Origin of the sequence: Rhizobium hidalgonense (assembly GCF_005862185.2) — a bacterium.
Lineage (GTDB): Bacteria > Pseudomonadota > Alphaproteobacteria > Rhizobiales > Rhizobiaceae > Rhizobium > Rhizobium hidalgonense.
In genome coordinates this window covers 2,024,658-2,136,946 of the sequence record NZ_CP054027.1, presented here as the reverse complement: position 1 = coordinate 2,136,946, position 112,289 = coordinate 2,024,658, and the positions used below count along the sequence as shown (strand labels likewise).

The window sequence follows — 112,289 nt, the reverse complement described above, 5'->3', positions numbered from 1 at the left end:
GACGGCCACCGGAGGGATGCGGGATGTCGATGTGGCGCGCGTGCAGATGCAGCTTCTTCTGGACGCCGCCCGGAAAATCCCAATTCGGATCGTCGTCGAAATATTTCGGATCGCCGATGATCGGGTGGCCGATATGCAGGGCATGGACGCGCAACTGGTGGGTACGGCCGGTATAAGGTTCCATCTCCAGCCATGCGAGGTTCTGAGCCGCCGTCTCAACCACGCGGTAGAAGGAAATCGCATGGTCGGCGCCGTCCTCCCCGTGTTTGGCGATGCGCATGCGATCGCCATCGGCTGTCGGTTCCTTGACGAGCCAGGTCGAGATCTTATCCTCGTGCTTGCGCGGCACACCCTTGACCAGCGCCCAATAGGTCTTCTTGGTGTCGCGCTCGCGGAAGGCGGCGGTCAGCTTCTGTGCGGCGCCGCGGGTGCGGGCGATGACGAGGACACCTGATGTATCGCGGTCGAGGCGGTGAACGAGCCGCGGCTTTTCGCCCTTCGGGCTGGTCCAGGCTTCGAGCATCTGATCGATATGACGGGAGACCCCGGAACCGCCCTGCACCGCAATACCCGGCGGCTTGTTGAGCACGATGACCTTGTCGTCCTCATGCAGCACCATCCGCGACAGCAGTTCGAAATCGGACGAATGCTTGAGATCCTTGCCGGCGATCGGCCCGGATTTCAGCTTGGCGTCGACATCCAGCGGCGGCACCCGCACCGTCTGGCCGGGCTGCACGCGCGCATCCGATTTGACCCGTCCGCCGTCGACGCGCACCTGGCCGGAGCGCAACAGCTTCTGCAGCGGGCCGAAGCCGAGCCCGGGAAAATGCACTTTGAACCAGCGATCGAGCCGCATGCCCGCTTCGTCGGCTTCAACCTTGATATGTTCTATGCCAGCCATAAAAAATCTTTCGGAAATTGCAGCGCGGGCCAAGCCGGCGTTCTTGCCGCAGCCTTTAGAGCATTTTCACGCAAAACGGAAACCGGAAAAGAAATCAGACCAAAGCGCGCATGACGGCAAGGCCCGCTATGACGGCCGCCATTGAAAGTCCGACGCTGGCAGCGATGTAAATACCGCCCGCGACGGCCTCGCCGCGCTCGAACAGCGAGATCGCATCCAGCGAGAAGGCCGAGAAGGTGGTGAAACCGCCGAGGAAGCCGGTGATCAGCAACAGGCGCAGTTCCACCGAGGCGTTGAACTTGCGCGCGATCAGTTCGGCGAAAACGCCGATGACGAAACAGCCGACGACGTTGACGGTAAGCGTACCCCAGGGGAAAGCCGGGCCCATCAGCCTCAACGACCACTGGCCGACATAATATCTGAGAAGGGAACCGATAGCGCCGCCGAGAGCGACAAGGAGAGCCTGGATCATGAGCCGGATTTACCGCGTTTTGAGAGCGTTTCCCATCGAGTTCGCATGATTCTTACCAATCGGTAAAATGCTGATGATTTTGTTATGATGGCACCAAGGTCATGCCGGTACGCTGACGCCATGACCCAGCTCCTGTCCGTATCGGCCAACACCGCTGCCATCGCCTTCGAATCGCTGAGAATCCCCCAGCGTGTGGCGACGAGCACCGCGGCGCGCGACGCACGGCGCCTTGCCGACCGGCAATTGAAAGCTGAGAGCCCAGATCAGGCCGAAGAGCCCTCCAGCATCATCCAGTCGACTGAGGTGGCGCTCGATTTGATGGCCAAAGGCAACCGCCAGCCGCAAGCCGGCCTCAAGCAGGCACTGCAATCCTACGAAGAGGTCTAAGGCAACCGCCTCCGAATGAAGCCCGCGGCTGCGATCACAGTCGCGGGCTTTGCTGTTTCGATCGGTTCGCGCTTATTTGCCCTGCGCCGACAGCACTTGCAGCACGAGATCGACCTTGCCGGCCTTTTCGAAGGTCAGCGTCACCGGCACGGTATCGCCCTGCTTGAACGGCGTCTTCACCTTCTGGAACATCAGATGCAGATTGCCGGGCTCGAGCTTGACCGTCTGGCCGGCGGCAACGGTGATGCCGTCCTTCAGCTGGCGCATCCGCATGACATTGTCCTTGGTCACCATCTCATGGAGCTGAACCTCGCCCGCTACCGGCGAGGTCACCGACAGCAGCCGATCGTCGGTCTTGCCGTTGTTCTTCACCGTGAAGAAGCCGCCGCCGACCGGCTGGCCGGGCAGCATCGCCTTGGCGAACCCGCCGGAGACTTCGAGATCGCCGGCCTTGACCGTTTCGCCGGCCGGCGCCGCAGCCGCCATACCGGACATGTCCATGCCGGTTTTACCGGTCATGTCCATGCCGGTTTTACCGGTCATGTCCATGCCGGCCATGTCCCCGTGCTCATGATCATGGCTTTCGCCGGCAACAACCTTCAACAGCGGCGCCGGGCTTTTCATCCCATGCGCATCACCGCCCTCCTTCGCCACCTGATCCCAGGCCTGAACTGTATCGCCGCACATCTGCGTCACCGGAAAGGCGAGCGAGGTCCCGGCCTCAATGCCCGATACCTTCCCCTGGATGACGAAAGTATCGTAGAAATCGTCGGAGAGATTGCCGTTCTTCCAGCGGATCTCGACTGCGCCTGCCTTCACCTTGTCGCCGTGATTGTCATAGGTCTTCTGGTAATCGCCCTTGACCACCTCGAGTTCCCAGCCAGCCTTCGGCTGCGGCTTGGCGAAGACGAAACCTTCCGGTAGCTTGACTCGCACTTCGGTGGTCGCCTTGCCGTCGCAGCCATGCGGCAGCTGCAGCGTGGCGAGAATGGTGCTCTCCTGCGTGGCCTCCTTGTCGAGGAAGGTCACATGCGCCTCGGCGCCGCCAATGGCGGTCGCGGAAAAAAGGGCGGCAAGCGCGAATGTCTGCATGGTTTTCATCGGATATCTCCTCGCCGGCCGCGGACTTCTGTTGGGCGGACCGGCATGCTGCGTCATAGGTTGCGGAGCAGATCAGCCGAGGATGGGAGGCGCGCGGGAATTCGGCCGGACGACGGCACTTGCGCCAGCAACTGCTGAGGTTTCGACCGGCGGATTAAGGAACGAGCCGAGCTTGCGTTCGAGCCAGGAGCCGGCATCCGGCGCCGTCAGAATGACGGAAGCCGACAATCGGCAGGCTTCGCAATTCGGCTTGAAGGCGACGGTCTTGCCGTCGGCGTCCTTCACCGTGACGCAGAGCGAGGCGAAGGCGCCGTCCGGCAGCATATAGGCTGCGGCATGGTAGCCTTGGGAAACAACGGTCTGCGGCGCCTGATGGGCAAGGCCGAGCAAAGCCAAGCTCAAGGCGCAAAGCATGCGCAGAAAGAGCGTCGCTTTCAATTCGGTCCGCCGCATGAGATCCCCTTCAACAGCAAGCCGCGATAGCCGGTTTCGCCCCCGAATGCAAAAGCAGATTTGCGGCAGTTTAAGGCATGATTGGAATAAGACGACAAAAATTTGCTCGGTGACGACATTTGGCGCTTGCCAATCGCCCCAGCCAACGGATAATTGCGCCAACCTTGTTGGGAGAATCCGGTGCTTTCGCCACCGGTGCCGAAGGAGCAACCGCCCCGGAAACTCTCAGGCAAAAGGACCAGCAAGGGGCAGACGGAACTCTGGAGAGAAGCGTTTTTAAAGCGCTCGCCGAAGGGATAACAATCTCAGGCAAAGGGACAGAGGGGGCTCAGGAGAGAAGCGCGCAGCCGCGCCTTCAGATTTGAGCCCGCGCCTTCACGAGAAGGCGCAAACCCCGGAGGCGTCTTTTGGACGATACTGCTGCCCTGAAGAAAACCCCGCTGCATGGCCTGCATCTTTCGCTCGGCGCCCGCATGGTGCCGTTCGCAGGTTACGACATGCCGGTGCAATATCCGGCCGGCGTGATGAAGGAACATCTTCATACCCGCACCGAGGCCGGCATCTTCGATGTCTCGCATATGGGCCAGGTCATCGTGAAGGCGAAATCGGGCAGCTACGAGGATGCCGCGCTGGCGCTCGAAAGCCTGGTGCCGGTCGACATTCTCGGCCTTGCCGAAGGCCGCCAGCGCTACGGCTTCTTCACCGACGACAGCGGCTGCATTCTCGACGACCTGATGATCACTCATCTCGACGACCACCTTTTCATCGTCGTCAACGCCTCCTGCAAGGAGGCCGATCTTGCTCATCTGCAAGCCCATATCGGCGACCAGTGCGACATCACCCTTCTCGATCGCGCCCTGATCGCGCTGCAGGGTCCGCGTGCCGTTGAGGTGCTCGCCGAGCTCTGGGCCGACGTCGCGGCGATGAAATTCATGGATGTGCGCCACTGCCGCCTGCACGATGTTTCCTGCCTGGTCTCGCGCTCAGGCTATAGCGGCGAGGACGGCTTCGAAATCTCGATCCCGGCGGACAAGGCCGTCGATGTCACCATGCGGTTGCTCGAGCATCCCGATGTCCAGGCGATCGGCCTCGGCGCACGCGACTCGCTGCGCCTCGAAGCCGGCCTTTGCCTCTACGGCAACGATATCGACACGACCACCTCGCCGGTCGAAGCGGCGCTGGAATGGGCGATGCAGAAGGCGCGGCGCTCGGGTGGCGCACGCGCCGGTGGCTTCCCGGGCTCCGGCCGCATCCTTTCCGAACTCGAAAACGGCGCTGCCCGCCGCCGCGTCGGCCTGAAGCCGGAAGGCAAGGCGCCGGTGCGTGGCCATGCCAAGCTCTATGCCGATGCCGAGGGCAAAGCCGAAATCGGCGAAGTCACTTCGGGCGGCTTCGGGCCCAGCGTCGAGGGCCCCGTCGCCATGGGCTATGTGCCGGTCTCCCATGCTGCGGCCGGCACGCTCGTCTACGCCGAGGTGCGCGGCAAATACCTGCCGATCATCGTCAGCGCCCTGCCCTTCGTTACACCGACCTACAAACGCTAAACATTTCCAGAGAGGACGAACAATGCTGAAATTCACCGAAGAACATGAATGGCTGCAGATCGAAGGCGGCGTTGCGACGGTCGGCATCACCACCTATGCTGTCGAGCAACTCGGCGACCTGGTTTTCGTCGAACTGCCGGAAGTCGGCGCGACCTTCTCCAAGAACGGCAATGCCGCGACCGTTGAATCCGTCAAGGCTGCCTCCGATGTCTATTGTCCGCTCGACGGCGAGATCACCGAGGTCAATCCGGCCATCGTCGCCGATCCCTCGCTGGTCAATTCCGATCCTCAAGGGTCGGGCTGGTTCTTCAAGCTGAAGCTTGCCAATCCCGCGGACGCCGACGGCCTGCTCGACGAGGCGGCTTATAAGGAGCTCACCGCGTAATGACGACGCCGACCGAATTCCAGTTCACCGACTATCAGCCCTACGATTTTGCCAATCGCCGTCACATCGGCCCCTCGCCGGCCGAGATGACCGACATGCTGAAGGCCATCGGCTATAACAGTCTCGACGGGCTGATCGACGCGACACTGCCGCCTTCGATCCGCCAGAAGGCACCGCTCGTCTGGGGCGCGCCGATGACCGAGCGCGAGGCGCTCGACAAGCTGCGCGAGACCGCCAACAAGAACAAGGTGCTGGTGTCGCTGATCGGCCAGGGTTACTACGGCACGATCACCCCGCCGGTCATTCAGCGCAACATCCTGGAGAATCCGGCCTGGTACACTGCCTATACGCCCTACCAGCCGGAAATCAGCCAGGGCCGCCTGGAAGCCCTGCTGAACTACCAGACTATGATCTCGGACCTCACCGGCCTCGACGTCGCCAATGCCTCGCTGCTCGACGAAGCGACCGCCGCCGCCGAAGGCATGGCGATGGCTGAGCGCGTCTCCAAATCGAAGGCGAAAGCCTTCTTCGTCGATGCCGACTGCCACCCGCAGACTATCGCCCTCATCCGCACCCGCGCCGAGCCGCTTGGCTGGAGCGTCATCGTTGGCAATCCCTTCACCGATCTCGATCCCGTCGACGTCTTCGGTGCGATCTTCCAATATCCCGGCACGCACGGTCACGTGCGTGATTTCACCGGCCTGATCGCCCGCCTGCACCAGGCCGGCGCCATATCAGTCGTCGCCGCCGATATCCTGGCGCTGACGCTGCTGAAATCACCAGGCGAAATGGGCGCCGATATCGCCGTCGGTTCATCGCAGCGCTTCGGCGTTCCGGTCGGCTACGGCGGCCCGCATGCGGCCTATATGGCTGTGAAAGACGCCATCAAGCGCTCCATGCCCGGCCGCCTGGTCGGCGTCTCCGTCGATGCTCGCGGCAACCGCGCCTATCGCCTGTCGCTGCAAACCCGCGAGCAGCATATCCGCCGCGAGAAGGCGACCTCGAACATCTGCACCGCCCAGGTGCTGCTCGCCGTCATGGCCTCGATGTATGCGGTCTTCCACGGTCCGGATGGCATCAAGGCGATCGCCCAGCAGGTGCACCAGAAAGCCGTGCTGATGGCCAAGGGCCTGGAAAAGCTCGGCTACAAGGTCGAGCCGGAAAGTTTCTTCGACACGATCACCGTCGATGTCGGCCATATGCAGGGTCTCATCCTGCGCGCCGCCGTCGCCGAAGGCGTCAATCTGCGCAAGGTCGGCGAAACCGGGATCGGCATGAGCCTCGACGAACGCACCCGACCTGCAACGCTCGAGGCAGTCTGGCGCGCCTTCGGCGGCAATTTCACCATTGCCGATTTCGAACCGTCCTACCGGCTGCCGAAGGACATGCTGCGCACCAGCGATTACCTCAGCCATCCGATCTTCCACATGAACCGCGCCGAAAGCGAGATGACGCGGTACATCCGCCGGCTCTCCGACCGCGATCTGGCGCTCGACCGCTCGATGATCCCGCTCGGCTCCTGCACGATGAAGCTGAATGCGACGGCGGAAATGCTGCCGATCACCTGGCCTGAATTTTCCGACATCCACCCCTTCGTGCCTGCAGATCAGGCGCTCGGCTATCGCGAAATGATCGACGACCTGATCGAAAAGCTCTGCGCCGTCACCGGCTACGATGCTTTCTCGATGCAGCCGAATTCCGGCGCTCAGGGCGAATATGCCGGCCTGCTGACGATCCGCAACTACCATATCGCCAACGGCGAGGGTCATCGCGACGTCTGCCTGATCCCGACCTCGGCGCATGGAACTAACCCGGCCTCGGCCCAGATGGTCGGCATGAAGGTCGTCGTCGTCAAGGTGCGAGAAAACGGCGACATCGATCTCGACGATTTCCGCGCCAAGACTGCGGAACATGCGGCAAATCTCTCCTGCTGCATGATCACCTACCCCTCGACACATGGCGTCTTCGAGGAAACGGTCAAGGAGATTTGCGAACTGGTGCATGCCAATGGCGGCCAGGTCTATCTCGATGGCGCCAACATGAACGCCATGGTCGGCCTGTCCCGCCCTGGTGACATCGGCTCCGACGTTTCTCACCTGAACCTGCACAAAACCTTCTGCATCCCGCATGGCGGCGGCGGTCCCGGCATGGGCCCGATCGGCGTCAAGGCGCATCTGGCGCCCCACCTGCCCGGCCATCCCGAAACCGACGGACGCCCCGGCGCGGTCTCGGCCGCCGCCTTCGGCTCGGCCTCAATCCTGCCGATCTCCTGGAGCTACTGCCTGATGATGGGCGGCGAAGGCCTGACCCAGGCAACCAAGGTGGCGATCCTCAACGCCAACTACATCGCTACCCGGCTAAAGGGCGCCTATGACGTGCTCTACAAGTCAAAGACCGGCCGGGTCGCCCATGAATGCATCATCGACACCCGCCCGCTGGTCGACAGCGCCGGCGTCACCGTCGACGACGTCGCCAAGCGGCTGATCGACTGTGGCTTCCACGCGCCGACGATGAGCTGGCCGGTGGCTGGCACACTGATGATCGAGCCGACGGAAAGCGAGACCAAGGCCGAGCTCGACCGCTTCTGCGAGGCGATGCTGGCGATCCGCGAGGAAGCCCGCGCCATCGAAGACGGCCGCATGGACAGGACCGACAATCCGCTGAAGAACGCCCCGCACACGGTGGAAGACCTCGTCGGCGAATGGAACCGGCCCTACAGCCGGGAGCAGGCCTGCTTCCCACCCGGCGCCTTCCGCGTCGACAAATACTGGTCCCCGGTCAACCGCGTCGACAATGTCTACGGCGACCGCAACCTCATCTGCACCTGCCCGCCGGTGGAGAGTTATGCGGAGGCTGCGGAGTAGAATGCATTCGGCGAGCCCCTTCCACGAATTGGGAGGGGCTCAGCTCGTGACGAGGCACAAGGGTCAAATTTAACCTTTCTTAGCAAGTCTCTGTTAGCAATTGAAAATGGGCGGTTTCTTTCAGCCGTCGACCTTTTGTTTTGCGTGCAGGTTCTCATGCGTCCATCGGCTGTGCCAGCAATCCTCCTCGCCGCCCTGATCCTGTCGGGATGCGCCGCCAGTTCCGGCGCAGAAGATGTGCTCACCCCAGTGCCGTCCGCCGAAACGACCAATGCCATCACCAAGCCGAGTGGCCCAATCCCGGCTGCTGCCGTGGGTGAAGCTGCTCCGCAGGCCAGCGCGCCGCAAGAGGCGTTGAGCTGGACAGGGCAGGTTCCGGAGCCGCAGGCGCTCGTGCCCGCAGACAGGCCGGTCGGCATGCCGATGCCGACGGAACGGCCGGTGGCGATGCTGATGCCTGCCAACCCGGAAGCCGATCCCGATAACAGCACCAAATCGCCGACGCGCTCGCGAATTTACGGCCACCGCTTCCGAGATGCCAAGCCGATCAATTTCGGCAGAACTTCGCCGAGAAAGCTTGCCGTGCACGGCGTCGACGTGTCGCGCTGGCAAGGTGAGATCGACTGGGAGACGCTGCGGTCGCAGGGCGCCAACTTCGTCTACATCAAGGCGACCGACGGCGGTGATCACCTCGATCCGATGTTCAAGAAGAACTGGCGCCGCGCCAAGGAAGCCGGTCTGAAACACGGCGCCTATCACTTCTTCTACTGGTGCCGGACAGCCGGCGAACAGGCCGACTGGTTCATCCGCAATGTGCCGAGGGAAGCAAACGCCCTTCCGCCCGTGATCGACGTCGAATGGAACGGCGAATCGAGCTGCAAGCGGCGCATTTCCCCCGCCCGCGTCCGCGAAAAGATGCAGGTTTTCATGGACAAGCTGGAGCGCTATTACGGCCAGCGCCCGATCATCTACACGGCGCCGGATTTCTACCGCGACAATCTGAAGGGCCAGATGCTCGACTATCCCTTCTGGCTGCGCTCGGTCGCCGCTCATCCGTCCAAGGTCTATCCCGGCCGCAAATGGCTCTTCTGGCAATATTCCGGTTCCGGCCTCTCCGACGGCGTCGACGGCAAGATCGACCTCAACGTCTTCAACGGCAACGAAAGCGATTGGCACGACTGGGTAGCGGCGCGGTGACAGAGAGGTTTGGCTCGCACGATGTCGACCGAAAACCGCAAAATGCACTAGCGTTTGCCGATCGATGGGCTGAACACCATAAGGCTTAGGATCTCGAAAAGTACCTGTGCCGCAGCATGCGCGGTGTTGGTCGTTGCGTCATATTGCGGGGCAACCTCGACGACGTCGCCGCCCACCAGATTTATCCCTTTCAGCCCGCGTATCAGCTCGAGGACTTCACGTGTGGTCAATCCTCCGACCTCGGGTGTGCCTGTACCGGGTGCAAAACTCGGATCGAGGCTGTCTATGTCGAAGGAAAGATAGGTCGGGCCGTCGCCGACGATGGATTTTGCTTTGGCGACCACCGCAGCAATCCCCATACCGCTAATGTCTTCGGCATGGATCACGGTCATTCCCGACGCATAGGAGAATTCCCACAAATATTCCGCCGAACCACGGATGCCAATCTGGATTGTCCTCGTCGGATCGAGTGCGCCGTCCAACACAGCATTGCGGAACGGCCCGCCGTGATGAAACTTGGTTTGATCGAATGCGCCGCTTGTATCGCAATGGGCATCGATATGGATGAGCCCGACCGGCTGTTGCCGGCCGATGGCCTTCAAGATCGGATGGCTGATGGAGTGATCACCACCAACCGAAAGCGGCGCAACGCCGGCGTCGACGATCTGACCCACACGCTTTTCAATGTCGTCGTGGCTGAGTTCGAGCCGGTAGCGGCTTTGGAACGGCACGTCGCCTATGTCGGCCACCCGAAGATCAAAAACCGGCGCCGTGGCGAGAACGTGATTGTAGGGACCGATCCTTTCTATGGCGCGAAGCGCTCTCGGTCCGAAACGGGAGCCTGGGCGGTTGGTGACGCCGAGATCCATGGGTATCCCGGTGATCGCAACCTGCAGATTGCCGAAGTCCGGCTCATCGGCTGCGACCTGCATATAGGGTGCGCTGAGAAATGTTGGTACACCGGCGTATGGCGCCAGTCTCGTGCCGTTCTTGGAGATGATCTTCTCCGCCACTTTCCGAAACTTCTCATCGAATATCCCACCGCCATTGGCGTCCGCGAATTCTGCGCGCAACTGTTCGAGTCGCGTTTTGTCCCACACCATGCGCCTACGTCTCCGCTTCGGTTCCGTCTCAGCCGACAAAGGGGTTGAGAAGGCAATTGGTATCGTTGTAGCAATCGGTATCAAAGAGATATCGAAATGATCGCTGCAAAACCCAATTTACTTGTTTCCCGCCTCTCTGCCCCGCCCATTCCTTCCGTCATCGCCTGGAGCCGCGAATATAGAGGGAGCAAGGGGCCGCTCATCGATCTATCGCAAGCCGTGCCCGGCTATCCCGCCTCTCCGGAGATGCTTCGCCTGCTTGGCGAGGCGGCCGGACAACAGACGATGACCGGCTACGGTCCGATCGAAGGCGAGCCTTTGTTGCGCAAGGCCTATGCGGAACATATCGCCGCGCTTTACGGCGCCGACCTTTCCGCAGGCAATATCCACATCACCGCCGGCTGCAATCAGGCGTTCATGTGCGCGGCGATCGCCCTTGCTGGCGCTGGTGATACGGTGGCTCTCACCAATCCCTTCTATTTCAACCACGACACGACGCTGTCGATGCTGGGGATAGGACGTCGATTGGTTGAGTGCGATCCGGCCAGCGGTTTTCTGCCTGATCCGAGTTCGGCCGAGGCAGCACTTGCGGCCGGCGCCAAGGTGCTGGCAGTCGTCACACCTAACAATCCCACCGGCGCGGTGTATCCGCTGAGCCTGCTGCACGAGCTTTTTGTTCTTTGCCGGAAGTATGGTGCCTGGCTGATCCTTGATGAAACCTATCGCGATTTCCTTGACGAGGATTACGGCCGGCCGCACTCACTCCTGTCCGAGCCGGGTTGGGAGGACACGGTCGTTCTTCTTTACAGTTTTTCGAAATCCTTCTGTATCCCCGGCCACAGGCTGGGTGCCATCACGGCAGGACCCAAACTCGTCGCCGAGATCGCCAAAGTGATGGACAATATGCAGATTTGCGCCCCGCGTTCGGCTCAGATCGCGGTTGCATCGGCCATCCCGGCGCTTGCCGATTGGCGGGCCGGCAACCGGCTGGAAATCGAGCGCCGGGCGGATGCGCTAAAACAGGTCTTTTCCAACCTGGGTGATTGGCAGATAGGCGCGATCGGCGCCTATTTCGCCTTCGTCCGGCACCCCTTCCCCGACCGATCGTCTTCCGAGGTCGCCGAAAGACTCGCCAGGGAAACGGGCATCGTCTGTTTGCCCGGGGCCTATTTCGGCGAGGGACAAGAGCATTACCTCAGACTTGCCTTTGCCAATGCGGATGTCGCCTCGATAGGACTATTGTCGGAGCGGCTCCGCTAAAACGTGGTGATCGACCTCCACAGGAAGTTCACGATAGCCACCGCCCCAATAGATGAGCGGGCCTATACCCTGTCGGACTTGGATGGCGCAGATATGTCCGATCAAAATGGCATGAGAATGATGGTGGAATGCCGTTTCGAGCTTGCAGTCCAGCACGGTAAGGGCGTTTTCGAGAACGGCCGCGCCGGTCCTGAGGCGATACCATTCTGCATTGCCGAAGCGTTCGATGCCCTTGCGTCCGTCGAAACCTGCAAAGGATTGCGCCACCTGCTGCTGGTCGGCAGCGAGCACATTCACACAGAAACAGCCGTACCGACGCAACACCGGCCATGAGGAAGATGCGCGGTTGACACTGACGATGACGGAGGGCACCTCCGCCGAAAATGAAGAGACCGAGGTTGCGGTGAAGCCGGTGCGGTCTTGTCCGTCGCCGACCGTGATCACGCTGACCGCACCGGCCAGATGACGCATCGAAAGCTTGAAGTCTGCTTCGCTGATCAAAGCCTCGGCACTCATCGGGCCGGCGTCTGCGTTTTGGTAAAACGGTTTGCCGGCACTGAGAGACCGAGGTTTTCGCGCAGGGTCCTGCCCTCGTATTCCTCGCGGAACAGGCCGCGGCGGCGAAGCTCGGGCAGGACAAGCCTCACGAAATCGTCGAGGCTGGAGGGCAAGGTCGGAAACATCAGGATAAAGCCATCGGCAGCGCGCGTCTGGAACCATTCCTCCATGAAGTCGGCGATCTGGGCCGGCGTGCCTGTGATGCCATTTCCGGTATGCTTCTCGGCATAGTGTCGGATGAGTTCGCCAACGGTATGGCCGCGTGTGACGAAATCGACCAGTTCGTCGAACAGGGCGCGTGAACCCTTCGGCGCCGCCGGCAGCCGATCCATCGGGAAAGGCTCATCGAGAGCGACGTCGCGCAGATCGGCTTCCAGGAATTCCGACAGCATCAACCGGCCGACATCGGGATGCATCTTGTCGATCAGATAATCGACCTTCGCCTTTGCCTCGGCTTCCGTTTCACCAACGTTGAGGACGATGCCAGGCATGATCTTCAGGTCGTCGGCATCGCGGCCATAAGCCGGCATCCGACTCTTGACGTTTTCATAGAAGGCCCGGTTCCGCTCGATATTCGACGCCAGGCTGAAGACGATCTCGGCCGTGCGCGCCGCCATATCCATTCCGGGTTCCGAACCACCCGCTTGGGCGATGACGGGGCGGCCCTGGGGCGTTCGCGCAATGTTGAGAGGTCCGCGGACCTTGAAATGCCTGCCTTTGTGATTGAGCGTGTGGTGCTTGGTCTTGTCATAATACACACCGTTTTCACGGTCGAGAAGCAGAGCACCTTCCTCGAAGCTGTCCCAAAGGCCGAAGACGACATCGACGAATTCGTTGCCGCGCTCATAGCGTAGCGCATGCGGATCAAGTCCCTCGCGATTGAAGTTGTAGCCGGTTTCATCATGGTCGGAGGTGACGACGTTCCAGCAGACGCGCCCTTTGCTCAAATGGTCGATGGAGGCGAACAGGCGGGCGACATTGTATGGCTCGTAATAACTTGTCGACACCGTCGCAACGAGACCGAGATCGTTGGTCGTGACCGCCAGTGCTGACAGCAGCGAGAGGGGTTCGAAGCGATTCATCTTGGTCGGAATGCGGGCAAGTGCATTCGGATCACCGACGGCGGCAGCCGGAGAATCCGCCATGAACATGAAATCGAACTTGGCCGCTTCGGATCGTTTGGCGACATCGAGCAGATGGGCGAAGTCATTGGCGCCGCCGACATCGCTGGCCGGATGCAGCCACGAGGCCGGATGAAAGCCGAAAGTGTAGACGAAGGTCCCGAGTTTCATCTTGTCAGTTCGTGCCATCGAGCTCTCCCCTTATGCATGCTGCCGATTGAAGGTGGCTGCGCAAATTATCACCAGGCGCAAATTTTCATCAACATCGCGGCGCTAAGGTCCGTTTTAGTTTTTCTAAACGTTCACTTGGGTACTGACGCCAAAGCTTGCTGACGGGAAATCGCGACGAGCCAGTCGCGGAATTCGCGCCCGCGCGGCTTTTGCAGTGCCGAGCGGTCCCAGGCGAGAAAGTAGCTTTCGCGCAGCGGAATACGCATGTCGACGGGAATGACGAGCGTCTGCGCCTCGAGCTCATCGGCAATCATCGACATCTGTGCGAGGACGACGCCGCGCTTGTTGACGGCAGCATCGATCGCGCTGCTCGACAGAGTAAAGGAGAGGCCCGGCGTTGACGCCTCGGACGAGAGACCGGCCATAGCGGCAAACTCCGCCCAGCTTGGGTAAGGCGTGAAGTGCCTTTCCCACTCGACATGCAGAAGCGGTTGCTCGAAAAGATCCCGGGCCGCGTGCGCGCGATCCTGCATCAGCGACGGCGAGCAGACAGGCACGACCCAATCGCGAAACAGTTCCGTATAATGGTCGTGCTGCAGGACGTCCGATCCGTAGCTCACGCGGAAATCGACATCGTCGAAGCCGATCCGGGGCTCCTTGTCCCGTCCGATAATTCTCACTTGAACATCGGGGTGAAGGGCCTGCCAGTCGAAGATGCGCCTGCCGATCCATTTGTTGACGACGGAAGAAAGCGCGCTAAGGACCAGCGCCGTCTCGTTGCGTGCCTTTTCCAACAACTGCTGGGCCAGCGCAAATTGCTCAAATCCCTTCGAGATCTCCTGATGATAAAGCCGGCCCCAGGCGGTCAGCTCGACGGTTCGCCCGCTCCGCTCCAGAAGCGAAACTCCAAGAAAACTTTCGATCTTGTGGATTTGCTGGCTGATTGCCCCCGGCGAGACCTTGAGCTCCAGTGCCGCGGCCGTCACGCCGCCGCAACGCCCCACTGCTTCGAAGGCTTGCAGGCCCTTGAGCGGGATCGTCTTGAAGCGCTCATCGATCACTTGCGCAGCCTCCCGTGATTGGCGCCCATTCAATTCGATGTCGGATGAAACGTCCCTGCGAACTGGAACCGGTCGCCTGGATGCGTAATCTCGACATATGTCACCGTCCGGCCGTTCTGCCAGGTCTGGCGGATTAGGCAAAGGCAGGCCTTACCCCTTTCGGTCTGCAAGATGCGCGCCGTCGCCGTATCGGCCGAGACGGCGCGGATGACGTGTTTGGCCTTGGACCAGGGAACTTCTGCAAGCAGCCATTTGCCGGGCGGGATCGAGGCGAAGCTCTCCTCGCGCGCCCGTGGGACAGCGTCGAGCATGATGATCCGCCGTTCGATGGCATTAGGTCTGCCATCCACGATATGCAGGCACTGAAGCCTCAGTATCTCTGCATCGGGAGCTTCCGACAGCTGTTGTGCCTCCGTCTCTCCAAGGCGTTCGATCTTACGGGTGAGAAGCTCGAAGCGGTGCTCGTGCCCGGCCAATTCCGCTTCGGTGCTGATATCCTGAATATCCATCACCGTGCGGTCGATCTGGGGCGATGCGACGAACGAACCGGTCTTGCGCCTTCTAACGATCATGCCGCGCTCGACCAACGCCGACAGTGCCTTGCTGACGGTCATGCGCGAGCATTGATATTCCGCGACCAGTTCATGCTCGACGGGAATACGGTCGCCGGGCCGCCAATCGCCGCTGATGATTTTCGCCTCGATATCCATGAAAATACGCTGATAAATCGACACCAAGTCCACACCTCGTTCGGCGTCACGATCAAAGTGCCGGAGCGGTCGCGTCACACCGGCGAGATCGCCGCCACCCGGCACAAATTTTGCGTTCCTCGACTTTGACATTGACACTCTAGGCCAGCCTATATCTATTTGTATAGTCAAAAGCGGAGCATAAAAATCCGCGCATTGAAATCAAAAATCGGGAACCAAACTCCTCCGCCGGGGGAATAAAACTGGAGAGATGCTCATGAAAACAAATTCACTGCTGAAGGGTCTGGTCGGCGCTGCGTTCCTGTTCGGAGCAGCCGTTTCCGCCCATGCGGCCGACACGCTGGCGTCTGTCAAGGCAGCCGGCACCCTCAAGGTTGGCACCGAAACGGCGTTCGCACCGTTTGACTATATCGATGCGGGTGAACATACAGGCTTGAACGTCGACCTTTTTGCCGAGATCGGCGAGGAACTTGGCGTCAAGATCGAGTGGGTGGCTCTTCCCTGGGACGGCGTCTTCCCCGCGCTCGAGGCCGGCAAATTCGATGTCGTCGCAGGTCCTGCAACGATCACCAAGAAGCGCATGGAGCGCTATCGGTTCACGCCGCCGATCGCAGAAGCGACGATTGCCATCCTCAAGAAGGCCGGCGACACGACGATCAGCAAGCCGGAAGACATTGCCGGCAAGACAATTGGTGTCGGCAAGGCAACTGCCCAGCTCGACCAGTTGAAGGAATTCTCCGACACACTGCCGACCAAGGTCGATGTGCGCGAATATCCTGCCTTCACTGAGACCTACGCCGATCTCGCAGCCGGCCGTATTGCCGGCGTCGCCAATTCGCTCCCGAACATCGCCTTTGTCGCCAGCCAGCGAAAGGGCACTTTCGAAGTCGTCCTGCCGCCTTTCGGAAAGAAGTCCTATTTCGGCTTTATCGGTCTCAAGGACGCCGATCATGCCCCGCTGATGGACGCGATCGATGCCGCGATGCTCAAGATAAAGGCAGACGGGCGTATGGCGGAGCTGCAAAAGAAGTGGTTCGGTGCGTCTTTCGACACGCCGGACGCTGTCAAGGACCCGGCATTCTGACCACTGCCGGTGAAATGCACGCGCCCCTCCATCGGTCGGGGCGCAATCTGCCGTGGGAACAGACGTCACGGCCGCAGCACGCAGGCAAGCACCACCCATGTCCACCAAACTTTTCGAACTTCTTCTGCAAGCTTCGATCTACACCGTGACGATTAGCATGGTTTCGATTCTGATCGGCTTTGCTATCGCGATCATTGTTTCCGCCATGCTCCTTTCGCGGCAACGGCTTTTCGTGTTGCCGGGGCAGATTTTCATCAGCTTCTTTCGCGGCGTGCCGCTGCTGGTGCAGTTGTTGCTGATCTATAACCTTCTGCCGGTGATCGGCATCAACGTGCCGAGTATCGTGGCGGCCATCGTTGGCCTTTCACTGTGCACTGCTGCCTATCAGGCTGAAAATCTACGTGGCGGGTTTGCGAGCGTTCCCTCGGGCCTCGTCGAGTCCGCCGAGATGGTCGGCCTCACTCCCATCCAGATCTTCCGCCGGATCAAGGCGCCGATCGCTCTGCGTTTGACCTTTCCGGCGCTCGTCAACGAAGCGATCCTTATTCTGAAGGCTTCCTCGCTGGTCTCCGTTGTCGGGATCGTCGAGCTGACGCGCATGGCCCAGGACCTTGCCGGCAGCACCTTTCTGCCGCTTGAAATCTTCGCTTCCGCCGGTCTGATCTACCTCGCCATCAATTGGATCGTAGCGCTTGCCGGCGGTCTGATCGAACGCTCCCTGCCGGGAGTACCGCGATGACGTTCGATATCAATGTGATTTTCAGCCATTTGCCGGAGATCGCCAGCGGTGCCTGCGTGACAATCGTCATCTGGATCGTCGCCGCTCTTGCCGCTGCCGTTCTGGGTTTCCTTGTCGCTGTCGCGCGGCGTTTTGGCGGGGTGATCCTGGACAGGGTGTTCGGCATTGTCATCGCAGTGCTGCGCGGCACGCCCTTCCTCATTCAGATATTCCTCGTCTACTACGGCGGCCCCTTCGTCGGATTGTCGCTCGATCCGATCCCAGCAGGCGTCGTCGGCCTGTCCATCTACGGCGCGGCCTATTTCAGCGAGATATTCCGCTCGGGCTTTGCCGCCGTCCCGAAGGGGCATATCGAAGCGGGTCTATGCGTTGGCCTGACACACACGCAGATCGTCAGGCGCATATTGCTGCCTGAGATGACCATGCTGGTGCTGCCGCCATCGCTCAACATGACGATCATCCTCATGAAGGAGACGGCCGTGTTGTCGATCATCACCGTGCCGGAACTGACGGCAACACTGAGCGCCATCGGATCGCAGCAATATGCTTTCGTCGAAGCGCTTTTTGTCCTCGCCCTCTTCTACTGGGGGCTGGTCGAAATCACCGGTTGGCTTGGCCGTCTCGCCGAAACGAAACTCACAAGATTCAGGTTTTTCCACATATGAGCGTACCCGCGATCGCAGTCAAAAATCTGGTCAAGACGTTTGGCGATTCCACCGTGCTGAACGGCATCGATCTTGATATTGCCCAGGGACAGGTTTCCTGCGTAATCGGTCCGTCGGGATCCGGCAAGAGCACGCTGCTGCGCTGCATGGCGTTTCTGGAAGAATCGACGAAGGGTACCATTGCCATCAATGGCGAGGTGCTCGGCTTTGCGGAAAATGCGAAGGGCGTAAGGGAGCGATTGCCGGCCGCCGCCAATCGCCGGATTCGCGCCCAGATCGGCATGGTTTTTCAGCAGTTCAATCTCTGGCCGCACATGACCGCGCTCGGCAACGTCAGCGAAGCGCTGAAGACGGTTCACAAGATCAACCGCAAGGACGCGGAGGAGCGGGCAATGGCCCAGCTCGCCAAGGTGGGTCTCGGGGGTCGGGCAAACCACTATCCGTCACAGCTTTCGGGAGGACAGCAGCAGCGTGTTGCCATCGCGCGGGCCCTGGCTCTCAACCCGAAGATCATGCTCTTTGACGAACCAACCTCATCACTCGATCCGGAACTGACCGGCGAAGTGCTCAACGTCATGCGCGATCTCGCTGCCGAAGGCATGACCATGGTCGTCGTTTCCCACGAGATCGGGTTTGCCGCAACCGTCGGCCAGCAGATCATCTTTCTCGATCACGGCAAGGTGCTGTTCACCGGTCCGCCGCAAGAGGTTTTCAAGCGACCTAGAAACCCCCGCCTCGAGCAGTTTCTTGATACCTATATCGACCGCGGAGCCTCGATGTTGCTGTGAAGCTCGTCCTACTTTATCCGTCTAAGCGTTTGGGTTCTGTACGTTATGCCCGTGATATCCCCTATATGGCTGCGCGTATGGCTGCGCGCCGTACCATTGCGAAGCAATCTGACGGCATGGTTGCGCACTCATAGGTTTTTGCTAACGCAACGCCTTCAGCATTCCCTAAATCCTAGCGGGTAAAAGACGATTATCCAGTTCTGGGGAAACAGCTGATGAGCATATCGGGTATTGCGGGCACTGCTCTTTCGGGCATGCGGGCACAGACGACGCGGATCAGCGCGATCGCCAGCAACGTCGCAAACAGCAGCGCGCCTGGTCATACCAGGCTGAACACCAACCTCACCTCCGCTGCATCAGGCGGCGTCGAGGCCATCGTCAGCCCGACGGCGTCGGATGTCGATCTGGCCACCGAACTCACTGACCTGATCGAAGCCGAGCAAAGCTACAAGGCGAACGCCGTGGTCTTCGAGACCGGCGCCGACATGTGGGAAATGCTGATGAGCATCAAGCGCGACTGAGCACGCCGATACCTGTAGACGATTGGCTGGCGCTGAATTTCCGTCAGTCTGAGTAAATTTCAGGAATGCACCGGCTCGCTCTGGCGCTGAGTGGCAAGGGCCGCGAGATCGGCGGGTTTCAATTCGACGGATTCGCCGCAACCGCAGGCCGATGTCTGGTTCGGGTTGGTGAAGGTGAAGCCGGAGCGCAGCGTCGTCTGCTCGAAGCCCATTTCGGTGCCGAGAAGATAGAGCACGGCTGATGGCTCGACCCAAACCCTGGCGCCGTCGCGCTCGATCAGATCGTCCTTGGCATTGGGTTCGGTCACCAAGTCGATGGTATATTCCATCCCGGCGCAGCCGCCCTTCTTGATGCCGACGCGAACACCCTTGGCCTCCGGCCCGGAATTTTCGACGATCGCCTTGACGCGGGCCGCAGCCCCGTCCGTCATGCTCATAATTGCAAAGCCCATCGGCTTCATCTCCTTCCGCAACCGGGGTCAAGATCCGGCGCTTCGTGAATCAAATGTAGTCGCCCGAGGTAAACGGATCAATACCGCGCGCGGTACTGCGTACTAGCGCAGTTCAGTACCAGCCGACGGCGACCTGCGCCTCCTCGGACATGCGGTCCGGCGTCCACGGCGGATCGAAGGTCATTGCGACCTCGACGCCCGACACGCCTTCGACGGCGCCAACAGCATTTTCGACCCAGCCCGGCATCTCGCCGGCAACCGGGCAGCCGGGCGCGGTCAAGGTCATCATGATCTTCACCATCCGGTCATCCTCGATGTCGATCTTGTAAATCAACCCGAGTTCAAAGATGTCGGCCGGAATTTCCGGATCGTAGACGGTCTTCAGCGCGCTGATGACGTCGTCGCTGAGCCGCGCCAGTTCATCTGCCGGAATGCTGGAATGCACGATGCCTTCGCGCACGTCGATCTTCTGTTCGCTTTCGTCCAGGCTCATCACGGACACTCCTCAAGCAAAGAACTTGCGCGCATATTCAAGCGCATCGGCCAGGGCATCGACCTCGGCGCGGGTATTGTACATGCCGAAGGATGCACGGCATGTGGAGGTGACGCCGAAACGTTTCAAGAGCGGCATGGCACAATGCGTGCCGGCCCGCACCGCAATACCCTGCCGGTCGATCACCATCGAGACGTCATGGGCATGGATGCCGGCAAGCTCGAAGGAAAAGATGCTGCCCTTGTCGGGCGCCGTTCCGAACACTCGCAGCGAATTGACCGATTTCAGCCGCTCGACCGCGTAAGCGGCAAGGTCGGCCTCATGGCGGGCGATCGCCTCACGGCCGACCTTCTCCATGTAGTCGAGCGCGTAACCGAGCCCGATCGCCTGCACGATCGGTGGGGTGCCGGCCTCGAAGCGATGTGGCGGATCATTATAAGTGACGGCGTCTTCGGCGACTTCGAAGATCATCTCGCCACCGCCCTGGAAGGGGCGCATTTGGGAAAGCCGGTCTTTCTTGCCGTAGAGCACCCCGATGCCCGATGGACCGTAGAGCTTGTGGCCGGTCATGACATACCAGTCGCAATCGATGTCCTGCACGTCGACCGGCAGATGCACGGCGCCCTGGCTGCCGTCGATCAGCACCGGAATGCCGCGCTCATGCGCGATCCGGCAGACTTCCTTGACGGGAACGATCGTGCCGAGTGCATTCGACATGTGGGTGATGGCGACGAGCTTGGTGCGCTCGGTCAGGCTCTTCTCGAAATCCTCTATGTGGAAGGCGCCTTCGTCGTCGACAGGCACCCAGACGAGCTTGGCGCCCTGCCGCTCGCGGATAAAGTGCCAGGGCACGATGTTGGAGTGGTGTTCCATGATCGTCAGGACGATCTCGTCGCCTTCGCCGATTTTGGGCATGCCCCAGCCATAGGCGACGGTGTTGATCGCTTCCGTCGAATTCTTGGTGAAGACGATATCGTTGACATCCGGCGCATTGAGGAAGCGGCGGACCTTCTCGCGCGATCCCTCATAGGCATCCGTTGCGGCATTGGAGAGATAATGCAGGCCGCGATGCACGTTGGCATATTCGTGGCTGTAGGCGTGCGAGATGGCGTCGATCACCACCTGCGGCTTCTGCGCCGAGGCGCCGTTGTCGAGATAGACCAGCGGCTTGCCGTGGACCTTCTCCGCCAGGATTGGAAAATCCCGGCGGATGGCTTCGACGTCGTACTCAGTGGCCGGCACGATCTTGTCCATTGATATATCCGATCAGGCGTGCTTTTCGAGCCAGGCCGAAATCACGCCTTCCAGCGCCTCGACCAGGGCCTCGTCTTCCAGTTCCTCGACGATCTCGGCGACGAAGGCGTTGACCAGCATCGCCCGCGCCTTGTTCTCCGGAATGCCGCGCGCCATCATGTAATAGAGATGATTGGCGTCGATATCGGTGACCGTCGCGCCGTGGCCGCACTGGACGTCATCGGCGAAGATCTCAAGCTCGGGCTTGACCGAAAATTCGGCATCATCGGACATCAGCAGCGTGTTGCAGGCCATCTTGGCATCGGTCTTCTGCGCATCGGGCGCAACCCGGATCATGCCCTGAAAGACGCCCTTGGCGCGGTCGAAGACGACGTTGCGGATCACTTCGGTCGAGCCGGTATGCGGCACGTCGTGGCCGAGCACCATCGTGACGTCTGTATGGCTTTCTGCCCCGAGCAGGTTGATGCCGCGCAGCGTCAGATCGGCGCCCTCGCCCGTCACTTTGATGTGCAGTTCCTGGCGCACCAGCTTGCCGCCGGCGTTGATGACGAACAGCCGGAGCTTGGCGTTGGCGCCGAGATCGATGCGGATCTGGCCGAGATGCGTATCGTCGGCCCCCTGTTGCTGCAGGATGATCCAGGTCAGCTCGGCACCTTCGCCGACCGCGATGTCACTGACGTGGGATACAAGCGCGGCATCGCCGGTCACCGCAAGGTGACGTTCGATGACGGTCGCTTTAACGCCAGCGCCGAAGGTTACAGGAAGGCGCGTATGGGCCTGCCCGCCGGCATGGACGAACTGGATCTCGAGCGGAGCGTCAAGCTCGGTATCGGCAGGTACGTCGACGACATAACCGTCGCGCACGAAGCTGCCGTTGATGCGGCCGACCGCGTCGTCGCTGCCGAGCGCATCGAGCCCGTCTGCGGCGGAGCCGTCGAGCAGATGCTCGCTATAGGCGGAAACGCCAAGACCGTCGGCGGCAGCCTTCTGGTTGGCATGGCCCTGGATCACCGCCAGCACGGCGGAGCCGTCAACGAGCGGCTCAAGCGCGTTGGAACCGGCGTCACCGACCTGCGGCGGCAAGGTGCGCAGCAGGTTTTTCAGGTCGGTGTAATGCCAGGCTTCGATGCGGCGCGTCGGCAGGCCGGCCTTCTTCAGATCGTCGAGAAGCCGGTCGCGCAGCGCCGTCACCGCGCCATTGCCCGGCAGATCGCCGATCTGATGGTTGAAGGCCTCAATCAGCGCCGTTTCGGCCGCAGTCAGGCGGCTCGTCGTCTGCATGTTCATGGACGTCGTCCCTTCCACCCGAAATCAGGCCGCCGCGCCGATGATGTCGGCATAACCATTGGCTTCCAGCTCATGCGCCAATGTCTTGTCGCCCGATTTGATCACCTGGCCCTTGTAGAGCACGTGGACGGTATCCGGCACGATATAGTCGAGCAGGCGCTGGTAGTGGGTGATGACGACAACGGCGCGGTCCGGCGAACGCAGCGCGTTGACACCATCGGCAACGATCTTCAGCGCGTCGATATCGAGGCCGGAATCGGTTTCGTCGAGCACGCAGAGCTTCGGCTCGAGCAGTGCCATCTGCAGGATTTCGGCCCGCTTTTTCTCGCCGCCGGAGAAACCGACATTGAGCGGCCGCTTCAGCATCTCGGTGTTGATCTGCAGCTTGGCCGCAGCTTCCTTGACGCGGCGCATGAAATCCGGCGTCGTCAGCTCGTCCTCGCCGCGCGCCTTGCGCTGCTCGTTCATCGCCACCTTCAGGAACTGCATAGTGGCGACACCCGGAATCTCGACCGGATACTGAAAGGCGAGAAAGACGCCCTTGGCGGCGCGTTCGGCCGGATCGAGCTCGAGAATGCTCTCGCCATTGTAAAGAATGTCGCCCTCGGTGACTTCGTAATCGCTGCGGCCGGACAGCACATAGGAGAGCGTCGACTTGCCGGAGCCGTTCGGCCCCATGATCGCGGCAACTTCGCCGGCCTTTACCGTCAGGTTCAGGCCACGGATGATCTCGGTGCCGTCTTCGGCAATGCGGGCATGAAGGTTTCTGATTTCAAGCATCTTGTTTTTTTCCTATTCATAAAGCGGCTTCAAGGGCCGCCCAATTGACCGTCGCACCGGTCTCGATCCGTCATCCTCGGGCCTGTCCCGAGGATCTAAGCCTTCAATTATATTGCTCTAGTGCTCCGATGCGGCTGTCCGCTTACGTGCGCGGATCCTGGGGACAAGCCCGAGGATGAAGGAACCAGTGTTTAGCCCACGGAGCCTTCCAGCGAAATGCTGATCAGCTTCTGCGCCTCGACGGCGAATTCCATCGGCAGTTCCTGCAGGACTTCCTTGACGAAGCCGTTGACGATCAGTGCGATCGCCGCTTCTGTGGGGATGCCACGCTGCAGGCAGTAGAACAGCTGGTCCTCGGAGATCTTCGAAGTCGTCGCTTCGTGCTCGAACTGCGCCGTCGAGTTCTTCGCCTCGATATAGGGCACGGTATGGGCGCCGCATTTGTCGCCGATCAGCAGCGAATCGCACTGGGTGAAGTTGCGCGCATTCGACGCCTTGCGGTGGGCCGAGACCTGGCCGCGATAGGTGTTGTTGGACACACCGGCGGCGATGCCCTTAGAGACGATGCGGCTCGAGGTGTTCTTGCCGAGATGGATCATCTTGGTGCCGCTGTCGATCTGCTGATGGCCGTTGGACACGGCGATCGAGTAGAACTCGCCGCGGCTGTCGTCGCCGCGCAGGATGCAGGACGGATATTTCCAGGTGATGGCCGAACCGGTTTCGACCTGCGTCCAGGAGATCTTCGAACGGTCGCCGCGGCAATCGCCACGCTTGGTGACGAAGTTGTAGATGCCGCCCTTGCCTTCCTTGTCGCCCGGATACCAGTTCTGGACGGTGGAATATTTGATCTCGGCATCATCGAGCGCAACGAGTTCGACCACGGCGGCGTGCAGCTGGTTTTCGTCGCGCTGCGGCGCCGTGCAGCCTTCGAGATAGGAGACGTAGGCACCCTCTTCGGCGATGATCAGCGTGCGCTCGAACTGGCCGGTACCCTTCTCGTTGATGCGGAAATAGGTAGAAAGCTCCATCGGGCAGCGGACGCCCTTCGGCACGAAGACGAAGGAGCCGTCGGTGAAAACAGCCGAATTCAGCGTCGCGTAATAATTGTCCGAGGTCGGCACGACAGAACCGAGATATTTCCGGACGAGATCGGGATATTCGCGGATGGCTTCCGAGATCGACATGAAGATGACGCCGGCCTTCTTCAGCTCCGCCTTGAAGGTGGTGACGACCGAGACGCTGTCGAAGACGGCGTCGACGGCAATCTTCGGCTTCTCGACGCCAGCAAGAATCTCCTGTTCGCGCAGCGGAATGCCGAGCTTCTCATAGACCTTGAGCAGCTCCGGATCGACCTCATCCAGCGACTTCGGCCCGGGTGTGCTCTTCGGCGCGGCGTAATAATAGATGTCGTTGAAATCGATCTTCGGATAATCGACGCGGGCCCAGGTCGGCTCTTCCAGCGTCAGCCAGCGCCGATAGGCTTCCAGGCGCCATTCCAGCATCCACTCCGGCTCCTGCTTCTTGGCGGAGATGAAGCGGATGATGTCCTCGGACAGGCCTTTCGGCGCCTTGTCCATTTCGATGACGGTCTCGAAACCGTATTTGTACTGGTCGACATCGATCAGGCGCACCTGGTCGATCGTTTCCTGCACGGCAGCCATTTCATTCTCCAATCTCGCCGGATACAAGGTCCGGCAGCTTGTAGCGCTTGGGCAATTCTCTTGCCCTTGATGCCAGGCAATTCCTTGCCCTAGATGTAAGAGGCCAAAAGGGACTTTTCAGCCCGGTTGGCAAGCAGAAATTTGCGTTTCCGCAAGTTTATGACGCGGTCAGGCCGCCTCGCCCGCCGGTCTGCGCCGGCAGGCGATCTTCGCAAAAGCAGCAATCGCCCTGTCGATATCCTCGTCCGTCGTCGAAAAGCCGAGCGAGATGCGTAAGCCCCCCAGTTTGGCGTCACGTCCCATCGCCGTCAGCACATGGCTTTCGCCGAGCCGTCCGGACGAGCAGGCAGAGCCGGCCGAAAGCGCCACGCCTTCAAGATCGAAGGCGATCTGTCCGGTTTCCGCCTTCAGCCCCGGCAGGGTGAAGAAAATCGTATTGGTGACGCGCTCGCCGCCCGCGCCGTGGATCACCACATCGGCTGCTGCCCGACGCATGCCGGTTTCCAGCCGCTCGCGCAGCGCGCCGATTGCCGCATTGCGAGCCTCGAGTTCGTCGGCCGCAGCCTCCGCCGCCGCGCCGAAGCCGATCAGCGCCAGGGAATTCTGTGTCCCCGACCGGTGACCGCGCTCCTGCCCGCCGCCCTGGATCAACGGCCGTGGCATCAGCGCCTCGCCGCGCGCAATCAGCGCGCCGGCGCCCTTCGGCCCACCGATCTTGTGTGAGGAAACGATCATGAAATCGGCGCCGATCTTGCCGATGTCGAGCCCGATGCGCCCCGCTGCCTGCACGGCATCTACGATGAAAAGCCCGCCATGGGCGTGAACGATCCTTGCTGCTGCCTCCACCGGCTGAACGATGCCCGTCTCATTATTGACGAGCATGATGGCAACCATCGGCAGGCCGGCGCCCTTGTCATGGGCATCGAGCATCGTAGCGAGTGCATCCAGATCGACGATGCCGGCTTCGGTCACCGGGATCTCCGTCATCTTCTCCTTGGTGAAGCGGCCGCCTTCGCGCACTGCGGGATGTTCGATCGCCGAAAAATAAAGCTGCCCGAGCCCCAGCGGCGTGCGGCCCATGCGGAAATCCGGTGTCAGCACCAGATTGGCGGCCTCGGTCGCGCCGCTGGTAAAGATCACATTGCCAGCGTCGGTGCCGACCAGAGCCGCCACTTTGCGACGCGCACATTCGATTGCAGCGCGGGCGGCGCGGCCTTCGCCGTGAACGGAATTTGGATTGCCGAAAATGTCGATGGCGCGCATGATCGCCTCGCGTGCTGCAGGGTGCAGCGGCGCTGTGGCATTCCAGTCGAGATAAAGGCGTTGCGGCGCCATGATCTTCAGTCCTGCGCTTGACGAGCTTGCTTCAGCACCCGCGGTTCATTTTTCTTGAAATTTCCGCCGGGCTTGCCTTATGACACATTCACGATGCGTGGATCGCCATGCAAGTTTCGAATTGTTCTAAACTGCGTTTTAGAAAAGCTGACAACACTAGTCAAGTCATGTTGTCGTCCAACGTAGCGCGAACGCGAAATAAAACCCGGAGTACCAATGCCCGAAGTAATTTTCAACGGCCCAGCCGGCCGTCTTGAAGGCCGCTACCAGCCCTCCAAGGAAAAAAGCGCGCCCATCGCCCTGATCCTGCATCCGCATCCGCAGTTCGGCGGCACGATGAACAATCAGATCGTCTACCAGCTCTTCTACATGTTCCAGAAGCGCGGGTTCACGACGCTGCGCTTCAATTTCCGGGGCATCGGCCGCAGCCAGGGCGAATTCGACCACGGCGCCGGCGAACTGTCGGATGCCGCCTCCGCGCTCGACTGGGTGCAGAGCCTGCATCCCGATTCGAAGACCTGTTGGGTCGCCGGCTATTCCTTCGGCTCCTGGATCGGCATGCAGTTGTTGATGCGCCGGCCGGAGATAGAAGGGTTCATGTCGATCGCGCCGCAGCCGAATACTTACGATTTCTCCTTCCTGGCGCCCTGCCCCTCCTCTGGCCTGATCATCAACGGCGAGGCCGACAAGGTGGCGCCGGAAAAAGACGTAAATGGCCTCGTGGAGAAGCTGAAGACCCAGAAGGGCATCCTCATTACCCATCGCACCGTTTCCAACGCCAACCACTTCTTCAACGGCCAGGTGGAAACGCTGATGGGCGAATGCGAGGATTATCTCGACCGCCGCCTGAACGGCGAGCTGGTGCCGGAGCCGGCCGCCAAGCGGATTCGCTAACCTCATCTCACTCAAATTTATCCTATGCGGCACGGTCCAGGCCGCATGGGTCGATTGTGCCGGAACAGATCACCTACCGTGTTGCAATATATATTGCGGTGCGGTAGGGTCCTCGCGATCCTAACTAAAGCGAGGTCCGCAATGACCAAGTCGTTCGGGGAAGTCCTGGATAAGTATAGGGGTATCGGTCCGGGGTTCGACTTTCTTCGAATTGGACTCGCCTTTTCTATCGTACTGACCCATTCCTTTTTGCTGACAAGGAATGATGCCTTCATCAGAGGCTCGGTATTCTGGTTTACCGAATACGCTCTCGTTCCGATGTTTTTCGCCTTGAGCGGATTTCTGATCGCCGGCAGCGCCCAGCGCCTGAGCCTGCGGAATTTTCTGATCAATCGTGGCTTGCGCATCGTCCCCGCACTGGCCGTCGATATCGTCGTTTGTTCGCTGATCATCGGGCCGATCGTCACTATCGTCTATCACGCCGACTATTTTACCGATCCGCGGTTTTTCAAATATTTCCTGAATATCGTCGGCTGGATCCATTACGAGCTGCCTGGTGTTTTCCAGGACAATCCGAGCCAGCGTGTCAACGGCGCGCTCTGGACGGTTCCCTGGGAGATATTCTGCTACATCATCATGTCGTTGCTGATGGTCACCGCCATCGTGAAGACGCGCTATAAGCTGCTTGGCGTGACGATCGCCTATATCTTCATCGGCCTCGTCATTCAAAAGATGCCCTATCTGTTGCCTGGTTCAATCAAGCCGATCGCGCGCTTCCTGTTCATGAGCCGGGGCTCCCAGCTGATAACGGCGTTCATGATGGGCATCGTCGCCTTTCAGTTCAAAGCTCTCATTCCGCATTCCCGCTGGATCTTTGCCGCCGCCTGCCTGGTTTGCGTCATCGCCATTCTGACCCTGGACAGCCGCGCGGTCGAGTCGGTGATCAACCGGCCGATCGTCATCACCTCGCTGGTTTATATCACCGTCTTTATCGGCCTGTCGGAGGTGCCCATTCCCGCCTTTTTCAGGAAAGGCGATTATTCCTACGGCGTCTATCTCTACCATGACCCGTTCCTGCAGATCTGGATCAGCTCATTCCCGACGGTCTTTCTCTATCCGAAATATGGGGCCTTGGCGCTCTACCTCGTCGGCCTGCCCTCGGCTCTCGCCGTCGCAGTGCTGTCCTGGCACTTCATCGAAAAGCCGATCCTCGGCCTTCGCAAGAAGTTCTCCTTCATCGCCCAGGTCAGAGGCGTCGAGGATGGCAATCAGGCTGGGCGCGGATCCGGTATCCGGCCAGTCGCCGTAAAAAGTTAGGGCCTTGCCGGCCGCCCGTCGGCGGTGAGTTCGAAAGCCAGCCCTGGCATTCCATCGATCCGGATCGGCCCGCGTTCGCGCATGCCGATCTTAGCGAGGACTCGCTGCGAGGCGGTGTTTTCGGGATGGGTAAAGGCGATGAAGCCCGATGCAAACTGCCGTTCGAAGAACCAGTCTGCCAGCGCGCTCGCAGCCTCAGTCGCAAGGCCCTTGCCCCACGCCTCCTCGCGGAAGGAATAGCCGAGTTCGAATTCTTCACTCCTGAACCGCGAAATACCGGCGCGGCCGATGAAGCTGCCATCTTCACCGATGAGCTTGTATTTGGTCGTGCCGTCGCGTGCCTGCTCCTCGAACCAGCCCCGCAGCCGCTCCTCGGCCTTCTCAAGGCTCCACGGCGCATTGCCGGAGAGATACCGGGTCGTCGCCATCGTCGAATGCAGCTGCTGCACCAGGGCCGCATCGCCTTCGTCCCACATGACGAAGGCCAGTCGCGGCGTCTTCAGGATGCCACGCTCGCTTGTCATGGCGTTGCCAACACCCCGCCGGTGACGGGAGCGCCGACGCCCGTCGTGCCGGGAAACGTCAATGGCAATCCGTCCAGCGAGCGAACGGCGAGATATGCCCAGGCCTCGGCCTCCATCGCATCGCCGTCAAAACCTGCCTCTTCGGCGGTCAACACATTCGATCCCAGCCCTTCGGCCATGACCGAAAACTCGGCAATGAGAGTGCCGTTCAGCCGTCCGCCGCCGCAGACGATGTAGGTCGACGGGGTCTCGGGCAGAAAACCGGTGGATTGGATAATCGAGGCGGCAGCGACATGCGCCAGCGTCCGGGCGCCGTCCTCAAGGCTTGCCTCGCCGGCCCGAAGCGGCGCGAAATCGCCGCGGTCAAGCGAGCGGCGGACATTGCCGCGGAAGAATGGGCTTGCGAGATATCGATCTGCGAGAGCGGCCACGACCTTGCCGCGTCCGGCGATCTCGCCGCCGGGATCGTAGGTTTGGCCGGTCTGCATCTCCACCCATTGGTCAATCAGCGTGTTGCCCGGCCCGCTGTCGAAGGCCGATATCCGCCCGTCCGTGCCAATGAAGGTCAGATTGGAGATGCCGCCGATGTTGACGAAGCACACAGCCTGCCCCGCCTGCTGGAGTTTTCCTGCAAGTGCGGCGTGATAGGCCGGCACCAGCGGCGCGCCCTGGCCGCCGTGAACCATATCGTTGGCGCGCATGTCATGGACCACGGATATGCCGGTTCGGCGCGCCAATTCCCCGCCGTCGCCGATCTGGATCGTCAGCCCGTCGTCGGGCCGGTGAAGCACCGTCTGGCCATGGAAGCCGAGAACATCGACGGCATTGGCAGCAAGCCCGAAACGCTCCAGGAATGCCGTAACGGCAGTTGCATGCCGTAGGGTCAAGTCGAGCTCGATGTCGCGAAGTTCGGCGGGGCGGCCGTTCCTGTCGGTCAGCGGCCGCGCCAGCTCCAACGCCCGTTTGAGCCGCCGACGGAAATCGGCCTCATAGGGTACGCCCAGGAACGGACCGCGCTCGATGAAGCCGCGGCCGTCGGTCCTGAGCAACGCGACATCGATTCCATCCATCGACGTGCCGCTCATCAGGCCGATCGCAGTCCTGATGACACCCATGAGCCTTGCCTCCCTGCGATTCCCGGATGCACTTTTATAAAAACAGTGCTAAACGCGCCGCGACAGATCAACAACAACGAACTTGCGCGAGCCCCGCCGGTCGAGCGCAGACACCAAGAGACGAACGCCATGTCCGAGTTCAAGTCCGATTTCCTCCGCACACTGAAAGAACGCGGCTTCATTCATCAGGTCTCCGATGAACGTGGCCTCGACGATCTGTTCGCCAAGGAAACCGTGACGGCTTATATTGGCTTCGATCCGACCGCGCCCAGCCTGCATGCCGGCTCGCTGATCCAGATCATGATGCTGCACTGGATGCAGAAGACCGGCCATCGCCCCATCTCGCTGATGGGCGGCGGCACCGGCATGGTCGGTGACCCCTCCTTCAAGGAAGAGGCGCGCCAGCTCATGACCGTGGATACGATCGAAGGCAACATCGCCTCGATCAAGCGCGCCTTCTCCAATTACCTGAACTACGGCGACGGTCCGAAGGACGCGCTGATGATCAACAACGCCGAATGGCTGCGCTCGCTGAACTATCTCGAATTCCTGCGCGATGTCGGCAAGCACTTCTCCGTCAACCGCATGCTGTCCTTCGACAGCGTGAAAACGCGTCTCGACCGCGAACAGTCGCTGTCCTTCCTGGAATTCAACTACATGATCCTCCAGGCCTACGACTTCGTCGAGATCGCCAAGCGTTACGACTGCCGCCTGCAGATGGGCGGTTCGGACCAGTGGGGCAACATCGTCAATGGCATCGATCTCGGTCACCGCATGGGGACCCCGCAACTCTATGCGTTGACCTCGCCGCTGCTGACGACATCGTCGGGCGCCAAAATGGGCAAATCGGCGACGGGCGCTATCTGGCTGAACGCCGATATGCTCTCGGCCTATGATTTCTGGCAATACTGGCGCAACACAGAGGACGCCGACGTCTCGCGCTTTTTGAAGCTCTACACGACGCTGCCGATGGATGAAATCGCCCGACTTTCGGCGCTCGGCGGTTCGGAGATCAACGAGGTCAAGAAGATCCTTGCGACCGAAGTTACCGCAATTCTGCACGGCCGCGCAGCTGCCGAGCAGGCCGCCGAAACGGCGCGCAAAACCTTCGAGGAAGGCGGCCTCTCCGACAATCTGCCGTCTGTCGAGGTTCCCGCATCCGAACTCGACGCCGGCATCGGCTTGCTGTCGCTGATCGTTCGTGCCGGCCTGGCCGGCTCGAATGGTGAAGCTCGCCGGCACGTCCAGGGCGGCGCGGTGCGCATCAACGATCAGGCGGTCAGCGACGAGCGCATGTTGATCGGCAGCGGCGAGATCACCGCCGATGGGGTCATAAAGCTCTCGCTCGGCAAAAAGAAGCACATCCTGATCCGTCGCGCGGCGTAAGCGACTTCAAGTGTGAACGGATATCATAGCCGGCGCCCGCGCCGGCTTTTTCTTTGCCCGACTCCTGAGTTGGCGCAACCCTCACTCAACGCCGGGTCGAGACGTCGCGTCCGTTCGTTCGGCCTCACGGAAGACATAGGGTGGCGGATCGACATCTGGGGCGCGCGTCACGCGTGACCACCAACTGATGGAGAAGGTCGGCGGTGTCACCGTCGCATCGAGAGGAACCGTCAGCACGTGGGCGGAACGGATGAGCTCCGGCGGCCTCAACCGCCCGCTCTTTTCTGCGGAATATGAAGCAGCGCCGCCAGCGGCAACGGCAATCATTGCGACCGGTATGAAAGAGACTGTCCAAGCACAGTGCATGGCATCCTCCGACATTGCCCCGGCGGCTATTCGCGGGCCGGGACCCACATTACATCAGAGTTCCCTAAAACAAGCAAAGCATGAATGTCCGCCTTTGTGAGGACAGGTCGGCACCAGCCAGCAGGGCGCTCAACAATCGCCACCTGTCGGAACCTTTTCCGCCCGCCGGGATTTGCGACCAGATTGGATTGGAACGCCTATGATCAACGACCTCTGGTATAAGAACGCTGTCATCTACTGCCTGTCCGTCGAAACCTTCATGGATGCGAACGGTGACGGCGTCGGTGATTTTCAGGGGCTGATGCGGCGTCTCGATTATCTCTCCGGCCTCGGTGTGACGGCGATCTGGCTGATGCCGTTCCAGGCGTCGCCCGGCCGCGATGATGGTTATGACGTTTCCGATTATTACAATGTCGACCCGCGTTATGGCTCGCTCGGCGATTTCGTCGAATTCACTCACGGCGCCAAGCAGCGCGGGATCCGCGTGCTGATCGATCTGGTGATCAATCATACCTCCAAGGACCATCCTTGGTTTCAAGACGCCAGGAGCGATCCGCAGTCACGCTATCGCGACTGGTACGTCTGGTCAGATAAAAAACCTGCGAATGCCGATCATGGAATGGTCTTCCCCGGCGTCCAGAAGAGCACCTGGACCCATGACGACGCGGCCGAGGCCTATTATTTCCACCGCTTCTACGATCACCAGCCAGATCTCAACACCTCCAACCCGGAGGTGCAGGCTGAGATCCTCAAGATCATGGGTTTCTGGATCCAGCTCGGCGTTTCCGGCTTCCGGATGGATGCGGCCCCCTTCATCATCGCGACGAAAGGTGCCGACGTCACCAAGCCCGTCGAGCAGTTCGACATGTTGAGAAAGTTTCGCGAATTCCTGCAGTGGCGCCTCGGCGATTCTATCATCCTTGCGGAGGCCAACATCCTGCCGAAGGATAATTTCGAATATTTCGGCGACGATGGCGACCGCATGCAGATGATATTCAACTTCCAGGTCAATCAGGCGTTGTTTTATGCTTTCGCCAATGCCGATACGCGGCCGCTCAAAAAGGCAATGGAGGCGACGCAACCGCGACCGGCAACCGCGCAGTGGGGCCTGTTTCTCCGCAACCATGATGAACTGGATCTCGGCCGGCTCTCGGAAAAGCAACGCGACGCGGTCTTTGCCGCCTTCGGGCCCGAAAAGGATATGCAGCTTTACAACAGGGGCATCCGCCGTCGCCTGGCGCCGATGCTCGGCGGCGACCGCCGCAGGATCGAGATGGCCTACAGCCTGCTGTTTTCGCTGCCGGGAACACCCGTCATCCGCTACGGCGACGAGATCGGCATGGGCGACGATTTAAACCTGCCGGAACGTGACTGCGCCCGCACGCCGATGCAGTGGTCGACGGAACCGCAAGGCGGTTTCACCAAAAGCAGAAAGCCCGTCTCGCCCGTCATCAAGGATGGACCCTACGGCTTCCAGCACGTCAATGTCGCCGAACAGCGGCGCGATCCGAACTCCCTGCTGAACTGGACCGAGAGGATGATACGGATGCGCAAGGAAGCCCCGGAAATCGGTTGGGGCGACTTTTCCGCGGTCGACACCGGTGACGACGGCGTGCTGGCGCTTCGTTACGACTGGCGTGGCAATTCCGTGTTGATCCTGCACAATCTGCATTCGCAGCCGGCCGAGGTGACCTTCGATCCGGATATAGGTGAAGACGGCCGACAGTTGATCGATATTGCCGACGGCGCGAGCAGCGAGGCGGACGAGAAAGGCTTACATTCCATGGTGCTCGACGCCTACGGTTATCGCTGGTATCGCGTCGGCGGCCTCGACTATCTCCTCAGGCGCAAGGAAATTTAGTCCTGGGTGCCGCCTCGCCAACCTTACTGGAATTCGAAGATCTGCCGGAAAACACCCGGCGCGATGATTGACAGCGGATTGATCTGCAGGTTCGGCTTGTCGAAATTGCCCGTGAGTTTGAAGGTAATGCCGATCAGGCCGCGGTCACTGCCGTTTCCGAGGATGACGCCGATCAGCGGTAGCTCGGCAAAGAGCCGATTGAGGCCATAGGCTGGCATGAAGGTGCCGGTCATGTCCATATTGCCCTTGCGGTCGCGCACGACGCCCTGGAATGTCGCGCCGATCTGGTCGCCGCGTAGCACGCCGTTCTCGATGCCGACCATGCCACCCCGCGAGACAACGCGGGCAAAGCCCCGCTGAAAACGCTGCGACGAGGTATCGATGTCGCGCTTGACCGCTTCGTTCAGGCTGCGCTGCTCGTTTCCGACGGGCGTCGAGACGATCGAGCGCAGCCGTTGTTCGTTGACGATCGAAAAACGGCGCACGTCGAGCGAGCCGTCCCAGCCGCCCTGTGGCGAAAGTCGGATTGCCAGATTGAGCAGCCCGCCCTGCATATGCTGGTAGAGATCGGCGAAACGCGATACCGCACCGGCATCGCCACTGGTGACGTTGATGACGCCGCCGTCCTTCATTTGGCTGACCACGGCCTCGCCACTGTCGGTCACGGCGGAAAAGTTCAGCGTCTGCAGCTTGTCGCCGCGCAGTGACACCTGCGCCTGGAAATTGCCGATCTTCTCGTCGTTGAAGCCGATGACGTTTTTCAGCCTGGCGCGCACCGATACGCCGGTGTCGCCGGCATCCCCGTCATCATCGTCACCGCCCGAGCCCGATTTCAACCGCGCGATAACTGGCCGCGCATCGGCGCTGTCGCCGGAGACCGAAACGTCGAAATTGCCCTTGCTGCGCTTCACCGACAGGGCGAAATCATCGAGCGAGGAGAGCTTGACGCTGTCGAAATCGGCCGAGATCAACCCGCCTTTCCCGATGTTCATCGATCCGATGGCGCCGAAACCGTCGCCCTTCAGCCGGAAATTCTTGATCTCGGTATTGTCGGCTGGACCGGATGTTTCGAATTCGGCCGTCGCGGCAATGCCGCTGCCCTTTGACCAGCCGATCCATGGCAGGTCGAGTTGCGACCTGGTGAGGTCGAGCTGGACGTCCTGCCGGTCGTCGTCGATGCGCGTCAGCACCATCTTGACGCTGCCGCCGACGATGCCGGAAAGGCCGGGGATCAGTTTGTTGCGCTGGTCTTCCGAAAGCGTCGCGGTGATTACCCGCTGCCGTTTGGCGCTGTCGGATGCCTCGACCGGTTCGGCAAGATCGATATCGGCCGGGACGCCGTCGATCTGGGCCTTGGCGTCGAGGGTGATCTGTTTCGGATTGCCGTTCAGCGTCCCATCGAGATTGCTGATCGTCCGACCGGAAAACGGCTTGGCAAGATCGATATCGGTCAGCTTCATTTCCGCCGTCCATTCGGCCGGCGGCGGGTTCTGCGAGGAGAGCAGGCCGAAATGCGCTTTCACATGCGCGTCGATCCGCCCCTTGAGATCGTCGGGCGTAAAACCGGCGCGCTGCAGCACCCGGATCGGCCGGTAGGTCAGAAGCTCGCCGACCGCGTCCGCTGAACCCGAGATCGCTAGATCGATATCGGCCATCAGCGGCTTGTCGTAGGTGGCGGGTAAGATGAATGTACCTTGCCCGAGACCGACAGACCGGCCGGAGGGGAAAAACGACGTGCCGCTCTTGATCGCGATCGTCGCAGCCGGGCCGATAAGGTCGAAATGGGCCGCCATGTCGCGAACTGGCGGAATGTCGCCGGCGATGTTCATCCGCGCATCCGCGACGTCGAAGCCGATGCGGATCTGGTTGGCGTCGAGTTTCAGGCCCTTGCCGCCGGCGGCCTCGTCGAGCCTGCCGAAGGGAATGAAGACGGAGATCGAGGCGTTGGTGACGGTGCCACCGAAGAGGTTGCCATGTACCCAGGTGCGCACCTTGGGCGCCATCCAGAACGGCCAGAGCTGCTTGATCGCCGTCGTCTGCAGTTGTGCCGACTGGCCGGCAAAACTGATCTCCGGCGATTTGCCCCCAAGCTTGACGTGCAGTGCCCCGTATAGCGCGCCGAGCGGGCTGGAGACGGTCATGTTGGGAAAGAGGAATTCCCGCCCGGCCACCAAGTAACGCCCGGTCGCCTGGATATCGAAGGAGAGCGGCTGCTCGCCGGAGCCGCCGGGAGCTGCCGTGCCGCCGCTGACCAGCAGGTCGATGCCGAAGCCCTTGCCGGCCTGCGGATCGAGCTTGTCGAGATCGATCAGCGCGCCGTTGATCGGAACCGTGGTCGCGCCGAACCGGGCGTTCGACCGGGCGATTTCGAGGGTCTGCTTGGTGAAATCATAAACGAGGTTGATCTGGCCGCCCGACAGTTCCTGCGGATCGCCGTCCGCATAAATCAGGCCAGGATCGATGTCGACGGTTGCCGCCAGCGCCGGCTGCTCGCCATCACGCCCCCTGGTGGCCGATACCGTCAGGTCGGCAAAGGCGTTGAGCCCCTGCCGAATCACGCCCTGATCGTTGCGTTTTAGAGCAAAGGGCGTGAGGTCGGCATGTTTGAGCGTCGCCACCACCTTAGACACATGGCCGGCTTCCTTCTCGGCCAGCACGTCGAGCTCGGCCACCTCGCCGTTGAGCGCCACCTCGCCGGTCAACTGCAGCGAGGATGGGCCGGCATGAGCAAAGACGAGATTGTCGACGACCAGCGACAGCGGGCCGTTGGCGGTGTCGGCAAGCTTGATGTCGATGCCGGAGATGCGCACGGAATTCGTCGAGCCGCGCGTGACGATGCTGTCGAACATGTCGAACTGCGAGAAGATCTTCTCCATCGCCGCCGGCATGGCGTCGATGCGCAGATCGTCGAGCAGAACCGGATTGCCGGCGGGCAGCAGCGCGGTATCGAGCGCGATATCCTCGGCTTCGATATCGGTGACGGCGATGCGGCCGCGGAAAAGCTGCAGCGGATCGAGCCCGAGGCGCACCGAGCCCGTCGTCGACAGGTGCTGGCCGCTCTGCTCATCGATCATGTTGACGTCGCGCGCTTCCAGCGCCAGCCGGAAATCAGAGGTGAAGCGAATGACGGTGGAGCCCACTTCGGCGCGATAGCGAGGTCCGGCCACGCTGTTCAACGCCGCCTGCGCCTGCTGCGACAGTGGCCTGTCGAACATTCCGCTCTCGACGGTGAAGACGAGCGCGGCGAGAACAAGCAGAATCACGCCCAGAAAACCTGCGGTCAGCTTTGCCGTACGCCGCGCCGGCGAGCGCGGCGGCGGGCAATGGACGATGATCGGATCCTCGGCCTGGGCGGACGGCAAGCGGTCCAGCGCAACGATATCCTTCTTGCGAAACGTGACCTTTTCGCCGCGGATGGCTGACATGCGCCTTCGGGCTCTCCCTTAAATGAAGAAATGAACCCGGCAATGCTGGACGGGTTTCCATCCACTATATAATTCGGGGAGAGAAAGTGTCATCCACAAACCCGGCAAAAGAAAGGTTTTCCCAATGGCGGTTCCCGGCATCGGCGCCACGGCTCCTGATTTCAACCTCCCCCGCGACGGCGGCGGCCGCGTTTCGCTCGCCGAATTCCACGGCCGGGCGCTCGTGCTGTTCTTTTATCCCAAGGACGACACGACAGGCTGCACCGCCGAATCCTTGGCTTTCACAGCGCTCGCAAGCGAGTTTGAAGCGGCGGGTGCGGTCGTCATCGGCATGTCGCCCGATTCGGCTGCCTGCCATGACAAGTTCATCAGGAAGCACCGTCTTTCGGTGGCGCTCGCCTCGGACGAGGAAAAGACGACGCTGCAGGCTTACGGCGTCTGGAAGGAAAAGAGCATGTACGGCCGCAACTTCATGGGCGTCGAGCGCACCACTTTCCTGATCCGCCAGGACGGCACGATCGCCACCATCTGGCAGAAGGTGAAGGTGCAGGGCCATGCCGAAACCGTGCTCGAGGCCGTGCGGAATCTGGCCGCGTGAGCGGGGACCTGGCGATAACCTCGCTGCGCGGCGGCGCCATCGATGCGATCTGCTCCGCCGATCTCGACCGCAAGACGGCGCTTGCGCAGGAAAGCGCTACCCGCTGGTTTGAACGCCGGGTGTCCTTGCGCTCGCCGCTCGATGCCGCGCTGCCGGAGCGGCCCGGCCGTCCCGACAGCCCGGTGCTGACGCCACCGACACAGGTGGAAAAACGATCGCTGCATACGCTGAAAGGCCGGATCGCCCTGCTCCACGCCATCGCCCATATCGAGCTCAATGCCGTCGATCTGGCGCTGGATATCGTCGCGCGATTCGCCACCGAACAGGTGCCGAATTCGTTTTTCGACGGCTGGATGCAGGTTGCTTTCGAGGAGGCCAAGCATTTCCGCATGGTGCGCGCCCGCCTTAACGATCTCGGCGCCGATTACGGCGATCTTCCTGCCCATGACGGGCTGTGGCAGGCGGCCCATTCGACGCGCAACGACCTGACGGCAAGGCTCGCCGTCGTGCCGCTGATTCTCGAAGCCCGCGGCCTCGACGTCACGCCGTCGCTGCAAGCCAAGATGCGCCAGACCGGCGATCTCGAAAGTGCCGCCGTCCTCGACGTCATCTACAACGACGAGAAAGGCCATGTCGCCGTCGGCGCCAAATGGTTCCGCTTCCTCTGCGCCCGGGAGAAGCGCGACCCGGCAAAAGCCTTTCAGGAGCTGGTGCGCGCCAATTTCCGCGGGCCGCTGAAGCCGCCCTTCAATGATCTCGCCCGCGCCGAGGCCGGGTTGACGCCATCTTTCTACCGCTCGCTCGCATCGATCAGTCACGCTTGAAATAGCTGGTATTTCTGACGCGCATAGCGATAAGGAAAGCATTCGTTAACCATAAACGTGTCTAATTTTCCGAAAGAGGCGTAGCGCATCAATCGGGAGAGCCTGCGTGAACAGCGGACATCAGCACCGGGTATTCGGCAGGCGAGCGCAGGAACATATCCTGATCCTGGCAAGCGGCGACAAGGTCCGCCACATGACGGTCCGGCCTTGGATGGCCGCGCTTGCCTTCTGCTTCGTCGGCGTCTTCTCGATCGGCTATCTCCTCGCCACCTCCTACCTCGTGCTGCGCGACGACCTGATCGGCGCCACCATGGCGCGGCAAGCCCGCATGCAGCACGATTATGAAGACCGCATCGCAGCCCTCCGCGCCCAGGTCGATCGCATCACGTCGCGTCAGCTCCTAGACCAGCAGGTGGTCGAGGACAAAGTCGACAAGCTGATGGAGCAGCAGATGGCGCTGACCTCGCGCCACGGTAAGCTCGACAATCTGCTCGACCGGGCCGAAAGCTCGGGTCTGACGGAAAAGGACGGCGCCCCGCCTGCCTCGTCTTCACCCGTTCAGTCCTATGCCCCCGACATCAAGGATAAGCGCGCTTCATTGACCGGTGGCGGCATCGAGGCGATCGAGAAACAGCTGGCAAGCGGTGCGCCTGCTGATGCTACACCCGACAATACGACGCTTGCCTATGTGCCCTCGGCAGAAACGGTCGGCGACCGCGCCGACCGCATCTTCTCCAACGTGACGCTGTCGCTGAAGGGGGTCGAACAGGATCAGCGCAACCGCGTCGAGCAACTGACGAGCGACGCCGGCAATGCCGCCAATGCCATCGGCAATGTGCTGACCCGATTCAAAATTCCAGTGCCTGAGGAAGTTGCGGCGAGACAGGACGACGATGCCGTCGGCGGCCCCTATGTCGAACCTGAAAGCAACGACGATTTCAACAATTCGCTGGCAGCGCTCGACGGCGCACTGACCCGGCTTGAGGCCGTGCGCAGCACCGCCGAATCCCTGCCCTTCCGCAACCCCGCCATCGGCAAGGACGTGACCAGCCCCTTCGGCAATCGCCGCGACCCTTTCCTCGGCCGCCTCGCGCTGCATTCCGGCATCGATTTCCGCTTCTCGCCGGGTGAAAAGATCCGCCCGTCGGCGCCTGGCAAGGTCATTTCCGCCGGCTGGACCGGCGGTTACGGCAACATGGTCGAAGTCGATCACGGCAACGGCATCTCCACCCGCTATGGCCATATGTCCCAGGTCTTGGTCAAGGTCGGCGACGCGGTCGGCCGCAGCAACGTTATCGGCCTTGCCGGCAGCACCGGCCGCTCGACGGGCACGCACCTGCACTATGAAGTGCGCCAGGACGGGCACGCGGTCGATCCAGTATATTTCATGAATGCCGGCCTTAAACTCGCCACCTATATCAAGTAACAGCCGTCAGGTAACCATCGCTTCACTCTGTACAGGGTGGGGCCTCTCTATTTCTTGACTTGCCGGCCATTCGGGGCTATGTCGCGCTGCATTGCGGCATGCAATCCCGCCGACTCGTTCAGAGCTCGGCCGAACCGGAACGGAAACAGTTTTCCCTTTGACGACATTCGCTGACCTTGGCTTGAGCCAAAAAGTGCTATCCGCCGTTACCGACGCGGGCTACACGATACCCACGCCTATTCAGGCGGGAGCCATTCCGTTTGCGCTGGAGCGTCGCGATATTTGTGGCATCGCGCAGACCGGCACCGGCAAGACGGCATCCTTCGTTCTGCCGATGCTGTCGCTTCTCGAAAAGGGCCGGGCCCGCGCCCGCATGCCGCGCACGCTGATTCTCGAGCCGACGCGTGAACTCGCCGCCCAGGTCGCCGAAAATTTCGAAAAGTACGGCAAGAACCACCGTCTCAACGTCGCCCTTCTGATCGGCGGCGTTTCCTTTGAAGACCAGGATCGCAAGCTTGAACGCGGCGCTGACGTGCTGATCTGCACGCCCGGCCGCCTGCTCGACCATTTCGAGCGCGGCAAGCTGTTGATGAGCGGCGTCGAGATCCTCGTCATCGACGAGGCCGACCGCATGCTCGACATGGGTTTCATTCCCGATATCGAGCGCATCGCCAAGATGATCCCGTTCACCCGCCAGACGCTGTTCTTCTCGGCCACCATGCCGCCGGAAATCCAGAAGCTCGCCGACCGCTTCCTGCAAAATCCCGAGCGCATCGAAGTGGCAAAGCCCGCCTCGGCCGCAAAGACCGTGACGCAGCGCTTCGTCGCCTCGCACAGCAAGGACTACGAGAAGCGCGCGGTGCTGCGTGAACTCGTCCGCGCCCAGACCGAACTCAAGAACGCCATCATCTTCTGCAACCGCAAGAAGGATGTTGCCGATCTCTTTCGGTCGCTGGAGCGCCACGGCTTTTCCGTCGGCGCCCTGCATGGCGACATGGATCAGCGCTCCCGGACGATGACGCTGCAGAGCTTCCGTGACGGCAATCTCCAGCTGCTGGTTGCCTCGGATGTCGCCGCCCGCGGCCTCGACATCCCAGATGTCAGCCACGTCTTCAATTTCGACGTGCCGATCCATTCCGAGGATTACGTCCACCGCATCGGCCGCACCGGCCGCGCCGGCCGTTCGGGTGCAGCCTTCACGCTTGTCACCAAGCGCGACAGCAAATTCGTCGATGCAATCGAAAAGCTGATCGGCGAGAAGGTCGAATGGCTGAACGGCGATGTGAACTCCCTGCCCCCGGCAGAAGAAAGCGCCGACAGCGAGCGCCCGCGGCGCAACAGCCGCGAGCGTGGCGCCAAGGGTGAACGCGGCGACAGGGATCGTGGTCGCGGACGCGGCAATCGCAGCGGCGCGGGTCATAAATTTGATAACGACATACAGGATAATGACGTCCAAGTGATCCAGGCAGCACCAGTAAAGGCCGACATCGTGAAGCACGAGCGCAAAGCAGAGCAGAAGCCGCAAAACAATGCGCGTAACAGCCGGCCTTATCCGGCAAACGATGACAGCCGCGATCGCCGCCGCCATCGCGACCACGACGACGGCCCGACCCCGGTTGGCTTTGGCGATGATATCCCCGCCTTCATGCTGATCGCCGGCAGCGCCAAGGTCTGAACACCCAATGGGTAAGCCCGGTCTCGATTTCCCGGGCTTCGGCGTCGGCCTTGTCATTCTGCGCGACGCCAGGATTCTTCTCTATAAACGCGTGCGCGCACCGGAAGCCGGCTACTGGAATATCGTCGGCGGCAAGGTCGACCATATGGAGCCGGCCGAACAAGCTGCGCGCCGCGAGGCCGAGGAAGAAACCGGCCTCAAGATCGGCCGGATCGAGCGGATCGGCGTGACCGAACAGATCATCGATACCGACCGCCAGCACTGGATCTCGCTTCTCTATCTCGCCCGTGACGTCGAAGGTGAGCCGCAACTGACCGAACCGGACAAGCTTTCCGATTTCGGCTGGTTTCCGCTGACGGATTTGCCGGAACCGCTCTCGGCCTTCACCAAGGCGGCGATATCAGCCCTGCCCTCAGCCGAATGCAGTCAGCGATCGGCTCTCAGCGACGCCTCATAGGCAAGCCGCACCCATTTCGCCATCAGATCGGGATCGTCATAAGCCTCGTCGGGGATCGACCAGTAGGGCATCTTCACCGGTTTGCCCTTCCTGCCCTCGTAGGTCCATTGCGTGGCGCCGGCAGCGGCAAATTCGGGAGCGCTCGTCTCGTCGGCCTTCAGCAGCATCTCGTCGCGCACTTCGAGCGCGATGATGCGCCCGAGATGATAGATGCCCTTGCCGCCGAACATGCGCTTGACCGTGACCGGGCCGAGCCCCTGAAACATTTCCTCGATGCCGGCATTGTCCATTCGCTATTCCCTCGAGAGCCTGAAAATCACAGCGCGTGATAATCCCGGTTCATATAAATAAGCGCCGGGTGCTTTTCGCTGAAGCGGACAGCCGCAACCTCGCCGAAAATGACATTGTGCGTCGGCATTTCCTTGATGTCGGTCACCCGGCAATCGAAGGCAGCGAGCGCATCGGCGAGAACGGGCGCGCCGGTAACCAGCGTCTCGAAACGAGCACTGGCGAAACGGTCGCTATCGGAAAGCGACGTCCGTCCGGAAAAGGCGTCGGCAACGCCTTGGTGATGGGCGCCGAGCGTGTTGAGCACGAAGATGCCGCTACGGAAAAAGATCTCGTTCTTCGGATTGGTATTGTTGAGGCAGATCAGCACCGAGGCCGGATTGTCCGACACCGAGCAGGCGGCAGTAATGGTGACGCCGCGGCGCAAGCCTTCCATTGCCGTCGTCACGAGCTGCACATGGCCGGCATAGCGGCTCATGGCATCGCGATAAAGGCCGGGGTCGATATGCTGCCTGTTCAACACCTGCTTCTCCGTGCGCGCTTATATGGCCACTGCATAATTCCTGAAACCGGAATCGACTTAGGACAAAATTAGCAGCAATTCAAAGTGCTACAGCGTCCTTTGCTGCTCTCGAAAAGACACGTGGCGCTATCGTTCGACTTGCTATCGCGCCAATATGGCGAGCATCGGTTACCTTTTCTACAATAGGACCGGTGAAAAGCATTGCTTCACGCTTGTTTTTCTTTGACGATCGCGGCCGTGCGGATAAAAGGGCATGGACGATGGCTAGGGGATCTCCGCCTTTCATGATCAACCTGCGTGGCATAGCAGCCTGTCTGATGCTGCTGGGAGCGGCGGCACAAGGCCATGCGGCCGGCGTGACGATCGGCGTCGTCGCCCCTCAGAACGGCACGCTCGCTTTGCTTGGTACCCAGATTGCCGCCGGTGCCGGTTTCGAGATCCAGCAATCGGGAAATACCCTCGTCGCCATCAACGAGACTTGTGAGGACAATAGCGGTGCTGCGGTTGCCGATGCGCTGGTTGCTGCCAAGGTGCAGGTCGCAATCGGCTTTCTCTGCAGCGAGACTCTGGAAGGCGCACTGCAGAAGCTGAAGGATGCCGGCATTCCCGCCATCACCGTCTCGGCGCGTTCCCGCATCCTCATGGAGGATGCGCTGAAGAATGGCTGGCCGCTCTTTCGTTTGGCGCCCGCCGACGGCACTGAGGCGGCAAAGATCAATGAGGTGATCCTGAAGGACTGGGCCGCCGATCCGATCGCCCTGATCGAGGACGGCACCATCCATGGCCGCGAACTGACGGAAGCGGTGCGCAACGCGCTGGAACAGAACGGCCTGAAGCCGGTCTTTACCGATACCTATAGGCCGGGACAGGAGCAGCAGATTGCCTTGGTCCGCCGTCTGAAACGCGCCGGCGCCACCAGGGTCTTCATCGGTGGCGACCGCAACGATGTCGCCGTCATCGCCCGTGACGCCAAGGCAGAAAACATTCCGCTCTCCATCCTCAGCGGCGATGCCATGCGCGCCGCCGACCAGCCGCTGCCGCTTGATACAGGCGTGCGCGCCGTCGCTCTGCCGGAATATGCCGTTCTGCCGGAAGCCACAGCGGCAGCCGACGCGCTGCGTGCCAAAGGCATCGAGCCGGAAGGATATGTCCTGCCGTCGCTCGCGGCAGCATTGATCGCCGGCCAGGCGGCGGAAGCCGCTGCTGCGGGCAAGCCTCTCCAGGAAATGCTTCTCGCCACGACGTTCCAGACGCCGATCGGCGCCATTGCCTTCACCGCGGCGCACGAACTCGCGCAAAATCCCTACCGCCTGCTCGAATGGCGGGGCAACGGCTTTTTTCCACCTGCCGCGCCGACGCAATGAGCGGCGGCGGCCAGTCTTGAAATCGGGTGCCGCCCCAAGTGGCCGCCCACAGGGAGTAAGATTTGATGACGCTGCCCATTCGCATGGCCCCTTCGATCCTCGCGGCGGATTTCGCCCGGCTCGGCGAGGAGGTGCGCAACGTCACGGCCGCCGGCGCCGACTGGATCCATCTCGACGTCATGGACGGGCATTTCGTGCCCAACATCTCCTTCGGGCCCGATGTCATCAAATCGCTGCGCTCCTATACATCGGCCATCTTCGACTGCCACCTGATGATCTCGCCGGTCGACGACTACCTCGAAGCCTTCGCCAAGGCCGGCTGCGACCGCATCACCGTCCATGCCGAAGCCGGGCCGCATCTGCACCGCTCGCTGCAGACCATCCGCAATCTCGGCAAAAAGGTCGGCGTGACACTCAATCCGGCCACCCCGCTCAGCGCCATCGAAAACGTGCTCGACGATGTCGACCTCATCCTGATCATGTCGGTCAATCCCGGCTTCGGCGGGCAGAAGTTCATTCCGGCGATGGCAGCCAAGATCGCCGCGGCAAAATCACTGATCGGTGACCGCCCGATCGAACTCGAAGTCGATGGCGGCGTCACGGTGGAAACAGCGCCTGCTATCGCGCGCGCCGGCGCCAACGTCCTCGTCGCCGGCTCGGCGATTTTCAAGGGCGCGACAGTCGAAGATTATCGTCGGACCGTCGCCGATCTTCGTCAGGCAGCCGAAGGGGCACGAGCATGATCAAGCGTCTGATCCTCGGTGGCATGCTTGCCGCCGCATTGACCGGCCTGCCCGCCCTGTCACTGGCCGGCGACATTGCCAATATCCAGCCGCTCGGCTTTTCTGCCGATGGCAAGGTGTTCGGATTTCAGGAATTCGGCCTCAAGGAAGAAGGCGGCGTCCCTTACTCCAACACCTATTTCGTCGACACCGAAAACGGCCAGTATCTCGAGGGCACGCCGTTCCGCACGGAGATGACCGACAAGGACGCCAATCTTTCCAAGGCGCGGCGGCAGAACCTGACGGCGGCGCGCAGCCAGATGGACAAATACGATCTGCTGACCAATCCCGGCCTGATCGCCGCCTTCAATCCGCCGACCGAACTCGGCTCTCCCGCAAAGACCATCCGCTATACCACGCTTGCGACCGACGGCCCGCCGAAATCGCCCTATACGCTCTCACTCAGCGAGATGCCGGTACCGACGCCGAAGGATTGCGCGGCGATCGACAAGCGGGTTCTCGGCTTCAGCCTGCAGATGATCGAGAAACAAGGCGCTCCGAACCGCCAGGCGGCGCGGCAGGCGACCATAGTTCCGGCCGAGCGCGCCTGTTCGGTGGAATACCGGATCGGCGGTGCGGTGGTCTATCAGCCGGAATCCGGAAACACGGTTCACATCGCCCTCATCCTCGCCTTCGACGCCGACAGGAACGGACGCTGGATTGCCGTTCCGGTTCATCCCTGAGCCCGGATCGCCCAAGGATGGGTGGCCCGAGCCCGGATCGCCCCAGGACAGATCGCCCCAGGACCAATAGCCCGAGGATGGATCGTCTGAGAGCGGCACGGCCGCCCTACCCCGATCTGTTTGCCGGCGCATTGTTCTGGGGCACGCAGATGCTCGCCTCCGCCATGCTCGGTCTTTACCTCCGCAACGGCCTGCAGACGAGCCGGCTTGCCGAGGTCGCCACACTCTATTTCCTCGGCGGCCTTCTCTCCTGGCCCTTCGCCCTGCCGGTCGCCCGCTTCTTTGCCTACGACAGGCCGCCGGAGGCGCGTTTTGCCGCCTTCTTCGTGACGCTGACCGCGGCGACGATCGCAATGACCGCCTTTCTCTTCGCCATGGAATACCGGCTGTTCTATTCGCGCTGGCACGCCCCCTTCGGCAGCTTCGTCTGGGCCTTCCAGTTCGTCTTCACCAGCATCAGCGCCGTCTACCAGTTCCTGGTGATCGGCCTGCGCCTTTTCCTGCCGCTCGGTCTCGTCTGCCTTGTCGTCAGCAGCTATCATCTTGCCAAACGCATGCGTTGAGATTGCCGCCGGTCTTTGCTACAGGGGCGCTAACCTCAATGAAGCAACCTCTTGAAGTGAAGGCAGCCGCCCATGATCCCGCGTTATTCCCGGCCCGAAATGGTCGCCATCTGGTCTCCCGAAACCAAATTCCGCATCTGGTTCGAGATCGAGGCGCATGCCTGCGACGCGCTGGCCGAACTCGGCGTCATCCCGAAATCGGCGGCAAAGACGATCTGGGAAAAGGGCGGTGCGGCCACCTTCGACGTCGCTCGCATCGACGAGATCGAGGCTGTCACCAAGCATGACGTTATCGCCTTCCTGACCCATCTCGCCGAGATCGTCGGCCCGGATGCGCGTTTCGTCCACCAGGGCATGACCTCATCTGATGTGCTCGACACCTGCTTCAACGTCCAGCTGGTGCGCGCCACCGATATCCTGATCGCCGATATCGACCGCCTGCTCGCAGCGCTGAAAACCCGCGCCTTCGAACATAAGGACACCGTCACCATCGGCCGCTCGCACGGCATTCACGCCGAGCCCACCACCTTCGGTGTCAAGCTGGCGCTTGCCTATGCCGAATTCGAGCGCTGCCGCCAGCGCCTGGTCGCCGCCCGCGAGGAAGTCGCGACCTGCGCCATCTCGGGCGCCGTCGGCACCTTCGCCAATATCGATCCGCGCGTCGAAGAACATGTCGCCGAGGCCCTTGGGCTGAAGGCCGAGCCGGTCTCGACCCAGGTCATCCCGCGCGACCGCCACGCGATGTATTTCGCCACCCTCGGCGTCGTCGCCTCCTCGATCGAACGTCTGGCGACCGAGATCCGCCACCTGCAGCGCACCGAGGTTCTGGAAGCGGAAGAATATTTCTCGCCCGGCCAGAAGGGCTCTTCGGCCATGCCGCACAAGCGCAACCCGGTTCTGACAGAAAACCTGACCGGCCTCGCCCGCATGGTCCGCTCCTACGCCCTGCCGGCCATGGAAAACGTCGCCCTCTGGCATGAGCGCGACATCTCCCACTCCTCGGTCGAACGCATGATCGGCCCCGATGCGACCGTGACGCTCGATTTCGCCCTGTCGCGTCTCGCCGGCGTCATCGAAAAGCTCTTGGTCTACCCCGAGAACATGGAAAAGAACCTCAACAAATTCCGCGGCCTCGTCCACTCCCAGCGTGTCCTTCTGGCGCTGACTCAGGCCGGCGCCTCCCGCGAGGACGCCTATCGCCTGGTGCAGCGCAACGCCATGAAGGTCTGGGAACAGGGCAAGGATTTTTTGGAGGAGTTGCTGGCCGATGCGGAGGTGCGAGCGGCGCTTTCGGAAGAAGACATCCGCGAAAAATTCGACCTTGGGTATCACACCAAACACGTCGACACGATCTTCCGCCGCGTCTTCGGCAACGCTTGAGCGGGCTGCAACGCTATGACGGCGTCTTGCAGGCGCCGTCAGGCTGTTGACAAGCCACACCCCCCGAGGGGACTTTCAAAAAACTGACGGCGCCCTCGCAGGCGCCGTTTTCATGTCTGCCTTTGTCTTTTTGTAATTGCAGAATGAATGATAGTTAGCTTTTCTCGAGCGGCCGTTGTTTTTGCTTCGGCCCTTTTTCGGCATCAGCACGTTTGCGTGCCCCCACCTTTTTCGAAGGCGCCGCATTGGCTGCATCCGATGTGCTGCAAGCCTCCGTCTCGCCCCTGCCCTTGGCGGCCTTGGCGACCAGTTCGTCCAAACGTTTCAGCTCATCCTCGTCGAGGTTCTCGATGCCGATGAAACGGTTCTCGGCGTGGCTCGTGAGGATAATCTCGTTGAGTTTGGCCTGGATCGCCCGCGTGTCGCGCGTCTGGGCGTTTTGCAATACGAAGACCATCAGGAAGGTGATGATTGTCGTGCCGGTGTTGATGACCAGCTGCCAGGTTTCCGAATAATCGAAGAAGGGGCCGAGTGTCGCCCAGATGATGACGGCGATGAGCGCCAGGATGAAGATGACAGGTTTGCCCGCCCATTCCGATATCTTGGTTGCGAAGCGGGCGAACAGATGTTTCATCGTCACCTCTGAAATCCTCCCACAAAGCCGGTCACAAATAACGCGGCGAGAGGTCTTGAGGTTCCGGGAAGTCGGCGAAGGTTTAACCTCCGGGGATCGCGAGAGTTCGCGGCCCCGGAAATCTTAGATTACACGGCTTCCCGCGCAATCAGCTTGCGATAAAGATGCCAGGTCGCATGGCCGAGGATGGGAATGACAAGCGCAAGCCCGGCAAAGACCGGGATCGTGCCGATGACGAGCAGTGCAGCGACGATCAGGCCCCAGAGCAACACCGGCACCGGATTGGCGACCGTCGCGCGGATCGAGGTGACGACAGCGGCCACCGCGCCGACATCGCGGTCGAGCAACAGCGGAAAGGTGATGACCGATATCGCGAGCACCACCAGCGCGAAGACGAAACCGATCAGATTGCCCCAGATGATCAACTGCATGCCCTCGGGCGTGCCGAAGACCTGGCGGAAGAAATCCGCCATGCTGCGCGGAAACACTTCGCCGAGCAGATTGCTGTAGAGCGTCTGCGCCGTCACCAGCCAGACGACGAAAATTCCACAAAGCATCAGCCCGACTGCGACGATCGACGGCAGCGCCGGCGAATGGCGTACCTCGAGCGCATGCGTCCACGAACTATCGAGGCCGGCCTCGCGCCGGCGGCTGATCTCATAGAGACCGATCGCTGCGATCGGGCCGATCAGCACGAAACCTGCCATCAGCGGAAAGACCATCGGCAAAAGGTTGGCGCCCGAGGTCCACAACGTCAGGAAGACGCCGGCAATCGGATACATGAGGCACAGGAACACGTAGTGGGACGGTTTCTCCATGAAATCGTCGTAGCCGCGCTTCAGCGCGTCGAAGACGTCGGCGATACCGATGCGATTGACCACGGGCCGCGCGAAGCTTTCGCCTGCACCCGTCATGACATGAAATGCCGCCATGGCTTTCTCCTCCTCAGCCGAGACCTGGTCGGCGGCGGACACGCAATCGGCGGGCAAGCCGACACGAAATCCGCAACCGGCACTGGAGCAATATAGCAAACCAAAGCGCCCGTGTCGCTCTCTCCCTTCACATCCCCTCTTGACATCTTGGGCGCGCCTTCTCACATCGGCGGCACTATGAAAGCCTCAGACGCAGATATCCTCATCATCCCCGGCTATACCAATTCCGGCCCGAGCCACTGGCAGAGCCGCTGGGAGGCAAAGCTCAGCACGGCGCGGCGCGTCGAACAGGCCGAATGGTCAAAGCCGGTCCGCGAGGACTGGATCGCCCGGATCGCCGAGGAAGTGAACGCTTCGACCCGCCCGGTCATCCTCATCGCTCACTCGCTCGGAGTGACCTCGGCGGTCCACGCCATCCCGCATTTCCGCAAGCCGGTGGCGGGCGCCTTCTTCGTCGCCCCGCCCGATGTCGCCAATCCCGACATCCGCCCGAAGCACCTGATGACCTTCGGCCCATACCCGCGCGATCCGCTGCCCTTCCCGTCGATCACGGTGGCGAGCCGCAACGATCCGTTCGGCAGTTACGACCATGCCGACGATATCGCCAGCAGCTGGGGCTCCTTCCTCGTCGATGCCGGCGAGGCAGGACATATCAATGCCGATTCCGGTCACGGTCCCTGGCCCGAGGGCACGATGGTCTTCGCTCAGTTCCTCAGCCGCCTCTCGGCTTGATGAAGCAAACGGGCCTTTCTCGGTAATTAAGCGGGTGCTTTCTAAGTCTTTCTTAATGTAATGACAGCAGACTGCAGCGAGATGAAATAAGCGAGAATGCCCGTGAAGAAAGCCCATCCAGAGGCCGATGATTTAGCAGCGGCTGAGGCAGGCGTCGGCAACGTGGCGGATGACGATTCCGACCTGGCGGAACGGGAGAGCCGGTGGAACCATGCGCTCGTCGGCTCCGGTCTTGGCGTCTGGGATCACAACTACCGTCTCGACCGGAAGTATTATTCGCAGACGTGGAAGACCATGCGCGGCATGGCGCCCGATGAGGAGGCCGCCGGCGATTACGACGCCTGGCTGGCACTCGTTCATCCCGATGACCGCGATTTCGTCGTTCATGCCATCGACCGCCAAAATGCCGGCGATCCGGATTTCCAGATCTTCGAATATCGCGAGCGCCACAGGGACGGCCACTGGATGTGGATCGACTGCCGCGGCGCCTGCGTGGAATGGGACGAGAGCGGCGTGCCGACGCGCATCATCGGCACGGATACGGATATTACCGACCGCAAGGAGGCCGAAGATACGCTGTCGCGCCTATCGCGTCGGCTCGATCTGGCGCTGGAGATTTCCCGCATCGGCGTCTTTGAAGCGGATATCGAGAATGATACCGTCGAATGGGACGAGCGCCTCATCTCCATTTACGGGCTGAAGGGCGCCTCACGTCCGATCGCCAGCGACGTCTGGGCGAAAAGCCTGCATCCCGACGATCGCGAGCGCGTGCTGGGTTTGTCCGACCGCAGCGTCGAAAGCGGCAGTGATTTTCAGCAGGAATACCGCATCATCCGCGGCGACGGCGCCGAACGTGTGATCCGAGCCCGCTCGGCCTTCTTCGTCGACAGCAACGGCCACCGCAAGCTGATCGGCGCCAATTGGGACGTCACCGAGGAGGTCGCGCTTCGCAACGAGTTGCAGCGCGCCAAGGATCTGGCCGAGGCGCACAACCGCGAGCTCGAAGTTGCCAAGGAGAGCATCGAGCGCCTGGCGCTGCACGATTATCTCACCGGCCTGCCGAACCGCCGCTATCTCGACAAGATGCTGGACGAACGCTCGGCCGAATGCCGGGCCAAGGGCCTGGGGCTGGCGATCCTGCATATCGATCTCGACCGTTTCAAGCAGATCAACGACACGCTCGGCCACCGGGCCGGCGACGCCATGCTGCAGCATGCCGCGAGCGTGCTGAAGAATTCCGTCCGCGCCGTCGATTTCGTGGCTCGCATCGGCGGCGACGAGTTCGTCATCCTCTGCACCGTCGATTCCGCCTCGAAGAAGATCGGCGGCCTTGCCCAACGCATCATTCGCGAATTGCGCAAACCCGTCAGATATGAGGGGCACGACTGCCGTTTCGGCGCCAGCATCGGCATCGCCATCGACAGCGGACCCAAGCTAGATGCCAAGCAGACGCTGCTCGATGCCGATATCGCGCTCTATCGCGCCAAGGGCCTCGGCCGCAACCGTTTCGAATTTTTCTCCGCGTCTGCACGCCGCGACATCATCTCCGCCAAGCACCTCGCCGACGAGATCCTGATCGGCCTCGAGCGCGATGAATTCGTGCCATTCTATCAACTGCAATTCGATGCCCGCACGCTTGATGTCGTCGGCGTCGAAACACTGGCCCGCTGGCAACACCCGGTGCATGGGCTGCTGACACCAGACCGTTTCCTCGCTATCGCCGAGGATCTCGACGTCGTCTCGACCATCGACGCCCTGATCCTGGAGCGCGCCATCGCCGATCGCCGCACCTGGATCAAGGACGGGTTGCCCGTTCCGAAGATATCGGTCAACGTTTCCGCCCGGCGGCTTGCCGATCCCGATCTCGGAAAGAAGCTCCGCGCTCTGAAGATCGCACCCGGCACCTTCGCCTTCGAATTGCTGGAATCGATCTCGCTCGACGATTGCGACGAGGCGGTCACCGCCAATCTGAAAAAGCTGCGCAAGCTCGGCATCGACATCCAGATCGATGATTTCGGCACCGGCCATGCCTCGATCGTCAGCCTGCTGCGCTTGAGCCCGAAGACGCTGAAGATCGACCGCGAGTTGATTCGTATGCTGCCGCAATCGGCCGAGCAGCGCAAACTCGTCGGCTCGATCATTGATATCGGCCGCTCGCTCGATATCCTTGTCATCGCCGAGGGTGTCGAGACAGCCGATCATATCCGCATTCTCGAGGAACTCGACTGCGACACGCTGCAGGGCTACGCACTCGCCCGGCCGATGCCGGCCATGCAGATCCCTTCCTTCATCCGCGCCGGCAGCTGGCGCCACGGGCAGACTGCCGCGCGCGCCCTGCAGACGCAGCTTCGTCGCGCACTGCCAAGCCGAGCCGCCAAATAAAGACCTGCACAAGCAGCCCGCCATATCGCCGTCATTTCACCGTACAGGAAAAGGCGCTAGACTCGTCTTGCGAATTCATTCGATTCTCTTGGCGGTATTCCGTAGAATCCGGAAACCGGGGAAGGAAGGATAGGCGGATTGTGAAACACACTCTTTTCCTTTAAGGGGACGCCACGAGATCGATCCACTCGCGCTACCCCAAGAGCGCCAACAACAGAGAATGACCACGATGAACCGTCGCCGCCGTATCTACGAGGGCAAGGCAAAGATTCTGTATGAAGGCCCGGAACCGGGCACTTTGATCCAGTTCTTCAAGGACGATGCCACTGCCTTCAACAAGAAGAAACACGAAGTCATCGACGGCAAGGGCGTCCTCAACAACCGCATTTCCGAATATATCTTCAGCCATCTGAACAAGATCGGCATCCCCACGCATTTCATCCGCCGACTCAACATGCGCGAGCAGCTGATCAAGGAAGTGGAGATGATCCCGCTGGAGATCGTCGTGCGCAACGTCGCCGCCGGTTCGCTTGCTAAGCGCCTGGGGATCGATGAAGGCGTGGTGCTGCCGCGCTCGATCATCGAATTCTATTACAAATCAGACGCGCTTGACGATCCGATGGTCTCCGAAGAGCACATCACCGCCTTCGGCTGGGCCAATCCCGCCGAGCTCGACGACATCATGGCGCTTGCCATCCGCGTCAACGACTTCATGACGGGCCTCTTCCTTGGCGTCGGCATCCAGCTCGTCGACTTCAAGATCGAATGCGGCCGCCTCTTCGAAGGCGATCTGATGCGCATCATCCTCGCCGACGAAATCTCACCGGACAGCTGCCGGCTCTGGGATATCGAGACCCACGAGAAGATGGACAAGGATCGTTTCCGCCGCGATCTCGGCGGGCTGCTCGAAGCCTATTCCGAAGTTGCGCGCCGTCTCGGCATCATCAATGAAAACGAGCCTGTGCGCGGCACCGGCCCCGTTTTGGTTAAGTAAACAGATCGTCTGGTTAAGTAAGGCAGGTAGGACAAAGTGATCAAGGCTCGTGTCACCGTCACGCTGAAAAACGGCGTTCTCGATCCGCAGGGCAAAGCCATCGAAGGCGCGCTCGGCGCCCTCGGCTTCTCGGGCGTCGGCCATATAAGACAGGGCAAGGTCTTCGACCTCGAACTGGAAAGCACCGATAAGGCCAAGGCCGAGGCCGACCTCAAGGCCATGTGCGAAAAACTCCTCGCCAACACGGTGATCGAGAACTACGCAATAGCGATCGACTGACGATCGGCCGACCCGTCATCCGGCGGATTTTGAGGATTTGGCGTCATGACGCAGGCAAAGCTGGAGACGGAAGTCTCGAAATATATGAGCTATGTTTTGCGTCATGCGCCCGAAGCCGCGGGTTTGACGCTTGATGCCGAGGGCTGGGTGTCGTTCGATGAACTCGAAAAGGCGCTGATGTCGAAATACGACGTTTCCCGCGCCGATATTATCGAGATCGTCGAAAACAATCCGAAGAAGCGGTTCACCCTTACCGACAACAGAATTCGCGCCAATCAGCGTCGAAGTCGATCTCGCATTGAACCCGGTTGAACCGCCTGCCGTTCTCTTTCACGGCACGTCCCTGACGAACTGGCAGTCGATCGAGCGCGAAGGCTTACAGAAAATGCAGCGGCACCACGTTCATCTCTCGGCGGATGTGGAAACCGCGAAAATCGTCGCAACACGCCGCAAGGGTGAATATCTTATCCTGCGCGTGGATGCGGCCCGCATGTTTTCAGAGGGTCATTCTTTCTTTGTCTCCGACAATGGAGTATGGCTCGCCGAAAGCGTTCCAGTTCAATATCTTTCGCCAGACGCGGGGACCCCATGAAATCAGCCGTCGTTCAACTTCCGGGCCTCAACCGTGACCGCGACATGATCGCTGCCCTGACGAAGATCTCCGGAACCCCACCGGTGACGATCTGGCAGACGGAAACCGAGATCCCCGATGTCGACCTGATCGTCATCCCCGGCGGCTTCTCCTATGGCGATTATCTGCGCTGCGGCGCGATCGCCGCCCGCATGCCGGTCATGCAGGCGATCATCGACAAGGCAGAAAAAGGCGTGAAGGTGCTCGGCGTCTGCAACGGCTTCCAGATCCTCGTCGAAGCCGGCCTGCTGCCAGGCGCGCTGATGCGCAATGCCTCGCTGAAATTCGTCTGCCGCGAAGTCAAGCTCGAAGTCGTCAATGCCGAGACCGACTTCACCCGCGCCTATGCGCAAGGGCAAGTCATCCGCAGCCCGGTCGCTCATCACGATGGCAATTATTTCGCTGATGAAGCGACGCTGGCGAAAATCGAAGGCAATGGCCAGGTGGTATTCCGCTATGCCGAAGGCACCAATCCGAATGGCTCGCTCAACGACATCGCCGGCGTGATGAATGAAAAGGGCAACGTGCTCGGCATGATGCCGCATCCCGAAAACCTGATCGAAGCCGCCCATGGCGGCTCGGATGGCCGTGGCCTCTTTGCCTCGGCGCTCGATGTCATCGCTGCCTGAGCCCTGCACATTGCCCAAGAGCCCGTAACGGCCTTGGGTAACGGCATGCACCCGAAAATCCTTCCGTCCGGACCGGAGCAAGATTGATGCGCCCTCGCCTCGCAAACGCCGCCCTGTTGACCACTCTCGCAGCCATGGTCGCAGCCTGCCAGACATCGACACCGACGACAGGTCCCAACCGCGCGGCGCTCCCGACAATGGAACGCGTGGCGCTCGGCGCCAATGCCTGCTGGTTCAAATCGGGCGATCCCGCCTTTGCAGCCTATAAGCTCGCGCCAGAGCTCAATTCCTTCTCCGGCCGGCCGCGCATCCTGCTCGTTCACAAGGGCAGCCCGGAAGCTCGGCCGCTGCTGGTCGTCCAAGCCGAGGGAAGCCCGTCACGGCTCCAGGCCTTCGGTCCGATGATGTCGGAGCCAGTCGCCGGCCGTATCGCCGCCGACGTCAATCGCTGGTCCGGTGGCAACAAAGCCTGCAGCTGATCGCTGCGGTCAGCGCCGAACGCGATCAATCCCAGAAAAATGATTTGCCGACCTCGCGGGCCGCGTCGGACTGCGACACGCCGATATCCTTGAGTCCGGCTGCCGTAAGCTCTCTCAGCGCCCGCCGGCCTTCCCGCTTCTGCTGCCAGAGCAGAAGCGCGGCCCAGATTCGTCCCAAACGCGTCGCCTTTTCGACAGGCGCGGACGGCAAAGCGATTTGCCTTCTATCCTCCAAGGAGACAATAGGTACAATCGGCATTTTTATTTCAGGCAGGGCAGACATTCCAGGAATCCTCTCGGTTCATCCTTGGGATTGACTCTTAATATTGACAGATACAATGTGACAATATAAGCAATTGTCACCATGACAAATTGGCTTCCTGATATCTCCCGCGGCTCCGGACCGGTCTACCTCCGGCTCGCCGACAGCATCGAAACCGCCATATCGAGTGGCGCCCTGCCCGCCGGTAGCAAATTGCCGCCGCAGCGCAACCTCGCCTATGATATCGGCGTGACGATCGGTACGATCGGCCGCGCCTATGCGCTGGTCCACGAGCGCGGCTTGGTTGCCGGCGAAGTCGGGCGCGGCACCTATGTGCTGAACCGCTCGGAGACGCCGCCCAGCGAGCAGACCGATCCTCTGGCCATCTCGCTCGGCGGCACCCGTTTCCAGGATGCGCCTGCCAACAAGATCCGTTTCGACACGACAGCCGCTCCCGATCTCGGCCAGGGCAAGATTATAGCGGCTATCCTTTCCGAGATCGGCGAACAGCATCTCGCCGAAATCTCCTCCTATTCCCGGAGTTTTCCGGGCAACTGGTTCGAAGCCGGCCGCCGCTGGCTCGCCCGCAGCGGCTGGACGCCGGAGGTCGAAAACATCGTTCCAACGCTCGGCGCTCACGCGGCGGCAATCGCCGTCATCGCCGCTGTCTCGGCGCCGGGCGACAAGATCGTCTTCGAGAACCTCACCTACACGCAGGTCAGCCGCAGCGCCCGCCTGCTTGGCCGCCGCACACTGACGGTCGATTCCGATGAGCAAGGCGTGATCCCGGAGGATTTCGAACGGGTCTGCCAGCAGCAGCATCCGAAGGTCGCCTTCCTGATGCCGACCGTCCACAATCCGACGGTAACGATCATGCCTTATGAACGGCGGGTGGCAATTGCGGCAATCGCTAGGAAGCACGGTGTCTGGCTGATCGAGGACGATCTCTACGGCGGCATGGCAGCCGACGATACGCCGCTCATCGCCTCCCTGGCGCCCGACCGCACCTTTCTGGTCAACGGCCTGTCGAAATCGGTCGCTGCCGGCGTGCGCGGCGGCTGGGTTGCCTGCCCGCCGCATTTTGCCCAGCGGATCAGGGTGACGCACAGGATGATCACCGGCGGCCTGCCCTTCATTCTGGCAGAAACCTGCGCGCGCCTCGTCGAAAGCGGCACGGCGCACGAGATCCGCAAGCAGAGCGTCGAGGAACTCTCCCGGCGCGTCCGCCTGGCCCGCGAGCAGTTGCAGGGCTTCGACTTCCAATCGCACCCGCATGCGCCCTTCCTCTGGCTGAAACTGCCGGAGCCCTGGATGTCGGGCACCTTCAAGAACGCCGCCTTCCGCGATGGCGTGCTCGTCGACGACGAGGACGAATTCAAAGCGGCCCGCGCGGAAAAATCCTATCATCGCGTTCGCGTCGGCTTCTCCTCGCCGAAAACCAGTCAAGAGCTGATCGCGGGCCTGATGATCCTGCGCCGACTACTGGAAAACGGCGGTTCCGCCTATGATGGTGAAATATGACCTGTTGCAAATACACGTCATAATTTAGAAAAGACGCCGGAGCCAATTCAGGGCGCTTTCCCGACTCAACCGCCATGCTAGGTCTTTGTATTATCGCTCGACGCGAATCAAAGGACAGCCAATGACGGTCGACTTCGGAAGAATCGCGTTGCGTTTTTTGAGTACGGCGTCATTGGCGGTCGTCTCCGGTATCTCAGTGGCAGGCGCGGCGAATGCCGGCGAGCAAATCTTCGATGAGCTGCGCTTCGGAGTCTCGACTTCGGTACAATCGGGACATTCCAGGGAAGACGGCGTTTTCCCCGAAATGACCGCCCTCTTCGATCCTTTCGGATATGAGAGCGCCGTCGGCTGGGAACAGCAGCTGCTGCATCCCCGCGTTCATCTCGGCACCTCGATCGGCACCTCGGGCGAGGCCACTCAATTCTTCACCGGCTTTACCTGGACGGTCGATTTCAACGAGAAGCTCTTTGCCGAAGCCGGCTTCGGGGGCGTTATCCATACCGGCGATCTCGAAGGCGATGATGACGGCCCGGAACTGGGCTGCCGCGTCCTCTTCCACGAATATGTCGGCGCCGGCTACCGATTCACCCGCAATTGGAACGTGATGGCCCAGATCGCCCACTCCTCGCATGCCAATCTCTGCGACGGCCCGAACGACGGTATGACGCGCGCCGGCCTGCAGATCGGCTACAAATTCTGATCGATTGTCCTTTTGCTGGAAAAGTCTGCCCGCCCTCTGTTGACGGCGGGCATTTTCCTGTCGCGCGCCGCCGCGACATAAGCTAAAGACAGCGCAAAACGCGCCAGGGACTCTCCGCTCATGACCATTCCAAACACCATCCCGATCACGCCGGAACTCATTGCGGGCCATGGCCTGAAGCCGGACGAGTATCAGCGCATTCTGGATCTGATCGGCCGCGAACCGACGTTCACCGAGCTCGGCATCTTCTCGGCAATGTGGAACGAGCACTGCTCCTACAAATCCTCCAAGAAATGGCTGCGCACGCTGCCGACCAAGGGGCCCCGCGTCATCCAGGGTCCGGGCGAAAATGCCGGCGTGGTCGATATCGATGACGGCGATTGCGTCGTCTTCAAGATGGAGAGCCACAACCACCCCTCCTATATCGAGCCTTACCAGGGCGCTGCGACCGGCGTCGGCGGCATCCTGCGTGACGTCTTCACCATGGGCGCCCGCCCGATCGCCGCTATGAACGCTTTGCGTTTCGGCGAGCCGGATCACCCGAAGACCCGCCACCTCGTCTCGGGCGTCGTCTCCGGCGTCGGTGGCTACGGCAATTCCTTCGGCGTTCCGACGGTCGGCGGCGAAGTCGAGTTCGATGCGCGCTATAACGGCAATATCCTCGTCAACGCCTTTGCTGCCGGCATCGCCAAGTCGAACGCCATCTTCCTGTCGGAAGCCAAGGGCGTCGGTCTTCCAGTCGTCTATCTCGGGGCCAAGACCGGCCGCGACGGCGTCGGCGGCGCGACCATGGCCTCGGCGGAGTTCGACGAATCGATCGAGGAAAAGCGCCCGACAGTTCAGGTCGGCGACCCCTTCACTGAAAAGTGCCTGCTCGAAGCCTGCCTCGAGCTGATGCAGACCGGCGCCGTCATCGCCATCCAGGACATGGGTGCGGCCGGCCTCACCTGCTCTGCCGTCGAAATGGGCGCCAAGGGCGATCTCGGCATCCTGCTCGAACTCGACAAGGTGCCGGTCCGCGAAGAGCGGATGACCGCCTATGAGATGATGCTGTCGGAAAGCCAGGAGCGTATGCTCATGGTGCTGCAGCCGGAGAAGGAAGAGGAAGCCAAGGCGATCTTCGTCAAATGGGGTCTCGATTTCGCGATCGTCGGCAAGACCACCGATGACTTGCGCTTCCGCGTCATGCACCAGGGCGAAGAAGTCGCGAATCTGCCGATCAAGGATCTCGGCGACCAGGCGCCGGAATATGACCGCCCCTGGCGCGAATCCGGCAAGCAGGCCCCCCTGCCCGCCAATCTCGTCGCCGCGCCCGAAAATTATGGCCAGGCGCTGCTGCAACTCGTCGGCTCCGCCAACCAGTCGAGCCGCCGCTGGGTCTACGAGCAGTACGATACGCTGATCCAGGGCAATTCGCTGCAACTCCCGGGCGGCGATGCCGGCGTCGTCCGCGTCGACGGCCATGCGAGCAAGGCGCTCGCCTTCTCCTCCGACGTGACGCCGCGTTATGTCGAGGCGGATCCCTTCGAAGGCGGCAAGCAGGCGGTTGCCGAATGCTGGCGCAACATCACCGCGACCGGCGCCGAGCCGCTCGCCGCCACCGACAATCTCAACTTCGGCAACCCCGAAAAGCCCGAAATCATGGGCCAGTTCGTTCAGGCGGTGAAGGGCATCGGCGAAGCCTGCCGCGCGCTCGACTTCCCGATCGTCTCAGGCAATGTATCGCTCTACAACGAGACCAATGGCGTTGCCATCCTGCCGACCCCGACAATCGCAGGCGTCGGCCTGCTGCCGGACTGGCGCAAGATGGTCCGCATCGGCAGCGCCAATGACGGCGACAAGGTGATCATGATCGGCGTCGACGGTAGTCACCTCGGCCAGTCCGTTTACCTCCGTGACGTGCTTTCCAGCCGCGAAGGCCCGGCACCCGAGGTGGATCTGTTCGCCGAGCGCCGCAACGGCGATTTCGTCCGCTCCGTCATCCGCAACGGCCAGGCGACCGCCTGCCACGACATTTCCTCGGGCGGCCTTGCCGTCGCGCTTGCCGAAATGGCCATGGCGTCAGACAAGGGCCTGGTGATCGATCTTGGCGAAGGCAAGGGTGCGCCGCATGCGCTGCTCTTCGGTGAAGATCAGGCCCGTTACGTGCTGACGGTGCCGGCCGATGTCGCCGATTTCCTTTGCGCCAATGCAGAAGGCGCCGGCGTTCCCTTCCGCCGTCTCGGCACGGTTGGGGGGGCGTCGCTTGTCGTCGGCGATCTCATCTCGCTGCCGATTCAGCAATTGCGCGATGCCCATGAATCGTGGTTCCCTGATTTCATGGAAGGCCGCGGCGAACTGGCCGCGGAATAATGCGCAAGGAGTAACGATCATGGCCATGAACCCCGGTGATATCGAAGACATGATCAAGGCCGGGATTCCCGGTGCCAAGGTGACGATCCGCGATCTGGCCGGCGACGGCGACCACTACGCCGCCGAAGTCGTCGCCGAAGCCTTCCGCGGCAAGAGCCGCGTCCAGCAGCACCAGATGGTCTATGAAGCGTTGAAGGGCAATATGGGCGGCGTCTTGCACGCGCTGGCACTGCAGACCTCTGCGCCGGATTGAACATGTCGGATCGGCCGCTACCTCTCCCCCGCTCATTCCTGTGACTGGCACAGGAGGGTGGTTGTGGTGAGCACATTCGCGATGGGCTCTTCGCCAGCGGCGATATCGTCGGCGATTGGCTCTCGATCAATTCCGGGATAGCCGGCCTCTACCGCGACCCAGCTCGAAAAACCTTTGGCGCCGACCGCGCTTGCGATCGCCTCAACCGGGGTGGAATCGACGATAGCAATAGCCCCGCGCCGCGACCGCCAGTTTGACTGGGGGAGCCAATGTCAGTCCTTCTTCGGCGCCGTGAGCATCGTCGCTACACGGCGGATTCCGAGCTGATAACCTTCCGTACCAAGACCAGCAAGCACACCGTCGGCGCGGTGGGAAACGAAGGAATGATGGCGGAAGCTTTCGCGCTTGTGCACGTTGGAGATATGGATCTCAATGACGGGACCTTCAAACGTGTTCAAGGCGTCGAGGATCGCAAGCGAGGTGTGCGTGAATGCGGCCGGGTTGATGACGATGCCGGCTCCGTCTTCGCGCGCTTCGTGGATCCAGTCGATGATTTCATATTCCCGGTTGCTCTGGTGGAAACGGATCTCGTGGCCCAGTTCCAAGGCCAGTTTCCGGCAGTCCGCCTCGACGTCGGCCAACGTTTCGTGACCATAGATATGCGGCTGACGCTTGCCGAGTAAGTTGAGATTTGGGCCGTTGAGAACGTAGATCAGGCTCATTGCAATTGTCCTTGTGAGGGCGTGCCAAGGTCAGGCGAACGCTAATTCCTGGAATGCGAAATCCGGATCGGACTCGTAAAGATCGGCCCGCAGCCCCAACCGGCCCGCTTGCAGCGCGGGGGCCGCGATATCGCGCGCGGCTTCGAGAACCGCCTTCAACAACTCCCGCTTAATTTCTGCCGACCGACCAGGCGCGATCCGCAGGATGATCTGGATAAAGTGATTGTCCGGGTGCTCGTCACCGACGCAGGAGAAAGTCGCCTCCCTGGCGAAGGTGCGCACGGCAGTAGGCTTCACCAGGGCTCCGTCGCGCACCCGATGGTGGACCGCCTTGGTCAATTCATCAATTGCCACCCGTTCGGCAGCACCTCGGCTATAGTCGATGATGATATGCGGCAAGGCATGTCCTCCCGGTCAGGCTGTAGGTCGGCACAAATCTTCGAAGTGACGCGACATGCGTTCCGCATCCGGTTTTACACCTGTGAACAGTTCAAAGGCCGCAGCGGCCTGGAACACGGTCATGCCGCCGCCCGGCAAGGTCCGGCACCCCTTCTTCTCTGCCAGAGCTAGAAGTTCGGTCACGAGCGGCATGTAGACGATATCGGCGACCCAGTGACGTGGATGAAGCCATTCCGGGTCGATCGGGAGACCCGGATGGCTTCGCATACCCGTCGGCGTAGCATGAATCAGGCCGTCGGCCGAAGCGAGCGCCGCACCGACGTCCTGGACCGGTTGCGCGCAGGTTCTTGAAAATCGTCGGTTGAGCTGATCGGCAAGCGCGGCGGCGCGATTTGTGTCCTGGTCGAAAATCGAGAGCATCCCGATACTAAGCTTGATCGCCGCGTGCGCGACAGCGACCCCTGCGCCGCCTGCCCCGAGCAGGACGGCATGAGTCTTGGCTGCGCCGGGCATGCCGCGCTCGAAATTCTTATAGAAGCCATACCAGTCCGTATTGTGCCCGATCCGCTTTCCGTCCCGAAACACGACCGTGTTGACCGCTCCGAGCATCTCGGCGTCCTCGGACAGGCTGGTAAGATGAGCGATGACCGTCTGCTTGCACGGGTGCGTGATATTGCTTCCTGCGAAGCCGCATCGTTCAAGTTCTACAAGCAGTTCGGGCAGCGCGGACGCCGGTAGACCGCGTTCGGCGAGGTCGACGAGTTCGTAATGGTAATCCAGCTCCAGGTGCCGTGCCTCGGTTTCATGCAGTGCAGGCGACTTCGACATTTGGATGTCGGCCCCGATGAGACCAACAAGGAATTTGTTGTTGTTCATTTCGATAACCCAATCGGCTCAGTGATGTGCGAGAATCTCGCCAAGGAAAGCCTTGGTCCGCTCATGCTTCGGAGACTTGAAAAAGACCTCGGGCTCGGCCTCCTCGATGATCTCGCCGGAAGCCATGAAGATGACCCTGTCTGCGACCTGGCGGGCGAAACCCATCTCATGCGTCACGCAGATCATGGTCATGCCGTCGCGCGCGAGACCGATCATAGTGTCCAGCACTTCCTTGACCATTTCCGGATCGAGCGCCGATGTCGGTTCGTCGAACAGCATCGCCTTGGGTTCCATGCAAAGCGCCCTGGCAATAGCGACACGCTGCTGCTGCCCTCCGCTGAGCTGCGCGGGATACTTCTCCGCTTGATCCAGGATTCGAACCCGTTCCAGGTATTTTCTCGCCAGCCTCTCGGCGTCAGCCCGGCTGGTTCCGCGGACCCTCATGGGCGCAAGCGCGCAGTTCTGCAGAACGGTCATGTGGGGGAACAAATTGAAGTTCTGGAACACCATCCCGACTTCGCGCCGAATGGCATCAACCGCCTTGCTTGTGCCGTCGAGCAACTGCCCGTCGACGATAATCCTGCCTTCCTGGATCAGCTCGAGAGCGTTGATGCAACGGATCAACGTCGACTTGCCGGAACCCGAAGGCCCGCAAAGGACGATCTTCTCGCCTTTGCGAACCGACAGGCTGATGTTTTTCAGCGCATGGAAGGAGCCGTACCATTTCTCCACCTTTTCAAGGGATATCAATGTCGACTGGTCGTTAGCGAAACTGAGCACGGCGCCCTCCATGTAGCTTTACTTGACGGTGAACGGGATGTTGGGAATGGATTCCGGGAACGTCGGCAGGTCGATGTTCATCCACTTCTTGGTGATGGCTGCAAGTTCGCCATTACCCTTGATCTTGTCGAGGAAGGCATTGACGGCTTCGTTCCAGTCCTTCTCGCCCAGTCGCGTTCCGGCGCCGTTGTAAGTCGTCAGAAAGTCGATCTTGCGCTCGTAGGTGCCGGCGCTGGCGGCATCGAGCCGCTGTCCGTAGAACATGTTGCCTCCGACGGCCTTAACCTGTCCGGAGACCAGCGCCTGAATGGTTGCGGCGTCGTCGTCGAAGCGGCGGACGGTCGCGGTCGATCCCACGGCGTCGGTAATAGCCTTGTCCTGCGAGCTGGACTTCGGCACGCCGATTTCCCAGCCGGCAACATCGGCAGGCGTTTTTGCGGTATCGGCCTTTGCCGCATAAAGCGAGATCGTGTTCGCCGCGTATGGCTTGCTGTACTGGATCGACTTGGCACGCTCCTCCGTCATGGCCATGGTGGCGAACAGGATGTCGACCTTGCCGGTGGTCAGGGCCGGAATGCGGTTGGCGACGGCGAGCGGCTGGAACTCGACCTTGACTCCGAGTTCCTTGGCGAAGAGTGTCGCGATATCGGCGTCGAATCCGTCCTGCTTGCCGCTCGTGTTGACGAAGCCCCATGGCGCGTTGTCGCCCTGAATGCCGACGACGATCGTACCCTTGGCCTTGATCTCCTCGACGGTCGCCGCGGAAGCTGCAGCCGCGCCTAGCGTGGCGAAGGCGGCCGTAGCCAGGGCCATTCCAAGAAATTGTCTGCGATTGCTATACATTCCATTCTCCTCCTCTGTGGTCTTTGCTTCGGTCGAAGCAAGGTTAGCGGACAGCTTTCGCCATCCGTTTTTCGAAGCCGCTCCCGATGTGGGAGAGAGGCCAACAAATGATGAAGTAGATTATTCCAACGATCCCGAAGACGAGCAGCGGGCGGTAGGTCTGGTTCGAAATGATCTGTCCGGCGCGGGTCAGCTCGATGAAACCGACGATGGCTGCGAGCGATGTGCCCTTGATGAGTTGAACGAGAAATCCGATGGTTGCAGGCATCGAAATCTTCAGCGCCTGCGGCAGGACAACGTCCTTTATTCGGGAGACGTAATGCAGCCCGAGTGCGTTCGCGGCTTCGGTCTGGCCCTTCGGAACGGCCTCGATCGAGCCGCGCCAGATCTCGCCCAGGAAGGCACTGGCATGGAGGGTGAACGCGATGGCCACAGCGATCCATGCATTGACGTCGATGCCCAACAGCGCGACTCCGTAGTAGACGACGAAGAGCTGCATCAGGAGCGGCGTGCCCTGAAAGAGCGCGATGTAACCCGATGATGCGAAACGTGCGAAGCGGTTCTTCGACGTGCGCACCAAAGCGATCAGAACTCCAAATATGCCTCCGCCGACGAAGCCGATGATGGCCAGCAGCACAGTCCACTTCAGACCCTGCAAGAGGAAGAACAGCTCGTTTTCGCCAATGGGACCCATGAACGCCTCCTATCTGGTCGGGTAGTTGAAGTAGTAACGGGAGATAAGGGCGAAGATGCCCATCATCAGGCTCGAGATGACCAGGTAGATTGCGGTCACGCTGAAATAGACCTCGAAGCTTCGGAACGTGTCGGATTCGATCCGCTGCGCCGCCGAAGTCAGCTCGTAGGCCGCGATCGAAGTGCAGACCGAAGTCGTCAAGGTCAGCATCACGAACTGGCTGGTCAGGGACGGATAGATCGCCCGCAGAGCCGGCTTCAAAACGATCAGCCGGAACACATCGGCCTTATGCAAGCCCAACGCAAAGCCTGCCTCGACCTGGCCCTTGCTCACGCTTTCCACGCCGCCTCGAATGATCTCAATCGCATAGGCGCCGCCATTGATCCCCAGCGCGATGATGGCGGTAGCGGTAGGGCTCAGTCGGATTCCCATGAGGGGAAGCGCGAAGTAGATGAAGAATATCTGCACCAGGAAGGGTGTGTTTCGAACAACCTCGACGAAGCTCACCACCGGAGCTCGGACGAGTTTGTTCTTGGACGTTCTTGCAGCGACGCCGAGAATACCGATCACGAGCGCAAGGATCATTCCGGCGAATGCCAGACCGAGCGTCCCAAGCGAACCCCAAAACAATTCCGGGGCGCGGTCGAAGACCGCACCAAAATCGAACGTATAACCCATATGTTGACTTCCTCCCTCCGTCGCGGCTCACGCCTCGCCGGCGCCGGATCAGCGATCCGGCCCGAATAATTCTTCGGCCCTGTCGTACAGATGTTTCAAATGCGTCTCGGGCGCGGCAGAGCCCGCGAGCGGGACCTCCACCGAGATCGCCGCGGAGCCATCGACCGCTGCGACGAGTTCCTTCAACGGCAATTCGCCCTCTCCCGGTGCGAACCGCCCGCCTCTAGCTTCAGCGATCATCTCCTCTGATGTCACCGGCGCCGATCCAGCGACATCGCACAGTTGAACGTGCTTTACCCAGCCGATCTCGGTTCCGAGCGAAGCGAGCGTGCCGCCATTCCTGAAGAAATGTACTCCGTCGACGAGGACGCCGGCATTACGGGCACCACTCTCCTTCACAAGATTGACGCTGTCCCGAAAGGTTCTGATCACCCGCCAACCCATGTTTTCGATGTCGACAGCCAAGCCGTATCGGTCCGCGAGCCCGCAGAAATCCGAAAAGTTCGATACCAATCTGGCGTGATCAGGATCGTCTCCGCAGACACTAAGCCGGCGTGCTCCAATGTGCGCAGCCGTTGCGACGGTGGCCTCCACCGACGACGCGTCGAACGAGGGATCGATGACGAAGAACTCGATATCGAAAACCTCGACGCCTTCGCCGGCAAGCACGGATTTCAGCTCGCCTGCAGCCGAACCACCGACAGGCAGCTCGTAGTAAGGCGCACCAGGGAACGCCGGATTCAGCCTGAGCCCGATCCTGGAGAACCCTGCGCGGGCGGCGGTCTTCGCGAAATCCACCGGAGGCAGCAAAATCGATGAGAAATGCGCAACGCCAATCAGGCGCGCCGATTTCGATGCTGCGGCGGCCATCACGCGATTCCCTTCGTCGCGAGATGGTTGCGAAGATTGGTGCCGGTGCGATGAATATGCTGGCGGAGCTTCTCGCAGGCATAGTCGACATCACGCGCGACTGCGCCCTGGGCAATCTCGCTGTGCTCCTGCCCAACGTTGCGATCCCCCGACGTCCGGATCAGGAAGACTCGGCGATATCGGTCATTGAGATTGAGCAGAAGACTGCAGAAGTGAAGTAGCAGAGGTTTGCCGCAGCCCGAAATCAGGGTGAGATGGAATTCCCGGTGAAGCGCTTCCCACTGCTCCAGCGTTTCGGGACGAGCGGCGTCGCGCTCCGTGCGGTTTAGACGATGAAGTGCACGCATGATGTTGCCCTCCCATTCGACGTCGCCGAGACGGATGGATTCACGCAGCGCGAAAACCTCGAGTTCCTCGCGCAGGCTCGTGACCTCTTCGAGATTAGCCAGCGAGATCGGCGCGACGCGATAGCCTCTGTTATCCTGAAACTCGACCAGGCCGTCTGAAATGAGCCGGGCCAAGCCCTCCCGCAACGGGCTCAGACTGACGTTGAACGTCTTCCGCGCCTTGTCGAGATTGATCTTGCTGCCTGCTTCCAGTTCACCGGAGATGATCGCCTCCCGAAGGCGCGACGCGAGCTGACTGCCGATGGTGTTCTTGCCATCGTCGAGGAAGCCGGCTGACGGCCCGCCTTCTGTCAACGGCCCCAGAGAGCTGTCGTCGGCCGAGTCCATCTTTCCTCCCCAAACAATTCGGCTAAGTTTCGATGATCGATATAATAAACGATTATTCATGTCAACTTGATACATCAACAACCACTGGGTCGCCTGGCTTTGCGTCAGAACTAATCCGCTTTATCTAATTATTCCAGACATTTATTCCTTTGTTCAGGCATGCTTTCATCAGCTGTCAATCTAGATTACGCAGCAACTGCTTGACAAATAATCGATTATTTTGATACTCGAGCCTTATTGGGAGGTAGCCTTATGGCAATCAGAACCGAAAGCGAGTTGACGCCTGCCGTTCTCGCCGTGATGGACCGCACCGCAGATCCAAGGCTCCGGGAAATACTCGTTGCAATGGTGAAGCATCTCCACGCATTCGTGCGGGAAGTCAGGCTGTCGGAAGTCGAGTTTCGCGAAGCGACGGCTATCCTCAACGAAATTGGCCAGTTGCAGACCGACAGCCACAACGAGTTCGTGCTGATGGCCGGATCGCTTGGCGTCTCGTCGCTCGTCTGCCTGCTCAACAACGGCGACAACGGACAGACCGAGACTTCGCAGTCGCTGCTCGGGCCGTTCTGGCGCCTCAACTCTCCGCGGGTCGAGAACGGCGGAACCATCATCCGGTCGGAAACGCCTGGAACGCCCTTGTTCGTCCACGCGAAGGTGGTTGATCGGGTAGGCAAGCCCATCCCAGGCGCCGAGATCGACGTATGGCATGCCTCTCCCGTCGGTCTTTACGAGAACCAGGACCCGGACCAGGCGGAAATGAACCTGCGAGGCAAGTTCACCACGGACGACGAGGGTCGGTTCTGGTTCAGAACGGTCAAGATGGTGGGCTATCCAATCCCTATCGGCGGGGTCGTCGGTCGGCTTCTCCAAGCGCAAGGCCGCCATCCCTACCGACCCGCTCATCTGCACGCGCTGATCTTCAAACGGGGGTACAAAACCCTCATCTCCCAGGTCTTCGACCCGAGTGATCCGAACATCGAATCCGATGTGCAGTTCGGCGTCACCGCGGCTTTGACAGGCGACTTTGTCCGTCATGACGAGCCGCACCCGTCCGACACGGACGTCACTGGCCCGTGGTTCTCACTCGACTACACCTACGTCATGGAGCCAGGCGAGGCCATCCTGCCGCGTCCCCCGATCAAGTAACAGAACCAGCAGAGCCAAATCATGATTACCGAGAAGGAACGCCAAACGGCAGCCGACGCATTGCTGAAGGCAGAAACCGAACGCAGGCCCATCGTCCAGCCGAGCAAGACATATCCGAATTTGGAAATTGAAGACGCCTATCAGATCCAAGCGCTCTGGGCGCAGGCGCGGATTGCAAAGGGCGCGCGGATCGCGGGGCATAAAATCGGACTGACATCGCGGGCGATGCAGATGGCCTCGAAAATGACGGAGCCCGACTACGGCGTCATTCTCGACGACGCCCTCTATAACGACGGAGCGCAGATCAGCGCGGCGCTCTTCATCAAGCCTCGCCTCGAAGTCGAGCTCGCCTTCGTAATGGGTCAGGATCTCGAGGGGCCGAGCACTCGGATCTATGATGTCATGCGCGCGACGGAGTTTGTCGTTCCTGCGCTTGAGATCATCGATTACCGAACCGAAGTACCCAGAGCGATCACCGATACGATCGCCGACAACGCCGCCTTTGGAGCGATCGTCGTGGGCGGCCGCATCATCCGGCCGATGGATATCGACATCCGCTGGGTCGGCGCGACGCTTTCGAAAAACGGCATCATCGAAGAATCGGGTGTTTCCGCAGCCATCATGGGGCATCCGGCCGCAGGGATCGCCTGGCTCGTGAACAAGCTCCATGCCGTCGGAGGCGGCTTGAAGAAGGGCCAAATCGTGCTTGCCGGCTCATTCACCCGCCCCGTGGACATCGTCAAGGGCGATGTCATCCAAGCCGACTATGGTCCAGTCGGCTCCATCGGCGTCTCGTTCGTGTGAGGCGCCGATGGAACTTCCCGTCAATCACTTCAAACGGAAACTGAGAGCCGGTCAAAGCCAGATCGGTCTCTGGTGCGGCCTTCCCGGAAGCTACGCGGCGGAAATCGTTGCGCCGTCGGGCTTCGATTGGGTTCTGTTCGATACCGAGCACTCTCCGAGTGACGTCCTCACCGTCCTGCCGCAATTGCAGGCGGTCGCGCCTTACGACGTGTCCCCCGTCGTACGTCCGGCGTTCAACGATGCCGTACTGATCAAGCGCTTTCTGGATATTGGCGTCCAGACGCTCCTCATTCCCTATGTGCAGAACGAAGAGGAAGCGAAGGCAGCGGTCGCTGCCACACGGTATCCGCCGCACGGGATTCGCGGCGTCTCCGCCTTGACGCGCGCCACCCGCTTCGGGCGCGTGCCGAACTACGCGCGGAATGCCGAACAAGAGATCTGCCTGCTTCTGCAGATCGAGACCCGCGAGGCACTCGGCCAACTGGAGGCCATCGCCGCGGTCGAGGGCGTCGACGGCATCTTCATCGGCCCCGCCGATTTGGCGGCCAGCTTCGGTCATCCCGGCCAACCGGGACATCCCGAGGTGGTCGCGGCGATCGAAAACGCGATCGGACGCCTGAAAATTCTTGGAAAGCCGGCAGGCATTCTCACGCCGGACGAGACGTTCGCAGCCCGCTGCATTTCGCTCGGGACGTTGTTCACCGCCGTTGGCGTAGACGTCGCCCTCCTTGCAAGAGGATCGGAGGCGCTCGCAGCCCGGTTTGCATCTTAGGAGTTCGCGCCGATGCCGACGCGGAAGCAAGTTCTGTCCGAGATAGCGCCGACGGGCGTAATCCGGGCAGCCGTCAACATGTCGAATGCAGCGCTGGTCCGGTGGGACGATCACGCCGGCGCCTTGGTCGGTCCGAACGCTCGGATCGGTCGCAAAATTGCCGAGCAACTGGATTGCGGCCTGTCGCTGATCCAGTACGGCTCGGCCGCCGACATCCTCGCCGCTGCTGATCGCGGCGAGTGGGATATTGCTTTTATTGCCTCCGACCCATCGAGAGCCGACCTGTTTTCCTTCTCGCCCCCCTACATGTCCGTCAAAGCGACCTATCTGGTGCCCGAGGCTTCGTCGTTCCGCACGGTTGGCGATGTCGACATCGAAGGCGTGCAGGTCGCCTCCGCAAGAAGCGCCGCCTATACGAAGCAGCTCGAACGTATCCTTGAAAAAGCCACTGTCTCGCACACTGACAGCCCGGCGGCTGCCGTCCATCTCCTTGTCAGCTCGCGGTGCGACGCGGCTGCGGGGTTGACGGAATTCCTCGTTCAGATTTCGGAGAGAACTTCCGGCTTCCGGCTGGTGGAGGGAGCGTTCTCCGAAATTCCCCAGACGATCGCCGTGCAGCGAAGATCCATTCATGCCTCGGCCTTCTTTACGGATTTCATACGTCGTCTGAACGGAACTGCTGCGGCAGACCGTGACTTGGCCGGCGATGGTGAAGAGGATCTCGAATGATAGCGTCGGCGGAAACGGCTCGGGCTTTATCCCACTCGCCGAGCAAGCTACGCGTAAGCTAAAGGCTTCTCGATACCGCACCCGCCCCATTTCGAGCGCTGTAAACGGCCTGGTAATTGGGCGCCTGTGGACCTGGGCGAGCTCCCAACACCGACGGAACCCAGCCCTCAAGCCGGCAATTTCTCCTGCTCCGCATGGGCAAAAACCGAGGCCGGCATAGGACCCGCTGTCATCAGCGTGAAATCGAACGATCCCTTCATATCGGGCCCCAGCACATATTGCCGGTGGACGCGCAGCTGGTCCTTGCGGATTTTGCGATAGTGCTCGCGCGTCAACATCTGCTTGACGCGGATCAGGATCATCGTTGCCGGAGGTGCATCCGTATGGCCAGCAACGGCAACGACCGGCACCTTGTAGAAATTGATCGAATCCGTCAGGCACTGCACGTCGAGCCAGGAAATCTCCGGACAGCGGGCAATCAGCCCGACACGGGCGCGCAGCAGCGCAGCCGATGACAGCAGTGCGCATTGCAGGATGGCGCTGCCGAGGGTGGCGAACACCACGCGCTTGCCCTCGAAAATCTCCGGCTCCCTTTCCAGCAATATGCCGATCACATGGGCGGCAACGCTCGATCCCATGCTGTGCGAGGAGATCAGATATTCGTCCGCCTCCTCAGCCAGCGCCTTACGCACGGCGCTGGCGCGGTCTTCCAGCCAGTCGTTGAAATCGGCCCGGTCCATGCGGCCTAGCGCCACCGCCATTTTCCAATCGGCAAAAAGATGCAGCGTATGAAAGCGTTCGGAAAACGGCAGGAAGGCAAAGCTGAAGAAGCAGAGCGCAAGCGGCCCACTCCAGAGCATGTGCCAGGGAGAAAAACCGAGGCTATAGGGCATGATGGCGATCTGCGCCGTCAGCGCGATCGCCAGCCCGGTCAACAGGAACGGGAAGAGGAAGAACAGGCCGAAGCGCCAGGCATGGCGGAAATATCCGCGCATGCCGCCGTCCAGCACGATCTGGACGCAACTGCGGAAGCCCGCAACGATCTGGCTCGGCGTATTGCCGCTGCGCAGCCGACTGACCAGCGCGTCATGATCGACCATGTGAATCCGGCTCTTCGTCCGCCAGGCGGGGGAACCGGTCCCTGCCCCGTAGTCCGTCGTCACCTCGAAATTGAGGGGATCGCTTCCTGCCTCGGCCGCCCCCGTCTCAACCGAATAACCCCAGACGGTGGCACTCTGTCTGGCAGAGCGCTCGTAGCGTGCCCTGTGAGCAACGCCGTCAAGCGGCTCGAAGCCAGGGAAATGCAGGACGACCCGCTTCTCGATCAGTTTCATTCCACCTTCCAGCCGGCCAAATGGCCGGCATGTTGCATGCGATCCGGCTGCCCGGTCGCCAATATCGGCAAAAAAGCAGCTTGGCCTCGAAGCCGTCTTGCTAACCGAACTCTTCCGGAATTCAATAGCAGGCATGTCGTTTCCACCACGAACGGAGGGGTTTTGTGGCCGATCTAGTCAAAGAATTGATATCGGGCGTCGTCGACAGCGTGCTGAAGGAGATCCTGAAGAAAACCACCGGCCGCGCCACGACGAAGCGCAAAAAGCGAAAAACGCGCAGCGCGTCGACAACGGCTGCAGCGCGCAAGCCAGCCTCGACCGCCCGCAAGACGGCTGCGGCGACACGCAAGCCCGCCCGCAAGCAGGTCAGCAAGCGCCGCACCGCCGCCGGCCGCAGCCGTCAGCGCCGAAGCTAGCCGTGGGTGCTTTCGCAGGCACCGATCTTGCAGATTTCCCATATCCCGCGCCGGCTTCATGCCGCGGCAAAAAAGCCGGCGTCCGCCTATGCCGATATCAAACGGATTATCACGATGGAGGGCGGCACGTCTGGCAGATGAAACGCATTCTAAAAATCGTCCTGGCGGCACTGGTCGCGATCTGTCTGATCGCCGTTGTCGGCATCTACGCCTTGTCGGAGATGCGCCTTTCCAGAACCTATAACGTTGCGGCGGCCGATTTTACCGTCAAGACGACGCTGCCGCCTGAGGAAGCCGAACGCCGCGCCCGGACGCTGATGTGCGGCGGTTGTCATCACGATGCCGGCAACGTGTTGATCGACGGGCCCGGCCTCGGCCGCATCGTCGCACCGAACCTGACCCGCTTCGCCGATGTACAGCGATGCGGAGCTGGTGCGCCTCATCCGCCACGGCGTCAAGAAGGACGGCACCGGCGTCTTTATCATGCCGGCTGGCAATTTTGCCAATATCACCGAGGACGACATGGCGGCGATCCTCGCCTGGGTGCGCAGTCTGAAGCCGCTTCCCGACGCGGTGGACGGAGCGACGCAATGGGGACCGCTCGGCCGGATCGGCCTGGCGCTCGGCAAGGTCCCCTTCGAGGCCGATATCGTGCCGGCCGACCTCACGCCCGCCGCCACGCGCCCGGCCGATATCGGCGAATATGCCTTCAGGACCGATTGCAGCCACTGTCACAATCTCGATACCGCCAAACTGTCCGAAGCCTTTCTGGCACCGGCGCTGAGGCCTTTGGCGCAATCCTATTCGGCTGCTGATTTCAAGACGCTGCTGCGCACCGGCAAGGGTGTCGGAGGCCGCGATCTCGGCGTGATGACCCAGGTTTCACTATGGGATTTCAGATATTTTACAGATGCCGAAATCGAACAGATCCAAGCTTATCTCACCCGGCAACCGTAACGCGACGGCAACAATGAGGAAGTGGTCTGACCAAATTGGTCTTTTTTTGATTGGGGCGGCTGGAATTCCTGACTGCGCATGCTATCTAAGGTCAACGATTGAAACGGCGGGCCTTGAACCCGCCTGTTGAAAGGATCAGATCCCCATGAGCGGCATTAACGAATTCATCGACAACGAAATCAAGAGCAACGACGTCGTCCTCTTCATGAAGGGCACGCCGCAGTTTCCGCAGTGCGGTTTCTCCGGCCAAGTCGTGCAGATTCTCGATTACATCGGTGTCGACTACAAGAGCGTCAACGTGCTCGCTGATTCGGAAATCCGCCAGGGCATCAAGGATTATTCCAATTGGCCGACGATCCCCCAGCTTTACGTAAAGGGTGAGTTCGTCGGCGGCTGCGATATCGTCCGGGAAATGTTCCAGGCCGGTGAACTGCAGCAGCATCTCCAGGAAAACGGCATCACAGTGCGCGGCGCCGCCTGACCGGTCACCGGGCGTCCGCCCGGTTTCCAAATCTGTAATCTTGAGTCCGAGGCGCTGCAGCCAGCAGCGCCTTAGCCTGTTTATGGGAATTTCATTGTGACAGATTCATCACAAGCCGTGTCCGCGGGCCGCCTGCCCATGGGCAAGCGAGAGTTTATCGCGCTCGCCGCCTTCCTGATGGCCGTCAACTCTCTGGCGATCGATATCATGCTGCCGGCCTTGCAGCAGATCGGCGCGAGCCTCGGCGTCGAAAGCGAAAATCATCGCCAGTTCGTCGTCTCCACCTATCTGCTCGGTTTCGGCTGCGCCCAGTTGTTCTACGGGCCGCTTTCCGACCGTTTCGGCCGCCGCACGCCGCTTCTGATCGGTCTCGTCATCTATATCGCTTCCGCCGTCAGCATCGTCTTCGTCCCCTCTTTCGCCGGACTGCTGGTGCTGCGCTTCGTCCAGGGCATCGGCTCGGCGGCAACCCGCGTCATCACCGTCTCCATTGTCCGCGATATTTATGGCGGCCGGCAGATGGCCGAAGTCATGTCGCTGATCATGATGGTCTTCATGATCGTGCCGGTGATTGCACCAGGTACCGGCCAGATCGTCATGTTCTTCGGCAACTGGCACCTGATCTTCCTCTTCATCGCCGCCATGGCGACTGCTATCGCCGTCTGGGCCTACCTTCGCCTGCCGGAAACCCTGCATCCCGCCAATGTCCGCCCCTTTACCGCCCGCTCGATCTTCGGCGCCTTCAAGCTGGTCCTGACCAACCGGATCGCCCTCTGCTACACCATCGCCAGCACCTTCATCTTCGGCGCGCTGTTCGGCTTCATCAACTCCGCCCAGCAGGTCTATGTCGGCATTTATGATCTCGGCGTCTATTTCCCCTTCGCCTTTGCCGGCGTGGCGGTCTTCATGTCGCTGTCATCCTTCTTCAATTCGCGCTTTGTCGGCAAGCTCGGAATGCGTCGCCTGTCGCACGGCTCGCTCATCGGCTTCATCGCCATCAACACCATCTGGCTGATCGTCCAGATGGCGAGTTCCGAGCCGATGCCTTTTGCTCTGTTTATCTCCTTTTTCGGCCTTGCGATGTTCCAGTTCGGCTGGATCGGCTCGAACTTCAACTCGCTGGCCATGGAGCCACTCGGCCATGTCGCCGGCACCGCCTCCTCCGTTCTCGGCTTCATGAGCACGGTCGGCGGCGCCCTCATCGGCGCCGGCATCGGTCAGGCCTTCGACGGCACCGCGCTGCCGATGGTCGCCGGTTATTTCACCGTGTCGATCATCGGGCTCGTCTTCGTACTGATCGCCGAGAAGGGCCGCCTCTTCCAACAGCAGAATCCGGCCGTCTGAACGGCCCACCTCTGAACGGCCACCTCCTCCGCATCCGGGATTTCACCACATGACGCCGCCGCATAAACCGCACCAGGAAAACCAGGGCTCCCGCCGCATCGGCATGGGCTTTGGCGAATTCGTCGTCACCATCGCCATCATGACCGCCAGCGTCGCCATGGCCATCGACAGCATGTTGCCGGCATTGCCCAATATCGGCCATTCCCTTGGCGTCACCAATACCAACGACGCGCAGCTGATCATCGGCGTGTTCCTCCTGGGCTTCGGCGTCTCGCAGATATTCTTCGGCAGTCTTTCGGATACGTTCGGCCGCCGTAACATCCTGCTCGGCGGTCTCGTCTGCTACGTGATCGGCATGTTTGCCGCCGCAGCAACCGGAAGCTTCGAAATGCTGCTCGTCATGCGCTTCATCCAGGGTGTCGGCGGCGCGGCGGTGCGCATCACCACCATGGCGATCGTGCGCGACTGCTTCGGCGGCCGCGAAATGGCCCGTGTCATGTCTTATGTCATGATCGTCTTCATGATCGTGCCGATCGTGGCCCCCTCCGTCGGCCAACTGATCATCACCTATGCCAACTGGCATTGGATCTTTATTCTGCTCGGCGTCATCGCTACCATCCTGTTCGTCTGGGCGCTTCTGCGGCTGAAGGAATCGTTGCCGCCGGAAGAGCGGCTGCCGCTGTCGGTCGGCTCTGTCGTCGATGGCTTCAAGACCGTGCTCACCAACCGCATCACCTGCGGCTACATGATCGGGCTCACCATGTTCACCGGCGTCATTAGCGCCTATGTGATCTCGGTGCAGCAGGTCTTCGGCGAGGTTTATGGCCTTGGCGACTGGCTGCCGATCGCCTTTGCGGCCACCGCCGGCGGCATCGCGGTCGCCAATTTCGCCAACGGCTTCTTCGTCCGCACATTCGGCATGCGCCGCATCTCGCACGCCGCCCTGCTGATCTTCACGGCGCTCTCGGCTGTCGGTTTTTTCTATTCGCTGGCCGGCAAGCCGGATTTCGCCATCGCCTACGGCATTTTCACCGTCGTGCTGATGATGTTTGCGCTGATCGCCACCAATTTCACCGCCATCAGCCTCGAGCCGATGGGCAATCTCGCCGGCACGGCGACCGCCATCACCGGCTTCGTCTCGACGACCTTCGGCACCATCCTCGGCGGCCTGGTCGGCCAGATGTTCAACGGCACTGTGCAGCCGCTCTTCGCCGGCTTTGCGATTTTTGGTCTGCTGACGATCGCAGCCACGCTTTGGGCAGAAAACGGCAAGCTCTTTACCCATCCCGGCGACAGCCCGCAGCTCGATCCGGGGGCTGCCCACTTCTGAGACAATCCTGTCAGCCGCGTAGCTCTGGCCGGTGCAAAGGTGTTCTCGATCTAAGGGGCAAAGGCATTGGATGATCGAATTCTGACCAGGCCCTACGCGCCAGCTGACGCGGACGCGACAATCGATATTTTTCTGCGCGCCATCCGGGAGGTCTCATCGAAAGATTATTCGCCCGCTAAGGTCGAGGCTTGGGCAAAGGTGGAAGATCGCGGCCTATGGGCGGAGCGCAGGATCAGCAGGCCCGTCTGGATGGCGGAAATCGACGGAGAGCCGGTGGGCTTTTCCGATCTGACAGCCGACGGATGTTTGGACATGATGTTCGTCCACCCTGAATTTCAGGGGCTTGGTGTCGCAAGCAGCCTGTTGAGCCGGGTCGAGGAGGAAGCTCGGACGCTCGGATTCAGGCGAATATATACGGAAGCCAGCCGAACCGCGCGGCCGTTTTTCGAGCGCAAGGGTTTCCGCGTGATATCAAGACAAACCGTCGAGAAACGCGGGCAAAGCCTGGAAAACTTCCTCATGGAAAAGCTCTACGCGGACTAAGCATCAACGGCCTATAACAGACGCCCGAGACCCCCATTCCCCCGTCGCAGGATACGGCCGCAAGATCAGTGTTCTGCGGCCGACTTTTCAGGGTTCAGATCGTGACGACCTCACGGCGCAGCACCTCCCACGAGGCCTTGTCGGGCGCAACCAGGAGCCCGCCATCGAGATGGTGCGGCAGGTAGGGAGAACCGTCGAAACGGGCGGCATGGGCGCCGGCCTCCTGCGCGATCAGCGTGCCGGCCAGGTGATCCCAAGGCATCAGCTTGTTGTACATCAGGTAATGCACATGGCCGCCCGCAAGGGTGCGGTATTCATGAGCCGCGCAGCGGTAGTTGGTGAGGAAGCGCACCTTGGCGAGATTGCCGAGAATTTCAGCCCGTTTCTCCTGCGGCAGGTAGCCTGTCGAGGCCATACCGACCATCTGGTCGAGCGCGACAGGCTCGGCCGCGCGCAACCGCCGCGCTTCGCCATCCGGCCGCCGCAGCCAGGCGCCGCCACCCTTTTCCGCCATGACCCAGTCGTCGCCCATCGGATCGTAGATGATCCCGGCAACGGTCTCGCCGCCTGATATGACCGAGGCCATCACGCCGAAGGCCGGGATACCGGCAGCGAAATTGAAGGTGCCGTCGACCGGATCGACGACGATGGCGAGATCGGCATCTGCGAGCCTGCCGAGCAAATCAGGCTCGGCTGCGACCGATTCTTCGCCGACGAACAGCGCCCCGGGCCAGAGCCGCTCCGCTTCCGCCTTGATCATCCGTTCGGCCTGCTCATCGGCCTCGGTGACGAGATCGGTCGCCTCGCTCTTGGCACGCACCTCGTCCTGGCCGAGCCGGCGGAAGCGCGGCAGGATTTCCGCCTTCGCTGCACGGCGCAAGAGATCGGCAAGAACGGTCACGTTGACGGTCGCAGTCATGTCAAATCCTTTCGGTCCGGTCCTTTTGGGGAGGGCCTCAAATCAGATGCCGACGATCTCGCGGCGGATCAGCTGCCAACTTTCCTTGTCGGGCGCTGAGATGATGCCACCCGTTGTCTCGCCCGGGCGATAGGGCGTTCCGTCGAATTTGGCCGTATGGCCGCCGGCCTCCTGATGAGCGAGCACGCCGGCCAGATGATCCCAGGGCATCAGTTTCGCATGGCCGATGAAATGCATCTTGCCGGAAGCGGCCATCCAATATTCGTAAGCCGAGCAATTAAAGGCGAAGGTCATTCGGGCCTTTGCCATGTTGGCTGAGATGCGCGAGCGATCCGGATCTTCCATATGCCCCCATGAGAAGCCACCGACCATCTGGTTCAAGGCGGCAGGCTCAGCCACCTTCAGCCTGCTCGATTGCCCGTCCCATCGCGTCAGGAAGGCGCCCGCCCCCTTGATCGCCGTGACCGTGTCTCCGAGAACCGGATCGTAAATGATGCCGGCGACCGTCTCGCCCTTGACGGTCACCGCGAGCATCGTCCCGAAAACCGGAAACCCGGCGGCGAAATTGAACGTGCCGTCGACGGGATCGATGACGAAGGCAAGCTCGGCATCGGCAAGTGCCGACACTACCGACTTGTCGGCGTCATAGGCCTCCTCGCCGACGACCAATGCTGCTGGAAAGCGCTCTTTCAGTGCCGCCGTGATCCTATGTTCGGCGAGCAAATCCGCCTGCGTCACGACATCGATCGCCGAAGTTTTTTCCGAGACATCGGCAGCGCCGAGATTGCGAAAACGCGGCATGATTTCGATGCGCGCCGCCTCCCTGACGCATTCGCCGAGGAAAAGAATGTCCGTGTCAGAAATAGTCATGCGAAATTTGTCCTTGATGCAATGATCAGCCTGCATAGCCAGCCTCTCATGAAGGATCGGCGACACCAAGGCTGGAAAAGTCGAAAAGTTTTGGATCGAGCAGATGCGACGGGTTCACATGCGAAAGCGCCCGCAGCATCGTGTCCTTGCGCCCCGGCATGCGTCGCTCGATATCGGCGAGCATATCCTTCATCGCATTGCGCTGCAGCCCGTCCTGCGAACCGCAGAGATCGCAGGGGATGATCGGGAACTGCATGGCGGCGGCGAACTTCGCGAGATCGTCCTCGGCGGCATAGGCGAGCGGCCGCAGCACCATCAGGTCGCCCTCGTCGTTCAGAAGCTTCGCCGGCATGGAAGCAAGCCGCCCGCCGTGGAAGAAATTCATGAAGAAGGTTTCGAGAATGTCCTCGCGGTGATGGCCAAGCACCAGCGCATCGCAGCCCTCTTCCCGGGCGACGCGGTAGAGATTGCCACGGCGCAGCCGCGAACACAGCGAGCAATAGGTCGCGCCTTCCGGCACCTTCTCCTTCACGATCGAATAGGTATCCCGATATTCGATCCGGTGCCGGACGCCGATCTTCGTCAGGTAGTTCGGGAGCACGTGCTTCGGAAAGTTCGGCTGGCCCTGATCGAGATTACAGGCGATCAACTCGACCGGCAGCAGGCCGCGCCACTGCAGGTCGAGCAGCAGCGCCAGCAGCCCGTAGGAATCCTTGCCGCCGGAAAGGCCGACCAGCCAGCGCTTCTGTCCCTTCAGCATGTCGAAATCGTCGAAGGCCTGGCGCACTTGCCTGAGCAGCCGCTTGCGCAGCTTATTGAAGGAGACCGAGCGCGGCGCATCGGCAAACAGCGCATGGCCGATGCCGCTGTCGGCTTCGCCGGCTTCCAGGTCGTCCGCGATATTGGCTGCGATATTCATTGCTTCGTCCTATCGAAGGTCTGCCTGCCTTAACAGAAAGTCGTGCGCCAACACAGTGTCAATCGCCGAAAACCGACCAGCCGGTGCGTGCCGCAAGCATCTCAAGCGCCACAGCGCCGAGCTGCGAATTGCCGACCTTGTTGAGCCCCGGCGACCACACCGCGATCGAGGCAATGCCGGGCGCCACCGCGAAGATGCCGCCGCCGACGCCGCTCTTGCCGGGCAGGCCGACATGGTAGGCAAAATCACCAGAGCCGTCATAATGGCCACAGGTCAGCATCAACGCATTGATGCGCCGCGCCCGCTTCGGCGACACCACCGAATGACCGGTCATCGGATTGCTGCCGCGTGCCGCCAGGAACAACCCGGCGCGGGCCAGCTGCTCGCAGCTCATCGCGAGCGCGCATTGATGAAAATAGACGCCGAGCACGTGATCGACGGGATGGTCGAGATTGCGGTAGGCGCGCATGAAGTTGGCAAGCGCGACATTGCGGTATCCCGTCTGCGTTTCCGAGCGCGCCACCTTGTCGTCGATGGTGATCGATTCGTCATCGGCGAGATAACGCACGAAGCGCAGCAATTCGCCGATCGCCTCGCGCGGCGCATGACCGGCCATGACGACGTCGGAAACAGCGATCGCGCCGGCATTGATGAAGGGATTGCGCGGGATGCCGCTCTCATGCTCGAGCTGGACGATCGAGTTGAACGCCGATCCCGATGGTTCGCGCCCGACGCGCTTCCACAGGCTCTCACCGACCTTGCCGAGCGCCAGCGTCAACATGAAGACTTTGGATATGCTCTGGATCGAGAAGGCGATACCGGCATCGCCGACACGATAGACCTTGCCGTCGACGGTAACGATCGCCATGCCGAACTGCCGTGGATCGACCTTGGCGAGCTCGGGAATATAGTCGGCGACCTTGCCCTCGCCGACCCGCGGCAGGATATCGCTGTAGATGCTATCGAGGGTCGCCTGCAAATCCGTCATCGCTTCTCTCCGAATAACAAAAAAGCCGCCCGAAAGAGCGGCTTTTCCATAAGCGAAAACGCCTGGTTTTTCTTAACGCGAATAGAATTCGACAACCAGCTGCGGTTCCATGACGACCGGGAACGGAACGTCGCTGAGCGTCGGGACGCGGCCGAAGGTAGCGACCATCTTGTGGTGATCGGCTTCGATATAATCCGGAACGTCGCGCTCGGCGAGGCTGACGGCCTCCAGAACGGTCACCAGCTGCTTCGACTTCTCGCGAACTTCGATAACATCCCCGGCCTTGCAGCGATAAGAACCGATGTTGACGCGTACGCCGTTGACAGTGACGTGGCCATGGTTGACGAACTGACGGGCAGCAAAGACCGTCGGAACGAACTTGGCGCGATAGACGATCGCGTCGAGGCGAGATTCCAGAAGACCGATCAGGTTTTCCGAGGTGTCGCCCTTGCGGCGAGAGGCTTCGGCGAAGATCGCGCGGAACTGCTTTTCGCGCAGGTCGCCATAATAACCCTTGAGCTTCTGCTTGGCGCGCAGCTGCACGCCGAAGTCCGAAAGCTTGCCCTTGCGGCGCTGGCCGTGCTGGCCCGGGCCGTATTCGCGGCGGTTTACCGGAGACTTCGGACGGCCCCAGATGTTTTCGCCCATACGGCGGTCGATTTTGTACTTGGACGATTCGCGCTTGCTCATCGCATTTCCTTTCAAAAGTTTATGGCGATTTGTTACCAAACCGCACGAAGGAAACACGCCCTCCTCTGATCTCTTCCGAAATCTGACAGGATATTCCGGTTACGCGAACTGGAACCATCCACGGGACATGTCAAATGAAACACCGGACATTGCTGCCCGGTGCTTGGCGCGGTCTTTAGAGGGCCGTCATGAAAATGTCAACAGCGGCAAAGATTGAAAGCGCCACTATTCCGCCGCCAGCGGCTGGTCGCCCGTGTCGGGCGCGTTGGCATCGCCCGGCGCCGTCTGGCAGTTCATGTCGGGGAAAGCCACAATGCGCTTGCCGGAGAAATCCGTATGCACGACGACGATCCCTTGCTCCTCGAAATAGCCGAGCAGGCGCCGCGCACGGCGGGCGGAGTGGGTGCCGTAGGCGCGGGCAATGCGGGCGTCCGATGGGCACGCCTCACCGCAGGCGGCAGCCTTGGCGAGCATCAGGAAGACGCCCTGCAGGTCGTCGGTAACCCCAGACGACAGCGACAGCGCCGTCGCCCACGCGTCGGTCGCGGCTGTCGCGGCATCGACGCCCGAGCGGGAGATCGCCACACGCCGGCGGAAATCCGGCAGCGCGATCGGCGGTCCCGGCACGCGGCGCATGCGCAGCCGCACGAGAAAATCCTGGTAGAGCACCGAATCGGTGCGGAAAGCGGAGGTGGGATCGTCGAGGATTTCGGCAAGCACGCCGGCAAGGCGCTCCTCTCGCTCCTCGGTGGAGATCTCCACCGGGCTCGCCCTCGCCTCGACCGGTGCCGGTGATGCCGCCGGTGTCGAGCGCGAGAGCTCCGCCAGTATATCGGTGGTCGGCCGCGGCGCCGGCGGCGCGCGGCGCACCAGCGGACGCTGGAACTCCTCCGGGTCGGGCGTGAAGATCAGATCCTCGACATCCTGTGGCGCATCCGGCAGCGGCATCAGCTTCGGGCTGGAAGAGCGCGCCGAGGTCTCCACCGCGCCGATCTGGATCGGCAGCGGCCGGCGCGACAGCGCAGGGCCAAGGGCAACGAAATTGCCGCGCTTCAGGTCCCGGAACATCTCGGCCTGGCGCCGATCCATGCCGAGCAGGTCGGCGGCACGCGCCATGTCGATATCGAGAAAGGTGCGGCCCATCAGGAAGTTCGAGGCCTCGGCCGCGACATTCTTGGCGAGCTTGGCAAGCCGCTGCGTCGCGATCACCCCGGCAAGCCCACGTTTGCGGCCGCGGCACATCAGGTTGGTCATCGCGCCGAGCGACATCTTGCGCGCATCTTCCGAGACGTCGCCGCCGACCGACGGTGCAAACATCTGCGCCTCGTCGACGACGACGAGAACCGGATACCAATACTCGCGATCGGCATCGAACATGCCGTTGAGGAAGGCGGCGGCGGCGCGCATCTGCTGCTCGATATCGAGGCCTTCGAGCGTCAGCACGCAGGAAACGCGATGCTGGCGGATGCGATTGGCAATACCCGCCAATTCCGCCTCGGTGCGCTCACCATCGACGACGACATGGCCGAACCTGTCGCTGAGAGTGACGAAATCGCCCTCGGGATCGATGATGACCTGCTGCACCCATTGCGCGGATTGCTCGAGCAGGCGGCGCAGGAGATGCGACTTGCCCGACCCGGAATTGCCCTGCACGAGCAGGCGCGTCGCCAGCAGCTCCTCGATATCGAGCGTCGCCGGGCTGCCGGACGCCAATCCCATATCGATGCCAACCTGCAATGCTGATCCTCGCGGCGAAGAGACTCAATGAACGAACCGCCATTCTTCCGAAACGGCAAGGCCCCGTCTATCAAAGAATCTAGTGATTTTCAGGGTCGGATTTCGCCAACCCACAGGACAATTTCCGCTTATGCCTTTAAGCCGAATCCCTGCATCAGCCGCCGTGTGGCGAAATCCTGCTGGCCGGAGGTGAAGACCGCAAAGTCGAAATTATCCGGATGGACGGCATCGGCAACCAGCGGCACCAGTGTGCGGGCGCGCCGCGCAATCGCTTCGGCAGGATCCAGCCAGTCTACCGGCCATGGGGCAAGCCGGCGGAAAAGATTGGCCATGAAAGGATAATGCGTGCAAGCGAGTACGACGATATCGGTTTTCTGACCGTCCTTATCGACGAAGCACTGGTCGATTTCGGCGAGCACGGCCTCATCGGAGACGGCATCGCCGCGAATATAGGCCTCGGCCATGCGCGCAAGGTTCTCCGAGCCGACGAGGCGGACATGGCATTGCTGCGCAAAGGACTGGATGAGATCGCGTGTATAGGCCCGCTTCACCGTGCCCGGGGTCGCCAGCACCGAAACCAGGCCCGATCGCGTGCGCTCCGCCGCCGGTTTGATCGCCGGCACGGTGCCGACGAAGGTCATCTGCGGAAAAGCGGAGCGCAGATCGGCGCCGACGAGCGTGAAGGCGGTATTGCAGGCGATGATGCAGACTTCGGGATCATAATCCATCAGCAGCTTGCCGAAGAGCCCGATGATCCGCTCTTTCAGTGCCTGCTCCTCCCAGCCGCCATAGGGAAATCCGGCATCGTCGGCGACATAGATGAAGCCTCGCTCCGGCATCAGGACGCGCGCCTCGCGCAGCACGGTCAGCCCCCCGATGCCGGAATCGAAGAGGAGGATGGGTTTCAGCTCACGCGTCGTCGCTGTCATCTGGTGGTGTTTCCTTGGCCGGTTTCGGGAACCTGCCGCCGCGCGGGCTCTTGCGCGAGAAGCGGTCGAGGGAGGAGATGACGCCGCGCAACACGCTGATTTCCTGCTCCGTGAAAGCCCGGCGGGATAGAACGGCACGGAGATTGTCGACCATTTTCGGCTTTTTCCCGGCAGGATGGAAATATCCGCGCGCATCGAGCGCTTCTTCCAGCTGGTCGAACAGGCCGAAGAGCTGTTCCTTGGTCGAGGGCGTCTGCCCCATTGCCTGGAACGGCACGGCGCCGACATCTTCCATGCCGGATTTCATCCATTCATAGGACATCAGCAGCACGGCCTGGGCGATGTTCAGCGAGGCAAAGGCCGGGTTGACGGGAAAGGTGACGATCTCGTCTGCAAGCGCCACTTCCTCGTTGGTCAGCCCCCAGCGCTCGCGCCCGAAAAGAATGCCGGTGCCCTCGCCCGCCCGGAATTTTGCCCGGAGCGTCTCGGCGGCGATGACGGGAGAACGCACCGGCTTATAACCGTCGCGCTCGCGCGCCGTCGTCGCATAGACGAAGTTGAGATCGGCCACCGCCTGCTCCAGCGTGTCGTAGACCTTCGTGGCCTCGATCACATGATCGGCCTTGGAAGCGGTCGCCAGCGCCTTTTCATTCGGCCAGCCATCGCGGGGATTGACAAGGCGCAGTTCGGCAAGGCCGAAATTCGCCATGGCCCGCGCCACCATGCCGATATTCTCGCCCATCTGCGGCTCGACCAGAATGATGGCCGGCCCCTCGGCCAGAAGTTGACGTTCGCTGTTCGTGCCTGCCATGGTCCTATCCCTGTTTTGAGCGCGCAATAGCCTCGCCGGCAGCAAACGGCAAGACATCGGCCTGCGGATAAAGCCTTTCCAGCGCCGAACCGATCATTTCGAGCCCCAGCCTGGCGCCGTCTCGGGACACCGGCAGATGTCGCCCTGTCGTCCGCGATGCCTTGCGCTCGATCAGGAAACACGTCGAGCCGCGCGGAGCTGCCGTATCGATCAGCGCCTGATCTGCTGCAATCAGCGTTTTCAGATTGTCGCCAGCATCAGACGCTTCGTAGCTCTTCGCCAGGATTCGCGCCCAGTATGTACAGGACAGGAAGATCGCCAGCGTCTGCCGGATCTGGCCGGGCCGCGTCACCACCGACCAGGAGGAGCCGAGTGGCCGCGCCGCAACCGTCACATCGCGGTAACAGGCATCGATCTTCTGCGACAGCGCGATCAGCTCGAAACTGCTCTTGCCCTCGCCAAGCGCCCCAAGCAGATCGCGCAGCGCCTGGAACCAGCGGGCGAGTGCGGCATCGAGCGCGCCGCGCGTACGTGTGGGAAAGACGATGAAGGCGACTGCCGTTCCGGCTACCGCGCCGATCACGGTTTCGCCGATCCGCAGCTTCAACAGCTCGAGTGTCAGCACGCCGGTCATGCCGTAGACCAGGCAGAGCACAATCGAGATGAAGAAGGTCATCGTCGCGTAAGAGACCTGCAGGAAATAAAAGGCGAGGAAGATGCAGACGACGGCGACCGGAATGGCGATCGCCTGTTCACCGGAAATCAGCGTCGCCAGCCCAAGACCAAAGGCGATGCCGAACACGGTGCCGAGCGAGCGCGACAGCGCCTTCATCGCCGTATCGCCGCGCGAATTGGTGTTGGTGAAGACGAGGAAAGAGGCGAGCACGGCCCAGAACCAGCGCTCGCGCGACAAGAGCAGGCCGAAGCCCATAGCGATTGCCGAGGCGAGCGTGATCTGCAGCGCCGAGCGCAGCAGCGGATTGCCGAATGAAAAGTCGATCGGCTGGGATTGCCCCGTCTCGCTGATCGTATCGATGCCGGAAAAGCTGGAGGCCTGCCCCTCGTCGATCGCCTGCGTCAGTTGCTGCCGCGCCTCGCCAAGCCAGAGCAGTGCCCGCACTGTCTCGCTCTGCGGCTGATCCCGGATTGATTCCGCCATCCCGTCATAGGTGGCAAGCTCGGCCCTATCGGCCTCGATCACGGCGTGAACGAGCGCAAAAGGCGGCGGGCTCTGGAAACTCAGCACGATGGCGCTCTCGGCGGCAAGATGTGCATCGAAGAGCCGGATCGCCAGCTCGGCTGCAGGTTCAGCGGCACCGTCGAAGACGCCGGCCGGCGGGCGCGGAATGAAGGTCTCCGCCATCAGCACCACCTCCTTCAGCCGGTCTTCCAGCTGGCGCAGTTCCTGCCGGTCGGCGTCACCAACCTCGGCTCTGCCGGCGATGGCGGCGAGCTTGAAGAGGATCTGGTTGATCCGGCCCCTGACGCTTTCGAGCGAGCGCAGCAGGTCGCGCCGCCAATCGTCGGGCAGGATCACCGCCCTCACCAGATGACCGACCAGCACCGAGACGACGGGGCCGATCGCCACCTCCGGCAGATCGGCCAGCGAAGGCCGGAAATAGGCGCCCATGAAATAGGAGGTGAAGGCGAACATGCCGATGGCAAAACCGCGCGGCCCGAACACCCGTCCCGCCGATGCAAGCGCGATCACCACCAGGAAGACGAGATCGGAGAGAAAACGGCTATCCTCGAGCCCGGCCGCGACAGCGACGATGGCAAGGCTTGCGACACAACCGAGGAGCCGCGTCACCAACTGGCGCGCATTTCCCTTATCGCGCGCGGCAATTCCGCCTTCGATCGACAGCACGATGCCGAGGCCGAAAGCCGCAGTCGGCAGCGGCAGAACAAGAGTATGGATGGCAAGCAGGATCAGGAACGAGAGGACGATCGCCAGTGTCACCCGCGAGGCCATGCGCAGACGCGAAAGCGCCGGATCGTTGGCAAGCAGCCAGTCACGAAGCTGAAAACCGGAAAACAAATGCAAGAGCCCTCATGCCGCGGAAGGATCGACAGATATCGCCGCAAAACGCAAATCAAACCATCGGAGAACCGGTCGGAACAATAGCCCGGCATCGATTTTCCGCTATAGATCAAATGTCGCGCGCCTATTGGCCCTTGGCAATCAGCGCCATCGTCGCCTTCAGTGAATCTCGGCCCTGCGTTTCGATATTCTCGGTGACGACATCGTCGATGACAGATGTACCGCCTTCTTCGATCACCTCGAAACGGACGGTCGTATAGTCCTTGGCATCGGGCGCTTCCGAGCAGGCCGATTTCTTGAAGCGCACAGTCACCTCAGCCGTCCCGTTGACCGCAGGCGCGGCCGCCATCGTTAGATCCTCCAGTGGGCATGCATCCTGACCGTTGACGATGACATCGTAGTCGAACGGCGATATGCCATCGTCATCGACCGCGGGAAATTGCGCGGCGGCCTGATACTTGGCGACGAAATCCTTGCTGTAGAGGCGCGTGAGACGGCTTGCATCGAAGATGTCGCTCCAGTCGCCGCTATTGTCGGCCCAGTTGCTCCTGGTCGCGTCCATGATCTCCTTCACGGGCGCCGTGGCATCGGCCGCATGGACGGCACCTGAAAAGGCGATAAGGCTTGCGATAACAAGGGCGATTGTCTTCATGGTCGAATGTTCCGGGCGGGCAAATCAAGGCGGACACTAGCCAGATTTCCGCGCTTGGCAATGCCGGCAAAAACGCATGCTCGAACCCGTTGCAGCTTTGCGTTCCCGGTTCACAATGCTATAGCGCTCCTCATCACGTCACCCACCCGGGACCCCCGTCCCCATTCAAGCTCGAACGAGGCAGATACATGAACAAGATCAAGGTCGCCAATCCCGTCGCCGATCTCGACGGCGATGAAATGACGCGCATCATCTGGCAGCTTATCAAGGACAAGCTGATCCATCCGTATCTCGACCTCGACATCGACTATTTCGACCTCTCCGTCGAAAATCGCGACGCCACCAACGACCAAGTGACCGTCGATGCCGCCAACGCCATCAAGAAGTACGGCGTCGGCATCAAATGCGCGACGATCACGCCCGATGAAGCCCGTGTCAAGGAATTCAACCTCAAGGAAATGTGGAAGAGCCCGAACGGCACGATCCGCAACATTCTCGGCGGCGTCATTTTCCGCGAGCCGATCATTTGCAAGAACGTGCCGCGCCTGGTTCCCGGCTGGACCCAGCCGATCGTTGTCGGCCGTCACGCCTTCGGCGACCAGTATCGCGCCACCGACTTCAAATTCCCCGGCAAGGGCAAGCTGACCATCAAGTTCGTCGGCGAAGACGGCACCGTCATCGAAAAGGAAGTCTTCAACGCGCCGGGTTCCGGCGTCGCCATGGCGATGTACAACCTCGACGAGTCGATCCGCGAATTCGCCCGCGCTTCGATGATGTACGGCCTGATGCGCAAGTGGCCGGTCTATCTGTCGACCAAGAACACCATTCTCAAGGCCTATGACGGCCGCTTCAAGGATATCTTCGAAGAAGTCTACGAGACCGAATTCAAGGATCAGTTCAAGGAAGCCGGCATCACCTACGAACACCGCCTGATCGACGACATGGTCGCCTCGGCGCTCAAGTGGTCGGGCGGCTACGTCTGGGCTTGCAAGAACTATGACGGCGACGTCCAGTCCGATACGGTCGCCCAGGGCTTCGGCTCGCTCGGCCTGATGACCTCGGTTCTGCTGACGCCAGACGGCAAGACGGTCGAAGCCGAAGCCGCCCACGGCACGGTCACCCGCCACTACCGCCAGCATCAGAAGGGCCAGGAAACCTCGACGAACTCGATCGCTTCGATCTTCGCCTGACCCGTGGCCTCGCGCACCGCGCCAAGCTCGACGACAATGCCGAGCTTGCCCGCTTCGCTTCGACGCTGGAAAAGGTCTGCGTCGACACCGTCGAATCCGGCTTCATGACCAAGGATCTGGCGCTGCTCATCGGTCCGGATCAGCCGTGGCTCTCGACCACCGCCTTCCTCGACAAGATCGACCAGAACCTGCAGAAGGCCATGGCGTAATCGGGGCTTTTCGGAATAGCATTGAAACGGCGGGGAAATCCCCGCCGTTTTTCGTTTTGGGAGAATTGTAAATGACGGCGACCGTGCGCCCGCTCCAACTCTGACCGCGCCACCTGGGAACCCTTATGGGCAGCCTACCAGCGTTTCTACGAAGTGGTGATCCCCGCCGAAACGACGGATCTCACCTGGGCGCGCTTCCATGATGCCGATGAACCGATGCATGCGCTCGGCGCTTTCGATGAAGGCGGGCGCCTGGTGGGGATCGTACACGCGATCTTCCATCGCTCTTGCTGGCTGCCGCAATGGACCTGCTACCTGCAGGATCTCTATGTCGAAAACAGCCAACGCGGGCTCGGCACCGGAGCCGCGCTCATCGAGGCCGTCGCCGGGCTTGCACGGCAAACGGGCGCCGGCAGGCTGTACTGGATGACCCATGAAAGCAATGCCACCGCCCGGCGCCTCTACGACAAGATCGCCGAACGCTCTGGTTTCATCCAATACCGCAAGGCGCTTTAAGCAGCAGGGTTGCACAAACGCCAGTCCGCACTATTGATTCCGGGAAACAAGGAGGATGTCATGACCGAAGAACTCGTATTCTACACCAACCCCATGTCGCGCGGCCGCATCGCGCGCTGGATGCTGGAGGAGATCGGCCATGCCTATCGCACCGAACTTCTGACTTTCGGTGAAGGTATGAAGGCGCCGGAATATCTACGGGTCAATCCGATGGGCAAGGTGCCGGCAATCCGCCACGGCGATACCATCGTCACCGAATGCGCGGCGATCTGCGCCTATCTCGCCGAGACCTTCCCGGAAAAGGGGCTGGCCCCCAAACCGGAAGAGCGCGCCGCCTATTACCGCTGGATGTTCTTCGCCGCCGGTCCGCTGGAATCGGCAGTGACGATGAGGTCGCTCGGCTTCGAAATTCCGACGGAGCGCCTGCGCATGGCCGGTTGCGGCGGTTTCGGCGACGTCATGAACACACTCGAAATGGCCGTCTCCGGCTCGACCTATGTCGCCGGCGAACGCTTCACCGCCGCCGACGTCTATGTCGGCTCGCATGTCGGCTGGGGTCTTGGCTTCGGCAGCATCGAAAAACGCCAGGCCTTCGTCGATTATTTCGGCCGCATCAGCGAACGTGAGGCCTACAAGCGCGCCAATGCACTGGACGACGAGGCCGGCAAGACGATGCAGGCCGCTTGAGACGTCAATCGGCGCGGCCAGCCCGCCGCGCCGCGAATATCCACGCCTCAGGCAAGCGGCATGTGAATATTCGTCATCAGTTCGGTCGGCGGCACGTCGCGCGGGTTGTTGAGATATTCCTCGAACATGACGCTGTCCTTCAACTGCCGTCCGGACTTGGGCAGCCATTCCGCATAGAGCCACTGATAGGCCTTGTACATGTCGGCGTAAGGCCCCATGTGGCGCAGCACCGCATAGTCGCCACCCTCGATCGTCCGCCGCTCGAATGGCGCCTCGGCCGGAAGATCGGCAGAGCCGGTGACACAAGCGATCGAGCGCAGCTGTTCGGCCGGCACGATGTCGGGATCGTCGAGATAGACGCCGATCATCCGCATGTCAGGCCTGGCGAGGCTGCGGGCGTAGAGCGTGCCGAACAAGGTCTCGAAGGCTTTGCCGATTTCCATGTAGGAACCGGTATGGGCAACTCCGATCAGCTCCGTCGGTGCGATCTCTCGTATGGTAACGTCGAACATGGCTTTGGTCTTTCCGTAAGGTGAGGGTTGGAAGGCTGTGTGGCTTCCCTCCTTCCGGTAGCGGGCCGGCGGCATGCCGTAGGCTGACTTGAAGATGCGATTGAAAGATTGGAGGTTGGGATAGCCTGATCGCTTGGCAATCTCGCTGACGGCAAGCTCCGTGCGGACGATCTCGCCCGCCGCGCGATGCAGCCGCAGCCGCTTGACGGTGGCCGCCAGCGTCTCGCCATAGATCGCCCGGTAGATCCTGTGCCAGTGATAGCTCGACAAACAGGCGATCTGGGCAAGGCGCTCCATATCCAGCTCCTCGTCGAGGTGGTCGTGAATATAGGCCGAAACCCGTCTCAGACGGCTTTCATAAAGTGCCCATGCCGTGTCGCCATTCATGTCAAACCTCATGCAAATCGATCGACCGCAGAGAACCATATCCCGATTTGACAAATCCTGCGGAGTTACGGAATCCGGAGCGCAAACGCTACGCCATCACTCGTCAAGCGGCAGAGGAAAGCGTCGCCATATGACGGCTACGCCTCTACTCCCTTATTTCTGTCCTCGGACTTGATCCGAGGGATGTCACAGGAATCCAGCCACGGCGCGTCCGCGCCGTGAATGATCAGCACCTAAAGAAGAGAGTCCTTCGCGCCCAAGGACTTGGGCGCACTGGATTCTTGTGACGAGCACAGGATTAAGGGATGTTGGGAGGCGCGCCGAATAAAGGGCAAGTCTATCAGTAAACTAAGGCGGAAGCCGAGCTTCCGCCTTTCCGAAACTGAGGAATGAACTTGCCGGTCAGCCGGCGAGTGCTACAGCCACCGCCTCGATCGCTTCCTCGGCCTTCGACCCATCGGGGCCGCCGGCCTGCGCCATGTCAGGGCGGCCGCCACCGCCCTTGCCGCCGAGGGCGGTAGAAGCAACGCGCACCAGATCGACAGCACTGAAACGCCCAACGAGATCCGGCGTCACCGCGACGACGGCGCTCGCCTTGCCATCGTCGGACACGCCGATCAGGGTGACAACGCCGGAGCCGATGCTTGTCTTGCCGTCATCGGCAAGACCCTTGAGATCCTTCGGATCAACGCCGGCCACGGCTTTGCCGAGGAACTTCACTCCGGCGACCTCGCGCACGGCGTCGGCGGAACCGCCCTGCCCGCCGCCCATGGCGAGTTTGCGCTTGGCATCGGCCAGTTCCTTTTCGAGTTTGCGGCGCTCGTCCATCAGCGCTTCGACCCGCGACAGAACGTCCGAAGGCTGAACCTTCAGCGAGGCAGCGAGCGTCTTCACCCGATCATCCTGCTCGGCCAGATATTCGCGTGCCGATTCACCAGTCACCGCTTCGATACGGCGAACCCCGGCGCCGACGGCACTTTCGCCGAGGATGCGCACGAGGCCGATCTGACCGGTGGCCGACACATGCGTGCCGCCACAAAGTTCGACGGAGTAAGGCTTGTTGCTTTTTGCGCCATGAAGGCCTGTGCCCATCGACACGACACGCACTTCATCGCCGTACTTCTCGCCGAAGAGCGCCATGGCGCCTTCCTCGATGGCATCGTCGACGCTCATCAACCGGGTCGTGACAGGCGAATTCTGCAGCACGATCTCGTTTGCCATATCCTCGACGATCTTCAGCTCCTCGGCCGACATCGGCTTGGGATGCGAAACGTCGAAACGCAGGCGCTCGGGCGCGACTAGCGAACCCTTCTGCGCAACATGAGTGCCGAGCACCTCGCGCATCGCCTCATGCAGCAGGTGGGTTGCCGAGTGGTTGGCGCGCAATCGCGAACGGCGAGCGTGATCGACGGTCAGAACAACCGCATCGCCGGTCTTGAATGAGCCTTCGACAACGGCGCCGGAATGCACGAAGAGGCCTTCGCCCTTCTTCTGCGTGTCCGATATCTCGATCTTGCCGTGGTCGGACGAGATGACACCGGTATCGCCCATCTGACCGCCGGACTCGCCGTAGAACGGCGTCTGGTTCACGACGATCTGCACCTTGTCACCGGCCTTGAGCTCTTCGGCAACGGCGCCGTCCTTGACGATCGCCTGCACGACGCCTTCCGCGGTTTCCGTGTCGTAACCCAGGAATTCGGTTGCGCCGTGCTTTTCTCTGAGCTCGAACCAGATGGTTTCGGTTGCCTTCTCGCCGGAACCGGCCCAGTGCGAGCGGGCTTCGGCCTTCTGGCGCTGCATGGCATCGGTAAAGCCGGAGATATCGACGCCGATCTCACGGGCGCGCAGCGCATCCTGCGTCAGGTCGAGCGGGAATCCGTAGGTGTCGTAAAGCTTGAAGGCGGTCTCGCCATCCAGCATGTCGCCCTTGCCGAGATCCGTGGTTGCATCCGACAGCAGCGACAGGCCACGCTCCAGCGTCTTGCGGAAGCGACCTTCTTCGAGTTTCAGCGTCTCAGATATCAGAGGCTCGGCGCGGACGAGTTCCGGATAGGCGCGGCCCATCTCCTGCACCAGCGTCGGCAGCAGCTTGTACATCAGCGGCTCCTTGGCGCCGAGCAGCTGCGCATGGCGCATCGCACGACGCATGATACGGCGCAGCACATAGCCGCGGCCTTCGTTCGACGGAAGCACGCCATCGGCGATCAGGAAGGCCGAGGAGCGCAGGTGGTCGGCGATGACGCGGTGGCTGGCGCTGCCTGCCGCCTTGACGCCGATCGTATCCTCGATCATGCCGGTCAGCGTGCGGAAGAGATCGGTATCGAAGACGCTCTGAACGCCCTGGAGAATGCAGGCCATGCGCTCCAGGCCCATGCCGGTGTCGATCGACGGGCGCGGCAGTGGCGTGCGCTCACCCGGTGCGGTCTGCTCGAACTGCATGAAGACGAGGTTCCAGAATTCGAGGAACCTGTCACCGTCTTCGTCAGGCGAACCGGGTGGGCCGCCCCAGACATTCTCACCCTGGTCGATGAAGATTTCCGAGCACGGGCCGCAGGGGCCTGTATCGCCCATCTGCCAGAAATTGTCGGAGGTCGGGATGCGGATGATCTTGTCGTCGGAGAAACCGGCGATCTTCTTCCACAGGGTCGCTGCTTCCTCGTCTTCGGAATAAACGGTCACCAGCAAGCGATGTTTCGGCAGGTCGAAACCTTCGGTCACGAGCTTCCAGGCAAGCTCGATCGCATTCTCCTTGAAATAATCGCCAAAGGAGAAGTTGCCGAGCATTTCGAAGAAGGTCAGGTGACGCGCGGTATAACCGACATTGTCGAGGTCGTTATGCTTGCCGCCGGCGCGCACGCATTTCTGCGAGGTTGTCGCCGTCGAATAAGGTCGTTTCTCCAGACCGGTGAAGACGTTCTTGAACTGCACCATGCCGGCATTGGTGAACATCAGCGTCGGGTCGTTGCGCGGCACAAGCGGGCTCGACGAGACGATCTCGTGACCGTTCTTCTTGAAATAGTCGAGGAATGTCGACCGGATATCGTTCACACCGCTCATGCTATGCCCTTCAATGCTGCCGGAGGCAGGTAAATCTAAATCCATCGGCTTTTAACGTTCGCCTCCGCCACTGTCCAGCAGACAAACAAAACCGGCCGCATTCTGATCACGAATGCGGCCGGTTCAATTTTTAGAAGAAGCGCGTGCGAAAATCACATTTCCGCAGCGGAGTCACCGTCATCGGGATCCGGTCCGCCATTCTGCAGGAAGCGGTCGGCGATCAGGCCGGCATTCTGGCGCAGCGACAGTTCGATCTCGCGGGCCAGATCCGGATTGTCGCGCAGGAAGGTCTTGGCGTTTTCGCGGCCTTGGCCGAGACGCTGGCTGTTATAGGAGAACCAGGCGCCCGACTTCTCGACAATGCCGGCCTTGACGCCGAGATCGACCAGTTCGCCGGTCTTGGAAACGCCTTCGCCATACATGATGTCAAACTCGACCTGCTTGAAGGGCGGCGCCATCTTGTTCTTGACGACCTTGACGCGGGTCTGGTTGCCGATCACCTCTTCGCGCTCCTTGACCGCGCCGATGCGGCGGATGTCGAGGCGCACGGAGGCGTAGAACTTCAACGCATTACCACCCGTCGTTGTCTCAGGCGAACCGAACATGACGCCGATCTTCATGCGAATCTGGTTGATGAAGATCACCATGGTGTTCGACTTGGAAATCGAAGCGGTGAGCTTGCGCAGCGCCTGGCTCATTAGACGGGCCTGCAGGCCGGGCAGGCTGTCGCCCATCTCGCCTTCGATTTCGGCGCGCGGCGTCAGTGCGGCGACCGAGTCGACAACCAGTACGTCGACGGCGCCGGAGCGCACCAGCGTATCGGTGATTTCGAGTGCCTGCTCGCCGGTATCGGGCTGAGAGATCAGCAGATTCTGCAGATCGACGCCAAGCTTGCGGGCATAGACCGGATCAAGAGCGTGTTCAGCGTCGACGAAGGCGCAGATGCCGCCCTTTTTCTGCGCTTCGGCAATGGTCTGCAGCGCAAGCGTCGTCTTACCCGAGCTTTCCGGCCCGTAAATTTCGATGATACGGCCCCTCGGCAGACCACCAACGCCGAGGGCTATATCGAGGCCAAGCGAGCCGGTCGAGATCGTCTCGATCTCGACAACATTCTCGTTGGAACCGAGTTTCATGATCGAGCCCTTGCCGAACGACCGCTCTATCTGTGAGAGTGCCGCTTCAAGCGCCTTGCTTTTGTCCACCGATTTGTCCTCTACCAGCCGCAATGAATTCTGAGACATCCGATCCACCTTTAGGTTATTGAAGCCGCCCAAGCAATGTCGAGTTTGTACCCTATTTGTTCTATTCCCGCAATAGGCGATCAAACAATTGAAAGAAAAAGGTAAAACGGTCCGTGTTCTATTTTTGTTTTATCAATGCAAAGCAACGGCTTACGCCTGAAATGCCGGCATGCATCGGAAAAGATGCATCGCATCGATTCGCTTCTCAAGCCTCAGGAGAGCGGCTGAAATGAACGGAAAGATTCTCGTTCTCGGCGGTGCCCATATCGATAGACGCGGCCGCATCTCCGGCGAGACGGCGCCTGGCGCCAGCAATCCCGGAACCTGGTTTGAGGAACCGGGCGGCGGCGGCTTCAACGCAGCGCGTAACCTTGCAAGGCTCGGCTTTCAGGTGACGATGATTTCACCGCGCGGCGGCGATCCGATTGGCGAGACCGTCGGTGAAGCCGCCGATTTCGCCGGCATCGACGACCGGCCGTTCGTCTTCCTCGACCGCAAGACGCCGAGTTATACGGCAATCATCGAGAAGGACGGCAATCTGGTAATCGCCCTTGCCGACATGGATCTCTATCGCTTCTTCGTGCCGCGACGTCTCTCCATTCGCTGGGTGCGAGAGGCCTTCGCCGCCCATGATTTGATTCTTTTCGATGCCAACCTGCCGGAAGAGACGATTGCGGCAATCGTCGCCAAGGCGCATTCCCTGGCAAAGCCCGTGGCGGCGATCGCCATCTCGCCGGCCAAGGTCGTCAGGCTGAAGCCCTGCATCGGCGATATCGACTATCTCTTCCTGAACGAGGCGGAAGCCGGAGCTCTTACGGGCCAGCAGCCGGAGAATGCCGACGGCTGGCCGCCACTCCTGAACGAGATCGGCATCAGGAACGCCGTCGTCACCCGCGGCCGCCGCGAGCTCATCGCGTTGAGCGACGGTCGGGCCGTGACGCTGCAGCCGCCGGTCGCCGACACGGTCGCCGATGTCACGGGTGCCGGCGATTCTCTTGCAGCCGGGACGCTTGCCGCCTTGATATCGGGCCTGCCCCTCGAGGAAGCCGTCCGCTACGGCACCGCGGCGGCGGCACTGACGGTGCAGTCACGGCACGCCGTCAACGAAAATATGACATCGGATCTGTTGAACGAGGCCCTTGCACTTGTTCCCCAGGTCAGAATTCTGCATTGAAACCGCAGTTAAATAGTTGAGCATGATGTAGTCCGAAAACGCTTACACTTTTCGGCATCATGCTCTGGCGATCACAGGACAAGACCATGACCAAGCCCATCTCCCCTCTTCTACCGATCGCCTATTCGAAGGAGGTCGCCAGCGCCAAGCAGCGCGGCGCGCCGCTGGTGGCGTTGGAATCGACGATCATCACCCACGGCATGCCCTATCCCGGCAATATCGAGATGGCCCGCAGCGTCGAGGCGATCATCCGCGAACAGGGTGCGGTGCCGGCGACGATCGCCGTCATTCACGGCACGCTGCATATCGGCCTTGAAGCCGGCGAGCTGGAGCAGCTCGCCAAGGCGACCGAGGTGATGAAGGTGTCGCGCGCCGATCTCGCCTTTGCGATCGCCGAGCGCCGTACCGGCGCCACCACGGTCGCCGCGACGATGATTGCGGCGGCCCGCGCTGGCATCCGCGTCTTTGCCACGGGCGGCATCGGTGGCGTGCATCGCGGCGCCGAGGAAAGCTTCGATATATCAGCCGATCTCGAGGAACTGGCGCGCACCGGCGTCATCGTCGTCTGCGCCGGCGCCAAGGCGATCCTCGACATTCCGAAGACGTTGGAAGTGCTGGAAACCCGCGGCGTTCCCGTCGTCACCTATGAGAGCGAAGAATTCCCCGCCTTCTGGTCGCGTTCCTCGGGCATATCAAGCCCGCTGTCGCTGAACAGTCCGGCGGCCATCGCCAATTTCCAGACGGTGCGCGATCAGCTCGGCATCGACGGCGGCATGCTCGTCGCCAACCCGGTACCCGAAGCCGACGAGATCGCGCGCGAGGAAATGGAGATCTATATTGAGAGGGCGCTCGACAGCGCCGAGCGCGACGAAATCACCGGCAAGGCGGTGACGCCCTATCTGCTCTCGACCATTTTTGATCTGACCGATGGCCAGAGCCTCAAGACCAATATTGCGCTGGTGGAGAACAATGCGCGGCTTGCGGCTGAGATTGCCGTGGCGCTGGGTGAGTAATTTTTGACGGGTGGGCTGGTCCCACCAGATGGATGGTGTCGTGAGGCACCGCCCTCTGCCCTGCCGGGCATCTCCCCCACAGGTGGGGAGATCGGCTGGACGCGCCGGTTTCCCCATACAATAAGCGTTGGAGTGCGGCGAAAGGTTAGATGTAGGCTAATGGCCAAGCCGCTTATCGATTTCCCTCCTTGTGGGGGAGATGTCCGGTAGGACAGAGGGGGTGCCACACTGCACGCGCTCTCCGGAACCGCCAAGCCGCAATCCTAGCTATCCAGCGTCTCTTTCACCACAACAGCAAGCTGCTTGAGTGAGAACGGCTTCGGCAAAAACCCGAATTTCGATTCCGGCGGCAGGTTGCGGGCAAAGGCGTCCTCGGCATAGCCGGAGACGAAGATGAACTTCATGTCGGGATAGGTCTTGCGCAGCTCGCGCAGCAGCGTCGGGCCGTCCATTTCGGGCATGACCACGTCGGAAACGACGATATCGACCTTGCCTTCAAGCTCTTCCATAATGCTGAGCGCTTCGACGCCGGACCCCGCTTCGTGAACGGTATAACCGCGCGTTTCCAGCATGCGCTTGCCGCCGCGGCGCACCGCCTCCTCATCCTCGACGAGCAGGATGACCGCCGATCCGGTCAGGTCCTCCGGCTGCTGCGCCGGTGGCGTCTCCGGCCGAACGCCGATCTCGGCGACGGCGCTGTCGACAGCGTCTGCTTCGGCGGCAACCGCCGGCTCCGGGATGTGGCGCGGCAGGAAGACCCGGAAGGTCGTGCCTTTGCCGACTTCGGATTCCGGCTGGATGTAACCACCCGATTGTTTGACGATGCCGTAGACCATGGCGAGGCCTAGTCCCGTGCCTTTGCCGACATCCTTGGTGGTGAAGAAGGGCTCGAAGATCTTGTCCATGATCTCAGGCGCGATGCCGGTGCCGTTATCGGCGACTTCGATCAGCACCATGTCTTCGGCCGGCATGTAGGAATAGTTAAAGGCGGAGACCTCAGTGGCGGTCAGGTTTCGGGTGCGCAGTGTCAGCGTGCCACCCTCGGGCATGGCGTCACGCGCATTGACGCAGAGATTGATCAGCACCTGCTCGAATTGCGACAGATCGGTTTTGACGGGCCAGAGGTCGCGGCCATATTGCACGTCGAGCTTGACGTTGGTGCCGGAGAGCAGACGGTCGACCAGCATGCGCAGGTCGCCGACGACATCGGTGAGGTTGAGCACCGAGGGCCGCATCGTCTGTTTGCGCGAGAAGGCCAGCAGCTGGCGCACCAGCACGGCGGCGCGGTTGGCGTTGCGCTTGATCTCCATCAGGTCGGCGAAGCTAGCATCGGCCGGTCGCGCCTGCAGCAGCAGATGGTCGGAGGACAGCAGGATCGCCGTCAGCACATTGTTGAAGTCATGGGCGATGCCGCCGGCAAGCGTGCCGACGGCGTTCATCTTCTGCGTCTGCGCCATCTGCGCTTCCAGCGCCTTCTGCTCGGTCACCTCGACGGCATAGACGATCGCCGCTTCCTCGGGCGCCTCGTCGCTCTGGTCGATGACGGCATTGACATAGAAACGGAAATAGCGCGCCTCGTCAGTCGGCGTGCGGGTATCGAGGGGCGCGATATCGCCCTGCCGGTCCTTGGCTGCCGCCAGCGCCTCGGCCAGCTGCGGCCGGTCGCTTTCCTGCACGATGGTTTCGAGATGCGGCGCCTTTTCGAGGTCGTCGCGCGAGACGACGCCGGAGAACAGCTTCAGGAACGGCGCATTGGTCCGCAGAATACGCCCGTTGCCGTCGACCGATGCAATAGCCATCGGCGTGTTGTTGAAGAAACGGGTGAAGCGCATGGCAGCCGCCGAAGCCGACTGACTGCTCTCGCTGTTCTTTTCACGCGCCAGCACGATCGTCCGGCTTTCGCCGGGCGCGCCGTCGCGCATCGAGGTGACGCTGTGGAGGATCTGCACCGGCAGGCTCTGGCCGTTGCTCTTGCGCAGATCGAGATCGAGCGTCACGGTCTTTTTCAGGCCGGGTTCAGCCTGCACCGACTGGATCAGCGCCAGCCCCTCGCCGGCCACGACATCGCCGATCGTCATCGAGCCCGGCACGAACTTGGTGAGATCGAGACCCAGCCACTCGGCAAGTGTGGCGTTCAGATAGAAGATCTCGCCCTTCCTGCCGGCGGAGAAGAAACCGGCCGGCGCATGGTCGAGATAGTCGATCGCGTTCTGCAGTTCCTTGAAGAAGCGCTCCTGATCGTCGCGCTCGGTGGTGATGTCGGTGATCTGCCAGATCTGCAGCGGTTTCCCGCCATTCTCCTCCGGCTGCAGCAGCCGCGCCTTCAGCCGGTACCAATGCGCGCCGGAGCTGTTGCTGCCAGGGCCGACGGCGCGCAGCAGGCGGAATTCCTCCCGGCCTTCCTTGCCCTCGCGCAGGCCGTTGACCAGCCTGTAGAGCGCCTCGTTCGATTCGCGGTGGCGCGACAGCAGGGTTTCCAGGGTCTGCACCTCGGTCGCCTTGCGCGCGCCGGTCAGCGCGCCATAGGCGGCGTTGGCATAGATAATTCGGCCCTTTTCGTCGGTAATCAAGGTACCGTCGGGATGGCTGTTGAGGAAGGCGCGCGCCAGGCTGTCGGACTGGCGCTGCGGCATCACCTCGATAAAGCCGATGACCGAGGATACCAGGAAGAAGATGCCGACCATGGCGAGCACGCCGAGACCGCCGAGCACGACCTCATTGTCGAGCGACTTCTTGAAGACGACGAATCCGCCGGCGGCTGCGATCAGCACGAGGGCCAGCAGAAGAATGCGCAAAACCGTGCCAGAACGCCCCCCACGATCCACAAGCGGTGCGTTATAATCGTCGGCCTGACGCGGTTTCGTCATGTATTCCTCACATACGCCCCTCCAGCTTCGTAGCACGAACACGAAGCGGGAATCAGGCACTCTTTCCTTCTTAGCAATTTGCCGCGTCGGCAAAAACACCGGCAGCCGGCAAGACTGCTTGAATTCACAGGCAACAGCGCCATCTGCCCCCGAAGCCGACGCGGCTGCCCGTGCGCAAGGTCGCCGGGCGGCCAAGCAACGAACACGCAATCGCGTTCACCGGTGACTGGACAGCACCGGCGGCCCTTGCCTAAGGAACGGAAAAGTCGTCAATATGTGCCGAATATGAAATGGAGTGAGTGATTATGTTGGATGATGTTGTCGGAGCTTATGGCAGCCGTTTTCTGCTTGCCGCCGGTGGCGTCGGTCTGGCGCTTCTCCTGCTCATCCTGGTGCTTTGGGTGATCCGCAGCCGGGCGCCCTCGCCCTTTGTGCGCGGCGGCCGCAACCGCCAGCCCCGTCTGCAGGTCCTGGATGCCGCTGCTGTCGATACCCGTCGCCGGCTGGTGCTGGTGCGCCGCGATGACGTTGAGCATCTGATCATGATCGGCGGCCCGAGCGATATCGTCATCGAAAGCCGTATCCTGCCGGGAGCGGCCGAACAGGCGGAAACTGCCGACCGCCCGCAACACCTCGAACAGCCTCCAATATCCCCGCCGCGCCCGGAATCGCCACCGGTTTCTCCGCCCCGCTCCGCAGTTGCAGCGCCGGTCGCAGCCCCTGCCGCAGCCCGGGTCGAACCGGCCGCCGAGCCTACCTTCTCGGCACCGGTTTTCCCGGAGCCGCGCCCGCGCCCCGAACCGCAGGCCCAGTCGGCCGTTGCACCGCCGGTGGCGACCAGCCCTCTTCCGGCAAATCCCGTGACTGTGCCCCTGTCGGCCGAACGCGACGCTCCTCCGCCTGCCCCGCCCCAGCCGCGCCCGGAGCGGCCCGTCGCTCCCCCGGTCGCGCCCGCAGCCTTCCACGATACAGCAAGTGCGGCCGAGATTCTCGATGCCGCCCGCCAGCGCGTGCTGCCGCAGCAGCGCATCGAACCCGAGGTCTCCGCTCCATCTGTCCACGACATGCCGGCGGCCGCGCGCACGTCTGGAATGGACGATGGACCGGCACCGGCGATCCGCCGTGATTTTCAGCAGGTGCTGGAAGAGGAGATGTCGAACAATCTAACGGCCGAACGTATCGTCCCGGCGCCGGTAAACCAGGCCCCGCGTCAGGCCATACCGCAACCGCAGCCGGGCAATCAGCCGCGCCGCGATCCCGAGCTCGCCCCGATCACCGGCGCCGATACGGAACTGCAGAAGGAAGTCGCTCGCATCTTCGGCGAAATGAGCGTCAATCGCGACAAATGAGGGGAAACACGCCCGCATCACACCGGGCTGCCGCGCTTTCTCTTTCACCATGAAGTTGCACAAATGCCGCAACGCCGCGGCTCTTTCAGTTTCCCAATGTCTTGGGCCTCCCCATCACGTCAATCATTTGGTATCGATCGGGGTGAAGAGCGTTGGCGCATCTGAGGTTGCACTTTGCCTAAGTAAAAATCGGTCTCACTCCAGTTTCACCCGTATTGCCGCCTAGCGACACGCTGGCGGCATGCGACCATGTTCATCGGGTGGTGGCGAGAGACCGGTTTGGCATTGTTACAATATGCCATGTGCAGCGCCGCTGTCTCAGCTCTTCAGCCGCCCACAACATCGCCACACCGCGCCCGCAAGGGCTTTCTCATGCACCATCTCGATGGACTTCCGAACGGAAGACCAAGACGATATGTGCAAGACGCTTCGGGTCCGATGGACCATTATTCCCAAGATTGCTCCCCAACCTTGGGTTGCCTGCGGCGGATGCGGCGGCCTGAGAGCCTTCCAATCCAGCGGCAAGATTCGGCTCAATGCCAACGGCCGCAAGCTGGATGCCTGGCTTATCTACAAATGCCTGACCTGTGAAAGAACTTGGAACCGGCCGATCATCGAGCGCCGCAATGTCCGTGACATCGATCCTGCGGTCCTCGACGCGCTGCAGTCCAACGATCGGGACTGGATCCGCGCGGAAAGTTTCAACCTCGATGCTCTCCGGCGCAAATCGCTGCGTGTCGACGAGTTTGCCGAAGTTGAAATCGCCAAGGAGATGCGGCACGAAACCGCAGATTGGACGAAATTGGCAATCGAACTGACGGTTCCGGTGCCAACAAGCACACGCCTCGACCGTCTGCTGGCCTCGGAACTGAAGCTTTCACGCGCGACGCTGCAGGCTCTTCACGCAGACGGCATGCTTCGGACGGATCCTGAGAAAGCAGACATTATGCGACGACGAATCAGGAATGGCACCCTCGTCACGATCGACCTCTCCAGGGAGGCCGGACGAGAGCAATCGTGGAAACCTCTGGCGACAGGCGATTCTGCCGTGGAGCGGTGATCGACGAACAAGCGCCGCGATCCGATCGCGGCGCTTGTTCTGCTCTCATATCTGCATGAAAACCCTTATTCGTCGCGATAGACTTTTTCGCGGCGTTCGTGGCGCTCCTGCGCCTCGATCGATAGCGTCGCGATCGGGCGGGCGTCGAGACGCTTGAGGCCGATCGGTTCGCCGGTTTCCTCGCAATAGCCGTAAGTACCGTCTTCGATGCGCTGCAGTGCCGCGTCGATCTTGGAAATCAGCTTTCTCTGCCGGTCGCGGGCGCGAAGTTCGATCGCCCGGTCGGTTTCCGACGACGCCCGGTCGGCGAGGTCGGGATGGTTTGCGCTTTCCTCGGCCAGGTGGTCGAGGGTTTCACGCGCTTCTCGAAGGATATCATTTCTCCATGCAACCAGCTTGGTCCTGAAGTAGGCACGCTGGTTTACGTTCATGAACTCTTCCTCTTCCGAGGGAACGTAATTGCTAAGATCGATCTTCTCACTCAACGCGATTCTCCTGAAGAACATCTCATCTGGGCGGGTGTATATCCCAAGCGCTAGCCGCGATTCAAGCCAAATACGACAGGTAAACAGATTTTTAAATCTGTTACAGTTTTAGGCTAACAATCTATTTTGTCATGGTTATTCCGGCCACCGTTTTCTTCTTCGCCTTCAAAACGCCGTGTTGTCAGCCACGTTTTGGGCAGTTGCGGCATGGCTGGCGATTGACGGCGGCCAAGTGCAACCGCTACTGAAAAGACCCGCCCGATCCTGGATTTGCCCATGACCGTACCGCTGCCTCCGCCCAACCGCATCTACCTCCTGCGTCATGCCGAGGCCGCCTGGGCCGAACCCGGGCAGCGCGATTTCGACCGGCCGCTCAACGAGAAGGGCTATGGCGATGCCGAGATCATTGCCGACAAGGCCGCCGACAAGGGCTACCGTCCCGATCTTCTGATCAGTTCAACGGCGCTGCGCTGCCGTGGCACCGCCGATGCGGTCCATCGGGCGATGGGCCTCACGCTCGACGTGCGTTATGTCGATGTGCTCTACAATGCCACGGTCGATAACTATCTCGAAATCGTCGATTCGCAGGATGAGGCGGCCGTCATGCTGGTCGGCCACAATCCGACCATGGAGCAGGCGCTGGAAGCGCTGATCGGCCATGAGGCGATGGTCAGCGCCCTTCCAGGCGGCTTCCCAACGGCCGGCCTTGCCGTCGTCGATTACGACGGTGGCGCCGCCAGCTGGCGTCTCACCGATTTCGTGGTCGTCTGAAAGCTTTCGCGCCGCGTCTTTTTCGGGCGGCGCGCCCTTCCTATATTGCCGGCAGTCACCAACCGGAATTGCGCCTTGCCGCCACGCCTGACATCCTTTGCCGACGACGCCCGCATCGCCCTCGACAATCTTGCCGATCGGGCAAGCGGCCTCGTCAACCCGACCGTGCGGCTCGGCGTTACCGGCCTCTCCCGGTCCGGCAAGACGGTCTTCATCTCCTCGCTGGTGCACAATCTCCTGCATGGCGGTCGCCTGCCGCTGTTCGAGCCGGTGCAGTCGGGCCGTGTCTCGGCGGTGCGGCTGGAGCCGCAGCCCGATGATGCCGTGCCGCGCTTCCAGTACGAGGATCATATCCGCGCGCTGGTGAAGGACCGTATCTGGCCGGACTCGACCCGCGCCATATCGGAACTGCGCATCACGCTGGATTATCAGAGTGCCAGCGGCTGGAACCGGCTGTTTTTGCCCGGCCGCCTGTCGATCGACATCGTCGATTATCCCGGCGAATGGCTGCTCGACCTGCCGCTGCTCGGCAAGGACTACCGCACCTTCAGCGAGGAAACGATCGCGCTTGCGCAAACCGGCGTGCGCTCCGAATTGTCGCGCGGGTGGCTGGCGCTGACTGATGCCGCCGATATCCAGGCCGGCGCCGACGAGATGGTGGCCCGCGACCTCGCCACCGCCTTTGCCGATTATCTCAAGGCCTGCAAGGCCGACGAACGCTCGCTCTCCACCCTGCCGCCCGGCCGGCTGCTGCTGCCCGGCGATCTCGATGGGTCGCCGGCGCTGACCTTTGCGCCGCTCGCCTTGCCGCCGGACGCCCGTCCCGGCCGAAACTCGCTCTGGACGATGATGGAGCGGCGTTACGAGGCCTATAAATCGGTTGTCGTCAAACCCTTCTTCCGCGAGCATTTTGCCCGGCTCGACCGCCAGATCGTGCTGGTCGATGCGCTGCAGGCGATGAACCGCGGCCCCGAAGCGGTGCAGGATCTGGAGCGGGCGCTGACCGATGTGCTCGCCTGTTTCCGCCCCGGCACCAATTCGCTGCTCTCTTCGCTGCTCGGGCGCCGCATCGACCGCGTGCTGGTCGCCGCCACCAAGGCCGATCATCTCCACCATGAAAGCCACGACCGGCTCGATGCGCTGACCCGCCGCCTGGTCGATCGCGCCATCGACCGCATCGGCATGGCCGGCGCCGGCATCGACGTCATGGCGCTCGCCTCCGTGCGCGCCACTCGCGAGGCATCGGTCAAGCGCGACGGCCATGAGCTGCCCGTCATCGTCGGCACGCCGATGGAAGGCGAAACCATCGCCGGCGAGCGTTTCGACGGCCAGAGAAAGACCGCGATCTTCCCCGGCGACCTGCCGGCGGATCCGGAAAGCCTGTTCGACCGCATCGCCTCCGGCGAGACCGGCCTGCAACTGCCCGATGTCAATGTCGTCAGGTTCCGCCCGCCGCAGCTTGAGGAAACCGGCGGCGGCATCAAGCTGTCGGTGCCGCATATCCGCCTCGACCGCGCCATGCAGTTCCTGTTCGGAGACCGTCTCGCATGAGCAAGCCCCCGTCCGATCCGCCGCGTCGCCCACCTGCCGCCTTTGCCTACGAGGACGGCGCCGCTAAGCCGCGCGACAACGGCCGCCAAGGAGAGCAGCGGCGCAAGCCGGAAAGCTTTTCCGAAAACATCATCGTCACAGCTGATGAGGACGATCCCTTCCTCAATCCCGATAAGGATCTGAGCGCAGTCCCGGTCGCAACGCCACGCAAGCGCCGGACCTCGTTCGGCAAGATCGCTGCCGGCGCCTTCGGCATCCTGCTGTCGCTTGGCATCGGCCTCTGGACCGATCGCTTGATCCGCGATCTCTTCACCCGCGCCGATTGGCTGGGTTATGCGGCCCTTGCCGTGCTCGCAATCGGCATCCTCGCCGTGCTTGCCCTCGTCATCCGCGAATCTGTGGGAATGATGCGCCTTGCCGCCGTCCAGGCGATCAAGGCCGAAGCGGAAGCGGCGATGGTCGAAACCCGGCCGGCAAAGGCGCGCGCGGTCGTCGCCCGCCTCACCACGCTGCTTTCGGCCAATCCCGAGACATCGAAGGGCCGCGCCACGCTGAAGGCGACGGAAGGCGAGGTCATCGATCCCCCGCATCTGATTGCGCTTGCCGAACGTGAATTGCTCGCGCCCCTTGACCGCAAGGCCCGCGCCCTGATCGTCAACGCCTCGAAACGCGTCTCGATCGTCACGGCCGTCAGCCCGCGCGCCGTGGTCGACCTGCTCTATGTGCTCTATGAGGCCGTGCGCCTCATTGGCGCCATGGCCGAGCTTTACGGCGGTCGCCCCGGCACCCTCGGCATGTTCCGTCTGCTGCGTGACGTGCTGGCGCATCTTGCCGTCACCGGTTCGATCGCCGTCGGCGACAGCCTCGTCCAGCAGGTGCTCGGCCATGGGCTGGCCTCCAGGCTCTCGGCCCGGCTTGGCGAGGGCGTTATCAACGGCCTGATGACCGCCCGGATTGGAATCGCGGCAATGGATCTCTGCCGCCCACTCGCCTTCCACGCCCTGAAGCGGCCGGGAATCGGTGACTTCATCGGCGATCTCACGCCCTCCATGTCACCGCGCGGCAACACTCCTTGATCGACGAGGCTAATCCTCAAGCGTGACCTTCCCCGGCGTAATGCCGAAGAATTTGTAGCAGATTCAAAGCTCTAACAGCGATAATTTAAAATTGTCGCCGCGCGAAAACCCTGTATCTCCGCGCATTTCGGCACAATCGAAAGGAAGGATTAACCATTATTCGGCAAAACTTGCTGCCAGTTCTTGAGTGGCGCTTGCCAAGGAAAATCCATGTATTCGCGCAAGTTTCTTATCATATGCGGCCTAGCCGCCGCGGCATTGTCTCCCGTCGCAGATGTCGCTCCGGCAGCCACCGCTGCCACCCGTGACAAGGCCTTCTTCGATTCCGTCGCCGGCTCCTGGAAGGGCCCGGGCGAAATCGTCGCCGGCAAATATAAGGGCACGAAATTCACCTGTAATCTGATCGGCGAGCCGACAGGTGACAGCGGTGCCGGCATCAAGCTCGACGGCACGTGCCGCGTCGGCGTCTTCAAGCAGCCGATGACCGCCGTCATTTCGCAGTCGGGCTCGACCTACAAGGGCAAGTTCCTCGACGGCGCCGCCGGCAAGGGTCTCGACGTCGTCTCCGGCGCCGTCAGCGAGGATACCGTCGTCGTCGGCATCAACCGCGCCAAGCTGAACGGCGCGATGATCGCCCGCGTGCGTGATGACAAGACGATGAACGTCACCGTTTCGGTCAAGGTCGAAAGCCAGATGGTCCCGGTCATCGGCCTGACGCTGACCCGCCAGGTCGACGAGATGGCCGTCGGTTCGATCCAGTAGACCATCGCAGAGCGGATTTTCCTGAAGCGGCGGGTTTCCCGCCGTTTTCCGTTTCAGGATCTCCGCCTCAGTTTTGGAGCCACCAGTCGCGGCTGTTGTCGGCAATCTCTATACCCGCCACGTCCGCACCCGACAGCCAGTCGCTGACCGCCCTGCCCTTGACGAGCAGGCCCGGCGCGATATCGGCAAGCGGCATCAGCACGAAACCGCGATCGGTCATGCGTGGATGCGGCAGTTCCAGCCGCGGCGCCTCCTGGATGACGTCGCCATAGGTGAGCACGTCGATATCGAGTGTGCGCGGCCCCCAGCGCTCGATGCGCTCGCGTTTCATTTCCCGCTCGATCGACAGGCAGACATCGAGCAAAGCCTCGGGCGCCAGCCGGGTTTCGACGGCGGCGCAGGCATTGAAGAAGAAGGATTGATCCGTCTTGCCCCAGGGCGGCGTGCGATAGAGCCGCGAGACCGCCGTAACCCGGCAGTCACCTCGTCCATCCAGCCGCTGCAGTGCGGCGGCCATCGCCTTGACGGGATCGCCGATATTGCCGCCGAGCCCGAGTGTGGCGGATTGCAGTGCAGCCTCAGGCAAAGTGCTCAACGCTCACCTGCACGAAATCGAGCACGCCCGGCACCGGCGCGTTCGGCTTGCGCACCGTGATCTTCGCCCGCCGGACCTGCGGGAATGTCTGACAGAGTCCCTTGGCGATATCGAGCGCCAGCGCCTCGATCAGGTAGCGCCGCTTGCCCGTGACGATTTGCTCGATCACGGTGAAGGCGATGCCGTAATTGACGGTATCGTCGATCGAATCGCTTTCCAGCGCCTCGCCGGCAACGACGTCGAGCTCGGCATCGACGAAGAAGCGCTGACCGAGGAATTCCTCCTCGTCATGCACGCCGTGGCGCGCAAAGAAAGCGCAGTTCTGCAGCGTGATCGTGTAGGTGGTCATGTCGGCCGCTTCCTCTCGAATTCCTTGCGCGCATTCAGCATAGCATCGGCGATGTCGAGCGCATCCCTGTTGATTGCGACATTGTGCACCCGGAAAACCGCAGCCCCCTGAAGTCTGAGCAGGGCGCTGGTAACAGCGGTCGCAGAATCCCTGTCTGCCGCCTCACGCCCCGTCACCGCGCCGAGGAAGCGCTTGCGCGACGTCCCGGCGAGCAGCGGCAGGCCGAAGCGGGAAAGTTCGGAAAACCGCGCCATCAGTTCCAGATTCTCCTCCGCCGTCTCCTTGGCGAAGCCGAAGCCCGGATCGAGCACGATGCGGTCGCTGTTGACGCCGGCTGCCGCCGCGATCGCAAGCGACCGTTTGAGAAAATGCACCTGGTCGGCGATGACGTCGGGAAGCTTCGCCCGGTCGCGGCCGGTATGCATGATACAGAGCCCGGCCCCGGTCGCCGCGGCGATGTCGGCGATATCGGGCTCCTTCTGCAGCCCGAACACGTCGTTGACTATATGGGCGCCGGCGCCGACGGCTAGCCGCGCCGTCTCGGCGCGATAGGTGTCGATCGAGATCAGCGCCTGGGTGCGCCCGCGCAGCGCCTCGATGACGGGTAGCACGCGGGCCTGCTCCTCGGATGGGCTGACGGCTGCGGCGTTCGGCCGGGTCGATTCGCCGCCGATATCGATAATCCCGGCACCCTCGCTCACCGCCCGCAGCGCCTGTTCGACCGCCGCATCGACGGTTTCAAACCGCCCGCCGTCGGAAAAGGAGTCCGGCGTCACGTTGATGATCGCCATGATCACCGAACGACGGCCGAGTTCGATCTGCCGGCCATGGCCGACACACCATAAACTGCCTTCGAGCCCTCTCACCAGACTTATCCCATCGATCATGAAAAAAGCGCCATCCGATATTGCGCTTGCGGTGGCTATGCCCCAAGCTCCTGTCGATTTCAACACGGGTTGCGTTCAGAATGCCGCTTGCAGTGCGTTATATGGTCCTTCCTATTGCCTTTTCCATTGGTCTTTCCGTCTGCAGCCCGGTGGCAGCAGAAGTGATCGCATCGAAAAGCTATTCCTATTTCAGCATCCGCGGCAAAACCGCGGATGAGCTCGACCGCGAACTCAGCCGGCGCGGCCCAACCTCGAGCGGCTCTTCGGCGCGCCATCCGGGTGCCACGAAGATCCGCTTTGGCGGTGAAGCCACCTATATCCAGGATAACGGACGCTGCCGCGTCGGTAACGTCAAGGTTACGGTCCACACCCAGATCATCCTGCCGCGCTGGAGCAACCGTAAGGGCGCCAGCAAGGAGCTGTCGATGATCTGGGACGCCCTGTCGAGCGATATCAAGCGCCACGAGGAGCGCCATGCCGAAATCGCCCGCGATCAGGCCCGCGCCATGGAACGCGCCATCCGCGCGCTGCCGCAGCAGCGCAGCTGCGAGGCCATGCAGGAACTCGTCTCCGGCGAATCAGCTCGCGGTATAGACGAGCACGATCGACAGCAGGCGCGATTCGACCGGGTCGAGGCGGTCAACTTCCAGAAGCGCATGCTGAGATTGCTGAACAATCGAATCAACGGCCGAGCCGGCGAAAAATAGGGCTTTTTCGCTCTGGTTGCGAGCGGAAAACCTTAGCTGCACAACGAAACTTGTGCGAAACTTGCCCCCTCCCCAGTGATTGAATGGTCATTTTTCATCCTGGCAGACTCAACCGGAACGCGTTAATATGAACACATTCGAAAGTGCAGCTACGGCATCTACCCTTTCATCGCTGGGTTCTCCTGGCGCGTTCCGAAGCCGCGGATGTTCCTCCCTCATCCGTAGGTAATGCGCCCGCCTCGCCTCGCTCGCACCAGCGCGCGAGGCGTCTTTTTTGTGGATCTTATTCCGGCGAAGTTTGAAGCGCGGGCGCGCTTAAGCCTGGCGTTCCGGCACGTGCACCACGAGCCCGTCATAGACAGCCTTCATGCGGATCTGACAGGACAGCCGCGAGGTCGGGCGTACATCGAAGGCGAAGTCGAGCATATCCTCTTCCATCGCTTCCGGCTGGCCGACCTGCTCGGTCCATGCCTCGTCGACATAGACATGACAGGTCGCGCAGGCGCAGGCGCCGCCGCACTCAGCCTCGATACCGGGCACCGAATTGCGCACGGCATTCTCCATGACGGTGGAGCCTTGGTCGACGTCGAGGTCGAAGCGCGTGCCGTCGAAGGCGACGATGGTAAGTTTGGGCATTAGGACTATTTCCGGTCTTCAAATGATGGGCGGATTTTCTTCCGACAATTCGACGCTTCAGTCAACATTGGGAAAGTCGCCATAACCTCGCAGATCGAGCCTTCGGCCGCCGTCTTCAAAGCGTCATGGAAGACGTCGCAAAAAGACCCGAGGTTCCGCAATGGAACAACGGGTCTTTCAAACGACATCTCAAACAGCGATCAGCCGCGGCAGAGCTTCAGGATGAAATTCTCAGCGTCGATGACGGCGGCGCCGAGCGCTGCCGTCGCCCCGGCGTCACCGCCGGTCTCCTCGACGGCTTCGGCCGTCTGCGACACGCGGAACGCACCTACCGAGCTTGCCGCGCCCTTCAGGCGGTGCGCGGCCGCGCCGACGCGGATGGTTTCGCCGCTGGCTATATCCTGCAGACATGCGCGAGCCTGGCGCGCAAACATCTGAAGGACTTCGATTTCCAGCGACTTGTCGCCCATCGTCTGCTTGGCGAGATGGACGAGATCGATCGGCCGGACCTTCGAGGGACAGGGTCCCTTTGCATTGTCCGGCGCCTCGAATACGATGTTCAATGCTGCCATCTGAGCTGCCATTGCCAATTCTCCCGCCTCGTGTCGTGCGCAGTTGCTACCGTTCTGCGACAGGAGGGTGGCCATCACGTTAAATTCCGGCACATGCGGGCTGGAAATCTCGCCACATGGTTAACGTCCGTTAAATATCCCTAAATTATTGCTTTTTAAGCGGTGTCACGGATTCAAAGATGTTAACAACGGGTTAACGAGCCGCAAATCTCAAGCCTTCATTAATTGTGTGAAGAGCCCAGATGTGTCACTACGATACTGGTAGAGCGGGTTTATGGTACGCGCCTTTGCCGAGCGAGTGGATAATGGTAGTGTTTTGATACCTTCCGTTTGAAAAAGCGGCTATCTACTCTGAAATGACATGCTTATCCGTCCGTCGTTGGGATGGAAGGCTGGAACGGCAAAGTTGTTCTCCGGGTGAGGCGGAAGCCCGGAATTGCGCTGCCGGATCGGCCGACAGTAACGAGGCATAACCAATGGCGAACAATAGATATAACGAGTCGATCGAGGACAAGGCGTTCAAGGCATTGGACGAGGCCCTCCAGATCGACTTCGGCAAAGATAACGTGCCGTCTCGCCGCGGCGACGCGCCTGAGGCCCCGGAGGCTAATGTGTCTGATCCAGTAAATGCGCGTAACCAGCAGGCCCAGGAAGAAGCGCAGCGCCGCAACCGCCGCGGTGGCGCCGGCGAGCCGGCTTCCAGGGGGCCGGCTTTCACGCCCGCCAACGATGCCAGCCGCAACACGCCCGCCTCGATCCTGAAATCTTTCGACGGCGCCTCCAGCCGCTCGGCGGTGCGCACCGCCACACTGTTCTCCGTGCTCTGGGTCATGGGCGGACTCGGCCTCATGTCGCTGCTGTATGGTCCACAGATCTGGCAGATCCGTTCGCTCGCCGACCTCGTCGCCCTGCCCGGCGTCATCGCCGGCCTCGTCGGCATCATTATCCCCGTGATGATGTTCTATGCTTTCGCCATCATGATCGCCCGCGCCCAGGACATGCGCAACGCCGCCCGGTCGATGGCGGAGGTGGCATTGCGCCTGGCGGAGC

The 112,289-nt window shown here is 61.3% G+C and carries 110 protein-coding genes, 4 pseudogenes and 1 riboswitch (2 of these 115 cut by a window edge); of the genes and pseudogenes, 59 read left to right on the top strand and 55 right to left on the bottom strand.

The genetic code is table 11. From position 1 onward, the window contains the following. On the bottom strand, positions 1–901 hold the 5' portion of the coding sequence (locus tag FFM81_RS10170) for an RluA family pseudouridine synthase (protein WP_003568854.1). The gene continues 92 nt to the left of window position 1, outside the view; the window shows 901 of its 993 coding nt (coding positions 1–901); it begins with the start codon at positions 899–901; its stop codon lies beyond the left edge, outside the window. 94 nt (positions 902–995) lie between these two features. Continuing rightward, complete coding sequence (crcB, locus tag FFM81_RS10165; protein ID WP_003568856.1) at positions 996–1,373, bottom strand: fluoride efflux transporter CrcB; 378 nt, start codon at positions 1,371–1,373, stop codon at positions 996–998. Positions 1,374–1,493: 120 nt separating this feature from the next. On the opposite strand from crcB, the gene FFM81_RS10160 reads away from it, so the two are divergent. Further along, entirely contained in the window at positions 1,494–1,760 is a 267-nt protein-coding gene (locus FFM81_RS10160) for a hypothetical protein (RefSeq protein WP_003568857.1), read from the top strand. 72 nt (positions 1,761–1,832) lie between these two features. Here the strand turns inward: FFM81_RS10160 and FFM81_RS10155 are convergent, their stop codons facing one another. Then, on the bottom strand, positions 1,833–2,861 hold the full coding sequence (locus FFM81_RS10155) for a DUF1775 domain-containing protein (RefSeq protein WP_097532657.1): 1,029 nt from the start codon (positions 2,859–2,861) through the stop codon (positions 1,833–1,835). A gap of 72 nt (positions 2,862–2,933) precedes the next feature. Further along, entirely contained in the window at positions 2,934–3,314 is a 381-nt protein-coding gene (locus FFM81_RS10150) for a hypothetical protein (RefSeq protein WP_138384253.1), read from the bottom strand. A 158-nt stretch (positions 3,315–3,472) separates the two neighbouring features. After that, positions 3,473–3,565, top strand: a riboswitch (glycine riboswitch). A 156-nt stretch (positions 3,566–3,721) separates the two neighbouring features. Between FFM81_RS10150 and gcvT the strand changes: the two genes are divergently transcribed. The 4 genes from gcvT to FFM81_RS10130 all read left to right on the top strand — a co-directional run bounded on the left by gcvT (position 3,722) and on the right by FFM81_RS10130 (position 9,304). Continuing rightward, complete coding sequence (gene gcvT / locus FFM81_RS10145) at positions 3,722–4,858, top strand: glycine cleavage system aminomethyltransferase GcvT (protein WP_128399928.1); 1,137 nt, start codon at positions 3,722–3,724, stop codon at positions 4,856–4,858. Positions 4,859–4,880: 22 nt separating this feature from the next. Continuing rightward, positions 4,881–5,243, top strand: a complete 363-nt coding sequence (gcvH, locus tag FFM81_RS10140; RefSeq protein WP_003579465.1) for a glycine cleavage system protein GcvH — start codon at positions 4,881–4,883, stop codon at positions 5,241–5,243. After that, entirely contained in the window at positions 5,243–8,107 is a 2,865-nt protein-coding gene (gcvP, locus tag FFM81_RS10135; protein WP_138384252.1) for an aminomethyl-transferring glycine dehydrogenase, read from the top strand. The genes gcvH and gcvP overlap by 1 nt, the downstream gene beginning before the upstream one ends. A 156-nt stretch (positions 8,108–8,263) precedes the next feature. Beyond that, positions 8,264–9,304 (top strand): glycoside hydrolase family 25 protein, encoded by a 1,041-nt coding sequence (locus FFM81_RS10130; RefSeq protein WP_138384251.1) that lies wholly within the window; start codon positions 8,264–8,266, stop codon positions 9,302–9,304. 47 nt (positions 9,305–9,351) lie between these two features. On the opposite strand, the gene speB is transcribed toward FFM81_RS10130, so the two are convergent. After that, the gene (speB, locus tag FFM81_RS10125; RefSeq protein WP_003568868.1) at positions 9,352–10,407 is read right to left on the bottom strand and encodes an agmatinase; all 1,056 of its coding nucleotides are present in this window, start codon (positions 10,405–10,407) and stop codon (positions 9,352–9,354) included. A gap of 96 nt (positions 10,408–10,503) precedes the next feature. Here speB and FFM81_RS10120 point away from each other — a divergent pair, with 96 nt between their 5' ends. Further along, positions 10,504–11,667: an aminotransferase gene (locus FFM81_RS10120; RefSeq protein ID WP_138384250.1), complete on the top strand. Its 1,164-nt coding sequence runs from the start codon at positions 10,504–10,506 to the stop codon at positions 11,665–11,667. On the opposite strand, the gene FFM81_RS10115 is transcribed toward FFM81_RS10120, so the two are convergent. The 4 genes from FFM81_RS10115 to hutC all read right to left on the bottom strand — a co-directional run bounded on the left by FFM81_RS10115 (position 11,644) and on the right by hutC (position 15,315). Beyond that, a complete protein-coding gene (locus tag FFM81_RS10115; protein WP_138384249.1) occupies positions 11,644–12,183 on the bottom strand; it encodes a flavin reductase family protein in 540 nt (179 codons plus the stop codon). The genes FFM81_RS10120 and FFM81_RS10115 overlap by 24 nt on opposite strands. Then, positions 12,180–13,535: an LLM class flavin-dependent oxidoreductase gene (locus FFM81_RS10110; RefSeq protein WP_138384248.1), complete on the bottom strand. Its 1,356-nt coding sequence runs from the start codon at positions 13,533–13,535 to the stop codon at positions 12,180–12,182. The genes FFM81_RS10115 and FFM81_RS10110 overlap by 4 nt, the downstream gene beginning before the upstream one ends. A gap of 113 nt (positions 13,536–13,648) precedes the next feature. After that, positions 13,649–14,578: a LysR substrate-binding domain-containing protein gene (locus tag FFM81_RS10105; RefSeq protein WP_138384247.1), complete on the bottom strand. Its 930-nt coding sequence runs from the start codon at positions 14,576–14,578 to the stop codon at positions 13,649–13,651. 29 nt (positions 14,579–14,607) lie between these two features. Next, positions 14,608–15,315, bottom strand: a complete 708-nt coding sequence (gene hutC / locus FFM81_RS10100) for a histidine utilization transcriptional repressor HutC (RefSeq protein WP_025416246.1) — start codon at positions 15,313–15,315, stop codon at positions 14,608–14,610. Positions 15,316–15,544: 229 nt separating this feature from the next. On the opposite strand from hutC, the gene FFM81_RS10095 reads away from it, so the two are divergent. The 5 genes from FFM81_RS10095 to FFM81_RS10075 all read left to right on the top strand — a co-directional run bounded on the left by FFM81_RS10095 (position 15,545) and on the right by FFM81_RS10075 (position 19,085). Continuing rightward, positions 15,545–16,372: a transporter substrate-binding domain-containing protein gene (locus tag FFM81_RS10095; protein ID WP_138384246.1), complete on the top strand. Its 828-nt coding sequence runs from the start codon at positions 15,545–15,547 to the stop codon at positions 16,370–16,372. Positions 16,373–16,469: 97 nt separating this feature from the next. Then, positions 16,470–17,111: an amino acid ABC transporter permease gene (locus FFM81_RS10090; protein ID WP_003568879.1), complete on the top strand. Its 642-nt coding sequence runs from the start codon at positions 16,470–16,472 to the stop codon at positions 17,109–17,111. Continuing rightward, a complete protein-coding gene (locus tag FFM81_RS10085) occupies positions 17,108–17,776 on the top strand; it encodes an amino acid ABC transporter permease (RefSeq protein ID WP_003568880.1) in 669 nt (222 codons plus the stop codon). Before FFM81_RS10090 ends, FFM81_RS10085 begins: the two co-directional genes overlap by 4 nt. Further along, positions 17,773–18,564, top strand: a complete 792-nt coding sequence (locus FFM81_RS10080; RefSeq protein WP_097532663.1) for an amino acid ABC transporter ATP-binding protein — start codon at positions 17,773–17,775, stop codon at positions 18,562–18,564. Before FFM81_RS10085 ends, FFM81_RS10080 begins: the two co-directional genes overlap by 4 nt. A gap of 215 nt (positions 18,565–18,779) precedes the next feature. Beyond that, positions 18,780–19,085: a flagellar basal body rod protein FlgC gene (locus FFM81_RS10075; protein WP_097532664.1), complete on the top strand. Its 306-nt coding sequence runs from the start codon at positions 18,780–18,782 to the stop codon at positions 19,083–19,085. A 59-nt stretch (positions 19,086–19,144) separates the two neighbouring features. On the opposite strand, the gene sufA is transcribed toward FFM81_RS10075, so the two are convergent. The 7 genes from sufA to FFM81_RS10040 form a co-directional block, all read right to left on the bottom strand. After that, entirely contained in the window at positions 19,145–19,537 is a 393-nt protein-coding gene (sufA, locus tag FFM81_RS10070) for a Fe-S cluster assembly scaffold SufA (RefSeq protein WP_138384245.1), read from the bottom strand. 112 nt (positions 19,538–19,649) lie between these two features. Next, positions 19,650–20,030 carry an SUF system Fe-S cluster assembly protein gene (locus FFM81_RS10065; protein ID WP_003559708.1) on the bottom strand — a complete coding sequence of 127 codons (381 nt, stop codon included), beginning with the start codon at positions 20,028–20,030 and terminating at the stop codon, positions 19,650–19,652. Between the two features lie 12 nt (positions 20,031–20,042). Then, on the bottom strand, positions 20,043–21,284 hold the full coding sequence (locus FFM81_RS10060) for a cysteine desulfurase (RefSeq protein ID WP_097532665.1): 1,242 nt from the start codon (positions 21,282–21,284) through the stop codon (positions 20,043–20,045). A gap of 12 nt (positions 21,285–21,296) precedes the next feature. After that, positions 21,297–22,571 carry a Fe-S cluster assembly protein SufD gene (gene sufD / locus FFM81_RS10055; protein WP_138384244.1) on the bottom strand — a complete coding sequence of 425 codons (1,275 nt, stop codon included), beginning with the start codon at positions 22,569–22,571 and terminating at the stop codon, positions 21,297–21,299. Between the two features lie 24 nt (positions 22,572–22,595). Next, entirely contained in the window at positions 22,596–23,351 is a 756-nt protein-coding gene (gene sufC / locus FFM81_RS10050; protein ID WP_003568890.1) for a Fe-S cluster assembly ATPase SufC, read from the bottom strand. A 191-nt stretch (positions 23,352–23,542) separates the two neighbouring features. Continuing rightward, positions 23,543–25,012, bottom strand: a complete 1,470-nt coding sequence (sufB, locus tag FFM81_RS10045; protein WP_003568892.1) for a Fe-S cluster assembly protein SufB — start codon at positions 25,010–25,012, stop codon at positions 23,543–23,545. A gap of 168 nt (positions 25,013–25,180) precedes the next feature. Then, positions 25,181–26,347 (bottom strand): cysteine desulfurase family protein, encoded by a 1,167-nt coding sequence (locus FFM81_RS10040; RefSeq protein WP_128398548.1) that lies wholly within the window; start codon positions 26,345–26,347, stop codon positions 25,181–25,183. A 216-nt stretch (positions 26,348–26,563) separates the two neighbouring features. Between FFM81_RS10040 and FFM81_RS10035 the strand changes: the two genes are divergently transcribed. Both FFM81_RS10035 and FFM81_RS10030 read left to right on the top strand, forming a co-directional pair. Next, positions 26,564–27,241, top strand: a complete 678-nt coding sequence (locus FFM81_RS10035) for an alpha/beta hydrolase (protein WP_003568896.1) — start codon at positions 26,564–26,566, stop codon at positions 27,239–27,241. Between the two features lie 141 nt (positions 27,242–27,382). Then, a complete protein-coding gene (locus FFM81_RS10030) occupies positions 27,383–28,558 on the top strand; it encodes an acyltransferase family protein (protein WP_138384243.1) in 1,176 nt (391 codons plus the stop codon). Here FFM81_RS10030 and FFM81_RS10025 read toward each other — a convergent pair. Beyond that, complete coding sequence (locus tag FFM81_RS10025) at positions 28,555–29,082, bottom strand: GNAT family N-acetyltransferase (protein ID WP_025416254.1); 528 nt, start codon at positions 29,080–29,082, stop codon at positions 28,555–28,557. The two genes, FFM81_RS10030 and FFM81_RS10025, sit on opposite strands and share 4 nt — an antisense overlap. Then, positions 29,079–30,197 (bottom strand): anhydro-N-acetylmuramic acid kinase, encoded by a 1,119-nt coding sequence (locus FFM81_RS10020; protein WP_138384242.1) that lies wholly within the window; start codon positions 30,195–30,197, stop codon positions 29,079–29,081. The genes FFM81_RS10025 and FFM81_RS10020 overlap by 4 nt, the downstream gene beginning before the upstream one ends. A 129-nt stretch (positions 30,198–30,326) precedes the next feature. Between FFM81_RS10020 and tyrS the strand changes: the two genes are divergently transcribed. After that, on the top strand, positions 30,327–31,583 hold the full coding sequence (gene tyrS, locus FFM81_RS10015) for a tyrosine--tRNA ligase (protein WP_138384241.1): 1,257 nt from the start codon (positions 30,327–30,329) through the stop codon (positions 31,581–31,583). Between the two features lie 81 nt (positions 31,584–31,664). Here the strand turns inward: tyrS and FFM81_RS32675 are convergent, their stop codons facing one another. Then, the gene (locus FFM81_RS32675) at positions 31,665–31,949 is read right to left on the bottom strand and encodes a hypothetical protein (protein ID WP_025416257.1); all 285 of its coding nucleotides are present in this window, start codon (positions 31,947–31,949) and stop codon (positions 31,665–31,667) included. Positions 31,950–32,148: 199 nt separating this feature from the next. Between FFM81_RS32675 and FFM81_RS10010 the strand changes: the two genes are divergently transcribed. Beyond that, entirely contained in the window at positions 32,149–33,810 is a 1,662-nt protein-coding gene (locus FFM81_RS10010; RefSeq protein WP_138384240.1) for an alpha-amylase family protein, read from the top strand. A gap of 23 nt (positions 33,811–33,833) precedes the next feature. On the opposite strand, the gene FFM81_RS10005 is transcribed toward FFM81_RS10010, so the two are convergent. Next, on the bottom strand, positions 33,834–37,235 hold the full coding sequence (locus tag FFM81_RS10005; RefSeq protein WP_003568905.1) for a YhdP family protein: 3,402 nt from the start codon (positions 37,233–37,235) through the stop codon (positions 33,834–33,836). A 124-nt stretch (positions 37,236–37,359) separates the two neighbouring features. Between FFM81_RS10005 and FFM81_RS10000 the strand changes: the two genes are divergently transcribed. From FFM81_RS10000 to FFM81_RS09980, 5 genes are all read left to right on the top strand, one after another. Next, positions 37,360–37,833, top strand: coding sequence for a peroxiredoxin (locus FFM81_RS10000; RefSeq protein WP_003568907.1), 474 nt, complete (start codon positions 37,360–37,362; stop codon positions 37,831–37,833). Then, positions 37,830–38,657 carry a ferritin-like domain-containing protein gene (locus FFM81_RS09995; protein ID WP_097532669.1) on the top strand — a complete coding sequence of 276 codons (828 nt, stop codon included), beginning with the start codon at positions 37,830–37,832 and terminating at the stop codon, positions 38,655–38,657. The genes FFM81_RS10000 and FFM81_RS09995 overlap by 4 nt, the downstream gene beginning before the upstream one ends. 106 nt (positions 38,658–38,763) lie before the next feature. Beyond that, positions 38,764–40,083 (top strand): peptidoglycan DD-metalloendopeptidase family protein, encoded by a 1,320-nt coding sequence (locus FFM81_RS09990; RefSeq protein WP_138384239.1) that lies wholly within the window; start codon positions 38,764–38,766, stop codon positions 40,081–40,083. 157 nt (positions 40,084–40,240) lie between these two features. Further along, complete coding sequence (locus FFM81_RS09985; protein WP_138384238.1) at positions 40,241–41,758, top strand: DEAD/DEAH box helicase; 1,518 nt, start codon at positions 40,241–40,243, stop codon at positions 41,756–41,758. A 7-nt stretch (positions 41,759–41,765) separates the two neighbouring features. After that, positions 41,766–42,215 (top strand): NUDIX domain-containing protein, encoded by a 450-nt coding sequence (locus tag FFM81_RS09980; protein WP_003568912.1) that lies wholly within the window; start codon positions 41,766–41,768, stop codon positions 42,213–42,215. Here FFM81_RS09980 and FFM81_RS09975 read toward each other — a convergent pair. Continuing rightward, positions 42,185–42,505 carry a TfoX/Sxy family protein gene (locus FFM81_RS09975; RefSeq protein WP_003568914.1) on the bottom strand — a complete coding sequence of 107 codons (321 nt, stop codon included), beginning with the start codon at positions 42,503–42,505 and terminating at the stop codon, positions 42,185–42,187. The genes FFM81_RS09980 and FFM81_RS09975 overlap by 31 nt on opposite strands. A gap of 26 nt (positions 42,506–42,531) precedes the next feature. Next, positions 42,532–43,026: a flavin reductase gene (locus tag FFM81_RS09970; RefSeq protein WP_025416259.1), complete on the bottom strand. Its 495-nt coding sequence runs from the start codon at positions 43,024–43,026 to the stop codon at positions 42,532–42,534. A gap of 284 nt (positions 43,027–43,310) precedes the next feature. Here FFM81_RS09970 and FFM81_RS09965 point away from each other — a divergent pair, with 284 nt between their 5' ends. The 5 genes from FFM81_RS09965 (at position 43,311) to purB (ending at position 47,798) form a co-directional block, all read left to right on the top strand. Continuing rightward, positions 43,311–44,390 (top strand): ABC transporter substrate-binding protein, encoded by a 1,080-nt coding sequence (locus tag FFM81_RS09965; RefSeq protein ID WP_025416260.1) that lies wholly within the window; start codon positions 43,311–43,313, stop codon positions 44,388–44,390. 65 nt (positions 44,391–44,455) lie between these two features. Further along, on the top strand, positions 44,456–45,133 hold the full coding sequence (gene rpe, locus FFM81_RS09960) for a ribulose-phosphate 3-epimerase (protein ID WP_025416261.1): 678 nt from the start codon (positions 44,456–44,458) through the stop codon (positions 45,131–45,133). After that, positions 45,130–45,855: a DUF2259 domain-containing protein gene (locus tag FFM81_RS09955; RefSeq protein WP_025416262.1), complete on the top strand. Its 726-nt coding sequence runs from the start codon at positions 45,130–45,132 to the stop codon at positions 45,853–45,855. Before rpe ends, FFM81_RS09955 begins: the two co-directional genes overlap by 4 nt. A gap of 77 nt (positions 45,856–45,932) precedes the next feature. Next, positions 45,933–46,418: a hypothetical protein gene (locus tag FFM81_RS09950; protein WP_025416263.1), complete on the top strand. Its 486-nt coding sequence runs from the start codon at positions 45,933–45,935 to the stop codon at positions 46,416–46,418. Positions 46,419–46,490: 72 nt separating this feature from the next. Further along, the gene (gene purB, locus FFM81_RS09945; RefSeq protein WP_025416264.1) at positions 46,491–47,798 is read left to right on the top strand and encodes an adenylosuccinate lyase; all 1,308 of its coding nucleotides are present in this window, start codon (positions 46,491–46,493) and stop codon (positions 47,796–47,798) included. Between the two features lie 154 nt (positions 47,799–47,952). On the opposite strand, the gene FFM81_RS09940 is transcribed toward purB, so the two are convergent. Next, on the bottom strand, positions 47,953–48,432 hold the full coding sequence (locus tag FFM81_RS09940; RefSeq protein WP_003568923.1) for a low affinity iron permease family protein: 480 nt from the start codon (positions 48,430–48,432) through the stop codon (positions 47,953–47,955). Between the two features lie 128 nt (positions 48,433–48,560). Next, complete coding sequence (locus FFM81_RS09935; RefSeq protein ID WP_003568924.1) at positions 48,561–49,364, bottom strand: DUF2189 domain-containing protein; 804 nt, start codon at positions 49,362–49,364, stop codon at positions 48,561–48,563. A 177-nt stretch (positions 49,365–49,541) separates the two neighbouring features. Here FFM81_RS09935 and FFM81_RS09930 point away from each other — a divergent pair, with 177 nt between their 5' ends. The 7 genes and pseudogenes from FFM81_RS09930 to FFM81_RS09900 all read left to right on the top strand — a co-directional run bounded on the left by FFM81_RS09930 (position 49,542) and on the right by FFM81_RS09900 (position 55,490). Further along, complete coding sequence (locus FFM81_RS09930; RefSeq protein ID WP_003568925.1) at positions 49,542–50,096, top strand: RBBP9/YdeN family alpha/beta hydrolase; 555 nt, start codon at positions 49,542–49,544, stop codon at positions 50,094–50,096. A 96-nt stretch (positions 50,097–50,192) separates the two neighbouring features. Continuing rightward, entirely contained in the window at positions 50,193–52,478 is a 2,286-nt protein-coding gene (locus tag FFM81_RS09925; RefSeq protein WP_003568926.1) for a putative bifunctional diguanylate cyclase/phosphodiesterase, read from the top strand. 229 nt (positions 52,479–52,707) lie between these two features. Next, positions 52,708–53,472: a phosphoribosylaminoimidazolesuccinocarboxamide synthase gene (purC, locus tag FFM81_RS09920; protein WP_003568927.1), complete on the top strand. Its 765-nt coding sequence runs from the start codon at positions 52,708–52,710 to the stop codon at positions 53,470–53,472. A gap of 36 nt (positions 53,473–53,508) precedes the next feature. Further along, positions 53,509–53,751, top strand: coding sequence for a phosphoribosylformylglycinamidine synthase subunit PurS (gene purS / locus FFM81_RS09915; RefSeq protein ID WP_003568928.1), 243 nt, complete (start codon positions 53,509–53,511; stop codon positions 53,749–53,751). Between the two features lie 45 nt (positions 53,752–53,796). Then, positions 53,797–54,343, top strand: a pseudogene (locus FFM81_RS09910) (RNA 2'-phosphotransferase). After that, positions 54,340–55,011: a phosphoribosylformylglycinamidine synthase subunit PurQ gene (purQ, locus tag FFM81_RS09905; protein ID WP_003568931.1), complete on the top strand. Its 672-nt coding sequence runs from the start codon at positions 54,340–54,342 to the stop codon at positions 55,009–55,011. Before FFM81_RS09910 ends, purQ begins: the two are co-directional and overlap by 4 nt. Before the next feature lie 86 nt (positions 55,012–55,097). After that, positions 55,098–55,490, top strand: coding sequence for a hypothetical protein (locus FFM81_RS09900; protein ID WP_003568933.1), 393 nt, complete (start codon positions 55,098–55,100; stop codon positions 55,488–55,490). Between the two features lie 25 nt (positions 55,491–55,515). On the opposite strand, the gene FFM81_RS09895 is transcribed toward FFM81_RS09900, so the two are convergent. Then, positions 55,516–55,773 carry a DUF1127 domain-containing protein gene (locus FFM81_RS09895; protein WP_003568934.1) on the bottom strand — a complete coding sequence of 86 codons (258 nt, stop codon included), beginning with the start codon at positions 55,771–55,773 and terminating at the stop codon, positions 55,516–55,518. Between the two features lie 81 nt (positions 55,774–55,854). Between FFM81_RS09895 and FFM81_RS09890 the strand changes: the two genes are divergently transcribed. From FFM81_RS09890 to FFM81_RS09875, 4 genes are all read left to right on the top strand, one after another. Then, positions 55,855–57,273: an aminotransferase-like domain-containing protein gene (locus FFM81_RS09890; RefSeq protein WP_138384236.1), complete on the top strand. Its 1,419-nt coding sequence runs from the start codon at positions 55,855–55,857 to the stop codon at positions 57,271–57,273. Between the two features lie 121 nt (positions 57,274–57,394). Continuing rightward, positions 57,395–57,973, top strand: coding sequence for an acyloxyacyl hydrolase (locus FFM81_RS09885; RefSeq protein ID WP_128398537.1), 579 nt, complete (start codon positions 57,395–57,397; stop codon positions 57,971–57,973). Positions 57,974–58,093: 120 nt separating this feature from the next. Further along, positions 58,094–60,325: a phosphoribosylformylglycinamidine synthase subunit PurL gene (purL, locus tag FFM81_RS09880; RefSeq protein ID WP_025416268.1), complete on the top strand. Its 2,232-nt coding sequence runs from the start codon at positions 58,094–58,096 to the stop codon at positions 60,323–60,325. 19 nt (positions 60,326–60,344) lie between these two features. Further along, on the top strand, positions 60,345–60,578 hold the full coding sequence (locus tag FFM81_RS09875; RefSeq protein ID WP_003568938.1) for a BolA/IbaG family iron-sulfur metabolism protein: 234 nt from the start codon (positions 60,345–60,347) through the stop codon (positions 60,576–60,578). Between the two features lie 272 nt (positions 60,579–60,850). On the opposite strand, the gene aroQ is transcribed toward FFM81_RS09875, so the two are convergent. From aroQ to FFM81_RS09830, 9 genes are read right to left on the bottom strand one after another with little or no spacing between them, the layout of a single operon-like run. After that, positions 60,851–61,300, bottom strand: coding sequence for a type II 3-dehydroquinate dehydratase (gene aroQ, locus FFM81_RS09870; RefSeq protein WP_025416269.1), 450 nt, complete (start codon positions 61,298–61,300; stop codon positions 60,851–60,853). 30 nt (positions 61,301–61,330) lie between these two features. Further along, positions 61,331–61,699: a 5-carboxymethyl-2-hydroxymuconate Delta-isomerase gene (locus tag FFM81_RS09865; RefSeq protein ID WP_025416270.1), complete on the bottom strand. Its 369-nt coding sequence runs from the start codon at positions 61,697–61,699 to the stop codon at positions 61,331–61,333. A gap of 15 nt (positions 61,700–61,714) precedes the next feature. Next, positions 61,715–62,575: a shikimate dehydrogenase gene (locus FFM81_RS09860; protein ID WP_025416271.1), complete on the bottom strand. Its 861-nt coding sequence runs from the start codon at positions 62,573–62,575 to the stop codon at positions 61,715–61,717. Positions 62,576–62,593: 18 nt separating this feature from the next. After that, entirely contained in the window at positions 62,594–63,367 is a 774-nt protein-coding gene (locus tag FFM81_RS09855) for an amino acid ABC transporter ATP-binding protein (protein ID WP_038573883.1), read from the bottom strand. Between the two features lie 6 nt (positions 63,368–63,373). Next, positions 63,374–64,198 (bottom strand): transporter substrate-binding domain-containing protein, encoded by an 825-nt coding sequence (locus FFM81_RS09850; protein WP_025416273.1) that lies wholly within the window; start codon positions 64,196–64,198, stop codon positions 63,374–63,376. Between the two features lie 43 nt (positions 64,199–64,241). Further along, positions 64,242–64,892 (bottom strand): amino acid ABC transporter permease, encoded by a 651-nt coding sequence (locus tag FFM81_RS09845; protein WP_003568944.1) that lies wholly within the window; start codon positions 64,890–64,892, stop codon positions 64,242–64,244. A 9-nt stretch (positions 64,893–64,901) separates the two neighbouring features. Then, on the bottom strand, positions 64,902–65,570 hold the full coding sequence (locus FFM81_RS09840; protein WP_003568946.1) for an amino acid ABC transporter permease: 669 nt from the start codon (positions 65,568–65,570) through the stop codon (positions 64,902–64,904). 48 nt (positions 65,571–65,618) lie between these two features. After that, entirely contained in the window at positions 65,619–66,440 is an 822-nt protein-coding gene (locus tag FFM81_RS09835) for a sugar phosphate isomerase/epimerase family protein (protein WP_003568948.1), read from the bottom strand. After that, on the bottom strand, positions 66,440–67,174 hold the full coding sequence (locus tag FFM81_RS09830; protein WP_003568949.1) for a GntR family transcriptional regulator: 735 nt from the start codon (positions 67,172–67,174) through the stop codon (positions 66,440–66,442). The genes FFM81_RS09835 and FFM81_RS09830 overlap by 1 nt, the downstream gene beginning before the upstream one ends. A gap of 252 nt (positions 67,175–67,426) precedes the next feature. On the opposite strand from FFM81_RS09830, the gene FFM81_RS09825 reads away from it, so the two are divergent. The 4 genes from FFM81_RS09825 to FFM81_RS09810 are packed head-to-tail and all read left to right on the top strand — an operon-like array spanning position 67,427 to position 70,625. Next, entirely contained in the window at positions 67,427–68,320 is an 894-nt protein-coding gene (locus FFM81_RS09825; RefSeq protein WP_003568951.1) for a dioxygenase family protein, read from the top strand. Positions 68,321–68,341: 21 nt separating this feature from the next. Continuing rightward, positions 68,342–69,124 carry a 2-oxo-hept-4-ene-1,7-dioate hydratase gene (gene hpaH / locus FFM81_RS09820; protein WP_128398532.1) on the top strand — a complete coding sequence of 261 codons (783 nt, stop codon included), beginning with the start codon at positions 68,342–68,344 and terminating at the stop codon, positions 69,122–69,124. Positions 69,125–69,131: 7 nt separating this feature from the next. Further along, entirely contained in the window at positions 69,132–69,896 is a 765-nt protein-coding gene (hpaI, locus tag FFM81_RS09815; protein WP_003568954.1) for a 4-hydroxy-2-oxoheptanedioate aldolase, read from the top strand. A gap of 12 nt (positions 69,897–69,908) precedes the next feature. Further along, positions 69,909–70,625, top strand: coding sequence for a transporter substrate-binding domain-containing protein (locus tag FFM81_RS09810; RefSeq protein ID WP_138384234.1), 717 nt, complete (start codon positions 69,909–69,911; stop codon positions 70,623–70,625). A gap of 167 nt (positions 70,626–70,792) precedes the next feature. Here the strand turns inward: FFM81_RS09810 and FFM81_RS09805 are convergent, their stop codons facing one another. After that, positions 70,793–71,959 (bottom strand): hypothetical protein, encoded by a 1,167-nt coding sequence (locus FFM81_RS09805; RefSeq protein WP_138384233.1) that lies wholly within the window; start codon positions 71,957–71,959, stop codon positions 70,793–70,795. A gap of 164 nt (positions 71,960–72,123) precedes the next feature. On the opposite strand from FFM81_RS09805, the gene FFM81_RS09800 reads away from it, so the two are divergent. The 6 genes and pseudogenes from FFM81_RS09800 to FFM81_RS09775 all read left to right on the top strand — a co-directional run bounded on the left by FFM81_RS09800 (position 72,124) and on the right by FFM81_RS09775 (position 77,030). Beyond that, complete coding sequence (locus FFM81_RS09800; RefSeq protein ID WP_003568959.1) at positions 72,124–72,375, top strand: hypothetical protein; 252 nt, start codon at positions 72,124–72,126, stop codon at positions 72,373–72,375. Positions 72,376–72,512: 137 nt separating this feature from the next. Continuing rightward, positions 72,513–73,332 (top strand): annotated as a pseudogene (locus tag FFM81_RS09795) (c-type cytochrome). A gap of 145 nt (positions 73,333–73,477) precedes the next feature. Then, a complete protein-coding gene (gene grxD / locus FFM81_RS09790) occupies positions 73,478–73,813 on the top strand; it encodes a Grx4 family monothiol glutaredoxin (RefSeq protein WP_003579551.1) in 336 nt (111 codons plus the stop codon). 138 nt (positions 73,814–73,951) lie between these two features. Then, positions 73,952–75,157, top strand: coding sequence for a multidrug effflux MFS transporter (locus tag FFM81_RS09785; protein ID WP_138384389.1), 1,206 nt, complete (start codon positions 73,952–73,954; stop codon positions 75,155–75,157). A 49-nt stretch (positions 75,158–75,206) separates the two neighbouring features. Then, positions 75,207–76,487: a multidrug effflux MFS transporter gene (locus tag FFM81_RS09780; protein ID WP_138384232.1), complete on the top strand. Its 1,281-nt coding sequence runs from the start codon at positions 75,207–75,209 to the stop codon at positions 76,485–76,487. Between the two features lie 66 nt (positions 76,488–76,553). Beyond that, the gene (locus FFM81_RS09775; protein WP_138384231.1) at positions 76,554–77,030 is read left to right on the top strand and encodes a GNAT family N-acetyltransferase; all 477 of its coding nucleotides are present in this window, start codon (positions 76,554–76,556) and stop codon (positions 77,028–77,030) included. A gap of 94 nt (positions 77,031–77,124) precedes the next feature. On the opposite strand, the gene FFM81_RS09770 is transcribed toward FFM81_RS09775, so the two are convergent. The 10 genes from FFM81_RS09770 to FFM81_RS09725 all read right to left on the bottom strand — a co-directional run bounded on the left by FFM81_RS09770 (position 77,125) and on the right by FFM81_RS09725 (position 87,586). Beyond that, entirely contained in the window at positions 77,125–77,949 is an 825-nt protein-coding gene (locus FFM81_RS09770) for an inositol monophosphatase family protein (protein ID WP_138384230.1), read from the bottom strand. Positions 77,950–77,991: 42 nt separating this feature from the next. Further along, positions 77,992–78,819 (bottom strand): inositol monophosphatase family protein, encoded by an 828-nt coding sequence (locus FFM81_RS09765; protein WP_138384229.1) that lies wholly within the window; start codon positions 78,817–78,819, stop codon positions 77,992–77,994. Positions 78,820–78,865: 46 nt separating this feature from the next. Next, positions 78,866–79,738, bottom strand: coding sequence for a tRNA 2-thiocytidine(32) synthetase TtcA (gene ttcA / locus FFM81_RS09760; protein WP_003568972.1), 873 nt, complete (start codon positions 79,736–79,738; stop codon positions 78,866–78,868). A 58-nt stretch (positions 79,739–79,796) separates the two neighbouring features. Beyond that, the gene (locus FFM81_RS09755; protein WP_025416280.1) at positions 79,797–80,726 is read right to left on the bottom strand and encodes a glutaminase; all 930 of its coding nucleotides are present in this window, start codon (positions 80,724–80,726) and stop codon (positions 79,797–79,799) included. A 72-nt stretch (positions 80,727–80,798) separates the two neighbouring features. Continuing rightward, positions 80,799–81,416, bottom strand: a complete 618-nt coding sequence (gene rpsD, locus FFM81_RS09750) for a 30S ribosomal protein S4 (protein WP_003568975.1) — start codon at positions 81,414–81,416, stop codon at positions 80,799–80,801. Between the two features lie 225 nt (positions 81,417–81,641). Then, the gene (locus FFM81_RS09745; protein WP_138384228.1) at positions 81,642–83,153 is read right to left on the bottom strand and encodes a helicase HerA domain-containing protein; all 1,512 of its coding nucleotides are present in this window, start codon (positions 83,151–83,153) and stop codon (positions 81,642–81,644) included. A gap of 128 nt (positions 83,154–83,281) precedes the next feature. Continuing rightward, on the bottom strand, positions 83,282–84,082 hold the full coding sequence (gene murI, locus FFM81_RS09740; RefSeq protein ID WP_003568979.1) for a glutamate racemase: 801 nt from the start codon (positions 84,080–84,082) through the stop codon (positions 83,282–83,284). Then, positions 84,063–84,893: an RNA methyltransferase gene (locus FFM81_RS09735; RefSeq protein ID WP_025416281.1), complete on the bottom strand. Its 831-nt coding sequence runs from the start codon at positions 84,891–84,893 to the stop codon at positions 84,063–84,065. The genes murI and FFM81_RS09735 overlap by 20 nt, the downstream gene beginning before the upstream one ends. A gap of 4 nt (positions 84,894–84,897) precedes the next feature. Then, positions 84,898–86,937: an FUSC family protein gene (locus FFM81_RS09730; RefSeq protein ID WP_173883772.1), complete on the bottom strand. Its 2,040-nt coding sequence runs from the start codon at positions 86,935–86,937 to the stop codon at positions 84,898–84,900. A gap of 121 nt (positions 86,938–87,058) precedes the next feature. Next, positions 87,059–87,586 (bottom strand): hypothetical protein, encoded by a 528-nt coding sequence (locus FFM81_RS09725; protein WP_003568984.1) that lies wholly within the window; start codon positions 87,584–87,586, stop codon positions 87,059–87,061. 188 nt (positions 87,587–87,774) lie between these two features. Here FFM81_RS09725 and FFM81_RS09720 point away from each other — a divergent pair. The 3 genes and pseudogenes from FFM81_RS09720 to FFM81_RS09710 all read left to right on the top strand — a co-directional run bounded on the left by FFM81_RS09720 (position 87,775) and on the right by FFM81_RS09710 (position 90,188). Continuing rightward, positions 87,775–88,985: pseudogene (locus tag FFM81_RS09720) on the top strand (NADP-dependent isocitrate dehydrogenase). Between the two features lie 71 nt (positions 88,986–89,056). Further along, positions 89,057–89,501 (top strand): annotated as a pseudogene (locus FFM81_RS09715) (GNAT family N-acetyltransferase). 60 nt (positions 89,502–89,561) lie between these two features. Next, positions 89,562–90,188, top strand: coding sequence for a glutathione S-transferase family protein (locus tag FFM81_RS09710; protein WP_025416285.1), 627 nt, complete (start codon positions 89,562–89,564; stop codon positions 90,186–90,188). A gap of 47 nt (positions 90,189–90,235) precedes the next feature. Here FFM81_RS09710 and FFM81_RS09705 read toward each other — a convergent pair whose 3' ends face one another. From FFM81_RS09705 to recA, 3 genes are all read right to left on the bottom strand, one after another. Further along, positions 90,236–91,087, bottom strand: a complete 852-nt coding sequence (locus FFM81_RS09705) for an AraC family transcriptional regulator (RefSeq protein WP_138384227.1) — start codon at positions 91,085–91,087, stop codon at positions 90,236–90,238. A 402-nt stretch (positions 91,088–91,489) separates the two neighbouring features. Then, complete coding sequence (gene alaS / locus FFM81_RS09700) at positions 91,490–94,144, bottom strand: alanine--tRNA ligase (protein ID WP_003568996.1); 2,655 nt, start codon at positions 94,142–94,144, stop codon at positions 91,490–91,492. A 152-nt stretch (positions 94,145–94,296) separates the two neighbouring features. Further along, a complete protein-coding gene (gene recA, locus FFM81_RS09695) occupies positions 94,297–95,385 on the bottom strand; it encodes a recombinase RecA (protein ID WP_003568997.1) in 1,089 nt (362 codons plus the stop codon). A 229-nt stretch (positions 95,386–95,614) separates the two neighbouring features. On the opposite strand from recA, the gene FFM81_RS09690 reads away from it, so the two are divergent. Beyond that, positions 95,615–96,559, top strand: coding sequence for a carbohydrate kinase family protein (locus tag FFM81_RS09690; protein WP_138384226.1), 945 nt, complete (start codon positions 95,615–95,617; stop codon positions 96,557–96,559). A gap of 86 nt (positions 96,560–96,645) precedes the next feature. Beyond that, positions 96,646–97,572: a pseudouridine-5'-phosphate glycosidase gene (locus FFM81_RS09685; protein WP_138384225.1), complete on the top strand. Its 927-nt coding sequence runs from the start codon at positions 96,646–96,648 to the stop codon at positions 97,570–97,572. Positions 97,573–97,835: 263 nt separating this feature from the next. On the opposite strand, the gene cckA is transcribed toward FFM81_RS09685, so the two are convergent. Further along, positions 97,836–100,439, bottom strand: a complete 2,604-nt coding sequence (gene cckA, locus FFM81_RS09680; protein ID WP_003569000.1) for a cell cycle histidine kinase CckA — start codon at positions 100,437–100,439, stop codon at positions 97,836–97,838. Between the two features lie 305 nt (positions 100,440–100,744). On the opposite strand from cckA, the gene FFM81_RS09675 reads away from it, so the two are divergent. Both FFM81_RS09675 and FFM81_RS09670 read left to right on the top strand, forming a co-directional pair. Beyond that, positions 100,745–101,788, top strand: a complete 1,044-nt coding sequence (locus FFM81_RS09675; RefSeq protein ID WP_003569001.1) for a flagellar biosynthetic protein FliO — start codon at positions 100,745–100,747, stop codon at positions 101,786–101,788. A gap of 415 nt (positions 101,789–102,203) precedes the next feature. Continuing rightward, on the top strand, positions 102,204–102,848 hold the full coding sequence (locus FFM81_RS09670; RefSeq protein ID WP_246401187.1) for a DUF1062 domain-containing protein: 645 nt from the start codon (positions 102,204–102,206) through the stop codon (positions 102,846–102,848). Positions 102,849–102,913: 65 nt separating this feature from the next. On the opposite strand, the gene dksA is transcribed toward FFM81_RS09670, so the two are convergent. After that, entirely contained in the window at positions 102,914–103,333 is a 420-nt protein-coding gene (gene dksA / locus FFM81_RS09665; protein ID WP_003569003.1) for an RNA polymerase-binding protein DksA, read from the bottom strand. A 276-nt stretch (positions 103,334–103,609) separates the two neighbouring features. On the opposite strand from dksA, the gene FFM81_RS09660 reads away from it, so the two are divergent. The 4 genes from FFM81_RS09660 (at position 103,610) to FFM81_RS09645 (ending at position 107,493) form a co-directional block, all read left to right on the top strand. After that, entirely contained in the window at positions 103,610–104,104 is a 495-nt protein-coding gene (locus FFM81_RS09660; RefSeq protein ID WP_003569004.1) for a SixA phosphatase family protein, read from the top strand. A 75-nt stretch (positions 104,105–104,179) separates the two neighbouring features. Further along, the gene (locus FFM81_RS09655; protein ID WP_138384223.1) at positions 104,180–105,655 is read left to right on the top strand and encodes a YcjX family GTP-binding protein; all 1,476 of its coding nucleotides are present in this window, start codon (positions 104,180–104,182) and stop codon (positions 105,653–105,655) included. Further along, on the top strand, positions 105,652–106,731 hold the full coding sequence (locus FFM81_RS09650) for a YcjF family protein (protein ID WP_003569008.1): 1,080 nt from the start codon (positions 105,652–105,654) through the stop codon (positions 106,729–106,731). The genes FFM81_RS09655 and FFM81_RS09650 overlap by 4 nt, the downstream gene beginning before the upstream one ends. Positions 106,732–106,941: 210 nt before the next feature. Then, positions 106,942–107,493: a hypothetical protein gene (locus FFM81_RS09645; RefSeq protein WP_003569009.1), complete on the top strand. Its 552-nt coding sequence runs from the start codon at positions 106,942–106,944 to the stop codon at positions 107,491–107,493. A gap of 67 nt (positions 107,494–107,560) precedes the next feature. On the opposite strand, the gene folK is transcribed toward FFM81_RS09645, so the two are convergent. From folK to folP, 3 genes are read right to left on the bottom strand one after another with little or no spacing between them, the layout of a single operon-like run. Beyond that, positions 107,561–108,079 (bottom strand): 2-amino-4-hydroxy-6-hydroxymethyldihydropteridine diphosphokinase, encoded by a 519-nt coding sequence (gene folK / locus FFM81_RS09640; RefSeq protein ID WP_172643045.1) that lies wholly within the window; start codon positions 108,077–108,079, stop codon positions 107,561–107,563. Continuing rightward, the gene (gene folB, locus FFM81_RS09635) at positions 108,072–108,437 is read right to left on the bottom strand and encodes a dihydroneopterin aldolase (protein WP_003569012.1); all 366 of its coding nucleotides are present in this window, start codon (positions 108,435–108,437) and stop codon (positions 108,072–108,074) included. The genes folK and folB overlap by 8 nt, the downstream gene beginning before the upstream one ends. Then, positions 108,434–109,303 carry a dihydropteroate synthase gene (gene folP, locus FFM81_RS09630; RefSeq protein ID WP_138384222.1) on the bottom strand — a complete coding sequence of 290 codons (870 nt, stop codon included), beginning with the start codon at positions 109,301–109,303 and terminating at the stop codon, positions 108,434–108,436. The genes folB and folP overlap by 4 nt, the downstream gene beginning before the upstream one ends. 101 nt (positions 109,304–109,404) lie before the next feature. Here folP and FFM81_RS09625 point away from each other — a divergent pair, with 101 nt between their 5' ends. After that, complete coding sequence (locus FFM81_RS09625) at positions 109,405–110,031, top strand: DUF922 domain-containing Zn-dependent protease (RefSeq protein WP_025416295.1); 627 nt, start codon at positions 109,405–109,407, stop codon at positions 110,029–110,031. Positions 110,032–110,346: 315 nt separating this feature from the next. Here FFM81_RS09625 and FFM81_RS09620 read toward each other — a convergent pair whose 3' ends face one another. Together FFM81_RS09620 and FFM81_RS09615 are read right to left on the bottom strand one after the other, a co-directional pair. Next, positions 110,347–110,667, bottom strand: a complete 321-nt coding sequence (locus tag FFM81_RS09620; protein ID WP_003569017.1) for a 2Fe-2S iron-sulfur cluster-binding protein — start codon at positions 110,665–110,667, stop codon at positions 110,347–110,349. A 200-nt stretch (positions 110,668–110,867) separates the two neighbouring features. Further along, positions 110,868–111,251: an Hpt domain-containing protein gene (locus tag FFM81_RS09615; RefSeq protein WP_003569019.1), complete on the bottom strand. Its 384-nt coding sequence runs from the start codon at positions 111,249–111,251 to the stop codon at positions 110,868–110,870. Between the two features lie 464 nt (positions 111,252–111,715). Here FFM81_RS09615 and FFM81_RS09610 point away from each other — a divergent pair, with 464 nt between their 5' ends. After that, positions 111,716–112,289, top strand: partial view of an apolipoprotein A-IV repeat region-like domain-containing protein gene (locus FFM81_RS09610; protein ID WP_138384221.1) — the start only. It continues 6,425 nt past the right edge of the window; 574 of the gene's 6,999 nt are visible here — the first part of the coding sequence; the start codon lies at positions 111,716–111,718; its stop codon lies off the right edge, out of view.

What these genes read in the sequence shown, in the direction of transcription:
- crcB (WP_003568856.1), bottom strand. Translation starts at nt 1,373, where the DNA reads ATGATCCAGGCTCTCCTTGTCGCTCTCGGCGGCGCTATCGGTTCCCTT.
- FFM81_RS10160 (WP_003568857.1), top strand. Translation starts at nt 1,494, where the DNA reads ATGACCCAGCTCCTGTCCGTATCGGCCAACACCGCTGCCATCGCCTTC.
- FFM81_RS10155 (WP_097532657.1), bottom strand. Translation starts at nt 2,861, where the DNA reads ATGAAAACCATGCAGACATTCGCGCTTGCCGCCCTTTTTTCCGCGACC.
- FFM81_RS10150 (WP_138384253.1), bottom strand. Translation starts at nt 3,314, where the DNA reads ATGCGGCGGACCGAATTGAAAGCGACGCTCTTTCTGCGCATGCTTTGC.
- gcvH (WP_003579465.1), top strand. Translation starts at nt 4,881, where the DNA reads ATGCTGAAATTCACCGAAGAACATGAATGGCTGCAGATCGAAGGCGGC.
- gcvP (WP_138384252.1), top strand. Translation starts at nt 5,243, where the DNA reads ATGACGACGCCGACCGAATTCCAGTTCACCGACTATCAGCCCTACGAT.
- FFM81_RS10130 (WP_138384251.1), top strand. Translation starts at nt 8,264, where the DNA reads ATGCGTCCATCGGCTGTGCCAGCAATCCTCCTCGCCGCCCTGATCCTG.
- speB (WP_003568868.1), bottom strand. Translation starts at nt 10,407, where the DNA reads ATGGTGTGGGACAAAACGCGACTCGAACAGTTGCGCGCAGAATTCGCG.
- FFM81_RS10120 (WP_138384250.1), top strand. Translation starts at nt 10,504, where the DNA reads ATGATCGCTGCAAAACCCAATTTACTTGTTTCCCGCCTCTCTGCCCCG.
- FFM81_RS10115 (WP_138384249.1), bottom strand. Translation starts at nt 12,183, where the DNA reads ATGAGTGCCGAGGCTTTGATCAGCGAAGCAGACTTCAAGCTTTCGATG.
- FFM81_RS10110 (WP_138384248.1), bottom strand. Translation starts at nt 13,535, where the DNA reads ATGGCACGAACTGACAAGATGAAACTCGGGACCTTCGTCTACACTTTC.
- FFM81_RS10095 (WP_138384246.1), top strand. Translation starts at nt 15,545, where the DNA reads ATGAAAACAAATTCACTGCTGAAGGGTCTGGTCGGCGCTGCGTTCCTG.
- FFM81_RS10090 (WP_003568879.1), top strand. Translation starts at nt 16,470, where the DNA reads ATGTCCACCAAACTTTTCGAACTTCTTCTGCAAGCTTCGATCTACACC.
- FFM81_RS10085 (WP_003568880.1), top strand. Translation starts at nt 17,108, where the DNA reads ATGACGTTCGATATCAATGTGATTTTCAGCCATTTGCCGGAGATCGCC.
- FFM81_RS10080 (WP_097532663.1), top strand. Translation starts at nt 17,773, where the DNA reads ATGAGCGTACCCGCGATCGCAGTCAAAAATCTGGTCAAGACGTTTGGC.
- FFM81_RS10075 (WP_097532664.1), top strand. Translation starts at nt 18,780, where the DNA reads ATGAGCATATCGGGTATTGCGGGCACTGCTCTTTCGGGCATGCGGGCA.
- sufA (WP_138384245.1), bottom strand. Translation starts at nt 19,537, where the DNA reads ATGGGCTTTGCAATTATGAGCATGACGGACGGGGCTGCGGCCCGCGTC.
- FFM81_RS10065 (WP_003559708.1), bottom strand. Translation starts at nt 20,030, where the DNA reads ATGAGCCTGGACGAAAGCGAACAGAAGATCGACGTGCGCGAAGGCATC.
- FFM81_RS10060 (WP_097532665.1), bottom strand. Translation starts at nt 21,284, where the DNA reads ATGGACAAGATCGTGCCGGCCACTGAGTACGACGTCGAAGCCATCCGC.
- sufD (WP_138384244.1), bottom strand. Translation starts at nt 22,571, where the DNA reads ATGAACATGCAGACGACGAGCCGCCTGACTGCGGCCGAAACGGCGCTG.
- sufC (WP_003568890.1), bottom strand. Translation starts at nt 23,351, where the DNA reads ATGCTTGAAATCAGAAACCTTCATGCCCGCATTGCCGAAGACGGCACC.
- sufB (WP_003568892.1), bottom strand. Translation starts at nt 25,012, where the DNA reads ATGGCTGCCGTGCAGGAAACGATCGACCAGGTGCGCCTGATCGATGTC.
- FFM81_RS10040 (WP_128398548.1), bottom strand. Translation starts at nt 26,347, where the DNA reads ATGGCGCCGCAACGCCTTTATCTCGACTGGAATGCCACAGCGCCGCTG.
- FFM81_RS10035 (WP_003568896.1), top strand. Translation starts at nt 26,564, where the DNA reads ATGCCCGAAGTAATTTTCAACGGCCCAGCCGGCCGTCTTGAAGGCCGC.
- FFM81_RS10030 (WP_138384243.1), top strand. Translation starts at nt 27,383, where the DNA reads ATGACCAAGTCGTTCGGGGAAGTCCTGGATAAGTATAGGGGTATCGGT.
- FFM81_RS10025 (WP_025416254.1), bottom strand. Translation starts at nt 29,082, where the DNA reads ATGACAAGCGAGCGTGGCATCCTGAAGACGCCGCGACTGGCCTTCGTC.
- FFM81_RS10020 (WP_138384242.1), bottom strand. Translation starts at nt 30,197, where the DNA reads ATGGGTGTCATCAGGACTGCGATCGGCCTGATGAGCGGCACGTCGATG.
- tyrS (WP_138384241.1), top strand. Translation starts at nt 30,327, where the DNA reads ATGTCCGAGTTCAAGTCCGATTTCCTCCGCACACTGAAAGAACGCGGC.
- FFM81_RS32675 (WP_025416257.1), bottom strand. Translation starts at nt 31,949, where the DNA reads ATGCACTGTGCTTGGACAGTCTCTTTCATACCGGTCGCAATGATTGCC.
- FFM81_RS10010 (WP_138384240.1), top strand. Translation starts at nt 32,149, where the DNA reads ATGATCAACGACCTCTGGTATAAGAACGCTGTCATCTACTGCCTGTCC.
- FFM81_RS10005 (WP_003568905.1), bottom strand. Translation starts at nt 37,235, where the DNA reads ATGTCAGCCATCCGCGGCGAAAAGGTCACGTTTCGCAAGAAGGATATC.
- FFM81_RS10000 (WP_003568907.1), top strand. Translation starts at nt 37,360, where the DNA reads ATGGCGGTTCCCGGCATCGGCGCCACGGCTCCTGATTTCAACCTCCCC.
- FFM81_RS09980 (WP_003568912.1), top strand. Translation starts at nt 41,766, where the DNA reads ATGGGTAAGCCCGGTCTCGATTTCCCGGGCTTCGGCGTCGGCCTTGTC.
- FFM81_RS09975 (WP_003568914.1), bottom strand. Translation starts at nt 42,505, where the DNA reads ATGGACAATGCCGGCATCGAGGAAATGTTTCAGGGGCTCGGCCCGGTC.
- FFM81_RS09965 (WP_025416260.1), top strand. Translation starts at nt 43,311, where the DNA reads ATGATCAACCTGCGTGGCATAGCAGCCTGTCTGATGCTGCTGGGAGCG.
- rpe (WP_025416261.1), top strand. Translation starts at nt 44,456, where the DNA reads ATGACGCTGCCCATTCGCATGGCCCCTTCGATCCTCGCGGCGGATTTC.
- FFM81_RS09955 (WP_025416262.1), top strand. Translation starts at nt 45,130, where the DNA reads ATGATCAAGCGTCTGATCCTCGGTGGCATGCTTGCCGCCGCATTGACC.
- FFM81_RS09950 (WP_025416263.1), top strand. Translation starts at nt 45,933, where the DNA reads ATGGATCGTCTGAGAGCGGCACGGCCGCCCTACCCCGATCTGTTTGCC.
- purB (WP_025416264.1), top strand. Translation starts at nt 46,491, where the DNA reads ATGATCCCGCGTTATTCCCGGCCCGAAATGGTCGCCATCTGGTCTCCC.
- FFM81_RS09940 (WP_003568923.1), bottom strand. Translation starts at nt 48,432, where the DNA reads ATGAAACATCTGTTCGCCCGCTTCGCAACCAAGATATCGGAATGGGCG.
- FFM81_RS09935 (WP_003568924.1), bottom strand. Translation starts at nt 49,364, where the DNA reads ATGGCGGCATTTCATGTCATGACGGGTGCAGGCGAAAGCTTCGCGCGG.
- FFM81_RS09930 (WP_003568925.1), top strand. Translation starts at nt 49,542, where the DNA reads ATGAAAGCCTCAGACGCAGATATCCTCATCATCCCCGGCTATACCAAT.
- FFM81_RS09925 (WP_003568926.1), top strand. Translation starts at nt 50,193, where the DNA reads ATGCCCGTGAAGAAAGCCCATCCAGAGGCCGATGATTTAGCAGCGGCT.
- purC (WP_003568927.1), top strand. Translation starts at nt 52,708, where the DNA reads ATGAACCGTCGCCGCCGTATCTACGAGGGCAAGGCAAAGATTCTGTAT.
- purQ (WP_003568931.1), top strand. Translation starts at nt 54,340, where the DNA reads ATGAAATCAGCCGTCGTTCAACTTCCGGGCCTCAACCGTGACCGCGAC.
- FFM81_RS09900 (WP_003568933.1), top strand. Translation starts at nt 55,098, where the DNA reads ATGCGCCCTCGCCTCGCAAACGCCGCCCTGTTGACCACTCTCGCAGCC.
- FFM81_RS09895 (WP_003568934.1), bottom strand. Translation starts at nt 55,773, where the DNA reads ATGTCTGCCCTGCCTGAAATAAAAATGCCGATTGTACCTATTGTCTCC.
- FFM81_RS09890 (WP_138384236.1), top strand. Translation starts at nt 55,855, where the DNA reads ATGACAAATTGGCTTCCTGATATCTCCCGCGGCTCCGGACCGGTCTAC.
- FFM81_RS09885 (WP_128398537.1), top strand. Translation starts at nt 57,395, where the DNA reads ATGACGGTCGACTTCGGAAGAATCGCGTTGCGTTTTTTGAGTACGGCG.
- purL (WP_025416268.1), top strand. Translation starts at nt 58,094, where the DNA reads ATGACCATTCCAAACACCATCCCGATCACGCCGGAACTCATTGCGGGC.
- FFM81_RS09875 (WP_003568938.1), top strand. Translation starts at nt 60,345, where the DNA reads ATGGCCATGAACCCCGGTGATATCGAAGACATGATCAAGGCCGGGATT.
- aroQ (WP_025416269.1), bottom strand. Translation starts at nt 61,300, where the DNA reads ATGAGCCTGATCTACGTTCTCAACGGCCCAAATCTCAACTTACTCGGC.
- FFM81_RS09860 (WP_025416271.1), bottom strand. Translation starts at nt 62,575, where the DNA reads ATGAACAACAACAAATTCCTTGTTGGTCTCATCGGGGCCGACATCCAA.
- FFM81_RS09855 (WP_038573883.1), bottom strand. Translation starts at nt 63,367, where the DNA reads ATGGAGGGCGCCGTGCTCAGTTTCGCTAACGACCAGTCGACATTGATA.
- FFM81_RS09850 (WP_025416273.1), bottom strand. Translation starts at nt 64,198, where the DNA reads ATGTATAGCAATCGCAGACAATTTCTTGGAATGGCCCTGGCTACGGCC.
- FFM81_RS09845 (WP_003568944.1), bottom strand. Translation starts at nt 64,892, where the DNA reads ATGGGTCCCATTGGCGAAAACGAGCTGTTCTTCCTCTTGCAGGGTCTG.
- FFM81_RS09840 (WP_003568946.1), bottom strand. Translation starts at nt 65,570, where the DNA reads ATGGGTTATACGTTCGATTTTGGTGCGGTCTTCGACCGCGCCCCGGAA.
- FFM81_RS09835 (WP_003568948.1), bottom strand. Translation starts at nt 66,440, where the DNA reads ATGGCCGCCGCAGCATCGAAATCGGCGCGCCTGATTGGCGTTGCGCAT.
- FFM81_RS09830 (WP_003568949.1), bottom strand. Translation starts at nt 67,174, where the DNA reads ATGGACTCGGCCGACGACAGCTCTCTGGGGCCGTTGACAGAAGGCGGG.
- FFM81_RS09825 (WP_003568951.1), top strand. Translation starts at nt 67,427, where the DNA reads ATGGCAATCAGAACCGAAAGCGAGTTGACGCCTGCCGTTCTCGCCGTG.
- hpaH (WP_128398532.1), top strand. Translation starts at nt 68,342, where the DNA reads ATGATTACCGAGAAGGAACGCCAAACGGCAGCCGACGCATTGCTGAAG.
- hpaI (WP_003568954.1), top strand. Translation starts at nt 69,132, where the DNA reads ATGGAACTTCCCGTCAATCACTTCAAACGGAAACTGAGAGCCGGTCAA.
- FFM81_RS09810 (WP_138384234.1), top strand. Translation starts at nt 69,909, where the DNA reads ATGCCGACGCGGAAGCAAGTTCTGTCCGAGATAGCGCCGACGGGCGTA.
- FFM81_RS09805 (WP_138384233.1), bottom strand. Translation starts at nt 71,959, where the DNA reads ATGAAACTGATCGAGAAGCGGGTCGTCCTGCATTTCCCTGGCTTCGAG.
- grxD (WP_003579551.1), top strand. Translation starts at nt 73,478, where the DNA reads ATGAGCGGCATTAACGAATTCATCGACAACGAAATCAAGAGCAACGAC.
- FFM81_RS09785 (WP_138384389.1), top strand. Translation starts at nt 73,952, where the DNA reads ATGGGCAAGCGAGAGTTTATCGCGCTCGCCGCCTTCCTGATGGCCGTC.
- FFM81_RS09780 (WP_138384232.1), top strand. Translation starts at nt 75,207, where the DNA reads ATGACGCCGCCGCATAAACCGCACCAGGAAAACCAGGGCTCCCGCCGC.
- FFM81_RS09770 (WP_138384230.1), bottom strand. Translation starts at nt 77,949, where the DNA reads ATGACTGCGACCGTCAACGTGACCGTTCTTGCCGATCTCTTGCGCCGT.
- FFM81_RS09765 (WP_138384229.1), bottom strand. Translation starts at nt 78,819, where the DNA reads ATGACTATTTCTGACACGGACATTCTTTTCCTCGGCGAATGCGTCAGG.
- ttcA (WP_003568972.1), bottom strand. Translation starts at nt 79,738, where the DNA reads ATGAATATCGCAGCCAATATCGCGGACGACCTGGAAGCCGGCGAAGCC.
- FFM81_RS09755 (WP_025416280.1), bottom strand. Translation starts at nt 80,726, where the DNA reads ATGACGGATTTGCAGGCGACCCTCGATAGCATCTACAGCGATATCCTG.
- rpsD (WP_003568975.1), bottom strand. Translation starts at nt 81,416, where the DNA reads ATGAGCAAGCGCGAATCGTCCAAGTACAAAATCGACCGCCGTATGGGC.
- murI (WP_003568979.1), bottom strand. Translation starts at nt 84,082, where the DNA reads ATGACAGCGACGACGCGTGAGCTGAAACCCATCCTCCTCTTCGATTCC.
- FFM81_RS09735 (WP_025416281.1), bottom strand. Translation starts at nt 84,893, where the DNA reads ATGGCAGGCACGAACAGCGAACGTCAACTTCTGGCCGAGGGGCCGGCC.
- FFM81_RS09725 (WP_003568984.1), bottom strand. Translation starts at nt 87,586, where the DNA reads ATGAAGACAATCGCCCTTGTTATCGCAAGCCTTATCGCCTTTTCAGGT.
- FFM81_RS09710 (WP_025416285.1), top strand. Translation starts at nt 89,562, where the DNA reads ATGACCGAAGAACTCGTATTCTACACCAACCCCATGTCGCGCGGCCGC.
- FFM81_RS09705 (WP_138384227.1), bottom strand. Translation starts at nt 91,087, where the DNA reads ATGAATGGCGACACGGCATGGGCACTTTATGAAAGCCGTCTGAGACGG.
- alaS (WP_003568996.1), bottom strand. Translation starts at nt 94,144, where the DNA reads ATGAGCGGTGTGAACGATATCCGGTCGACATTCCTCGACTATTTCAAG.
- recA (WP_003568997.1), bottom strand. Translation starts at nt 95,385, where the DNA reads ATGTCTCAGAATTCATTGCGGCTGGTAGAGGACAAATCGGTGGACAAA.
- FFM81_RS09690 (WP_138384226.1), top strand. Translation starts at nt 95,615, where the DNA reads ATGAACGGAAAGATTCTCGTTCTCGGCGGTGCCCATATCGATAGACGC.
- FFM81_RS09685 (WP_138384225.1), top strand. Translation starts at nt 96,646, where the DNA reads ATGACCAAGCCCATCTCCCCTCTTCTACCGATCGCCTATTCGAAGGAG.
- cckA (WP_003569000.1), bottom strand. Translation starts at nt 100,439, where the DNA reads ATGACGAAACCGCGTCAGGCCGACGATTATAACGCACCGCTTGTGGAT.
- FFM81_RS09675 (WP_003569001.1), top strand. Translation starts at nt 100,745, where the DNA reads ATGTTGGATGATGTTGTCGGAGCTTATGGCAGCCGTTTTCTGCTTGCC.
- FFM81_RS09670 (WP_246401187.1), top strand. Translation starts at nt 102,204, where the DNA reads ATGTGCAAGACGCTTCGGGTCCGATGGACCATTATTCCCAAGATTGCT.
- FFM81_RS09660 (WP_003569004.1), top strand. Translation starts at nt 103,610, where the DNA reads ATGACCGTACCGCTGCCTCCGCCCAACCGCATCTACCTCCTGCGTCAT.
- FFM81_RS09650 (WP_003569008.1), top strand. Translation starts at nt 105,652, where the DNA reads ATGAGCAAGCCCCCGTCCGATCCGCCGCGTCGCCCACCTGCCGCCTTT.
- FFM81_RS09645 (WP_003569009.1), top strand. Translation starts at nt 106,942, where the DNA reads ATGTATTCGCGCAAGTTTCTTATCATATGCGGCCTAGCCGCCGCGGCA.
- folB (WP_003569012.1), bottom strand. Translation starts at nt 108,437, where the DNA reads ATGACCACCTACACGATCACGCTGCAGAACTGCGCTTTCTTTGCGCGC.
- FFM81_RS09625 (WP_025416295.1), top strand. Translation starts at nt 109,405, where the DNA reads ATGCCGCTTGCAGTGCGTTATATGGTCCTTCCTATTGCCTTTTCCATT.
- FFM81_RS09620 (WP_003569017.1), bottom strand. Translation starts at nt 110,667, where the DNA reads ATGCCCAAACTTACCATCGTCGCCTTCGACGGCACGCGCTTCGACCTC.
- FFM81_RS09615 (WP_003569019.1), bottom strand. Translation starts at nt 111,251, where the DNA reads ATGGCAGCTCAGATGGCAGCATTGAACATCGTATTCGAGGCGCCGGAC.